A 109,499-nucleotide genomic window follows, 5' to 3' on the forward strand; every position below is an offset into this window, starting at 1 on the left:
CCGTCGCCAGACCCGCCTGGGCCGACCCCAACCCCACCCGAACCCGCTACCGCACACCCACCACCAGCTACCGCGGCCGCAGAGCGTCGGACAGCCCTGCCCGGAACCACGCCAACCACCCGGCACCCACCACTGCCGTGGATGGCGCCGCTGCCACCGCGGACAACCCGGCCGCACAGTTCGACCCCTGGGGCGACACCGACCCACCCGAACCAGGCACCGGCAACCACACCCATCCACCCGACGACCCGCCCCCGGGTCACCGGGCGCTGCACCACGCCAACAACCCGCCACTGGCCACCACCGACCGGGACCGGCGCAACACTGAGAACCCGATCCGCACCATCACAGAGGACGCTGCCGCACCGGGCTGACGATCTCACAGACGCTGCGCACCTCGTGCGGGAAGGGCAACTGAAGATCTCCCTACACGCGCGAGGCCAGCGCCCGCCTGCCTGAGCTACACCGCGGAACCGTCGACCTGACCCGCACCGCGGAACCGTCCACCTGACCCGCACCGCGGAGTCGCGGCGCAGCAGCAATGACTGCCCCGCCGGACCCCCACCCCCGGCGAGGATCATGCCGTCACCAGCGCGTCGGAGGTACTGCGGTGCCGCGCCGGTCGGCGACGACGTCGGAACAGGCATGGATAGACCGCTCGTACTCCGGAACGTCTACCAGGCTGGACACGCCTGCTCCCACCAGCCGCGATGATCGGTGGTGGCTGGCCTGTGTAGGTGTGCTCCGGGTGTTGTTCAGGCGTTGAGGAGGGCGCGGGCGGCGTGTTCGATGGTTTGTTCGCTCAGGAGGACTTGGCGGGCTGCGTCGCCCAGGGGGACGAAGGAGTCCTCGCTGGTTACTCGTGCCATTCGGCCGGTGTAGCCGGCGTCGACGAGTGCCGCCAGGATGCCCTCGGACACGCCGCCTGAGCGGCGGGTCTCGTCCACGACCAGCACCCGCCCGGTGGCTGTTGCCTCGCGCAACAAATCCTCCAGCGGCAGCGGCGCCAGCCAGCGCAGATCGAGAACCCTGGTGCGCGGCAGTCTCGCCGCCACCCGCAGGCTCATCGGCAGCCCGTTGCCGAACGTGACGATGGTCAGCCGGTCCCCGTCGCCGTAGGTCCGGCCCCGACCGATCGGAACATGCGCGGTTGGGTACGACGCCAGCCACTGCTCGTCGCCCTCGGTGTGCAGATCCCGCCGGTGATACAACGCGATCGGCTCGAGGAAAACGCAGACGGCACCCTCGGCCCGGGCGGCCGCGGCGCAGCTGTGCAGCATCGCGGCCGCATCGTCCGGCCGGGACGGTGACGCGATCACCAGCCCCGGGATGTCCCGCAGTACGCCGATCGCGTCGTCGTTGTGGAAGTGACCGCCGAACCCCTTCTGGTAGCCGTAGCCCGCGATCCGCAGCAGCATCGGGTTGCGGTACTGCCCCTGCGAGAAGAACTTCAGCGACGCGGCCTCACCGCGCAGTTGGTCCTCCGCGTTGTGCAGGTAGGCGAGGTACTGGATCTCCGGCAGCGGCAGCAGCCCGGACACGCCCGCCCCGAGCGCCAGCCCGAGGATCGACTGCTCGTCGAGCAACGTGTCGAACACCCGCGCGGCGCCGAACGCCTTCTGCAGCCCACGCGTCACCCCGTACACGCCACCCTTGCGGCCGATGTCCTCGCCGAACGCGATCGCCTCCGGGTACGACGCGAGCACGTCCGCCAATGCGCGGTTGATCGCCTGGCTCAAGGTCAGCGGTTCGGTGTGCTCCGTGTCGACGAGGTGACCGGGCAACGACTTCCCGACGATCGCGCGATCGGGGAACCGCAGCGGCGCGGCCACGGCTTCGGCCGACTCGAGCTGGGGGAGTCCGGCCACCTCGCGGGCGATTCCCATCACCTCGGACCGCTTGCACTCGTAGAGGTCGATCACCTCGTCCGGCCGGTGCCCGGCTCCCAGCAGCAGCCGGGCCGTGCCGAGCAGCGGATCCCGCTCCTCGTCGGCGGCGAGCTCGGCCGGGCTGCGATAAGCCGCCTCCACGTCCGACCCCGCGTGGCCCATCAGCCGCACCGTTCGCAGCCGGAGGAATGCCGGCCGCCGGTTCCGGCGTACGAAGGTCACCGCCTCGGTCGCCATCGTCAACGTCGCGTCGAGATCGGTGCCGTCGGCATCGAAGTACCTGAGTCCGGGGCGTTGCCCGTACGCCTGCTTGATCCAGCCGTCCGGGGTGCGCACGCTGATCCCGATCCCGTTGTCCTCGCAGACCAGCAGCAACGGCATCGGGATGCCCTGGTACGACGCGTGCAGGGCTGCGTTGATCGCGCCGGTGGCAGTCGAGTGGTTCGCCGAGGCATCGCCGAAGCTAGTCACCACGACCGCATCCACGGGCCAGGGCGACGGTACGCCGAGCTTGGCCGCCCGGGCGATCGAGAAGGCGACGCCCATCGCCCGGGGCAGGTGCGAGGCGATCGTCGAGGTTTGCGGGATCACCGCCAGGTCGTGCCGCCCGAACACCTTGTGCCGGCCGCCCGCGATCGGCTCGGTGGTCGCCGCGGCCACGCCGAGCAGGATGTCCCGGATCCCGTCCTTGTCCTGGTGCTGCTCCGCCCGGGCCAGGTAGAAGGCGCCGGACCGGTAGTGCAGCAGTGCCGGGTCGGTCGGGCGGAGGGCAGCCGCGACTCCGGCGTTCCCCTCGTGGCCGGACGACCCGATCGTGTAGAACCCGTGCCCCTCGGACTGGAGCCACCTCGCCGCCAGGTCGGCGTGCCTGCTGCCGAGCTGTGCGTCGTACAGGGTCCTGAGCAGGGCGGCAGGGTGGTCACAGGGGGCCGGCTTCAGCGCCCGGACCCGTTCGGCGAAGAGTTCGTCGACCTGGGTCACCGGTCAGAGTCCGCAGTCGAAGCCGTCGTCGTTGGGGTTGGCGTCGGCCAGTTTGTCCAGGATCCGGGCCGCGCGTCGTAGGTCCTCACTCGAAACATGATCCGCGAAGAAGGTGGCGACCACAGCGTCGACCACCGGTTGAGCCTTCGCGAGCGCCTCCCGGCCCGCCTCGGTGAGCTCCGCCCAGGTGGCCCGGCGGTCCTCCGGCGAGGTCTTGCGGACCACCCAGCCGTCCTTGTCCTCCAGCTTGCCGACCAGCCGGGTGCCGCCGCTGCGGGAGATCATCAGCCGCTCCGCGAGTGGCGCCATCCGGAGCCGCCCGCCCGCCTGGTCGAGGATCTGCAGCACCTCGTGCTCGAAGTACGTCATGCCCGCGTTGCTGCGCAGGGTGTTGTCGAGGTGGGTGAAGAGCAACGTGTCCGCCCGGTACAGCGCCCGCCAGGCACCCAGTTGGTCCACGCTCATCTGCTTCGTCGCCATGGCAGTGAGTATACGACGCAACTGTTGAATTGTGAACTGTTCGCATGTGTATGGTGGCCGGACATTCTGGATCCAATCGGCTGGGGGATGGGCATCGTGAGCAAGGTCCGCTGGAAGGCAGTCCGGCCGCTGAGGTATCGGGACTACCGGCTGCTGTGGACCGGGCTGGCGGTCGCGCTGCTCGGCAGCGGGCTGTGGCTCGTCGCGCTCGCCTGGCAGGTGATCGAGCTCGGCGGTGGTCCGGTCCAGCTCTCGGTCGTCACCACCGCCTACAGCATCGGGCTGGTGGTCTGCGTGCTGTTCGGTGGGATCGCGGCCGACCGGCTCTCGCAGCGGTCGGTGATCATCGCGGCCGACACCGTACGAGGTGCCGTGCTGCTGGTGGTCGCCGCGCTCGCGCTCACCGGGTGGCTGGAGATCTGGCACCTGGCGGCGGGCGCAGTACTGATCGGCGCCGGTGAAGCTTTCCTGATCCCGGCCTACACGGCGCTCGTACCGCGGCTGCTGCCGCAGGAGGAGTTGCTGGCGGCCAACGGTCTGGAGGGGACCCTCCGGCCGTTGGCTCAGCAGGCGACCGGTCCGGCGCTCGGTGGTCTGGCGATCGCCGCGCTGTCTCCCGGGGTCGCGATCCTGGTGGCCGCGCTCACCTACTTCTTCTCCGCTGCGTGTGTGATGGCCATGCGGGTACGGCCGGAGCCAGCCGATGCTCCGGGCGAGTCGGAGGAAGCGGCGGCGACGGGTGCCCGGGCGATGCTTGCGGACCTGCGGGAGGGCTGGAGCTATGTCCGCGAGACGCGGTGGCTGCTCGCCTCACTGCTCTTCGGCACGGTGTTCGTGCTGCTCATCCTGGGACCGCTCGAGGTGCTGCTGCCGTTCGCGGTCCGCGACCAACTGGGCGGCGGGCCGAAGGACTTCGGGCTGGTGCTCGCGGCGTTCGGTATCGGTGGCGCGGTGGGTGCGCTGCTGATCTCGTCACGCAGTCTGCCGAGGCGCTACCTGACCGTGATGACGGTGATGTGGGGTGTCGGGTCGCTGCCGTTCGTGCTGCTCGGGTTCGCGACCGACCTCTGGGTGATGGCGGCCGGTGCGGCGGTCGTCGGTGCGACCGGGTCCGCGGCGATGGTGATCTGGGGGACGCTGCTGCAACGCCGGGTGCCGGACCACCTGCGGGGGCGGATCGCGAGTCTCGACTTCTTCGTGTCCCTGCTGCTGATGCCGGTGTCGATGGCACTCGCGGGCCCGGCCGGCAGCCTCTTCGGGGTCACCGCGGTCTTCATCGTCGCCGGTGTCGGTCCGGCGATCATCTGCTTCGTGGTGATCTGGTTCGGCCGGATGCCCTCCGACGAACTCGCCAACCCCCTGGACCACGAGGCGGTGGATCAGGAGCCGCTGCAGGATCAGGTTCCGACGGTGGATCAGGAACCGGTGGCGGGTACCGCGGACTCGGTGGGCGCCTCGAAGCGGATCAGCTCCGACGCCTGATCACCACGCCAGTCGACCGGCGTACGACCGGCCTCCCGCCAGCCCGCCCTTCGGTACAAGGCGATCGCAGCGCCGCAGTTGTCCGCAACCTCCAGCCCGAGCCGCCGGTCGTGCTCACCGGCGACGGTGACGCAGTGGTCGAGCAGCCGGCGGCCGAGCCCCGCGCCGGTCTGCTCCGGATCCACGAACAACCGTTCCACCAGCGCGTCCGAAGCCCCGTCCGCGGTCAGCGCGACGTGTCCGGCCACCTGTTCGTCAACGGTGACCACCCAGCAACCGAGAGCCGCCGGCGGAGTCAGCCAGTGCGCCGGATCCTCGGGCCAGTTCACCGGATAACCAGCGGTTTCCTGCACGCCTCGCAGGAGCCGAACGCACTCTTCGAGGTCCCCCTCGACTCGTTTCCGAACCTCGATCGTCGCCACCGCCCAACCTTCACACATCACCCCGCCCGCACCAGCGACCGGCCCGGCTTCGCAATCGGGACCGATCGGCGGGAACAGTTCCGGTGGCCAGTTCGTTGTTTCTGTATCGGCTGTCGGCGCTGTGGGGAGCGAGGCGGCCGTTTGGTGGGGACTGTCGGGTGCCCACCGCTATGTCCCGTTCACGATGACAAGTGAGTCCGGCGAGATGCACCTATCCCCTAGAGCGCAGCGCACGGCGACCGCGGCCGGCGCGGGGATCGGTACGGCCGGGTTGCTGGCCGGGGTGCTGTTACTCGGTCCGCTCGCGGCCACAATCCTGCTCGCAGTCGTGTTCACCCTTGCCTGGCCCCTGGCCGCGGTGGTGCTGCACATCGCCGACGAGGTGCCGTACCGGTCGCCCGTGCTGGTGGCAGCCGCATCGGCCGGTGGCGTGCTCTGCGTCCCGGGCATGGTCAAGCTGCTCAGCTGGGGAGCGGTCGGCCTGGTGATCGCCCTGTTCGCGGCGGGCGTCTTCGTGCTGATCGACCTCGCGCTGCCCGGCAACCGCCGTCCGCGCAGGCGGCGTCGCCGCCGCCAGAAGGCGCAGTACGGCGGCCTCGTGGCGCTGAGCGGGTCCGACGAGCTCGAGGACGAGAAGCTGATCGCCTCGCTCAAGTGCCCCCTGAGCATCGAGGAACTCTGCAGCGTCTGGGGTGAGACCACGACGACGCTCGCGCAGGGCGCCGGGCCGCGGGACCGGCAGGCGGTCGCCGAGGTACGCCGGATCTGCCTGGACGAGTTCGAGCGCCGCAACCCGGACGGCTTCCAGCGCTGGATCGAGGCAGGCGCCTCCGGCGACCCGAGTAGCTACCTCCTCCCCAACTCCAACGAATGACCCCAGAGGTCAGCGGTTCCTGAGGAGCGTGGTCACCGCGACGCCGGCCGCCTGGGCCGACGCCGGGTTCTGCCCGACGACCGGCAGCTACGACCTGACAGGGGACTTCTGACTTGAGTGTTTCTCTCGACCTGCTGCGGACCTTTCTGGCGATCTACCGGACGGGCTCGATCACCGCGGCCGCCGAGACGCTCGGGTTGTCCCAGCCGACGGTGACCGCGCACCTCAAGGCGCTGGAGGCTGCGCTCGGGCAGCCGCTGTTCGAGCGACAGGCGCGGGGCGTCCGGCCGACCACAGCGGGCGACGAGGTGGCGCGCCGGATCGCGGAGCCGATCGACGTGCTGCAGGGGCTGGTGGTCGACGAGTTCGAGGAACCGGTCGCGGCGACGGTCCGGCTCGGCGGTCCGGCCGACTTCCTGTGCGACCAGGTGCTGCCGGCGCTGGCCGGGCGACTCGGCGACGGTCTCCAGCTCCGGACTCGCCTCGGCCTGTCCAACGAGCTGGTCGACGCTCTCGCCGGACGGAGCCTCGACGTGGTGATCTGTTCGGTCCGGCCACGCCTGGCCGGGCTGCGCGTCACCCCGCTGTGCGACGAGACGTTCGCGCTGGTCGCCGCACCGCGCTGGTTCGCCGGTACGCCGGTGACCATGCCTGAGTCGTTGCGCAAGATCCCGCTGGTCGCCTCCGCGGAGGAGGCGCCGATCATCCGGCGGTACTGGCGCAGCGTGTTCGGCGTACGGCTGACCCGAGCGGCTGACCTCGTCGTACCGGATCTGCGCGGGGTGCTCGCCGCAGTACGGGCCGGCGCCGGGGCGAGCGTGCTCCCGCTCTATCTGTGCGGCCAGGCGATCGAGGCCGGCGAGTTGCGGTTGCTCGCCGAGCCGGAACTACCGCCGGTCAACACCCTGTACGTCGTCACACGGTCCGACGCGGGACACCGGAGCGCGGCGAGCGCAGTCCGGACCGAGCTGTTGCGGCAGTTCGCCTAGGCCGCCTTCTTCTTGGCGGCCTTCTTGGCCGTCCTCTTCGCGGGCTTCTTCGCCGCCGTGGTCTTCTTGGTGGTGGTCTTCTTGGCAGCCGCGGTCTGCTTCGCCGGGCTCTTCTTGGCGCCATCCTGGCGACGGGACCGGGCGGCTTCGACGCTGGCTCGCAGCGCGGACACCAGATCGGTCGTGGAGGTCGCCTCGGGCTCCTCCTCGTTGTAGACGATCTCCTTGCCCTCGCGCTTGTCCTCGACCAGCTTCTTCACCCGTTCGGTGTAGCTGTCCTTGTACTCCGTGGGCTGCCAGGAGCCGCTCATCGCCTCGATCAGGTCGACCGCCATCGACAGCTGCTTGCCCTGGCTCACCTTCGCCGGCAGCGTGCCGACTTCCGCGGGATCCCGGATCTCGTCGGCGAAGTACATCGTGTGCAGCTTCAGCACCTTGCCGTCGGCCCGGATCGAGGCGAGGTACTCCTTGCCGCGCATCACGAATGTCGCGATCCCGGCCCGGTTCGTCTTGGCCAGGGCGTCGCGGAGCAACCCGTACGACGAGGCGTTCTCCTCGTCCGAGGGGCCGAGGTAGTAGGTCTTCTGGAAGTGGATCGGGTCGATCTCCTCCAGGTCGACGAAGGTGGAGATCTCCAGCGAGCGGGACCGGCCGGGCGCGATGTCGGCCAGTTCCTCCTGCTCGACGATCACGTACTCGCCGCCGCCGACGTCGTGGCCCTTGACGATCTTGTCGTAGTCGACCTCGCGGCCGGTCCGCTCGTTCACCCGCTTGTTGCGGATCCGGTCCGAGGTGCCGCGCTGGAACTGGTGAAAGTCGACCTCGTGCTCCCTGGTCGCGCTGAACAGCCCGACCGGCACCGAGACCAGCCCGAAGTTGATGTACCCGCTCCAGATCGCCCGCGCCATGACCGCCGTCCTCTCTCCGACCAGACCAGCACATCACTGCCACTACCCAGACTGCCAGTACCCAGCCCGCCAACCCTCAGGCCGCGGGAGTCACCCGTCAGAGCCTGTTGTACCGCTTGCGAGCCTCTCGGGACTCCTTCTGCGCGGTCCGGGCCGCCTTGCGGGCCTCGTCGAGCTCCTCGCCGATCCGGTGTACCGCTTCCTGCGCCTCGGCGAGGGCGTCGCGGGCGTCGGAGAGCTGGTTGTCGAGGTCCTCCACGGTCGCGTCGGCTGCCTCGGCGGCGGCGATCGCGCCGTCCAGTTCCTGCTTGGCCTCCGCCTTCTCGGCGGCTTCGCGCTCCTCCTGCTCGCGTTCGGCCTTCTCTCGCTTGGCAGTCTCCGCCGCCGATTCCTTCTCGGCCGCCTCGTCGGCTGCCGCCTTCTCGGACTCACCGGCCTTGGCGCGGCGAGCCTGAGCCCGCTGCCGGCGTTCGTCGGTGATCGGGGTGATGTTGGACGGCTCGCCACTCTCGTCGACGACCCCGAAGCCGACGTGCCGCAGGGCGCTGCTCAGCTGCCCCTCGCGAACGGCCTCGCCGGCGGCCGGATCCACCAGGGCAGCGTCCAGGGTCTCGCGGAGCTTCTGGGCGACGTCCGCGCTGACCTTCTGGCCCTCCCGCTCGGCCAGGCCACCGGCCGACTTCGAGAGCTTGTCGATCAGCTTGTGCCGTTTCGGCGTCAGCTCGCGGAGCCGCTCACCGTCGAGGTCCGCCGTGGCCTCGCGGAACTCGTCGCCGAGCGCCAGCAGGTCGTCGATATCGTCGGGCAGTTCCCGGGCAACCAGGTTGGCGAGCCAGGCGGCCACGGTGGGTTTGCGCAGCGCCTTCAGCCGGGTCGACCCGAGCTGGTCGCCGTCCGCCTTCAGCTGCTTGGCGAGCTCGTTGCGAGTAGCAATGAAGTCGGCCGCCGACGCCGCGTAGAGCGCGCTCGCTGCCTCCTCGAAGTCCACCCGCCCGACGCTACAGGAACTCCCGGAGGCTCTGAACGAGTTCGGCCGGGGCATTTTCGGCGATGTGGTGGGTCGAGTCGATGCCGTGCCCCACGACGGGCTCCTTGCACCACGGGCGCCATACGGCCAACGGGTCGCCGTAGATCTGCTCCATGTCGTCCCGGGTCGACCAGCACATCATCGTCGGGCAGGTGATCTGCCGTCCGGCCGCGCGATCGGCCTCGTCGTTGCGCCGGTCGATCCCCGGACCGGCCCGGTAGTCCTCGACCATCGCGTGCACAGTCGCCGGATCACGGATCGCGGCGAGGAAGTCGGCATGGTTCTCCGGCCCGAGCACGTCGGGTGAGTTCACCGTCCAGGCGTTGTACCAGGTCTCCGGGTCCGCGCAGATCACCCGCTCCGCCGGCTTGGCCGTCTGGGCGAAGAACCACCAGTGCCACCACATCAGGGCGAAGTCGGCGTCGCACCGCTCCAGCGCCTCGACCACCGGTACGCCGTCCAGCACGACGAGCTTCGTCACGGTGTCCTCGTGATCCATGGCGGTGCGGTAGGCGACCTGCGAGCCCCGGTCATGCCCGACCACCGCGAACTGTTCGTGGCCCAGGGCAACCATGAGCCCGGCGACGTCCGCCGCCATCGCGCGCTTCGAGTACGGCGTGTGGTCGTCGTCGCTGGCAGGTTTGCTCGACTGGCCGTAGCCGCGCAGGTCCGGGCAGACCACGGTGTAGCCGGAGTCGGCGAGTGCCGGGGCGACCTGGTACCAGGTGGTGTGCGTCCGCGGGTGTCCGTGCAGCAGCACCACGGCCGGTCCGGAACCGCCGTAACGGACCCTGAGAGCGATGTCGCCCACCAGGATCCGTTCCAGCTGGAAGCCTTCGAACACGATGTTTCCGGTCCTCAGTCCTTGGAAGGTCCTAGTCCTTGAAGGCGTCCTTGGCCTTCTCGCCGGCCTGCTTCAGGTCGGCCACCGACTTCTCGGCCTGGCCCTCGGCCTGCAGGTCCTCGTTGTCGGTCGCGTCGCCGGTCTTCTCCTTCATCTTGCCCTTGGCGCTCTCGGCGGCGTTCTTCATCTTGTCCCCGATACCCATCGGTTCCTCCTCTGTGCTGCCGGATCTGACCCCCGCTCCGGTGCCCAGCGTCAACCAACCCATGCACCGACCCGTCAATGGCACGCTTGGTCGCCTGCGGCGACGAACAACCCACGCGGCCGCCAACCCGGTGCCCGCTCCGCCGACCTGATTGCCTGCGATCCGCAAGGGGTACCGGGCGCGCACCGCACGGAAGGAGTTCGAGAATGCCCGCAGGGTCGAGCAAGAAACGCGAGCGGCAGTACGAGCACATCAAGGCCGGCCTGAAGAAGAGCGGCCGCAGCGAGGACACCGCTGAGGAGATTGCGGCCCGCACGGTGAACAAGGAGCGCGCCCGCTCCGGCGAGGCGAAGCAGAAGAGCCGCAGCTCCACCCACGACATCTCCTCCGGCCGTCGCGGCGGGCTCCGCTCACACAGCGGCCCGCAGGGCCGAACCAAGGACCAGCTCTACAACGAGGCCAAGCAGAAGAACATCAAGGGCCGCTCGAAGATGACCAAGGCCGAGCTGGAGAAGGCCGTAGGTCGCTAGCGAAGACGCACAGTGAAGGCACTCACCTGGCGGGGTTGACAAGTTCGCCACTCATCGGCTCCCGTTGTCGGAGGGTCCCACCGCCTACGAGATGTTCCAGCAGAAGCAGGACGGTGCCGTGAAGGTACTGCTCACCCCTTGACGAGGAGCGCGACCTTGCAGCAAGTCGACGCCACCCCGCTGAGCGACGAGGAGCTGCAGGGCCTCGACGCGTACTGGCGGGCCGCCAACTACCTGTCGGTCGGGCAGATCTACCTGCTCGCGAACCCGTTGCTGAAGGAGCCGTTGCGGCCCGAGCACATCAAGCCGCGGCTGCTCGGTCACTGGGGTACGACGCCCGGGCTGAACTTGATCTACACCCACCTGAACCGGGTGATCCGGCACGGCGAGCGCGAGCTGATGTACGTGATCGGGCCCGGTCACGGCGGTCCCGCGATCGTCGCGAACAGCTGGCTCGAGGGCAGCTGGACCGCGACCTACCCGAACACCACCCTGGACGAGCCCGGGATGGGCAGGCTGTTCAAGCAGTTCTCCTTCCCCGGCGGGATCCCCAGCCACGTCGCGCCCGAGGTGCCCGGCTCGATCAACGAGGGCGGTGAGCTGGGCTACTCGCTCAGCCACGCGTACGGCGCCGCGTTCGACAACCCGGACCTGGTGGTCGCCTGCGTGGTCGGCGACGGCGAGGCCGAAACGGGGCCGCTGGCAACTTCCTGGCACTCGAACAAGTTCCTCGACCCGCGCCGCGACGGCGCGGTGCTGCCGATCCTGCACCTGAACGGCTACAAGATCGCCAACCCCACGGTGCTCGCCCGGATCGGCGACGAGGAACTGGCCGAATTGCTCCGCGGCTACGGTCACGAGCCCTTCCTGGTCCAGGGCTCGGACCCGGCCGCGGTGCACCAGTCGATGGCGGCCGCGCTGGACAGGTGCTTCCAGCGGATCGACGAGATCCAGCTCGAGGCCCGCACCGCCACGACCGCCGTACCGCGCCAGACCTGGCCGATGCTGGTACTGCGGACGCCGAAGGGGTGGACCGGTCCGCGCACGGTGGACGACCTGCCGGTGGAGGACACCTGGCGGTCCCACCAGGTGCCGTTGTCCGGCGTCCGCACGAACGACCAGCACCTCCACCAGCTGGAGGACTGGCTGAAGAGTTACCGGCCGGAGGAACTCTTCGACGAGACGGGCCGCCCCGTTGCCGAAGTGCTCGACCTCGCGCCGAGCCCGTCGCTGCGGATGGGGACGAGCCCGCACGCGAACGGCGGCGTGCTCACCCGGGATCTGGAGCTGCCACCCGTCGCCGACTACGCAGTACCGGTGAAGGCGCCAGGTGCTGAGGACAGCGAGCCGACAAGGGTGTTCGGCGCCTTCCTGCGTGATGTGTTCCGGGCGAACGAGCAGCACCGGAACTTCCGACTGGTCGGCCCGGACGAGACCGAGTCGAACCGCCTGTCCGCGGTCTACGAGACCACCGCCAAGGCCTGGAACGGCGCGGTGCTGGACACCGACGAGCATCTCGCGCCCGACGGCCGGGTGATGGAGATCCTCAGCGAGCACACCTGCCAGGGCTGGCTCGAGGGGTACCTGCTGACCGGGCGGCACGGGCTGTTCTCGTCGTACGAGGCGTTCGTGCACATCGTCGACTCGATGGTGAACCAGCACGCCAAGTGGCTGAAGACGGTGAACCGGCTGGAGTGGCGCCGGCCCGTCCCGTCGCTGAACTACCTGCTCACCTCACACGTCTGGCGCCAGGACCACAATGGGTTCTCGCACCAGGATCCCGGCTTCATCGATCACGTGGTGAACAAGAAGGCCGAGGTGGTCCGGGTCTACCTGCCGCCGGACACCAACACGCTGCTGTCCACGATGGACCACTGCCTGCGGACCCGGAACTACATCAACGTGGTTGTCGCAGGCAAGCAACCGCAGCCCAACTGGCTCGACTGGGACGCCGCCGCGCTGCACTGTGCCCGCGGGATCGGCGTCTGGGACTTCGCCAGCAACGACGACGGCGATCCGGACGTGGTGCTCGCCTGTGCCGGTGACGTGCCGACGCTGGAGACGATGGCCGCCGTCGACCTGTTGCGGGAACACCTTCCCCAGTTGAAGATCCGCGTCGTCAACGTGGTCGACCTGATGCGGTTGCAGGGCGCCACGGAACACCCGCACGGCCTGAACGATCCGGACTACGACGCGATCTTCCCGCCGGGCGTCCCGACGATCTTCGCGTACCACGGCTATCCCTGGCTGATCCATCGGCTGACCTACCGGCGGCACAACCACGACGACCTGCACGTCCGCGGGTACATCGAGGAGGGCACCACGACCACGCCGTTCGACATGGTCGTGCGGAACAACCTGGACCGGTACCACCTGGCGATGGACGTGATCGATCGCGTGCCGTCCCTGCGCAGCCACGCGATCTCGGCCCGCCAGTACTTCGTGGACCAGCGCACCCGCCACCACACCTACGTCACCACCCACGGCGAGGACCTGCCAGAGGTACGCGACTGGCGCTGGGGTCAGCAGCGCTAGGCGTGCCCGGGGTGTCCTCGGGTGATGCCTGGCTGGCGGCTGAGCTCGGTGCGGAGGCGCTCGAGGATGCCGCGGAGCAGGCGGGACACCTGCATCTGGCTGACGCCGAGCTCGTTGCCGATCTCCTCCTGGGTGAAGCCGGCGCAGAACCGCAGTTCCAGGATCCGCCGGTCGCGATCGCCGAGTTCCGCGACAACGGGAGTCAGCGTGTGCACGTTCTCGACCAGTTCGTAGCCGTCCTCGGCGTCGGCGACCGTGTCCATCAGGCTCGCTCCGCCGTCAGCCGGACCGGGCGCATCCAGTGAGAGGGTGCTGAAACATCCGCGCACCGAGGACGCCTCGGTGATCTCGCCGGTCTCGGTACCAAGTGCCTCGGCAGTCTCCGCGTCCGACGGCAGATGACCCAGCTTCTGGGTCAACTCGGGCTCGGTCGCGGCGATGCTGCCCTGCATCTCCTGCACCCGGCGCGGCGGCCGGACCGTCCACGCGCAGTCACGGAAGTACCGCTTCAGCTCGCCGCGGATGGTCGGTACGGCGTACGCGAGGAAGGCGGTCTCGGCATTCAACTTGTAGCCGTTGGCGGCCTTCACCAGGCCGAGGTAGGCGACCTGCTCGAGGTCGTCCTCGTCCACCCCCTTGCGGCGGTACCGGGAGGCGATGGAACGCGCGACCGGCGCGTTCAGGATCACCACTTCGTCGAGCAGTTGCTGGTGCCGGGGATCGGGGACTTGGTGGGCTTCGACCAGTAGTTCCTGGGTCGTGTCGGCAATGCGCTGCTTCGAGTCGGAAGCGCTGACAGGTGCGATCGTCACGGTGAGAGACCTCGTCGTGTCGTCCTGCGGTGGGTGGCGTCATTGCTGAACCACTTGCCTCCCACCAGACCAAACTCCGCCGCCCGTTGCAACCCCCGAACTGTTACAGGTGTTTGAAAAAGGGCACCTGACCAGCGTGCAGAAGTTCCCTGGCGCCTCGGAATGGGTCCCGGCGAGCGGCGGAGTGAAGAAACTCACGGCCGCTCTATCGACCTGCCGAGGCTGTGACCTCTACGAGTACGCCGACCAGGCCGTGCCGGGCGAAGGTCCCGCGTCGGCGCGGATGGTGCTCGTCGGGGAGCAGCCCGGTGATGTCGAGGACCACGAGGGCAGGGCGTTCGTCGGCCCCGCGGGTCGCCTGCTGGACAAGGCCCTGGCCGAGGCGGGGATCGAGCGGTCCGAGGTCTACCTGACCAACGCGGTCAAGCACTTCCGGTTCGAGCGCCAGGGCAAGCGCCGGATCCACAAGACGCCGGCGGTCGGCCACATCGTTGCCTGCAAACCCTGGTTGGTCAGGGAACTGGAGCTCGTGGAGCCTTCGCTGGTGGTGGTTCTCGGCGCGGTCGCGGCCCGCGCGCTGCTCGGTACCGGCTTCAAGGTGACCGAGCGTCGAGGCGAAGCGGTCGAGCTACCGGACGGCACCGCGGCGATGGCCACGGTGCACCCGTCCTCGGTGGTGCGGTCGCGCGCGTACCGGCGGGACTTCGAGCTGTTCGTCCGCGATCTCCGCACCGCCGTCTCGCTGCTGCCCTGAGTGCCTTGATCGCTGCGGCCTTTCCTACCGGCCGGAGCGGCGGAGCTCGGGGAGCACCTCGTCGCGGTACAGCTTCATCATGTCGACCGAGTGCGGTCCCATGTTCGCCACGTAGATCTCGTCGAATCCGGCCTCGACGTACGGCTTGAAGGCCTCGATGTGCGCATCCGCCTTCGGCCCGCAGGTGACGGACTGCGCGGTCTGCTCCTTCGTCACCAGTTCGCTGGCCTGCTCGAAGTGGCGCGGCGACGGGAGCACCTGGGCGAGCTCGCCGGGCAGGCCGGAGTTGGCCCAGATCCGGTGCGCCTGCTCGATGCCTTCGTCCTCGGTCGGCGCGTAGCTGACCTTGAAGCCCACCTGGCTCGGCTTCGTGCCGCCGCCGTTGTCCCGGAAACGCTTCAGCAGGTCCTTGTCGGGCGTCGTGGTGATGTAGCCGTCGGCGATCCGTGCAGCGACATCCGTGGCCTCGGGACCGAAACCCGACATGTAGATCGGCAGCGCGGTGTCCGGCCGGGTGTAGATCCGTGCCGTGTCCACCGTGTAGTGCTTGCCGTGGTGGGTGACGAAGCCGTCCTCGGTCCACAGCCGCCGCATGATCTCGACGGCTTCCTCGAGCATCTCCAGCCGGACGTCGACCGTCGGCCAGGGACCGCCGACGATGTGCTCGTTGAGGGCTTCACCGGTACCGACGCCGAGGGTGAAGCGTCCGTTCAGCAGCACCGCGCTGGTGGCCGCGGCCTGCGCGATCACGGCCGGGTGGGTTCGCACCGTCGGGCACGTCACGGCCGTCGTCATCGGCAGTTCGCAGACCTGGGAGATCGCGCCGATCGCACCCCAGACGAAGGCGCTCTGGCCCTGCTCGTCGTTCCAGGGGTGGAAGTGGTCGGAGATCCACAATCCGTCGAACCCGGACTCCTCGGCCAGCCGGGCCTGCTCGATCAGCTGCGCCGGCGTGTACTCCTCGCTGGACAGGAAATACCCGATTCTCACGTCGTCTCCCGAGCTGTCTGGTCCCATCGTTCGGTCCCTGGCCCGGTGCCCCGATCACTGTTTGCCATTCCTACCGGACGATCTTGCTTTGGTCCGCCCGAACCCCGTTTGCGTGGGATTCGCGACGGGCACCAGAGGTCCGGGCGGGCAACCGCTCAAGACGACGCCGGGGTGATTTCCGGCGTCCGAACGCACGGGGAGTTCAGCCGCCGGACGCTGTGTCAGGTCCGGCCCGTCGAGAAAGGAACGGCCATGACCCTAGTGCTCTGGATCATCGCGGCGATCCTCGTCATTTCGGGAATCGTGTCACTCGTCCGCGGTCAGCTACTGATGGGCGCCGCTCTGATCGTCGTAGGCCTGCTGGTAGGCCCCGGCGGCGTCAGCATCTTCACGTAACACCCCACCTGACCCAGGGCCCCAGCCTCCCGCGCGGAGGCTGGGGCCTACCAGGTTCCGGGCCGCTGACCCGCAGGTGCCGGCTCGTCACTCAGGAGGTCAGGGGGTCTGGCGGAAGACCCGGTTGGCCGCGCTCATCCGGAGGCTCTCGAGCCGCTCGATCTGGTCGTCGGCCGCGGACAGCAGCTTGTCCAGCTCGGCCGCGTCGAACGTGCTGTCGTCCTCGGCCAGCTGCCGCAGTACGCGCCAGCCTGCGGCCTTTCCCTCGACGGCGAGCCGTAGCGTCTCCAGCTCGACCACGTCGCTCAACGGCGAACGCCGGATCAGTTCACCGTTCGACTTGAACCGGCCGATCTTCTCCGCCAGCCAGGCCCCCGCGTTCTTCACCGGATCCGGCTTGGCCCCGATCGCTGCCAGGAATCGCTCGAGGGCGGTTCGCTCGTCCTCCACCGTCGCGATCATCTCGGTCAGAGTGATCCGGGCGACCGGGTCGGTCTGCTGGTCCGCGGCCCGGCGGAACAGCTCGATTCCCGCGGCCGAGCCCGCGTAGTGGTCCTGGAGGTAGTGCCCGAGTCGTCCTTCGTCGATCATCAGCGGCTCCCTGGGGACGAGGGTGTTCCGAGCCAGGTACCCAGTCGCCTAACTCCCGAACACTGACGTCCGCTGTCAGCCTTCACCAGTTGAATGAGCCTAGCGGTTCAGAGTGGTCGACGAGAGGAGCAGCCGGATGGGCGAGGAACGGCACAAGTGCTGTGCGGTGGTGGATCTGCGGCAGTACACCCTGCACCCCGGCCAGCGGGACACGATGATCGACATCTTCGACGAGTCGTTCGTCGAAGGGCAGGAGCAGTACGGCATGCACGTCTCCGCCCAGTTCCGCGATCTCGACGACCCGGACCGCTTCGTCTGGCTGCGTGGCTTCCCCGACCTGCCGGCCCGGGCGGACGCCCTGAACGGATTCTACTACGGCCCGATCTGGCGGGAGCACAGTGCCGCGGCCAACGCCACCATGGCGGACTCCGACAACGCCCTGCTACTCCAGCCGATCGACCTCGGACCTGGCTACCCCGCTCCCGACGTACCACGTCCGCCGATCGGCGCGGCCGACATCCCGTCCTCCCTGGTCGCGGGTGCGGTCTATCACCGAGGCTCGCCCGACGACGGATTCCCGGAGTACTTCGCTGACCAGGTCGCGCCCATCCTGGCCGCTACCGGTGCCGTCCTCGCGGCGGTCTTCGAGACCCTCCCCGCCGAGAACAACTTCCCGGCCCTCCCGCTCCGCGACGAGACCGTGCTCGCCTGGTTCGCCACGTTCGCGGACGACGCCGCGTACGCCGAGCACCGCCGCCGGCTCGATGCCTCCCCGGCCTGGCAGACCAAGGTGCTTCCCGAGCTCACCTGCCGCTCCGTCGCACCCCCGCAGAACCTGAGACTGCGCCCGACCGCCCGCTCGCAGTTCCACTAGTATTTTTCCCGCAGAAAGTAATCCGGCCGAACAGTTGCTGCGGGGACACCTCATGAAGCACGGATCGATCACTCACGAAGGCGCCGCTCCGGACTTCTTCGAGGGCGCGCTGCTGGGCAACGGCGGGCTCGGCGCCGTCGTCACCACCCGGCCAGATGCCGTCGCGATCCACTTCGGTCACAACGAGGTGTGGGACATCCGGGTGGAGGAAGGACATGCCCCCGGCATCGGCACGTTCGCGGAGGTGTTCGCCAAGGTCGCCGCGATCGACCCGACGCTCGACGATCTGACGGACGACCCGTGGTTCGCGCGGTACAACGATCTGGTCAGGGCGAGCTACGACCTGCCGTTCCCCCGGCCGTTCCCGTGCGGCTCGCTGATCCTCGGCTTCGACCCGCGCCGGGTCGAGGTGCTCGGCCACCGGCTCGACCTGGCGACCGCGACCTGCACGATCTCGTTGCTGGCCGACGGTACGCCGGTGGAGGCCGAGGTGTTCGTCGCGCGCGAGGACGATCGCCTGTGGGTCAGCCAGGCCGGTGCCGCGGTGTTCGACCGGATCAAGTTGCTGCCCGATCCGGTCGGGCTGATCCCGGATCCGCGGACGGGGGCGACCGGCCCTGGCCCGGAGGTGCTGCCCGCGCCAGGGCTTGCCGTCCGCCAGGTGCTGCCGGCGCTAGACCCGGCCGTCGAGTCGAACGCTTTCGTACTCACGGCAACGACCAATGCCGTGCTGCAGGAGGGATCCCGGCGCGGTGTTGACGGCAAGCTCCACTCCGACGGCGCGCTCGAGCGGACCCTGGCGGACTCGGCCGACCTTCGGGTCGCGGTGACTCTGAAGCACGGCGTCGCGTACGAAGCCGTGGCCGCCGGTGTGGTCGAGCTGGCCGACTATGCGGTGGATCGCGAGCGCACGACCAGGTTCTGGTCGTCGTACTGGCAGGCCTCGGCGGTCGAGCTGGCCGACGAGTTCCTGACCGAGCTCTGGTATCGGAACTCCTACTTCCTGGCTTGCGCGTCGGGCCCGGGCAAGACCTGCCCGGGGTTGTTCGGACCGTGGTCGTACCGGCGGATCGGCAGCGACTGGCACGGCGACTATCACCTGAACTACAACGTGCAGCAGCCGTTCTGGGGTGTCTTCTCGAGCAACCACCCGGAGCTGCACGAACGTTACGTGTCGATGGTCGAACACCTGCTGCCGATCAGTCGCGACTGGGCCGGCCGGTACTACGGTCTGCGCGGCGCGGCGTTCCCGCACTCGGCGTATCCGGTGCCGATGGCAACCAATCCGTACCCCGATCCGTCGTGGGGCTGGGAAGTCTGCGAAACACCCTGGGCGGTGCAGAGCCTGTGGTGGCACTACGTCTACACCCAGGACCTCGACTATCTGCGGGATCGCGCCTTCGGGCCGTTGAAGGAGGCAACGCTCTTCTTCGTCGACTACGTGCTCTCCTCGTCCGATCGCGGGGCGTTCGAAGACGGGAAGCTCCACGTCTTCCCGACCGTGACGCCCGAGCTGTACGGACTGCGCCCCGGGTTCCGCTACAACGCCGACTGCGTGGTGGATCTGGCGCTGGGCCGCTTCCTCCTCGACGCCTTCACCGAAGCGGCCCGGGTACTCGAGCGCTCGGACGAAGAAGCGGAACTTCTGACCCAGGTGCGGGAGGTTCTCCGCGGTCTGGTCGACTATCCGCTCGCCGAATCCCGCGACGGGCAGGTGGTCGTGTCGACTCCCGGCGAGGATCCGGCCATCGTCTACAACGTGCCCGTGGCCGCAGTCCCGGCCTTCCCCGCGGAGCAAGTCGGTCTCGGGAGTGACCCGGCCGACCTGGAGTTGTTGCGCCGGACCTGGCGCAACCAGACGATCGAGGGCGGCAACGAACTCGTCTTCGCCGCCCTGCAGGCAGCCCGGCTGGGCATCCTCGACCTGGAACGCTTCAAGCGTGACGTCCGCTACTGCCTGCTGCCGAACGGTACGGCGACCGACCGCGTCCGCGCGGTGCACGGACGCTACGACGACACCACCTCCTTCGACTTCATGAGTCGCGGCGGCATCTGGGTGGAGAACTTCGCCCTGCCCGGGGTCATCAACGAGTGCCTGCTGCAGAGCTACGACGGCGTACTGCGCTTCTTCCCCAACTGGCCGCGCGAGGTCGACGCATGTTTCACCACCCTCCGGGCGGCGGGCGCTTTCCTGGTCAGCGCGACGCTCCGGGACGGCCAGATCGAAGAAATCCGCATCCTCAGCGAAACCGGCTCTGATCTCTCGGTCGACCTTCCCTGGCCGGGTGGTGCCGTCGACGAGACCACCTCACGCCAACTCCCCGCCGGCATCATCCGCCTGCCCACCGCCCCGGGCCAAACCGTCGTACTCCACCCTCTGAGCAGCTGACGAAGCGCTCCCGTCCTTCCAATCATTCGCCGTGACCCGCGACGCGCGTTTCGCACCGAAGTGGGTGCTGCGCCCCTCGGGTTGGGGTTGCCCCACTGCCGTGCCAGTGGGGTAACCCCCAAGGCGGTGGCCAAGTACACCGTCCGCGCGCGGTGATAAATACCTTGCGGCCGGCTGCGGGGGACTGCATGCTGGAGCCACTTGTGCAGCTGCGAGTGCTGCCTGAACCGAAGGAGGGCTGAACGGATGTCTATCACTGTGCTGCGGCATGCCCGCGTCAGCCTCACTTCATCCTTCAGGAGCACATCAGATGTCTTCCGACGTCTTTCGTACCGACCACGATCTCTCTGACCCCACCGAGCCCTCCGAACTCAACGACTCCCGCTGGAGCGACGCCCGCTGGGCCGAACTGGCCGGCGACGAGTCCGAACCAGATGTTGCCGACGCCTTCGTCTTCCGTTTCGACACAATCCAGGAAGAACTGGGCCCGGACCAACGCTGGTCCACCTGGCTGGATGTCGAGCGCGGTTCTCGCGGCCCGGATCCACGGCCCCACTGGGTAGTGACGGAACAGGCCGCGATCGACACCGAGCTCGGCATCCTCAAAACCGGCAAGGAAGCCGACGTCTTCCTGCTCGAACGAGCAGTGGAGCAGATCGGCGACAACCCCGCGCGGCGGTCGTTGCTGGCCGCCAAGCGGTACCGCAGCGAGGAACACCGCTCGTTCCACCGCAGTACTTCGTACGTCGAGGGGCGGCGCACCCGCAACAGCCGGGACAGCCGGGCGATGGAGAAGAAGACCTCGCACGGGCGCAGCGTCGCGGCCGGGCAATGGGCCTACGCGGAGTGGGACGCGCTCTGCCGGCTCTGGAAAGCAGGAGTCCCGGTGCCGTACCCGGTCCAGGTGGACGGCACCGAACTGCTGATGGAGTTCATCGACGACGGCGACGGCGGTGCCGCGCCGCGGTTGGCGCAGGTCCGGCCCAAGGGGGAGTTGCTCGCGTCGTACTTCGAGCAGCTCCGGGACGGGATGCGCGAGTTGGCCAGGGCGGGGTTGGCCCACGGAGACCTGTCGCCGTACAACGTGCTGGCCCAGGGCGACCGCATCGTGATGATCGACCTGCCACAGGTGGTCGACATCGTCGGCAACCCGAAGGGGATGGACTTCCTGCTCCGGGACTGCCACAACATGTGCACCTGGTTCACCAGCCGTGGCCTGGAGATCGACGAGCAGGAACTGTTCGCCGACCTCCTCACCATGGTGTTCTGACGAGGTGTTCTAACGCGCGATCGCCTTCTGCAGCAGGGGAACCAGCGGCACCAGCTGGTCGGGGTAGGCGTCGACGAGACCGTCGACGTGATTGCCTGCCTCGACCCGCTGGTACGTGAACAACCGGGATCTCCCCGCCCGCCGGACGAGGTCGGCGTACACGTCGGAGTCCTGGGTGATCGGCAGCAGGCTGTCGAGCGTGCCATGGAACGTGGTCAGCGGCCTGCCGATTTTCCCGGTCAGCGCGATCCGCCGTACGGCCTGCTGCGCGGAGGGGCGGGACGCGTAGTCGTAGTCGGCCTCGGTTCCGGCGTACGTCGGGTCCAGCTCGGCCGCGTAGATCCGCTGGGTCAGCTTCCAGTAGACCGTGTAGTGGTAGTCCCACAAGAAGTCCGACCGAGGATCGAAGCCCGCGGCAACGATCTGTGCGGGTGACTGCTGCTCGTAGCCCTTGATCGCCGGCGGCAAGAAGTTCAGCAGGTTCGGCCCTTTGGCGGTCCACAGCGTCCCTTCGAGATCGACGCCACGGGTGTAGAGCTCCGGGTGGTTCTCCAGTTGCCAACGCACCAGATAGCCACCGTTCGAGATGCCCGCGGCCACCACCTCGCGCGGCGCCCGGCCGTAGCGCTGGGCCACGACTGCCCGCGCGGCCCGGGTCAGCTGCGTCGTCCGCTGGTTCCACTCGACGATCGCATCACCCGGCTTCACCCCGTCGGTGAAGAAGTTCGCCCCGGTGTTCCCCTTGTCGGTCGCCGCGAAGGCGTACCCCTTCGCGAGCACCCAGTCCGAGATCGCCCGATCATTCGCGTACTGCGCCCGCACCCCGGGTGACCCCGCCACCACCAGCCCGCCGTTCCACTTCTCCGGCAGCCGGATCACGTACTGCGCATCGTGATTCCACCCGTGATTCGTGTTCGTCCGCGAGGTGTCCGGGAAGTACCCGTCGATCTGCACCCCGGGCACGCCGGACTGCTGAGGCAACCCCGCATGCGTCAGCCCCGCATAGTCGGCCGGATTGGTATGCCCCGACGCGACCGTCCCCGCCGTCGTCAAATCATCCAGACAGGCAACAACCTGGTACTCCGCCCCCGGCACCCGCAGCCGTGGACACCCGTGAGCCTCGGCAGGCAAGGTGAGACCACCAGCCAGCAACAGCACGGCAATGGACAAGGCGAGGCGGCGCATAGGAGGTCCTCCCAGGGTTGGCTGCGCGCAACGTTAGAAGGCAGGCCGACCCTCAGACAGAGGTTCAAGACACACAACCACCCGCCGACGAGTGGGCCGCGACCCCACCCGCCGTGTGCTCACGCGCCACCCGCTGTCAGGACACCGCCTTGGCTGCGGCGCGACCCGCAGTACGGCCGGTGAAGATGCACCCGCCGACGAAGGTCCCTTCCAGCGAGCGGTAGCCGTGGATGCCGCCACCGCCGAAACCGGCCACCTCGCCTGCCGCGTAGACCCCGGGCAGGGGAGTCCCGTCGGCCCGCAGTACGCGGGAGTCGAGGTCGGTCTGCAGACCGCCGAGGGACTTGCGGGTCAGGATGTTGAGCTTGACCGCGATCAACGGTCCTGCCTTGGGGTCGAGTATCTTGTGCGGCGACGCCACCCGGATCAGCTTGTCGCCTCGGTAGTTGCGAGCGCCGCGCAGCGCGGTGATCTGAAGATCCTTGGTGAAGGTGTTGTCCATCTCGCGGTCCCGGGCCTTGATCTGCCGCTCCAGGTCCGCGAGATCGATCAGGTCATTGCCCGCCACCTCGTTCATCCCGCGGACCAGGTCGGCCAGGTTGTTCCGGACGACGAAGTCGGCGCCCTTGTCCATGAACGCCTGCACCGGCGCGGTCGCGCCGCCCCGGGCCCGGCCCAGCACGCCGCGGATGTCCTTGCCGGTGAGGTCCGGGTTCTGCTCCTGCCCGGACAGGGCGAACTCCTTCTCGATGATCTTCTGGGTCAGCACGAACCAGCTGTAGTCGTAGCCGGTCGTCATGATGTGCTCGAGCGTGCCGAGGGTGTCGAAGCCGGGGAACAGCGGTACCGGCAGCCGCTTGCCGGTGGCATCGAACCAGAGCGAGGAGGGCCCGGGCAGGATCCGGATCCCGTGCATCGGCCAGATCGGGTCCCAGTTCCGGATGCCCTCGGTGTAGTGCCACATCCGGTCGCGGTTCACGTACCGGCCGCCGGCCGCCTCAGTGATCCCCAGCATCCGGCCGTCCACGTGCGCCGGAACGCCGGAGATCATCTCCGTCGGCGGCTTGCCCATCCGCGCGGGCCAGCTGGACCGGACCAGGTCGTGATTGCCGCCGATACCGCCTGAGGTGACGATCACCGCCTGTGCCGTGAGCGCGAAGTCCTCGACCTCGACCCGCGAGCTGGCCACGCCGCGGGCGACGTCACTCGGCTCGAGCACCTTGCCGGAGACACCGTCGACGACACCGCCCGTCAAGGTCAGCTCATCCACGCGGTGCCGGAACCGGAACTCCACCAGCCCCTTGGCGACGCCCTCGCGGACCCGGCGCTCGAACGGCGCGACGAGACCCGGACCGGTTCCCCAGGTGATGTGGAAGCGGGGCACCGAGTTGCCGTGGCCGTCAGCGTTGTACCCGCCGCGCTCGGCCCAGCCCACCACCGGGAAGAACCGCACCCCCTGGGCATGCAGCCACGGGCGCTTCTCCCCGGCCGCGAAGTCGACGTACGCCTCGGCCCACTGCCGCGCCCACTTGTCTTCGTCGTCCAGCCGGTCGAACCCGGCCGAGCCGAGCCAGTCCTGCATTGCGAGGTCCCGGGAGTCCTTGATGCCCATCCGGCGCTGCTCGGGCGAATCGACGAACATCAGCCCGCCGAAGGACCAGAACGCCTGTCCGCCGAGTGACGCTTCCGACTCCTGGTCGAGGAGCAGCACCTTCTTGCCCGCGTCGGCCAGCTCGGCCGTCGCGGCCAGTCCGGCCAGCCCCGCGCCGACGACGATCACATCCGCGTCCATCAAATCCATCCCCTCACCCGTCCGGTGGAGTCATGTATAGCGGACACCGGAACACCATGGACGGACAATGGACGGACTTGCTCGAACTTGCAAGAATCAAGGCTGTGACGACCCTTTCCGCGCAAGAGTTGGTCCTGCCCGCCGCCTCCCTGGGAGACGAGAACCCGCTGCCGCCGCTGCGCAGCCAGCAGGAGATGCACCACGTCGAGAACGCCGACGACCTGCCGCCGGAGATGCGGGACAACATCGGCTACGGGCGGCTGGCCAGCACCCTTCCCTGCCTGGACCAGGACGGCTACGACCGCGACCTGGTCGTCCGCGCGCTCCCGTCGCTCGTGCTGGAGAACGATCACCTCCGCGCGACTGTGCTCCCCAGCCTCGGCGGCCGGCTCTACTCCCTCGTGCACAAGGCCACCGGCCAGGAACTGCTCTATCGCAACCCCGTCCTGCAGCCCGCGAATCTCGCCCTCCGCAACGCCTGGTTCGCCGGCGGCGTCGAGTGGAACCTCGGCAGCACCGGCCACTGGACGGGCACCTGCGCACCCCTGCACGCCGCCCAGGTCAAGGGCCCTGACGGCACCCCGATGCTCCGCCTCTGGGAATGGGAACGCACCCGCAACCTCGTCACCCAACTCGATTTCTGGCTCCCCGAGGACTCCGAACACCTGTACGTCGGCGCGCGGATCCAGAACCCGTCGAGCGAGGCGGTCCCGGCGTACTGGTGGTCCAACATCGCCGTCGAGCAGTCCCCGGAGACCCGGGTGCTCGTGCCCGCGGACCAGGCCTGGCGCTTCGGCTACGGCAACCGCCTCGACCTGGTCGGCGTACCGGAGTACGACGGCTTCGACCTGACGTACTCGATGCGGCACAAGCGGGCCGTCGACTTCTTCTTCGAACTGCCGCCGGAGGAGCGCCCCTGGATCGCGTCACTCGATGCTGAGGGCAACGGTCTGGTGCAGGCGTCGACGCAGCGGCTGCGCGGCCGGAAGCTGTTCGTCTGGGGTGAGGCCAAAGGCGGCCGCCGCTGGCAGGACTGGCTGTCCCCGGGCCTCGAGGGCGCCGGGTACGCCGAGATCCAGGCCGGCCTGGCGCGGACCCAGATGGAACACCTCAAGTTGCCAGCAGCAACCAACTGGCACTGGCTCGAAGCGTACGGCCGGTTGTCGGTGGATCCCGCCACGGCGCACGCGGACGACTGGATGACCGCCCGCACCGGAGCGAGCGCAGTGCTGGAGCCCGTGCTCGCGGCATTGCCGGATCGTGAGCTGGAGTGGTTGACCGTTGCGGACGCGGAGCCGACGCAATCGCTCGCAACCGGGTCGGGCTGGGGCGCGCTGGAGTTGCGGCGGACCGGCTGGAAGGTCTCCAGCGGAACCCCGTTCACCGAGGACACCATGACCGAGCGGGAGCGAGCCTGGCTGCCGCTGCTCGACGGACACCTTCCCGAGACGGGGACCGACCAGACTCCTGACGGGACCCTGGTGAGCTGGACGGACCTGCTGGAATCAGCCGCCGACGACAACTGGCTCGTCTGGTATCACCGCGGCGTCGCCCGCTGGTACGCCGGCGACGAGGCGGGCGCCCTCACGGCCTGGGAGACCTCCCGGACGAGGCAGCCGAACGCCTGGGCGATCCGCAACCTCGCGGTCTGCACGAACAACCTCACCGATTACGAACTGGCGACCGAGTTGGCGCCGGGCAGCGTGGTGCCCCTGATGGTCGAGGCGATCAACGCCTGCCTGGAGGCGGGCGAGAATTCCCGCGCCGAGGAGATCTTCCATCGCGTCGCGCCGGAGGTCCGGGACGACCCGCGGCTCCGGCTCGCCCGGGTCCGATATCTCCTCCAGTCCGGTGACCCCGCCGGCGCGGAAGCCCTGCTGGACGAGGGCATCGAACTGGCCGGAGTACGGGAGGGGGCGAACCCGCTCGCGGAGTACTGGCAGCGGGCGCAGCGCGACCTCGGCACCGAGCGGCCGATCCCCCCGCAGTACGAGTTCGGCATGTTCGGTGACGGCTGAGACTCATTTGTCAGAACCTGGGAACCTGCGTCCCCCAGGTGGCGTCTCACCGTTTGTGCGGGGAAGTCCCGCACAAGGCAGTTTCGGAACGACGACCGCGTCGCTAGCGGGCGGCGCGTCGGGGGTGAGTGCCATGTTGACTATCGTTGTATTCGGTGGATTCGGCCTGGTGCTGCTGGTCACGGCATGCATCGTGGCGGACGTTGTTGCGGGTGTGAGGCGCAGCGGCGACGGAGTGGAGAAGACGGCGGGCCGGGTGACCCGGGTACGGGGACCGGTGCGCGGTCAGTTGGACAGTGGTGCGACGGCGGAATGCCTGGAGGTCACTGTCGAGTACTACACGCGACACGGCGAAGGCCCGTTCGAGGTCCAGCGGATGATCCCGCTGGCGTCGGCGAGCAGTTACGCCAAGAACGACAGGGTGATCGTCAGCTACGACATCCGGGCGCCTCGTCGGGCCAGGATCGCGGGCAAGGTGAGCCACTGGCCGCAGTTCGGCCCGAGGTCACCGGTTCCGCTGCCCTAGGTCTCTTTTCCTTAGCCGGGGCTGCCACCCGGGCAGAGTCGGCGCCCCTCGATCCCTCGCCCCAGTGGCGGGGATCTTCTGATTTTGTCAGCCCTGCTCGAGCCGGCCCTCAGGGGAGGTGGGGCTCGAGCAGGCGGTGGAGGGCCGGCCGGCCTTGAGCCAGCACGTACTCCGCGTCGTCCGCGGGCAGCCGCTCGGCCAGGTGGGACAGGGCCTCGCCCATCGCGATGGTCAGCGTCACCGACAGCCGGAACTCGTGGCTGTCGCGGGCCCCGAAGCGCAGCACCAGCAACTCGGCGAACTCGCCGGCGTGCTGGTCGTCGAACTCGCCGGGCGTCGCCTCCAGGTCGGGATCGCCCAGACCACTCAGCACCACCGCCCGGAAGCCGGGGTCGGTCCGGTGCATCTCGCGGAACGTGTCCAAGGTGACGTCGACGGCCTCGCGCCAGTCCGCCACCGCGGCCAGACGCTCGCGGACAGCCTCGGTGTAGCGGTGCTGGTTGCGCCGCTCGATCGCCTGGATCAGGGTTCGCTTGTCCGGGAAGTACCGGTAGACGCTGCCCACCGCGATCTCGGCGCGGCGGGCGATGCTGCTCGTCGAGGCGGCGTCGTACCCACGCTCGACCACCTCGGCGCAGGCGGCGTCGAGGATCCGCTCGACCTGGCGGTTCGCGCGGTCCTGGGTCGGGGTCCGGCGCAACGGGTACGCCGAGCCGCTGTCTGCTCCCGGGTCCTCGCCGGCAGAAGAAGTGGTGACCATGGGCTCATTGTGCACGCCGAGAGGGACAACGTTGCCAATACCGAGTCGTTCACTTCGATGACAGTTCGATGCAGGTTGCAGGTGACCTGATTCCACAGAGAATCAACGCCAGGATCACCGTCCATCCTGCGAGGGGAACAGCAGCATGCAGATCAGCAGCAAATGGGTCGCGGCACTCGCGTCCGTGACCGTCGCCGCGTCAGGGATCGCCGGTAGCGCGATCACGGCGGACAAGCCGCAGACCGACCAGGGAGGATCGGGCCACCAGTCCACCCTCCGGCTGAACCAGATTCAGCAGATTGGGGCGCACAACTCCTACCACCGGGAGTTGAGCGCGGTGGAGAAGCAGGTCCAGCAGGCGCAGGATCCCGGCGCGATCAACCTGTTCTACTCGCACGCCTCGATCCCGCAGCAGTTGCAGGACCAGAACATCCGCGCGCTCGAGCTCGACCTGTTCCCGGACCCGGCCGGCGGCCTCTACACCTACCCGCTGATCCGGAAGCTGACCGGCCAGGGCCCGCTGACCGACCCGGAGCTGGCCAAGCCCGGCATCAAGGTGATGCATGTGCCGGACTTCGACTACAACACCAACTGCCGCAGCTTCGTGGTGTGCCTGAAGCAGGTGAAGACCTGGTCGGACCAGCACCCGGACCACGCGCCGATCACCATCCAGCTGGAGCTGAAGCAGTCCGACCCGAAGGTGGTCGCGGCCGGCGGGGTGAAGGCGCCGCCGTGGGACCTGGCCAACCTGAACAGCATCGACACCGAGATCCGGTCGGTCTTGTCCGAGCGGCAGTTGCTGTCGCCCGACGACGTCCGGCGCAAGGGCCTGACGCTGGAGAAGTCCGTGCTGACCATGGGCTGGCCGACGCTCGACCAGGCCCGCGGCAAGGTGATGTTCTTCTTCGACAACGGCGGTGAGGGCGAGATCCGCGACCTGTACCGCGAGGGCAAGCCGAACCTGGAGGGCCGGGCCGTCTTCACCCGCGGTCCGGAGGGCCAGCCGGACGCCGCGGTGACGATGGTGAACGACCCGCGGGGTGCGAACCAGGCCGAGATCCAGCGGCTGGTGCGCAAGGGATACCTGGTCCGGACCCGGTCGGACGAGCCGATGTCGACGGTGCTGGCGAAGGAGACCAGCCGGATCGGGATCGCGCTGGACAGCGGCGCCCAGTGGGTCACCACCGACTTCCCGGTGGCCGGGATGGCCTCGCGGTACGACAGTGACTTCGTCGCGAAGCTGCCTGGGGACAGCCCCGTACGATGCAATCCCGTGGTGGCGCCGTCCTGGTGCCGGGAGAACGTCTCGGAGAGGTGACTCGAACATGTCGGAGCACGTGGCCGCGATCAGCTGGAGCCGTGGTGAGCACGAGTTCACCTACCAGACCTACAGCCGCGACCACGAGTGGCGCTTCGACAACGGGGTCATCGTGCCCGGGTCGGCCAACCCGGTCTACCTGGGCAACGAGGCCAGGGTCGACCCGGAGGAGGCGTTCGTGGCGGCGCTGTCGTCCTGCCACATGCTGACGTTCCTCGCGATCGCGGCGAAGAAGCGGCTGGTGGTCGACTCGTACGTCGATCGCGCGGTCGGGGTGATGGAGAAGAACGAGGCCGGCCGGATCGCGATCACCCGGGTGACACTGCACCCGGAGATCACCTTCGCCGGCGAGACCCCGGACGAGGCGACCCTGGAGCGGATGCACCACCTGTCCCACCAGGAGTGCTTCATCGCGAACTCGGTGACCACCGAAGTACTGGTGGAGAAATAACGGGCTGGAAATGAAGGAACCACCCTGCTGGCTGCCCTGAGCCTCGCGCAATCGGCGTCAGGACAGCCAGCGGGTGGTTCTGTGCTCCGCGTGAGCGGGGCACTTGGCGACGGAACAGGCGACGCCTCGCATCAGGGCGCCTCGTGCGTCATGCGACTTCCGTGCGGTCTACCTCGGTGGGGAAGACCGTCCGGGCGCGCCGCCTGTCCGTCCGTCCGGTGGGCGCCTACTGCTCGGCGGCGTCGCTCCGGTCGTTGGGGGAGACCACTGAGGCGGCCTGGGCGGCCGTCGTGTCGCTGGGCTGGTCATCGCGGCGCAGGAGGTGCACCTGCTCGGTGGCGATAACGCTCATCAGTCGGTGGATCGTCATGCCGGTGAGACGCGCCGCGGCGCCGGCTATGACGGGGATCCGGCAAAACTTCCTGGTGTGACCTACTTCTCATCCAGTCCGTCGGGCCGCAGCGGGACGAGTTCACGCGCTTCGTCGTACGTCGTACCGGTCAGTTCGAGCAGATCGACGATGGTCGAGCGGATCTGGCCCAGGACGACGACCGCGGACAGTCCAGGGGGCGTCGGCATCACCGCGGTACGGCGGCCGAGCTCGCCCAGGACGCGGTGCGCGGCGACATCGGCGGCGGGCTCGAAGAGGGATTCCGCGATCAGCCGGGTGCCGTCCGCGAGCCGGTCCAGCAGCATCGGGTACTCGTCGGGCATCCGCTCGTCGCGCCAGACGGAGACCGCCACGCGGCGGACGAGGACCCGGATGTTCCGGATCGCCCGGTCCAGCGGTACGACCAGGTCGGCGACCTCCTGGACCCGGCCGCGGTGCCGACGGCGGAACGGTGACAGCCGGACCACGGCCACGCCCTCGTCGGCCGCGCTGCGGAGGTCGTCCAGCAGGGACTCGCTGTCCCTGGCCCTTCTGAGCGCGTCGGTGACAGCCTCCTCGTCGTCCGCCCGGAGGCCGTCGGCGGCTTCGACCAGGATCTCGGCCAGCTCGTTCAGCACCCCCGAGGCTTGTTGCCTCGGGCGACGAATCGGGGCGGCCGGCGCGATCGTCGCCGCGGCCAGCGCCACCACGCCGCCGATGACCGCGTCCAGCCAGCGGCTGAAACCCGCGCCCGGGTCCGGCAGCAGGGTGGTCACGAGCGCCGCCTGCACGCCGGCCTGGCTGGTCATCAGATTGCCCGCGCCGAGCAGCGTGGCGACGCTCATCGCGAGGGCGACCACGAAGACGATCTGCACGACGCCGGTGCCGAAGAGCTGCACGAACAGGTCGCCGACCCCGACCCCGACCGCGACGCCGACCATCACCTCGGCGACCCGGCGTAACCGCTGTCCGAAGCTGAACCCGAGGCAGATCATCGCCGCGACCGGCGCGAAGAACGGCTGTGCGTGGCCTACGACGTACCGGGCCAGTGCCCAGGCTGTCGCGGCGGCCAGGGCGCACTGGGCGATGAAGAAAGCGCGGTCGCGCCAGCGGTCCAGCCGCCGCTGAACGGACGCCTTCGAGCGGCGTGCGGCCCGCGGTGCGACGTCGTCCCGCAGCTCACGAAGCTGCGCCAACGTCAGCCTGACCGGGTCCATCACCCCATCATCGGGGATCACTTCACGCTCAGGACCCGGCGACCCCAGCACATCGGCCGGGGACCGCGGGTGCCTGGACCGGAACCGTGGGCGCATGGATTCGAGGACGATGGGCGCAGGCCCCGCGACCGGGCGCCGGGCGCCGCCTTGCTTCCCACCGCCCGGACAGCGAAGGTTGGGGGCATGACCGAGAACAACCGTGAGGACTACGGCAGCTACAGCGTCGACGACGAGGACCAGCTGCAGCCGGAGGACACCCTGAACAACCGGGGCGTGGACGACCTCCTGGACGAGGGCTACTCGCCGCCGGAGAAGTGGTCCGCGGGCGAAGGCTTCGGCACCACCCCGGAGGAGGCGCTGGAAGGGGAGACGCTGGACCAGCGGATCGCCCAGGAGGAGCCGGACGTGGACCCGTACGCCGAGGACGGCGAGAATGTCGGCGGCCCGGAGGTCGGCGAGGTGCGCTCCGGCCGCCTGGTCGCGCCGGACGAGGGCGCCCACTCCGACGACGAGCAGGAGCTGGTCGCAGAGGACGTCGGCTTCGACGGCGCGGCGGCGAGCGCCGAGGAGGCGGCCGTACACGTGGTGGACGACGACGAGCCGTTCGAGCTGGACGACGAGGACGACGCCGACCTCGAGGACGTCCGCGACGTCGACCTGGGCGACGTCGGCGACCTCGAGGACTAGGGGCGTGTCCGACACGCCCTAACCGACTCGGCGCTCCGCCACGATCTCGCAGCCGCGGGACGGGACCAAGGTCACGTTCCGCGGCTGTGCTGTCTCCGGAGCCTCCCGCACCGCGCGGACGCCGTACCGGGTGAGGGTGGCGCGGAGGATCTCGGTCGCCTCCAGCAGGGTGAAGCCGGCCCCGATACAGCGCCTGGCTCCGCCGCCGAACGGGATCCAGGTGCCGGGAGCGGGCGGGTTGTCACCGAGGAACCGGTCGGGCTTGAACTCCAGCGGCTGCGGGTAGTGCTGCTCGTCGGCGTGCAGGAGTCCCATCGCCGGCATGATCGTGGTCCCGCGCGGCAGCCGGTAGCCGGCGATCTCGACGGTCTCCGTGACCCGGCGGCCCACCTGGTACACGACCGGGTGCAGCCGCATCGACTCCTTGGTGATCGCCTCCAGCCGGTCGTCGCCACCGGCGTCGGCGGCCCGCTGCCCGGCGGCGAGCTCATCCGGCTTGCGGGCCAGCTCGTGGAACGCCCAGGCCAGCGCGGTCGCGGTGGTCTCGTGCCCGGCCAGCAGCAGGGTGACCAGCTGATCGCGCAGTTCCACGTCCGACCAGGTCCCCGCGGCCAGCAGCTTGGAGAGTACGTCGTTGCGATCGGCAAGGTTCTCGGAGTTCCGCCGGGCCGCGATCTCGGCGTACAGGATGTCGTCGAGGCGGCGCTGGATGCGGAGGTATGTGTGCCACGGCGGCAGCCGCAGCAGGCGCGGGTAGAAGCCGCCGAGCATGATGATCGGGCGGACCGACACCACCCGCTCGACCAGCGGGCGGAGCTGCTCCAGCCGGTTCTGGTCGGTCACGCCGAAGACGACCTGCAGGATCACCTCGAGCGTTAGGGTCCGCATCCGTTCGTGCAGGCGGAAGGGTTCGCCGACCGGCCAGGTCGCCACGTCGTGCTCGGCGAGGCGGGCGATCATCTCCGCGTACCCGCGCAGGGCCTGGCCGTTGAAGGCGGGCATCAGTTGCCGGCGCATCCGGGCGTGGTCCTCGTCGTCGATCAGGAGCAGCGAGTGGTCGCCCATGATCGGCTGCAGCACGGTGTTGCCCTCGCCCGCGTGCATGATGCCCGGCGGGGTGGTGAACACCTCGCGGATGTGGTCCGGCCGGCTGAGCACCACGACGACCCGGCTCGACGGGACCAGCCGGATGGTGAAGACGTCGCCGTACCGCGCGCGCATCCGCGGGAAGAAGGTCTTGCGGTGCCCGGCGAACAGCACCGTCTGGGCCAGCGTCGGCAGCCGGGGGCCGGGCGGCAGGGAACGGGCCGTCTCCCGGTCGAGGGTTCGCGCTCCGAGCAGAGGCGTCGGTGTCATGCCAGCTCCCGAGGTCGGCAACGTCGGCTCCACCAACGCTACGTCAGGACTGTGAACACCGCGGATCGATCAGGTGGCGCGCTCGCTCCTGGCGAACGCGAAAGGGCCGCCCGGGACAGGGCGGCCCTTTCTTGCTCAAGCTGTCAGCTGTTGCTCAGCTGCGGGTCTTGCTGAGGCAGGTGGTGCTCAGTTGCGGGTGAAGCGGAGGGTGAGGATCTGGAACGGGCGGAGCTCGAACGAGATGCCGCCGTCCTTCAGCTCACGGTCGGCCAGGTGGCGTTCCAGCAGGTCGACCTCGGTGACCGTGCCGGCCGCGAAACCCGGGGTGAGGGTCGCGCGGGCCCGGCCGCCGCTGGACTCGTACAGCCGGACGACCACGTCGCCGGACTCGTCGTCGGCCAGCTTGACCGCCTCGACGATCACGTTGCCGTTGTCCAGAGCAACGATCGGGTCGATGCCTGCGGCACCGGTGACGACCCGCTCGGGCAGGTTGATCCGGTAGCCCTCCTCGATCGCTTCCGGGATGCCGGCGCCGACCACCAGCGCGTGGTTGACCACGTGTACGCCCTGGTCGGTCTGCGGGTCGGGGAAGCGCGGCGCGCGGATCAGCGACGTACGGATCGTGGTGGTCGTGCCGCCGTCCTCGCGGGCGGTCCGGTTGATGTCGTGGCCGTAGGTCGAGTCGTTGACCACGGCAACGCCGTAGCCGGGCTCGCCGACGTGCACCCAGCGGTGCGCCGCGATCTCGAACTTGGCCGCGTCCCACGAGGTGTTCTGGTGGGTCGGGCGGAAGATGTGCCCGAACTGGGTCTCGGACGCGGACCGGTCGGCGTGCACGTCGACCGGGAAGGCCGCCTTGAGGAACTTCTCCGACTCGTGCCAGTCCATCGAGGTCTCGATGTCGAGCCGCTTGGCGCCCGGCCGCAGCCGCAGCGTCTGGGTGACACTGGAGCGGTTGAAGGAGCGCTTGACCACGACCGTGGCGACGCCCTCGACGGTGCTGAAGTCGACGCTGTCGACCTCGGTGACGTCGCGGACGTTGTTCTTGTAGAACGAGTCGACGTCCCAGGCGTCCCAGTGGTTCGGGGTGTCCACGTGCAGCTGCAGGAGGTTCGCGGTACTGCCCGGGGCGATCACCTCGCGGTCGGCTGCCACGTCGTACACGGAGGTGATCAGGCCGCGGTCGTCGACCGTCACCTGGATCACGCCGTTGTCCAGGACGCCGTTGTCGATCGTCACGGCCTGGCCCTCGCCGACGGACACGCCGGCGCCGAGACCGGCCACGCCGCCGCGGGTGTGCGGCGCCGCGTTGAAGACGATCTGCGCGTCGCCGGAGCCGGCCAGCGCCTGCTGCGCCTTGGCGATGATCGCCTCGAGCTCCCCGGCCAGCTTCGCGTACGTCGCCTCGGCCTCGCGGTGCACCCAGGAGATCGAACTGCCCGGCAGGATGTCGTGGAACTGGTTCAGCAGCACGGCCTTCCAGATCCGGTCCAGATCCTCGTACGGGTAGGTGTCGAGCTTGCCCGCCACCACGGCCGCCGCGGACCACAGCTCGGCCTCGCGCAGCAGGTGCTCGCTGCGCCGGTTGCCCTGCTTGGTCTTGGCCTGCGAGGTGTACGTCGCGCGGTGGATCTCCAGGTAGAGCTCACCCGACCAGACCGGCGCGTTGGTGTACTCCTCCTCGGCCGCGCTGAAGAACTCGGTCGGGGACTCGATCGTCACCCGCGGCGAGGACTCCAGGTTGGCCACCCGGCGGGCGGTCGCGACGAACTCGCGGGTGGGGCCGCCACCGCCGTCGCCGTACCCGAACGGGACCAGCGAACGGGTCGCGGCACCGTTCTCGGCGAAGTTGCGCTGCGCGTGCGCGAGCTCACGGCCGGACAGGTCGGAGTTGTAGGTGTCGATCGGCGGGAAGTGGGTGAACACCCGGGTCCCGTCCAGGCCCTCCCAGAAGAAGGTGTGGTGCGGGAACTTGTTCTCCTTGTTCCAGGAGATCTTCTGGGTCAGGAACCACTTCGAGCCGGACAGCTTCACCAACTGGGGCAGCGCCGCGGTGTAGCCGAACGAGTCCGGCAGCCAGACCTCCTGGGTGTCGATCCCGTACTCGTCCAGGAAGAACCGCTTGCCGTGCACGAACTGCCGGGCCAGCGCCTCGCCGCCGGGCAGGTTGGTGTCGGACTCGACCCACATGCCGCCCACCGGCACGATGGTGCCGTCGGCAACGGCCTTCTTCAGCCGCTCCCAGACCTCCGGGTAGTTGTCCTTCACCCACGCGTGCTGCTGGGCCTGCGAGAACGCGAAGACGAGCTCCGGGTACTCCTGGGCCAGGGTGGCGACGTTGGACACCGTGCGGGCCACCTTGCGGCGGGTCTCGCGCAGCGGCCAGAGCCAGGCGGAGTCGATGTGCGCGTGGCCGACCGCGGACAGCTGGTGCGCGCTCGCGTGCGCCGGCCGGCTCAGTACGTCGGTCAGCTCGGCGCGGGCGTCGGTCGCGGTGCCGGCGATGTCTTCGTAGTCGAGGACATCGAGGGCGCGGCTCAGCGCGCGCAGGATCTCCTTGCGCCGCGGCTCTTGCGGGGACAGCTCCCGCTGCAAGCCGTCGAGGGCCTCCATGTCCAGGATCAGGTCCCACACCTCGGCGTTGAACACGGCCAGGTCGGCGCGGGCGAGCCGGTAGATCGGCTCCTCGCCGCGCTTCGCGCCGATATCGACCTTCGCGTAGGCGTTGTCGAGCGGGATCTCCGGGTTGGCGGCCGCCTCGACGTAGAACTCGATGGTGTCGCCGGCCGAGGCCGCCGTACCGTCCGGGCCGAGGATGGACAGCGGCGCGTAGGTCTGGCGCGGATGCAGGCCCTTCAGCGGGACGCCGGAGGTGGTGTGGATCAGCCCCTCGGCGGAGAAACCCGGGCCACCGCTGAATCCGAGGTCGATCACGGCCTCGATCTCCTGCCCGGCCCACTCGGCCGGCACCTGGCCGCTGAAGTGGAACCACGCGGTACCCCAGGCGGGGCCCCAGGGCAGCCCGATCTCGGCCGGCTCGTAGGCCGCGGCGAGTGCTTCGGCGGGCGGTACCGGTTCACCAGGCGCGTGCCACACCTTGATGTCCAGCGGTACTGCGGTGCCGTAGATCGCGGGGCGGATCCGCTCCCGCAGGGCGCGCCCCAGCCGCTCCTCGATGAGTGATCGGTCGTCGTGCACGAAATCATCCTCCGATGACGGTTTCTCCGCGGCCTGACGGCCGACGCGATGACAACGCTGTCACATCCACCCCAGACCCGTCCAGACGCTGTCTGTCCCAGCTCCGCGAGTAGCACTCCCATGCCACTATCCGGACAGGAGGTAGGACGGCCTGGGGTGTCCCGCTGTGGGCAGGTGGTGAGCCAGAGCCCGCAGTACAGGAGAATCGCCGGCCCCGTGAGTACGCGTGGGAGTGGAGTGACTACCGACTCGGACCGGTTGACCTCTAAGTTGTCACCTATGGATCGTCCCCGCCTGATGAATCGCCGTAGTGTGCTCGGACTCGGAGCTGCGGCAGCCGCGGCTCTGGTGACGCCGGGATGCTCCCGCGGGAAGTCGGCTGAGCCGGCCCCGGCCGAGCCGGGCAGGTTCGCGACGGGGAACGCGGGCGGCGTATATGCGATCTACGGCGCCGGGCTGGCGAAGCTGGTCACCGAGGTGACCGGGGTGACCATGCAGCCGCTGCTCACCGAGGGCTCGGTGGAGAACCTCAAGATGCTGGCGGCCAACAAGGCCGACATCGCCTTCTCGCTGTCCGACTCCGCCCTAGACGCCTACGAGGGCGTGGAGACGTTCTCGAGCGGCGCGCTCCGCTTCACCGCGCTGGCCCGGACCTACGACAACTACGTGCACATCGTCGTCCCGGTCGCCTCCGAAATCTTCTCACTGAGGGACCTGGCCGGCCGCGTGGTCAGCGTCGGGTCGCCGAACTCCGGCACCAGGGTGGTGGCGAACCGGATCCTGAGCACCGCCAAGATCAAGGTCAGGCCGAGGATGCTCGGCCTGCAGGAGTCGGTCGCGGCGCTGCGGGCCAAGGCGCTGGCGAAGGACCCGGCCACCAGCAACGGCATCGACGCGATGATCTGGAGCGGTGGTCTGCCCACCGACCCGATCAAGGGCCTGCAGAAGGACATCGGGTTCCGGCTGGTCGACATCGGCCCGGTGGCGGAGATGATCGCCCTGAAGCGTTTCGGCGGCTATGTCCTGTCGTCGATCCCGCCGTCGATCTACCAGTTGGCGAGCGCGGTCCAGACACTCGCGGTGCCGAACTACCTGCTGGCCCGCCGTGGCCTGTCCGACTCCTGGGCCTGGTGGACGCTGAACACGATGTTCCGCCGCCAGACCGACCTGATGGCCGTGCACCCCGAAGCGGGCTCCCTCGACGCCCGCTCCGCGATCGCCACCATGCCGATCCCGCTCCACAACGCCGCTGAACGCTGGTACCGCACCAACCACATCTAGAGCTCGTAGTCGTCGATCAGGGGAACGCGGACCTCGATGACGAGGCCGCCGCCGATGGGTGGGCGGGCCACCACCCGGCCGCCGACGCGGGCGGCTTCGGAGCGGACGATGGCCAGGCCCAGACCCGTACCGGGCATCTCCCGGTGGTGGGCGCTGCGCCAGAAGCGTTCGCCGACCTTCTTGAGGTCACGCGAGCCGAGTCCGAGACCGTGGTCGCGGACCGCGAGAACCACCTCGGTGCCGTCCCGCAGAACCGACACCTCCACCGGCGGAGCGCCGTACTTCGAGGCGTTGTCGAGCAGCACGTCGAGGATGTCGTCCACCTCGAGCTCGGGGGCGACGCCGCCGGGCACCATCTCGCCGATGATCAGCTCCAGGTCGTCGGCGGCGTAGACGGCCTTCCAGCCGACCAGCCGCTCCTTGACGGCCTGGGCCAGGTCCAACGGCTCTTCGCTGCCCTCGGCATCACCCGGGCGGTCCGAGCCGGCCAGCCGGGACAGCCGCTGCACGATCCGGCCGAGCCGGTCGATGTCGCTGAGCGCGAAGCGGGCGGTGGGCGACAGCCGGGACAGGCCCTCGATGTGGATCCGGGCCGAGGTGAGCGGAGTACGGAGCTGGTGTGACGCGTCGGCGACGAACTCCCGCTCGCGCTGACGGGCCTGGTGCAGGCTGAGCGCCATCGAGTTGAAGCTGTCCCCGAGTCTTCGGAGCTCCGGCGCGCGGCCGTCTGTGGACACCCGGGTGTCCAGCGCGCCGCGGGTGACCTGGTGGGTCGCGTTGTCGAGGTCGTTCAGCGGCCGCAGCACCCAGCGGGTGACCGGGCGAACGATGCCGATGACAACGGCTCCGACGCTGATCAGCAGACCGCCGAGGAGCAGCAGCAGACCGCGCTGCACGTCGTCGCGGGCGTTCTCGGTCGGCACCCGCAGCACTGCCGCGCCGAGGACACGGCCGTTGTTGACGACCGGTCGGGCCACCACCATCTCGCCGGAGCGCCACGGCCACAGTGCCGGCGGCTCGGTCGGCAGCCGCCCGGCCAGGGTGCTGTCCAGGGCGATCTTGAGGTCCGGCTCGGCGACCACGACGCCGGACCGCGAAGTCGCGATCACCCGGCGGTCGACGTCCACGACGAACACGGGCGTGTCGTAGAGCTGGTGGTACCGGACCGTCAGTTCGCGCAGGTTGGCGATGTCACCCGACTGCAGTGGCCCCTCCGCCATCGTGGCGAACCAGTCCGCGTCGTTGCTGCGGGACAGGAAGAGCGTGCGGGAGGTGCCGGTGGCGATGAAGTTCGCCAGCGGCACCGCGGCGAAGATGGCCAGAACGATGACCATCGGGACGAGGGACTGCAGTAGGCGACGACGCAACGGTCAGTCCGAACCCAGGCGGTAGCCGACGCCGCGGATGGTCTGCACGAGCTCGGGCCGGCCGAGCTTCGCCCGCAGGCTCGCGACGTGCACGTCCATCGTCCGCGAGGAGGCCTCGAAGACGGACTGCCAGGCGTACAGGGCGACCTGCTCGCGGGGGACCACCCGGCCGTGGTGAGCGGCCAGCACAGCTAGCACGTCGAACTCCTTGCGGGTCAGACTGATGGGCTTGTCCGCGACCTGGACGGTGCGTGCCTCGATGTCCACGGTCAGGTCGCCGACTGTCACCCGGGGACGGGGTTGGAGCAGTCCGGTACGCCGTAGTACAGCATCGATGCGGGCCAGTAGCTCGGAGATGGCGAAGGGCTTCACCACATAGTCGTCCGCGCCACTGCGCAGGCCGCGGACCCGGTCCGCCGCCTCGCCTCGCGCGGTCACTGCGATCACCGGGACGTCTGACACCGTGCGGATCTGCCGGCACACGTTGATGCCGTCACCATCGGGCAGTCCGAGGTCCAGCAGGACCAGGTCGCCGGGGTCCGCCGCGAGGGCGTCCGCGGCTGTCCGGACGTGCGTCACCATCAGCCCGTATCGGCGCAACGCAGGTATCAGAGCGTTGGCGATATCTAGATCGTCTTCGACCAACAGAATCCTGACGGCGCCGCTCATGCCGTGATCGTAGGGCAGGAGAGCTTCATGTGTGTCAGATCTTGGTAAAGACGTAATCACGCGACTCCATGGAGTGGTCGTCGACACTAGCCTTCGAACACAGGAGGGAACCGGTCGATGACTGTCGGTATAACTACGGGGGGTGGCGCAGCCACGCTCTCCGAGTCCGAACCAGCCGAGTACGAGCAGGAAAAGCCCGCTCGGCGGCTCAGTCCTGCCCTGGACCGGGCGATCTCCGGGTGGTGCGCGGTGATCAGCGTCGGCGTACTGCTGCAGGTCTTCTTCCCGTTGTCCGCCGGAACCCAGTTCTATTTAGTGATCTTTCTCGCAGCCGTCCTCCCGGTCACTTTGTTGTGCTATCGGGGCTGGCGGGTGCCCGCCTTCATGAACCCGTTGACGGTCAGGGCCACCGACGATCCCGGGATCACGGACTGGATCCTCGCCACGCTGGCGCTGGTGGTCTGCGCCTATCCGCTGTTCGACTTCGACGGCTTCCTCGAACGCCGCCAGGCCCCGACGGGTCTCGACGTACTCGTCGGCGCTCTACTACTGGTGCTCCTGCTCGAGGCCTGTCGTCGTACGACGGGCTGGGTACTGCCGGTCGTCAGCCTGCTCTTCATCGCCTACGCGTACTACGGCGGCTACCTGCCCTACACCTGGTCGCTGGCGCACCAGGGATTCAACTTCGACGCGATCATCGCGCAGTTCACCATGGGCACGGCCGGGTTCTACGGCACCCCGTTGAGCGTCGCCGCCAGTTACATCGTGCTGTTCACCATCTACGGCGCGGTCCTGGACTACTCCGGCGCCGGCAAGTTCTTCATCGACCTGTCCTTCGCCGCCTTCAAGCGCAGCCGTACCGCGCCCGGCCGCACCGTCACGCTGGCGGGATTCCTGCTCGGCAGCGTGTCCGGCTCGGGAACCGCGACGGCCGTCTCGCTGGGCACCGTGTCCTGGCCGATCCTGCGCCGCGCCGGGTATCCGCCCGAACCGGCGGGCGGCATGCTCGCAGCGGCCGGCATCGGCGCGATCCTGTCACCACCGACCCTCGGCGCGGCGGCCTTCATCATCGCGGAGTTCCTGCAGGTCAGCTATCTGACCGTGCTCGGCTACGCGGTGATCCCGACGATCCTGTACTACCTGGGCATCCTGCTGGCGATCGAGATGGACGCCCGGCGGCATGGGACCACGGCCGCCGAGCCGTCCACCCAGTCGGCGCTGAAGCTGCTGATGAGGTTCAGCTACCACTTCCTGTCGCTGTTCGTGATCATCGGTTTCATGGCGGTGGACGTGCCGCCGTTCAAGGCCGTGGTGTACGCGGTGATCATCCAGTTCGGGCTGTCGTTCCTGGACCGCGAGCACCGGCTCACCGCCGGGCCGTTCTTCAAAGCGCTTGCCCAGGGCACCCGTTCGGTGCTGCCGGTCGCGGCAACCTGTGCGGCCGCCGGCGTGATCGTCGCGGTGACCACCCAGACCGGCCTCGGGCTGAACCTGGCCGAGATCATCGTGGACGCGGCCAAGGGACTGACGGACAACCCGACGGTCGTGCTGATCCTGACGGTGGTGCTGGCCGCGTTCGCAGTACTGGTGCTCGGTCTGGCGGTGCCGGTGACGGCGTCGTTCATCATCGCCGCGGTGATCATCGCGCCGGCGCTGGTGCAGCTCGGCGTCACGCAGGCCGAGGCGTACATGTTCATCTTCTACTACGCGGTGCTGTCCGAGGTGTCGCCGCCGACCGCGCTGGCGGCCGTCGCGACGTCAGCGATCACCGGTGGCAAGGTGATGCCGACGATGTGGCAGGCGTGGAAGTACACGCTGCCCGCGTTCCTGGTGCCGTTCGCGTTCGTGCTGACCGAGAACGGCGCGCACCTGCTCGGGCAAGGCAGCCTGGTCGGCATGGTCTGGACCCTCGTGGTCTCCATGCTCGCCGTCGCGGCGCTGGCGGTCGTCACCGGCGGCTGGATCGTGATCGCCACGGGTTGGGTCGAACGCCTGCTCTGTGTCCCGGCGGCACTGCTACTGCTCTATCTCGCGCCCGTAACCATCGCGGTCGGGATCGGTTTGCTTCTTGTTGCCGTCGTCATCAACCTGGTCCGGCAGCGACGCCAGACCGGGCCAACGGAAGGATCCGCCACCTCATGAGAATCCGACGCCTGCCCACCGCCCTCGTGGTGCTCGCCGCCGCCGTCTCACTCGTCGCCTGCGGAGGGCAGCGAGAGCCTGAAGGCGGAGCCGCCGGCACCGACGGAGGCCGGCTGACCATTGCCACCGGCAACACCACCGGCGTCTACTACCAGCTCGGCGGCGCACTCGCGTCGGTGATCTCGTCCAAGGTCGAGGGGTATCGCGCGACCGCGAGCGAGACCGGCGCCTCGGTGCAGAACGTGCAGGGCCTGGTGGCCGGCAACTACGACATCGCCTTCTCGCTCGGAGACACCGCGTCGGACGCGGTGAACGGCGTGAACAGCTTCAAGGCGAAGCAGGACGTGGTCGCGCTGACCCGGCTCTATCCGAACTACACCCAGGTCGCCGTCCGCGCCTCGGCCGGGATCAGCAAGATCGCGGATCTGAAGGGCAAGCGGGTCTCCACCGGTTCGCCGAACTCGGGCACCGAGGTGATCGCCCGGCGGCTGCTGGAGGCGGCCGGCCTGGACCCGGCGCGCGACGTCACCGCGCAGCGGCTCGGTCTGCCGGAGTCGGTCGACGCGATGAAGAGCGGCTCGATCGATGCCCTGGTCTGGTCCGGCGGTATCCCCACCGGCGGTATCACCGACCTGATGACGAGCCTGGGCAAGGACGTCGAACTGATACCGATCACCGACCTTCTGCAGCCGCTGCAGACGAGGTACGGCACGATCTATGCCCAGGGCAACATTGCGTCGGCGGCCTACAAGCAGCCGGCCGACGTGGCCACGATCATCGTGCCGAACGTGCTGCTGGTCCGGAAGAACATGCCGGACGAGCTGGCCGAGAAGCTGACCAAGGTGATCTTCGACAACAAGGACGCGCTGGTCCAGGTGAACGTGGCGGCGAAGGACATCACTCTCGACAACGCGGCCAAGACCGACCCGGTGCCCCTGCACCCCGGCTCACAGAAGGCGCTCGACGGTTTGAAGTGACCCACGATCCGCCCTCCCCCGCACACCAGGCGCAGCGGGGGAGGGCGCAGGTCCCACCTCCGCACACCAGGCGCAGCGGAGGCGGGCAAAAGGCCCACCCCCACAACCAGGCGCAGTGGGGGAGGGTTTCCAGGCTGGGCCCGCGCCGTCGGAGGCATCCGGCGGCGCGGGCCCGGTCCTTTCAGCCCTGGTCCTCGTCGATCGGCGTGCCGCGCAGGTAGTGCGACAGCGCCGAGTCCCGCTTGGGGTGCACGTGGTATTTCGTCGGGACGACGCGTCCCTCCGCGCTGTCCCAGGCGTTGTCCGCGATCCGCCACATCCGGTGGGCCAGCCGCCCGGCCGTCCCGGTGTGCGGCGAGAACGGATGAGCCCGGGTCGGCGCCACTTCCTCGGCGCTGAGGAGCTCCTCGGTCAGCGAGCTGACGTGGTCGCTGTCCATCTCCTGGCCGAGCATCCGGCTGTACTCCGCTTCGAGCAGCTCGTGCTCGGTCAGGAGCCGTTCGACCACCCGCCACACGTGGTCCGGATGCAGGTGGATTACCCGGCTGTCGCCGTACTGACGGGCCTTGAGGAACCGGAGGGAGCGCTCGAGCTGTCGGGCGTTGCCGACGTACGTGGTGACGAGGACGCGCCCGTCGGGGAGTCGGCGGACGTGCGGCAGCAGGATGTCCTCGGCGGCGGCGAGATGCTGAGCGGCGATGGCGTAGAACCAGTCGGTCTCGTGCCGACGGTCCGGCCTCGAGGATTCCGGCTCCTGGGCGGGAGCGGCGAGTTCCCGGATCTTCGCGTGTTCGTAAGTGAGGGCCAGTTCGAGAGTCGAAGCGGTCATCGCAACCACCTCCTGGGGGGTTCCTCCCAGCGTGCGCCGCGGGCTGTGCCGATGCAACTGCACCGGCACAGCCCGTAACCGAACTGACAGCTTCAGGCGTGGATCGTGCCTCAAAGCGTGACTGGTGTCCTGATGCCGGACCCCTGGCTCAGTTGTCCGAGCTCTTCTTCCACAGGTTGATCCCGGCCTCGACCGCGTCGGCGTCGATCGCGTCCAGCTCCTCCTGGGTGAACTTCAGGTTCTTGACCGCGGCCAGGCTGTTCTCCAGCTGGGCGACGCTGGAGGCGCCGATCAGAGCGCTGGTGACGCGGTGGTCGCGCAGTGTCCAGGCGAGGGCGAGCTGGGCGACCGACTGGCCGCGCTGCTGGGCGATCTCGTTCAGCGCACGGACGTGCGTCAGGGTCTCCTCGGTCAGCATGTCGGTGCTGAGCGACGTGCCCTTCGACGCGCGGGACCCCTCCGGCACACCGTTCAGGTACCGGTCGGTCAGCAGACCCTGCGCCAGCGGGGAGAAGGCGATCACACCGACTCCCAGTTCACCGACGGCGTCGAGCAGGTCCTCCTCGATCCACCGGTTCAGCATCGAGTACGACGGCTGGTGGATCAGCAGGGGCGTGCCGAGCTCCTCGAGGATCCGGTGCGCCTCGCGGGTCTTCTCCGCGGAGTACGACGAGATGCCGGCGTACAGCGCCTTGCCGGAGCGGACGGCGGCGTCGAGCGCGCCCATCGTCTCCTCGAGCGGGGTGTCCGGGTCGAAGCGGTGCGAGTAGAAGATGTCGACGTAGTCCAGGCCCATCCGGTCCAGCGACTGGTCGAGCGAGGCGAGCAGGTACTTGCGCGAGCCGCCGCCCTGGCCGTACGGGCCCGGCCACATGTCGTACCCGGCCTTGGTGGAGATCAGCAGCTCGTCGCGGTACGGCTTGAAGTCGCGGGCGAAGTGGCCGCCGAAGTTGGTCTCGGCCGAGCCGTACGGCGGGCCGTAGTTGTTCGCCAGGTCGAAGTGGGTGACGCCGAGGTCGAAGGCACGGCGCAGGATGTCCCGCTGCGTGTCGAGCGGCTTGTCGCCGCCGAAGTTGTGCCAGAGCCCCAGCGAGATCGCCGGCAGCTCGAGTCCGCTGCGGCCACTGCGCCGATAGGTCATCTGGTCGTCGTACCGATCCTGGGCAGCTACGTAGTCAGTCACGGAAAACCAGTCTGCCCCATGTCGTGACAAGTGCGCGAACCCTTGTATTTACAGCAGAAGCACGGTCGATCAGTGCCAGCAACCGGCCTTCTGACTCAGCCCTACTGATTCAGCTCAGTCCCGACCACGGCTCCGGCGGTCCCGCGGCGAAGAACCGGAGTACGCCGAGCAGCCGGCTGGCGGGTGGTGCCGTCCAGTGGCGTTCGTTGGGTCTTGGCGGCTTTGGGATCCCGCTGAGGCCCCAGCTGAGGTGGAACCAGAGTGCAGCGGCTTCCAATTGACCGTCGCTCTTGTTTGTGGACTGGCCCGTGTACGCCGGCAGGGTGGCGGCGACGTGCTCCAGGCGGAGCTTGGCGAACTCCATGCCGGGTGGTCCCCAGGCGGCGTCACCCCAGTCGATCAGCGCTTCCAACCTGTTGTGGCGGGTCAGCAGGTTCTGCGGCGCCAGGTCGCCGTGTAGGAGGACTCGCGGCTGGGCATGTGGCTGGGCTTGTGGCTCTTGCAGGTCTTGCGGGAAGCGGGTGGCCAGGCGGTCGAACCAGCCGAGCAGCCAGTCCGCAGTACCGGGGTCCAGGTAGCCGAGCGTTGCCAGGTGCTCCACGGTCGGACGCGGGTCTCCGCCACCGTCGTCAGTCGGTACGCCGTCCAGCGGGGTCTGGGGGATGCGGTGGAGGAGGGCGACCTGAGTGCCCAGGTCTTGCCAGAACTGGTCGTCGGGCGGTTCCGCCTCGATCAGGTCGGTGCCGTGGAGTTGCTCGATGACCATGTACGGCGCGTCGACGAGAGTGCGGGTGGCGTCGAAGTCGACGATCGCGGGGGTGCGCACTCCGGCCGCCCGGGCTACTGGGATGACCGCGGCCTCCTTCTGCAGGTCTGGCTCGAACTCCTCGGCTCGTGGGATCCGGAGGAAGAGGTCGTCGCCCAGCGCGAAGGCGTGGTTGGCGACGCCGCCCGGTACCTCACGGATCTCGTCGACGCGTACGCGGTACCGGTCGGCGATGGCGGCGATCACGTCGGCCGTCGGCTCGGAGGTGGTGGCGGGGCGGTCACGGCTTGGGAGGTCACCGGGTGGGAGTCCTGTCATCGGTGGGATTCTTTCGCCGGTCGTTGCCGGGGTCCACCGAATTGCCGGGGAACTTGGGTGGGGATACTGGCTGGCGTGCGAAGGGACCTGGATCCGGAGACCATCAGCAGTAGGGACTTCTACGCGGTACTGAACGCGGTGGTGGTGCCACGCCCGATCGCCTGGGTGTCGTCGAGGTCGGCCGAGGGAGTGCTCAACCTCGCGCCCCACTCCTTCTTCACGGTGGCGTGCGTGAGGCCGCCGATGGTGCAGTTCACCTCGGTCGGTCGCAAGGACAGCCTGAACAATGTCGAGGCGACCCGGGAGTTCGTGGTCAACTTCGCGGCGGAACCGTTGTTCGAGCAGATCAACGCGACCGCCACGAACTTCCCTCCGGAGGTCGACGAGTTCGCGGCTGTCGGCCTGCACACCGAGCCCAGCACCACCATCGCCGTACCGCGCGTCGCCGAGTCGCCTGTGGCGATCGAGTGTCAGCTCCACACCACCCTCGAACTGGGCGACTCCACCGTCGTCATCGGCCGGGTACGTCACATCAGCATTGACGAGTCCGTCCTGGACGGTTCCCACCCGGAGATCACCCGCCTCCGTCCGCTGGCTCGCCTGGGCAAGGACGAGTGGTCCACCCTCGGCGAGATCCGCGAGATCACCCGAATCCGCCACACCGACTGGCCCGGCCACTTCACCCCTCCGGCCGCCGGCTGATCGCGACAGCCACGTCGCCCGCGGCTCCGGCGGTCGGCTGGCCCGGACTCCTCACCCCTCCGGCCACCGCCTGATCCGCGACGGCCCACGTCGCCCGCGGCTCTCGCGGTCGGCTGGCCCGGACACTTCGCCCCTCCGGCCGCCGACTGATCCGCGGCAGCCCTCGTCGCCCGCGCTCTCGCGGTTGGCGCCGGTTGCCTGACGGGTAAGAGATTTCTCGCGAGCTGTTCGCGATTCTTGAAGTCTTCTTGGTGGTTTGACCTATCCGCTCGTCGCACGGGACCGAAGCAGAGGCATGACCGTGACGAGGGGACGCCGGGCGCTGGCCGCGCTGGGAGGTGTGCTCGCAGCAGGTGCAGGACTCGGCCTGGGTGAGCTCACCGCCGCGCTGGCCGGTGGTACTTCGCCTGTGGTCGGCGTCGGCACCCAACTGATCGATCTCGCTCCTGGTCCCGCGAAGGACTGGGCGGTGAAGAACCTCGGGACGGCCGACAAGCCGATCCTGGTCGGCACGGTGTTGCTCGCGGTCGCTGTTTTCGCCTTGCTGGCGGGAGCGATCGGGGCTTCCGTTCCCCGGGTTGCCGTGGTGATGACCGTGGTACTCGGGCTGCTGGCGATACTCGCGGCGGCGACCGGGCGGACGCTCGCGGTCAATCACTTCGTCCAGGTACTGCCCGGCATCGTCACGTTGCTGGTGGCAACAGCCGGGATCATCCTGGTGCTCCGTGCACTGGGCCTCAATCCCTTCGGCGGCGACGGAGGTCGGAAGCTCCCCGCCGCCGAAGGTTCCACCTCCACGAACCCCGCCGGAGGTTCCACCTCCGCCAACCCCGCCAAAGGTTCCGCCGCCACGAACATCGCCAACGGTTCAGACTCCACGAACCCCGCCGAAGGCGCCACCTCCACGAACGCCGCCGAAGGTGTCGGCTCCGCGAAGACCGCTGGAACTACTAGTCGCGCGGAGGGTTCGGTTTCCATTGGAAAGCCGCATGCTGCCGCGGTTGCGACGGCCGCGAGTGCTGATGGAGTCACGGTTGTTGCTGAGGGCAATGAGCCTGTAGGAGAGGCGGAGGCGCCGGCGGGGTTTGACCGGCGGCGGTTTCTGGCTACAACGATGGCGCTGGGGGTGGCGGGGGTCGGGGGGCTCGCGGTTTCGCGGATCCTGCCCGAAGGGGTGAGCGAGGCTACTCGGCGAGGGATCAAGATTCCTACGCCGGCGAGCCGGGCGCAGGCGGTGCCCGCCGGAGTGATGTCGGAGGTCCCAGGGGTGAGCCGGTTCGTCACCCCGAACCCGTCGTTCTATCGGGTCGACACCTTGCTGACGGTGCCGAGAGTCGACCCGCGCAACTGGGAACTGCGCATCCACGGCCTGGTCGATCGCGAGTTGCGGCTCAACTTCGCGGACCTGCTCGGCCGGCGGCTGATCGAACGCGACATCACCCTGACCTGCGTGTCCAATGAGGTCGGCGGACCGTATGTCGGCAACGCGCGCTGGATCGGCGTACCGATCGCCGAGATCCTCAGGGAAGCCGGCGTGCGGGATGGCGCCGACGCGGTGAAGTCCACGAGCGTCGACGGCCTGACCATCGGTACTCCGCTGAAGGCCCTCACCGACGGCCGCGACGCGATCCTTGCCGTCGGGATGAACGGAGAGCCGTTGCCCTTCGAGCACGGGTTCCCGGTCCGGATGGTGGTGCCCGGCCTGTACGGGTACGTTTCCGCGACCAAGTGGATCGTGGACTTCGAGGTCACGAAGTTCTCCGACTTCAGCGCCTACTGGACCGACCGCGGCTGGTCCGTCGAGGCGCCGATCAAGACCTCCTCGCGGATCGACGTGCCGAAGGGATTCGCCCGGATCAAGCCGGGCCCGGCCGTCGCGGCCGGAGTCGCCTGGGCACAGCATCGCGGCATCGCCAAGGTCGAGGTACAGGTCGACGACGGCGACTGGCAATTGGCCACGCTGGCGGCCGAGGACACCATCGACACCTGGCGGCAGTGGACGTTCCGCTGGAACGCGACGCCGGGCAACCACAAACTCACCGTCCGGGCGACCGACGGCGACGGACAGGTGCAGACGACCGACCGTGCGGCCCCCCGCCCCAACGGCTCCAGCGGTCTCCACAACACGGTGGTGATGGTCCAGTAACGGCCCCCACTGGCCAAGCACCGAACACAACGCACCGAACACAACGCACCGATGACAACACCGAACACAACGCACGGGCAGCGCCCTGAAGGCAGCGCAGTGAATGCAGGACCATTCCAATCGAAGGAGATCGTCATGTCCCACACCATCAAGCGGGTCGCTCTCGCCGCCTCCGCCGTCTCGTTGCTCTTCGTCACCGCCGCGTGTGGTGGTAGTGATGACACCTCGAGTGGTAGCCCGTCGACCGGTACGTCGTCGGCGCCGGCTGCGACTCCGAGTATGTCTTCGTCGATGGACAACGCGGCGGGTCTGGTCGGTCCGGGGTGTGCCGATTATGCGAAGGCGAACCCGACCGGTGCCGGTTCGGTGGACGGGATGGCGGCCGCGCCGGTGGCGACGGCGGCGTCGGGGAATCCGTTGCTGACGACGTTGGTGGCGGCGGTGTCGGGCAAGCTGAACCCGAAGGTCGATCTGGTGTCGACGTTGAACGGTGGTGAGTTCACGGTGTTCGCGCCGGTGGACACGGCGTTCGCGAAGATTCCGGCGGCGACGGTGAACACGTTGAAGACCGATGATGCGTTGCTGACCAAGATCCTGACCTATCACGTGGTGCCGGGTCAGTTGGCGCCGGACGCGGTGGTGGGGAGCCAGACCACGGTCGAGAAGCAGGCGGTCACGGTGACCGGTTCGGGTGACAACCTGATGGTCAACAACGCCAAGGTCATCTGCGGTGGCGTGAAGACCGCCAACGCGACGGTCTACCTGATCGACTCCGTCCTGATGCCCCCGGCAGCCTGACAACCCCACATCCTCGCCACCACTGCAGCCCCACAACAACTGCAGCCTGACTACAACTGCAGCGTGACGACAACTGCAGCCTCACGACAACTGCAGGCTGACCACCCGCTGCTGACCGGACGGCGCCTTCATCTGCCGGGGCGCCGTCCGGTCGCGTCCCCTGCTCGTCGTCTAGGAAGCGCGGGTGGCAGCGAGGATGGCTCGGGTGGAGAGGTCTACGTCGGCTTCGGTGGTGAGGTAGTTCGAGACCGAGATGCGCATGTAGCGCCGGCCTCGCCAGGTGGTGCCGCCCATCCAGCAGACGCCGCCCTCTTGGACCGCTGCGATCACCCGGTCGGTCTCCTCGTCGGAGCCGAACGACACCAGCACCTGATTGAGCACCACCTCGTTTCCGATCTCGCAGCCTCCCTTCCCGAGCTGTTCGGCGAACCTCCTGGCCAGCGCGCAACACCGGTCGACCACATCGGTCACCCCATCGCGACCCAGCTCCTGCAGTCCGGCCCAGACCGCGAGTCCACGCGCACGCCTCGAAAACTCCATCGCGTAATCGCCCGGTTCCCGTTTTCCCGACGCCGCCAGGTACGAGGCGCTGTAGTCCAGCGCCGCCGCGTGTGCGTCCGGGTGCGCACAGAACACGAATCCGCTGTCGTACGGCAAGTTCAGCCACTTGTGCCCGTCACAGCCCCACGAGTCCGCCAGCTCAAGTCCCGCCACCTGATCGCGCAGTTCCGGACTCACTGCGGCCCACAGCCCGAAGGCACCGTCGACGTGGGCCCAACCGCCGTACTCGTGGATCAGGTCGCAGGCCACGCCCAGGGCATCGGACGCGCCGGTGTTCACGTTCCCGGCCTGCAGGCAGACGATCAGCGGTCCGTCGTGGTCGGCGAGTCTGGTCCGCAGGTCGTCCAGGTCGATCACCCCGTTCGTCGTCGTCCGCACGAGTTCCAGCGAACCGGAGCCGAATCCGAGCAGGCGCAGCGACCGGTCGATCGTGACGTGCCGCTCGTCGCCGGCCACCAGACGCACCCGGGGAGCGCCGTTGAGACCGTTCAGCTCCACGTCCCAGCCGGCCTTGGCCAGTACGTGGTTCCGAGCCGCCGCCAGCCCCACGGTGTTGGCCGCCTGAGCTCCCGTGACGAATCCGGCTGACGCTGCCGGAGGTATCCCGAGAAGCTCCTTCAGCCACCCACCTGCTGCCTGCTCAGCGGCCATGCTCGTCGGGGACATCACACTGTTCCCGGCGTCCTGGTCCCAACCGATCGCCAACAGGTCGGCCGCGCTCGCGGCGGGTAGTGCACCACCCATCACGAACCCGAAGTACCGCGGTCCGGCGCTCGCCACGAGTCCGCCGTCAGCCAAAGCGACGAGCTCCTCGATCACCTCGTCGGCAGCACGCCCTGCCTGCGCCAATGGCCGTTGGAAGTCAGCGCGCACCTCCGCCGCGGACTTGGTCGCGCGAACCTTTCGCTCACCCAAGGTCGCCCTGTACTCGGCCGCGTGGTCGGCCGCGCTTCTGAACAGTTGCCGCAGATCTGCCGGTTGTTCTCCCATACGCAGACTGTCCCACTGGCCCCTCGATCGCTGTAAACCATGCTCACTCGAGGCGTCCGAGTTGATGAGCGAGCGCGAGCAGGGCTGGTGAGAGGCCCGGTGGGCGGCCTTCCTCAGGTTGGCGGATGGCTGGATGCCAGCGCCCTTCGGGGGTGACGAGGTAGACCCAGGGACTCAGCGGACCTGGCTCAGTGGCGTGCGCTCGGCCCGCGAGGTTCAGCATCATGCCCAACGCCGGAATGACTCGCAGGCTGGTGATCACGTGAACCAGGAGGAGACCGCGGACCGGCATCGCCGCCAGTACGCCGTACTGCGGGTTCTCGACCCGGAGGGATTCGCGGAGGACTGTGTCGAGCACGAGTGCTCGTGAGGCGGTGAAGACGCTGCCGCTGAGCACGGCGACGGTGGTGCCGTCATGCTCTGCGTACTCGACGGTGTCGGTGAGGCCGCGCAGGTTGTGGAGACCCGCCTGCTCTGCCTCCGTCCACGTCATCCCGAGGTCCGACGGGTCGAAGTACATGGTGATCGTGCCGTCGGTGTACGTGGCAGGGACAGAGAGCAGGCCAGGCACGAACTCTGGTGCGTGGCTGGTCCAGCTGGTTTGGACGAGGTTGCTCGGGGTCAGTCGCTGGTAGAGCTCGCGCCGCGGGTCCGCGGGGAGCGGAGGCGGGCCGTGCCGGAGAGTGCTGGCCAGTTGGTCGAAGTGCTCGCCGACCACCTGAGGCCAGCGATCCCGGCGTTCGCCGGCGACGATCCTTGCCAGGTTCGACAGCCCGGCCACCATGCTGACCGCTTCGTCCGGATCCGAAGCCACTCCGAGGTCGGCGGCGAGACCGGTGCCACCCGAGGTGGGAAAGGCTGTGCTGGTCGGGTGGAGGCGGAGGTTGGCGATGCCGTCGTAGCCGGCGGGGAGGGAGCGTTCGGCGGCTGCTTCCAGGCTGAGGCGCACCAAGTGTGCGGCCTCGGCGTTGGTCAGGGGAGACAGGGCTCGGTGGGGTGCCGCGGGATGGTTGCCTAGGGCCCGTTCAGTGGACTCGTCGTGGGTGGAGTCGTTGTCAGTGATCATGCTGTCCACCTCCTCGACAGAGAAAGTACGAGCGCGCGGGCGGCCTATCGGCAAGCAATTCCGGGGCTGTGGACAACGCGGCGGTTATTCTGCGCGGAGGCGTCGGCGGACCGGCGGTTTCGTCCATCCGAGGAGCAGGATCCATGTCGGCCACTGAGGCACCGTCGGAGCGGCCGCCGTCGGCCACGCGGTTGTCGTTGTCGCACATCACGGCGCAGAACGAGACGAATCTTCTCGGCACCGTGCACGGCGGAGTGGTGATGACACTGGTCGACTCGGTCGCCGGGGTGGTGGCGGCGCGGCACTCGGGCGGTGCCGCGGTGACGGCGTCGATGGACGAGATGGTCTTCGTGGTTCCGGTCCGGGTCGGCGACGTGGTGCACTTCACCGCCCAGGTGAACTGGACCGGCCGCAGTTCGATGGAGATCGGCGTCCGGATCACCGCGGACCGCTGGGATGCCGTCGGCCCGCAGGTCCACGTGGCCACGGCGTACCTGGTGTTCGTCGCGGTCGACACCGACGGGAAGCCACGTCCGGTCCCGCGGATCGTCCCCGAAACGGACGAGGACCGCCGGCGGATGCGCGAGGCCGAGATCCGACGCAGCCACCGGCTCGCCCGGCGCGAGGCGATCAAGGCGTCCCGCGAGGACGCGAAATGAGCCCGAGATGAGTCTGTTCGGCAGCGCCAGGCGGCACCCGTCCGCGATCCTGCTCGTCGTCCAGCTGCTCGGCGTGCTGGTCTACCCCGCGATGGAAGGCTCGCGCGGCGGACGGGTCGCCTTCGAGATCCTGGGCATCGTCGTGCTGGTGCTGGCGGTCTTCTCGGTGCGGGCGACGCCGGGGCTGACCTGGGTGAGCATCTGTCTGGGCATCCCCGCGGTCGTGCTGTCGCTGGTCGACGCCTTCCGCCCGACGGACGTCATCGTGCCGGTCTCGGCTGCGCTCCACGCGGCCTTCTACTTCTACGCGGCCTACAGCCTGCTGCGGTACATGCTCTCCGACCATGACGTCAGCACGGATGAGCTGTACGCCGCAGGTGCCACCTTCACCTTGGTGGCCTGGGGATTCGCCTATGTGTTCGTCATCGTGCAAGCGCTCGTGCCGGGCAGCTTCACGGCGGCCGTCAACCCGGCTCAGGACCGGACCTGGATGGAGTTGCTGTTCCTCAGCTTCACCACGCTGTCCAGCACAGGCCTGAGCGACGTCGTACCGATCACGTCTTGGGGCCGCTCGGTCGTGATGATCGAGCAGTTGGCCGGCCTCGGCTACGTCGCCATGGTCGTGTCGCGCCTGGTCGGCCTCACTGTCGCCAGACGAACCTGAAACGCAGCAGCCGAACCGCACCGATCAGGCGCTGACCCGCGGCCACGAGGCGAGGAGGTCGGCCGCAGCCCGGTGCGCCACCTCGGGCGCGTGCTCCATCGCGGCCACCCGATAGCTCACCAGCGCGCCCTCGTGCAGCAGCAGCAACCGGTCCGCGAGTTCCCCGACCCGGTCGAACCCGGCCAGCTCCGCCTGCGCCACGAACTCGGCCCGCATCCACCGCTTCTGCGCGACGATCACGGGCATCGCCGGATGGTCCGGCGCCGCCAGTTCGACGCTCGCGTTGATGAATCCGCAGCCCCGCCGCGACTCCGCCATCCACTCCGTCAACGCGCTGAACAGGGCCAGGATCACCTCTTCCGGCGTACCCGGTCGCAGCTTCGCCAGTTGCTCGTCCAGGAACACGTGCCAGACCCGGTTCCGCCGCTCGAGGTACGCCGCGATCAGGTTGTCCTTCGAGCCGAACCGGTCGTACAGGGTCTTCTTCGTCACGTCCGCCGCGTTCGCGATCGTGTCCACGCCCACCGCCCGGATGCCCTGCTCGTAGAACAGCGTCGACGCGGCGGTCAGGATCCTCTCGCCGGCTGGCGTCAGCACCTTCTCCGCGCCCTCGGCGCCCGTCCGGTTGAGCCACTCCCACGGTCTCGCCTGGTGAACAACCATACTGACAGTATACCGACCGGTGTGGTTACTTGTCTCCTATGACCACTCACCAGCCACTCGTCGAAGCAGTGCCAGAGACCCCGGTACGCCGTACTGCGGGCGTGCGAGCGGTTCCTCTGCTGGCGGGAGCCGGGTTCGTCGTGTTCTGGAGCTGCGGGTTCATCGGCGCGCGGTGGGGCACGGAGTACACGTCGGCCTTCGACCTGCTCGCGTGGCGCTACCTGGTCGCGGGGAGCCTCGCGGCCGCAGTACTGCTGAAGCGGCGGCCGCGAGTCACCCGGAGGGATCTCGTCACCCAGGTGGCGATGGCCTTCCTCACTCAGTGCGTGTACCTCGGCCTGATCTTCACCGGGATCGACCATGGCGTCGGCGCGGGTGTCACGGCACTGATCGGCTCGCTGCAGCCGATCCTGATCGCGACGGTGGCGGGTCCCCTACTGGGAGAACACGTGAGCCGACGACAGTGGATCGGCCTGCTGCTCGGCGTCGCCGGGGTCGGGCTGGTGGTCGCCGACGATCTGGGTGCGGGCCATGGGGCGGCCCTACTCTTCCTGCTTCCTCTCGGCGGTCTTCTGGGGCTGGTCGCAGGCACCTGCCTGGAGCGCCATCGCAAGCCGGCCACCAACCTCCTGGATGCGCTGTGTCTGCAGAGTCTGGTCTCCGGCGTGTTCTTCCTGGCGGTCACAACCGGGACCGGCCAGATGACGGTCCCGCACGAGCCGGGGTTCTACGGGGCGGTGTTGTGGCTGGTGGTGCTGGCCACGGGCGGTGGCTGGGGGTTGTATCTGGTCAACCTGCGCCTTTCCGGCGCGACCCGGATCAGCAGCCTGCTGTATCTCGTGCCGCCCACCACGATGGTGTTCGCGTTCCTGCTCTTCGGCGAGACCATCGGCCCACTGGCGTTCGGCGGGATGCTCGTCTGTGCACTCGCGGTGCTGCTGATCCGTTGGAAGGACCGGCTGCAGCGGCAGCGCGCCGCGACATGACGGCCAGGCAGTAGAGCGGGAGACTCCTCTTCTGGCTACGCTGCGACAATGGCGGAACCCCGGTGGCTGGATGAGAAAGAGCAGCAGGCCTGGCGAGCGTTCATCGCGGCCCAGCGCGTGGTCAACGGCAAGATCGAGCAGCAGTTGCAACGCGACGCGGGGATGCCACACACCTACTTCGAGATCCTGGTCCGGCTGGCCGACGCCGAGGACGGCCGGCTGCGGATGAGTGAGCTGGCGCTGTCCACACTGGGCTCCCGCAGCCGCCTGTCCCACGCGGTGAACAGGCTCGAGCAGGTCGGCTGGGTACGCCGCGAGGGGATCGCCTCCGACCGCCGCGGCCAGGTCGCCATCCTCACCGAGGAAGGCCGGCAGAAGCTCAAGGACACGGCTCCCGGGCACGTCGAGACAGTCCGGCAAGTGGTCTTCGATGCCCTCAGTGACGAGCAGGTCGCGCAGTTGCACGACATCTGCAGCACGCTGGCCCGGCACTCCGGCGGTACCTATGACAGCGCCATTTGGGACGTCCGCTGAGAATGGCAAGGATGAACACCACCACGAGCCGGGCAGCGACCGCCACGGCCGCAGTACTGGCCGTGCTGCTCCTGGCCGGCTGTAGCGACACGGGCACGCCCACGGCTGGGCCGAGCACGGTCCCCTCGTCGACGGTACCGATCACACCCACCCCATCGCCCGGCGACGCCACTCAGACGCCGAGCCAGACGCCCAGCCGGACCCCGAGTCAGTCACCCAGCCAGACGCCGAGCTGCGTGGACCAGAAGGCCGAGGCGCTGACACTGCGCGAGCAGGCGGCCCAGCTGATCATGACGGGTATCGACGCCGAAGGTATGACCTCGGCCGAGCGGTCCATCGCCCGCGCGCAGAAGCCCGGCGGACTCCTGCTGATGGGGAGCGGCGGCAGCGCGTCCCACACCCGTACTGCGATGTCCACGGCCAGCATGACCGCCACTGTGAAGGGGATCCGCCCGTTCATCGCGGCGGACCAGGAGGGCGGGCAGATCCAGCGCCTCAAAGGCTCCGGGTTCGACCGCATCCCGGCCGCGACCGTGCAGGCCACCTGGTCCGACGAGAAGCTGACCGCCCGGGCCAAGATCTGGGGGAGTCAGCTCAAGCAGGCGAACGTCAACCTGGACCTCGCACCGGTGGCAGACGTCGTACCGGCTTCGCTGGGAAACGCGAATGCGCCTATCGGTGCATTGGACCGCGGCTACGGCAGTACTCCGGGCGCGGTCAGCAAGCACGTCAGCGCCTTCATCAACGGGATGGACGCCGCCGGTGTGATGACCTCGGTCAAGCACTTCCCGGGCCTCGGCCGGGTGAAGGGCAACACCGACTTCTCCTCCGGCGTGGTGGACACCGTCACGGTCCGTGGTGACGACGACCTCGCGCCGTTCGCGGCGGGGATCCGGGCCGGCTCCGACATGGTGATGGTGTCAACCGTCACCTACACGAAGATCGACCCGAAGAACCGGGCGGTGTTCTCGCCTACGATCATCCGGGGCATGTTGCGCGGCGACCTCGGGTACGGCGGGGTGGTCATCACTGACGACGTCGGGGCGGCCGCGGAAGTCGCATCCGTGCCGGCGGGCCAGCGGGCCACCCGGTTCGTGGCGGCCGGTGGCGACATCGTGATCACCGCGAAGGCGTCGCTCACCTCGACGATGGTGAGCGCGCTGGTCGCGAAAGCCCAGCAGGACAAGGAGTTCGCGGCCGACCTCCAGAGCAGTGTCCGCCGGGTCCTCGCCCTCAAGCAGAACCGCGGCCTGCTGAGCTGCGGATGACTACGCCACCGACCGGCCAGGAGCCCGACTACCGGTTCACACTCGCCAATGAGCGGACGTACCTCGCCTATTTGCGGACATCGCTCGCCTGTTACGCGGGAGGCCTGTCCGCAGTACAGTTCCTGGACCTCGGACCGGATCGGATCGTGGCCAAGATCATCGGCGCCATCCTGGTCTGCGCCGGGATCGTCACCACGGCAGGTGCCTTCCGGCGCTGGCAGTTGAACCAGGCCGCGATGCGCGCAGGCGCCCGGTTGCCGGTCACCAGGCTGCCTTTGATGCTCGGCGCAACCATCGCCGTGGTGGGAGTGCTCGGTCTGCTGTTCAGCCTGTGGCGATGATCCCCGACCCAGGGTTGCAACCCGAACGCACGCTGCTGGCCTGGCGACGTACGTCACTCGGCCTGGTCGCGAACGGGATCCTGCTGCTTGCCTCCGGCCACGGCACATCGGACGTCCGGCTGGGGCTCGGCATCGTGGTGACCGTGCTCGCGCTGGCCTGCTGGGCCGCGGTGAGCGCCGTCTACCGCCGATCGACCCGTCCGGAGGCGGGTCCGCCGGGCGAGCTGGGGTCGGACCGGGTACTGCGCGCGGCGGCCGGGCTGGTCCTCGTGGTGGGCCTTTTCGACCTCTACGCGGTGATCACTCGCTGAGATCTTCCGGACACGAACAGGTTGCATTCAGTCCACGTGTTCATCATCTCGCGATACGTTGACCGGGCGGATGCTTCGTCAGGCGTCTGTTGCCCCTAGCATGTTCAAGGTTTGTCCCTCGTTCACCCGGAGCTTGAAGTGCCGTTACGTCTGCGTCCGAACGACCCGACGTTCTACGACCTTTTCACCGAGTCAGCCAACCACCTGGTCGACGGAGCCAGGATCCTGGCCGAGTTGCTGGGCAGCACAGCAGGCTCGGGCCTCTCGGCCAGCCACCAGATCGCCAAGCAGATGAAGGAAGCCGAGCACGCGGCCGACGAGACCACCCACTCGATCATCCGCAGGGTGAACTCGACCTTCGTGACGCCGTTCGACCGGGAGGACATCTACCGGCTGGCGTCCGATCTCGACGATGTGATGGATTTCATGGAGGAGGCGGTCGACAACGTCCACCTCTTCAACCTCAGCAGCCTGCCGGCCGAGGTGGCCGAGCAGATCGAGGCACTGCAGCGGATGGCCACGCTGACGGCCGAGACGATGCCGCGGCTGCGGACGATGAAGGACCTGGCCGAGTACTGGATCGAGATCAACCGGCTGGAGAACACCGGTGACGCCGTACACCGCCGGATCATCGCCAAGCTGTTCAGCGGCGAGTTCGACGCGCTGACGGTGATGAAGGTGAAGACCGTGGTCGACCTGCTGGAGGCCGCCATCGACGCCTTCGAGCGGGTCGCCAACACGGTCGAACAGATCGCTGTCAAGGAGAGCTGAGCGTGGAGTTCACGCTCGTCATCGCGGTCGTCGTCATCGCGCTCGCGTTCGACTACACCAACGGCTTCCACGACGCCGCGAACGCCATCGCGACCTCGGTCTCGACCCGGGCGCTGACCCCGCGCGTCGCGCTGGTGATGGCGGCCGTGATGAACTTCGTCGGCGCCTTCCTGGGCACCGAGGTCGCCGAGACGATCGGCGAGGGCATCATCAACATCCCCGACGGCCGGCACGGCCTGGTGGTCGTGATCGCCGCGCTGGTCGGTGCCATCTCCTGGAACCTGGTCACGTGGTACTTCGGCCTGCCGTCGTCGTCCTCGCACGCCCTGATCGGCGGTCTGGTCGGCGCCGGGATCGCCTCCGCGAGCGTGGTGCTGTGGTCCGGCATCCTCGACAAAGTGGTCATCCCGATGGTCCTGTCGCCCGCGATCGGCTTCCTCGGCGCGTTCGGGCTGATGACGGCGATCCTGTGGCTCTTCCGGCACCGCAACCCGGGCAAGACGACCCGGGGCTTCCGGATGGCGCAGTCGCTGTCCGCGGCCGCGATGGCGCTGGGACACGGCCTGCAGGACGCTCAGAAGACGATGGGCGTGATCTTCCTGGCCCTGCTCACCACCGGTCACGTGGACCCGGGCGACGGCATCCCGACCTGGGTCAAGATCGCCGCGGCGACCGCGATCTCGCTGGGCACCTACTCCGGCGGCTGGCGGATCATGCGGACCCTGGGCCGCCGGATCATCCACCTGGACCCGGCCCGCGGTTTCGCCTCGGAGTCGGTCGCCGCCACCGTGCTCTACGTGATGGCGATCGGATTGCACGCACCCGTCTCCACCACCCACACGATCACCTCCGCGGTGATGGGCGCCGGCGCCACCAAGCGGCTGTCCGCGGTCCGCTGGGGTATGGCGCAGAACATCGTGGTGGGGTGGGTCCTGACGATCCCGGCCGCGGGCCTGGCCGCCGCCGGCGTCTACGGCATCGCTCACCTGATCCTGGAATGACAACCCGCTGCCTGATCATTCCCCGGTTCCACTAGCCCCAGCCTGTACTCCGGGCCGGTGGGCGGCACGCAGTACGGGGGTCAGCGGTTCCAGCGGCGGACGGCTTTGGCGACGTCTTTCGGGCGGAGCGTGCTGACGGAGTCCTGCCAGTTGCGGTACAGGGAGTCGCCGAGCAAGGACAGGCTCAGGGTGGCCTGCGGGCGGACCGCCTTCACCCAGGTGGCGGCGGCCGCGTGGCCCTGCTTGTAGAGGAGGTGGTTGGCGGTCGCCTCGATCCGGAGCTTGTGGTCGCCCCGCAGGTCGATCGTGGCCCAGGCCTTGACGATCGCCGGGTCCCGCGCGGTCATCTTGGCCAGGTAGGTGAGCGGGCCGTGCCAGGACCCGCGGTTGCCGAAGCTGTCCAGGCTCTCCAGCGGGAACCAGCCGTTCTGGCAGCGTCTCCCGTTCACCGCGGACTCGATCTGGCGCGCCTGGTCGGGGCGCAGGTACTCGGTCGACCAGTTCAGGAAGTACACCCCGACGTCCGGGATCTCTTCTGCGACCTCACGCGGGATCGTCAGCGTTCCCGGCTCGAAGAGGTGCAACTCCTCGTCAGATCCGTACAAGTTCTTCGTTCCCCCGCCCCACCTGATGACTGCCGGCCCGTGACGGCGACTGCCGCCGGCCTGCGTCGAGAGGGGACCCCCCAGGTCCTGCATTCCGACACCAAAGAATCTTGGTACTCCTGGTGCCGCGCTCGGTCAAGCCCTCGTCCGGATGGCAGCTCTGTCGGCCTGACCGGTTCCCACCGGTGTCCGTGCTATTCCTTGCGGTCCGGGCTACTCCTTGCGGCGAGCCGCCCGGTTCCGCAGCTCCTCCTGGTCGAGCCGCTCGGCCTCCTCGGGTGTCGGAGCGCCACCCCCGTACGACGAGGGCAGCCACCAGGCGCCGGGTGGCTGCTCGGGATACGCGCGGATGGCCTCGTCGAGCAGGCCGGCCATCCTGGTCCGCAGTTTGTCGGTCGCCTTGGTGGCGTCGTCACCCCGGCTCACCTCAAGCGGTTCGCCCACGCTGATCGAGACGTTCTGGTGCCGGGAGAAGTCGCGCGGGTGGTCCTTGGTCATCATCCGCTGGGTGCCCCACAGCACCATCGGGATCACCGGCACGCCGGTCGCGGCGGCCATCCGGACGGTGCCGGACTTGAACTCCTTCAGCTCGAACGACCGGCTGATGGTGGCTTCCGGGAACACCCCGACGATCTCGCCCTCTTTGAGGTAGCGGAGCGCCTCGCGGTACGAGCCGGCGCCCGCGCCGCGGTCCACCGGGATGTGGTGCATGCCGCGCATCAGCGGACCGGAGTACCGGTTGCGGAACAGCACCTCCTTGGCCATGAACCGCACCAGCCGCTTGCTCGGCTGCGCGCCGAACCCGCCGATCACGAAGTCGACGTAGCTGATGTGGTTCAGCGCGAGCACCGCGCCCCCGGACCGCGGGATGTGCTCGGTGCCCGACATCGTGAACTTGAGGTCGAGCACCTTGAAGGCGGTCTTGGCGAAGCCGATGACCGGCGGGTACAGGAGGTCGCGCATGACCTGACGCTACCGGGTCCGGCAACCCGCCACACCCTCCCGAAAGGTGACCCTCGCCGCTCCATCGGTCATGCGCTGCCGCCGACGCGCGGATTCAGTACGCAGTACGCAATGGTTGTTAGGGTTGCCGGCGACAAGTTGATACCGCGGGAGCTCGCGCTGTAGCGGGCTGAGAGGGCGGCTGGGTGAACCCGGCGCCGCCGACCGCCGAACCTGTCCGGGTAATTCCGGCGTAGGGAGCAGCATCGTGACAACTATCGACAACTCTGTCCGTCCCACCGTGACCACCGGTCCGATCTCCGGCTCGGAGAAGATCTACTCGGGTGAGCTGAGGGTTCCGCGGCGGCGGGTGCAGCTCACCAACGGGGAGCACTTCGACCTCTACGACACCTCCGGTCCGTACACGGACGCGACCGCCGAGATCGACGTACAGGCGGGGCTGCCCGCGGTACGGCGGGAGTGGGTCGCCGGCCGGGAGCCGTTGACCCAGCTGGCCCATGCGCGAGCCGGCACCATCACCGAGGAGATGCGGTACGTCGCCGCTCGGGAAGGCGTGGATCCGGAGTTCGTCCGCGCCGAGGTGGCTCGCGGCCGGGCGGTGATCCCGGCGAACCACCGGCATCCGGAGTCCGAGCCGATGATCATCGGGAAGAAGTTCCTGGTGAAGGTGAACGCGAACATCGGCAACTCGGCCGTCAGCAGTTCCGTCGAGGAAGAGGTGGAGAAGCTCGTCTGGGCCACCCGCTGGGGCGCGGGCACCGTGATGGACCTGTCCACCGGCAAGAACATCCACGAGACCCGCGAGTGGATCCTGCGGAACTCGCCGGTGCCGATCGGTACCGTTCCGCTCTACCAGGCGCTCGAGAAGGTGAAGGGCGACCCGACCGAGCTGTCCTGGGAGGTCTACCGCGACACGGTGATCGAGCAGTGCGAGCAGGGCGTGGACTACATGACCGTGCACGCGGGTGTGCTGCTGCGGTACGTGCCGCTGACCGCCCAGCGGATCACCGGCATCGTCTCCCGCGGCGGCTCGATCATGGCCGCCTGGTGCCTCGCGCACCACCAGGAATCCTTCCTGTACACGCATTTCGCCGAGCTCTGCGAGATCCTTCGTCGGTACGACGTGACGTTCTCCCTGGGCGACGGGCTTCGTCCCGGCTGCATCGCCGACGCGAACGACACGGCCCAGTTCGCCGAGCTCCGCACGCTGGGGGAGCTGACCAGGATCGCCTGGGGAGCACGACGTCCAGGTGATGATCGAGGGACCCGGGCACGTCCCGATGCACAAGATCGCCGAGAACGTGCGGCTCGAGGAGGAGCTCTGCGGCGAGGCGCCGTTCTACACCTTGGGGCCGTTGGCAACTGATGTGGCGCCGGCCTACGACCACATCACCAGCGCGATCGGCGCCGCCCAGATCGGCTGGCTCGGTACGGCGATGCTCTGCTACGTGACGCCCAAGGAACACCTCGGGCTGCCGGACCGCGACGACGTGAAGACCGGGGTGATCACCTACAAGATCGCCGCCCACGCGGCCGATCTGGCCAAGGGTCATCCGGGCGCGCAGGACCGGGACGACGCGTTGTCGCGGGCGCGGTTCGAGTTCCGCTGGGAGGACCAGTTCAACCTGTCGCTGGATCCGGACACGGCCCGGTCCTTCCACGACGAGACGCTGCCGGCCGAACCCGCCAAGACGGCACACTTCTGCTCGATGTGCGGGCCGAAGTTCTGCTCGATGCGGATCACCGCCGACATCCGCAAGTACGCGGAGGAGAACGGCCTCGACTCGGCCGAGGCGATCGAGGCGGGCTTCGCGGAGATGTCCGACACCTTCAAGGCCAACAACTCGCAGGTCTATCTGCCGGTCACCCCGGCCTGACGAAAATCAGGCGGACCGGCCGGGGTGGACAACCGCCTCGGCCTGTTCGCCGTCTCTACGATGAGAGGTAGGTGATCCGCTGTGCGCCTTGTTGCCGTCGGATTCGTCGGTGTCGCGTTGCTGCTCGTCGGCTGTGGCGCTGAAGCGGATCCACCTTCTGGACAGGAGTCCTCTGTGAGCCCATCGACCCAACCACCCAGCCCGAGTACGCCTTCTGGAGGACCCGTGGAGCAGGCGAAGTCCGATCTGGCCGACCGCTTGGGCCTCTCCGTGGAGGAGATCACGGTGGTCAGCTCCGAGGAAGTCACCTGGCGAGATTCAGCGCTCGGTTGCCCCGAGCCTGGCATGCATTACGCCCAGGTCCTCACGGACGGAAGCCGGATCGTGCTGACAGCGGACGGCAAGCAGTACCACTACCACTCCGGCGGACAGCGCGCACCGTTCCTGTGCGAGAACCCGCAGCCGCCTCTGCCAACGAACTAGCCCGTCATATCGTGCCTGATGATGGGCGCATGGAAGACGACCTCCGCGCGGCGCTGCATCGGTACGACGAGGCCGGCGGCCTCGAGCGTCCGACCGGGTACGACCATGCCGCGGCCCGGGCCGCCTTCGATGTCCTGGTGGAACGACTGGATGCCGAGTTCGGCACCAGCTGCCGGGCCGATCGTCAGATCGAGGACGCCAGCCTGCACGGCCGGATCGAGATCCCGGTCGAGGCGGTCCGCGGACGCGCGCAACTCGTCGTCTCGGTGAGCAACTTCGGCCCGATGACGGTGGTCTCCGCCGAGAACCCTGGCGCCTACCTCGATCTGGCCGAAGCGCTGGCCGACCACGCTGCCGATAGCGCGGATCTGCAAGCCATACAAGGCATTCTGGCCGCACTCGGCTATCTCGTGATCCCCGAGGAACTGCTGACCCGCCCGTACGACGGCATCAGCGACCTGGCCTCGCGCTACCCGCCCGACCAGGCGCCCGACTGGTGGATCCGCTTCTTCGACTACCTCTGAGCGGGATTCCTGGATCGCTCGGTTCAGCGCTGTAGAGGCCCGAAACGTCCTGACTCCGTGTGAAGAAGACCGGTGAGTCGGGGCGCGGGATGGGCCGGAATCAGCGGAGAATTGGGGGAACGGCGTCGCGACGAGACGATCACCCTCCGTGATCGAGCGAACCGGTTCAGGTTTTTTCCTTCACTCTACGTGAATAAGACTGTAGCCTTAATCATGCTCTGGGAAGGAGGTGCAGCGCGATGGTCTTCGTTCTCACAGTAGATCAGCGGGGCAGCCGGAGCATGACCGATCTCGTACCCGAGCTACTGAATTCGCTCAACCGGCGGCCGCGACGCACCGGGCTGCTGCGCAGGTTCGAGCGTACGGCCGGCGACGAGGTGCAGGGCGTGCTGTCCGACGCGCGCGCCACCATCGACGTGATCGTCCAGCTGCTCCGGATGGACAGATGGTACATCGGGCTCGGCATCGGCGACGTCGCCGAGCCACTGCCCCGCAGTACCAGGGCAGGCAGCGGCGAGGCGTTCGTCGCCGCGCGGGAGGCGGTCAACCGGGCCAAGTCGAGTCCGCACCACATCAACGTGATCGGGCAGAACGCGCGCGGGGCCGAGCAGGTCGAGACCGTGCTGTGGCTGATGGCGTCCGTACTGCGACGCCGAAGCGAGCGCGGCTGGGCGGTGGCGGATCTCCTGGGCGAAGGTCTCAGCCGGCGCGAGATCGGCGTGAAGCTCGGCATCAGCCAGTCCGCGGTGACCCAGCGGGCCCAGGCGGCCGGGGTCGTGGAGGAACAGCGTGGCCGCGTGCTCGCTGCCGAGCTCCTAGAGTCGGCGGCTGCATGACGGCAATCGTCCTGTCGTTGACAGCGGCCGGGCTGATCCTCGCCGTCCTGGCGTGGCTGCCGAGGTCCGGGTCCACTCAACAGATCGTGGTCAGCGGGTTGATGCTGGCCTGCCTCTTCGCCGTCGGCATCCTGCTGCTGGCAGGTGACGGTGTCGCGGGCTGGCGCGAGGCCTGGTGGAACATCCTGCTGCTGATGGCGGGTGCCTTCGCGGTGGCGGGTGGCGGCCCGCTGACGACGTCTGTGCTCGCGTTGGTGGACCGCGGGAACACCCGGTCGCAGTCGACCCAGCAGGCCGGTGAGGTACTGCGGGGCGGTGCCTTGATCGGTTCGCTCGAGCGGATGGCGATCTTCGCGTCGATCGTGGCCGGGTGGCCTGAGGGCGTAGCGGTCGTGCTGGCGATCAAGGGACTCGCCAGATACCCGGAGTTGCGCAGTCCTGATCAGCCGGCGGCTGTGACGCCCCAGGCGGTGGCGGAACGCTTCATCATCGGCACCTTCACCAGCGTGCTCTGGTCCGTCACCTGCGCCGGCCTACTGCTGTCCCGCTGACCCGGGGCTTCGCTAAAGCCTGATGACGAGGTTGGAGACGACCTTGTCGTGCCAGGTCTGCTGCTTCTGGTCCCAGAGCGGCCAGAGCGCGTTCAGGAAGCAGAGGTAGCTGAAGATGATGGAGCAGACCTCGCGCCCGAACGTGCGGCCGATGCCGATTGTCGCGCCGGTGGACTCGGAGACGATCTTGAGCCCGGTGACCTTCTTGCCGAACGACTGCCCGGTCCTGCCCTGTCTGATCACCCGGTTCCAGAACGCGATCAATACGGCGAGCAGGTAGCTGAGACCGATCACGGCACCGCCGGCGCTATTGCGCCCGTCGGAGGTCGACCCGCTGGAGAGCGCCACGCCTGCGATCAGGCCGATGCCGATCGGAACCATCGGGAGCACGGAGTCGAGGAGAGAGGCACCCACCCGGATAGGCCAGCTGGCCAGCTGGCCGGGCGGTGCATAGCCGTAGCCGAAGCCGCCCTGCGGACTGTAGGGGGCGTAGCCCTGCTGGGTCGGGTTGTTCGGCTGCACGCCGAAGCTCCCCGGCTGCCCGGGCGGAAGCTGGCCAGGCTGCCCTGGCTGTCCCGGCGGGAGCTGTCCCGGCTGCCCGGGCGGGAACTGCGCGGGCTGACCGTACTGCGCGGGCTGGCCGTACTGGCCTGGCTGGCTGTACTGACCGGGCTGGGTCGGGTACTGCGGGGGCTGGCCGGGGATGTGCGGGCCGGGCTGGTCCTGGGGTCCGTCGTACGGGCCTTGGGGAGGGGTGGTCACTGGAATCCTTTCTGGGCGCTCCAGATCCGTGGGGCACGAGTATCGCGGACCGGGTCGGCGGTGTCGGACGCCGCGGCCTGGAGAGGCCACGGCGTCCGAGGTGTCGCGGGGGTGTCGCCAGAGGTCAGAGCTTGATGGAGTACGTGTTGTTGATCTTGTCCGCGAAGGTCTGCTTCTTCTCGTCCCACAGCGGCCACAGGTAGCCCAGGTAGCAGGGCAGGCCGTCCAGGATGTGGGTGATGTCGCGCAGCGCGGCCTTGCCGGGGCCGACCTGCTGACCGGTGTCTGCCGAGACCAGCTTCAGGCCCAGCGCCTTCTTGCCCCAGCTCTGGCCGGTGTTGCCCTGCAGGATGACCCGGTTGTAGACCCACAGCCCGATGGACACGAGGCTGAGCAGGAGCGACAGGATGCTGCCGGTGCCGTCGTCGCCCAGTGCGTTACCGATCGAGCTGGGCAGACCGATGATGATGATGTCGATCAGGAACGCACCCACCCGGACCGGCCAGGTGGCGAGGTTGCCGGTCGCCTGACCGTAGCCACCGTAGGGCTGCTGCCCGTACGCCGCATACGGCTGCTGGCCATACGCCGGCTGCCCGTAGCCCGGCTGGGGCTGCTGACCGTACTGCCCCGGCTGCTGGCCGCCGTACTGGCCCGGCTGGCCGTACTGCGCGGGCTGCTGGGCGCCGTACTGGCCAGGCTGGCCGTATTGGCCTGGCTGGGCGTACTGGCCGGGTTGTCCGGGCTGCTGACCGTAGGGCTGCTGGTCGTAGCTCGGCTGGCCGTAACCAGGCTGCGGGGGCTGCTGGCCGTACTGGTCCGGCTGCTGCCCATACTGCGCTGGCTGCCCGTATTGACCCGGTTGGATCGAGTCTTGCGGGCCGTGACCCGGCGGCGGCGTCGGAGTGCTCACGACGATCCCTTCTAGAAGCATGTGAGGAGTGGCTTGCAGGCTAGTGCTCGGACGGTTCAGCCGGCCGGGGGATCCCATGAACTTGCCTGGTGCAGGGGTTACCTTGGTAGGCGTGACCCTGACGCCAGAAGGTATCGTCCTCCGCCCGACCGGTCCGGTGGAGCCGCTCGATCGGCGCGTACTGGGACTTGCCGCTGTCGGCGTCGGCGGGTTCGGCCTTGCTGCGATCTACCAGCTCTCCGGCGACCGGCACCTCGGCGTACCTTGCTTGCTGCACGCGACGACCGGGCTGAACTGTCCACTCTGTGGATCGACCCGGATGGCTGCGGCCTTGCTGCGTGGCGATCTGGACGCCGCCTGGCACTTCAACCCGGTCGTGCTGGTGCTCGGGCCGCTGATCGGCGTTGCCATCGGCTACCAGTTGCTTGCCTATGGCCTCGAACGGATCCGCTGGGTCAAGCTGCCGAGGATCCGGCTGAGCCCACGGGTCGTCGACTGGTCGATCAAGGTCCTGGTCGTGCTGCTGCTCGTGTACGGCGTCGCCCGCAACCTGAACTGACGGGCGACGCCGCAGGCACGGCTGTCAGTTGATGTCGTTGGCGAGTCCGGAGGCGTACCCGACGATGCCCAGGACGAGGAAGACGATGCCGCCGATCCAGGCGACCTTCGCCAGCGTGTCCGACCGGCCCTGCTCCCGGAACTTGCTCTGGGCAAACAATCCCAGACCGATCGCGGCCGGGGAGCAGCAGAACCAGCAGACGATGCCGATGATGGCGAGCACCATCGGGGTGCTGTTCTGTGGAACCTGTGCATTGCCGTAGCCGTAGCCGCCGGGCTGACCCGGGTAGGCGCCCGGCTGCCCCGGGTAACCGCCCGACGCCCCGTAGGGTTGCTGACCGTATTGCCCCGGTTGACCGGGCTGCTGCCCGTACTGCCCTGGCTGTGACCCGTACTGGCCGGGTTGCCCGGGCTGTCCGTACTGGCCGGGCTGTTGGCCGTACTGACCAGGCTGCCCGTACTGGCCGGGCTGACCCGGGTACTGCCCGGGCTGACCAGGCTGCCCGTACTGGCCGGGGTTGGTGTACGGATCCTGCTGGCCGCCGTACTGCCCAGGCTGGCCCGGCTGCTGGCCGTACTGACCAGGCTGCACCGGCTGCTCGCCGTACTGGCCGGGTTGGCCGTACTGGCCGGGTTGACCGGGCTGCCGCTCGCCAGACTGGCCCGGCTCGCCCGGCGTGTCCTGGGGCCGGTTCGGGTCGTTCGGGTCATCGCCCGGAGGCGTCGGAGTGCTCACCACGGTCCCTTCTGAGAACGTCGAGGAATCACCGAAGGCTATCTTTCCAACGGTCCTCCGGTCACGCGGCACGCGCCGGGGTCCCGTGTAACGGACACGGGACCCCGGCGCGGTGATGGAGTGCTGGATCAGCCGAAGCGGCCGGTGATGTAGTCCTCGGTGGCCTTCTCGTTCGGGTTCGAGAAGATCTGCTTGGTCGGGCCCATCTCGATCAGCCGGCCGGGCTTGCCGGTGGCCGCGAGGTTGAAGAAGGCGGTCTGGTCGGAGACGCGGGCCGCCTGCTGCATGTTATGGGTCACGATGACGACGGTGAACCGGTCCTTCAGCTTCTCGATCAGGTCCTCGATCGCCAGCGTGGAGATCGGGTCCAGGGCCGAGCAGGGCTCGTCCATCAGGATCACCTCGGGCTCGACCGCGATCGCCCGGGCGATGCAGAGACGTTGCTGCTGGCCACCGGACAGGCCGGCGCCGGGCTTGTCGAGGCGGTCCTTCACCTCGTTCCACAGGTTGGCGCCGTGCAGCGACCGCTCGACCACCTCGGTCAGCTTCTTCTTCTCCCTGACCCCGTTCAGCTTCAGGCCGGATGCGACGTTGTCGAAGATCGACATGGTCGGGAACGGGTTCGGCCGCTGGAACACCATGCCGACCACTCGGCGGACCGCGACCGGGTCGATGCCCGGCGCGTACAGGTCCTGATCGTCGAGCACGACCTTGCCCTCGACCCGGGCGCCGGGGATCACCTCGTGCATCCGGTTCAGGGTGCGCAGGTAGGTGGACTTGCCGCAGCCGGACGGGCCGATGAACGCGGTGACCGAGCGGGGCTCGATCGTCATCGACACATCCTCGACGGCCTTGAAGTCGCCGTAGTAGACGTTGAGGCCGCTGACCTCGATGCGCTTAGCCATATCGACTCAGAACCTCTCGACTATTTGGACTTGATGGTGCTGAACCGCGCGATCAGGCGGGCCAGCAGATTGAGCAGCAGGACAAGCAGGATCAGGGTCAGTGCCGCCGCCCAGACCCGGTCCGCGGCCGGCTCCAGCGCGAGCTCGGTGCGGTCCTGGTTGATCATCGTCGGCAGCGCGCCCATGAACCCCTCGAACGGGTTCAGGTTGATGTTCTTGGAGTAGCCGACCAGGATCAGCAGCGGCGCGGTCTCGCCCATCACCCGGGCCAGGCCGAGCATGACGCCGGTGATGATGCCGCCGAAGGCCGTCGGCACGACCACCTTGAGGATCGTCTTCCACTTCGGCACCCCGAGCGCGTACGACGCTTCGCGCAACTCGTCGGGGACCAGCTTCAGCATCTCCTCGGTGGAGCGCAGCACGACCGGCAGCATCAGCAGCACCAGGGACAGCGACACCGCGAACCCGACCCGGTTGAACCCGAGCACCGTGATCCAGACGGCGTAGATGAACAGCGCCGCGACGATCGAGGGGACACCGGTGAGGATGTCGATCATGAAGCTGACCACCTTGGCGGCCTTGGTGCCCTTGCCGTACTCGACCAGGTAGACGGCGCCCATGATGGCGATCGGCACCGCGATCGCCGCGCAGATCAGGGACATGATCAGCGTGCCCATGATCGCGTGGTACGCGCCGCCGCCGACCCGCCGTACGGTGATCCCGCGTTGCGACTGGGTCCACCAGTTCGCGTCCAGCAGCAGGCTGTAGCCCTTGCTGATCACGGTCCAGAGGATCCACACCAGCGGGATCAGGGCGATCAGGAAGCACAGCACGATCAGCACGGTGGCCAGCGTGTTCCGGAACGCGCGGGCGCCGGACTTGCCGGTCAGGTCGAGCGTCTTGCCGTCGTACGCCGGACGGTTCGCGGCCATGGTGGTCACGGGGTGGCTCCTTCGGTCTGCGCTGCCTTGTCGCCGATACGGCGGTTCTTGCGCGGGCGCTTACCGCCCGGGCCGCTGCGCGCGACGATGATGCGGGCGGCGGAGTTGACCAGGAAGGTCACCACGAACAGGACCAGGCCGGCCGCGATGTACGCGCCGGTCTTCTCCGGGGAGTCGAACTCGGCGGCGTTGTTCGCGATCTTGGAGGCGAAGGTCTCGCCGCCGGCGAAGATGGACGAGTTCCACGGGTCGTTGCCGTTCGGCACCGACAGGATGATCAGCACGGCGACGGTCTCACCGAGGGCACGGCCGAGGCCGAGCATCGAGGCGCTGACGACGCCGGAGCGGCCGTAAGGCAGCACCGCCATCCGGATCATCTCCCAGCGGGTCGCGCCGAGCGCCAGCGCGCCCTCGCGGTGCGCGACCGGTGTCTGCGCGAAGATCTCCCGGCTGATCGCGGTGACGACCGGCAGGATCATGATCGCCAGCACGACCGAGGCGGTGAACACGACGCCGAGGTTGTCGGTGGCCGGCTTCTCGAAGATCGGGATCCAGCCGAGCGCGGAGGCCAGGCCGTTGATCACCGGGCGCAGGATCGGGGCGAAGAAGAGGATGCCCCACAGGCCGTAGATGATCGAGGGGACCGCCGCCAGCAGGTCGATCGCGTGCGAGACCGGCGCGGCGAGCCGCTTGGGCGAGTAGTAGGTGGTGAACAGCGCGACGCCGACAGCGATCGGGACCGCGATCACCATCGCGATGATCGAGCTGATCAGCGTCGTGTAGAAGAGGGCGGCGATGCCGAACCGCGGGTTGTCGCCGCCCGGCTCCCAGATCCGGGAGAACAGGAAGCTGCTGTTGTTGTCGGCCAGCGCGGGAATCGCCAGCGCGAGCAGGAAGATGCCGACGAAGGCCACGATCGCGACGACCAGGCCGCCGGATCCGCGGGCCAGGCCGGCGAACAGCCGGTCTCCGAGATGCCCGACCGGTCCGAGGTTCATCTTGGGCCCGGGGGTGCGGTCGGTCGGCCGGTCGGGCGGGGCCGCGCCGTCTCTACTACTCATCGATGCTGCTCCAAGCGCCTGGTCGATGCGGGGTGTCGTGCTGGCGAACCGAAGCCCCGGCCGTCCGTTGTAAGGAACGACCGGGGCTCACAGTTTCGCTGTACTACGTCGTGCCGGTCGAGGTCAGCTGATCGCCTGGATGGCGGCGTCGACCTTGGTCCGGGTCTCTTCGGGAAGCGGCGCGTACTTCAGGTCGGTCAGCGAGGACTGGCCGTCAGCGCTGGCGAAGTAGCTCAGGAAGCTCTTGACCAGAGCGGTCTTCTCGGCGGGCAGACCCTTGGTGCAGGCGATCTCGTAGGTGACCAGGATGATCGGGTAGGCGCCCGCTTCCTTGGTCGCGTAGTCCAGCTTCAGGGCGAGGTCGCTGCCCGTGCCGGCCGGCTTGGCCGCGGCCAGCGCCTTACCGGCGGACTCGGCGGACAGCTCCACCGCGCCGGCGCCCGTGTCGATCTGGGCGACGCCCAGCTTGTTGTCGACGGCGTAGCTCCACTCGACGTAGGTGATCGAGTTCTTGGTGCTCTTCACGCCTTCGGCGACACCGGCGGACTTCTCCTTGCCGGCGCCCGTGCCGGTCCACTTCTTGGCCGGCTCACCCTTCCACGCACCGCCACCGGCGGCGGCGAGGTACTTGGCGAAGTTCTCCGTGGTGCCCGACTCGTCGGAGCGGAAGAAGACCGCGATCGGGGCCGACGGCAGCGTCACGCCCGGGTTGATCTTGGCGATCTCCGGCGCGTTCCAGGTCTTGATGGTGCCCTGGAAGATCTTGGCGGCGGTCGGGCCGTCCAGGACCAGCTTGTCGAGGCCGTCGACGTTGTAGGCGATCGCGACCGGGCCGATCACCATCGGCAGGTTCACGGCCGGGTTGCCCGCGCACCGCTTCTCGGCGGCGGTGGCCTCGTCGGGCTTCAGTGCGGAGTCCGAGCCGGCGAAGTCGACCTGGTTCGCGTTGAACTGCTTGATACCCGCACCAGAACCGGTCGGGTTGTAGTTCACCGTGACATCGGCGCACTTCTCGTTGTACTTGCTGATGACTTCCTCGATGGCGTTCTTCTGCGCAGAGGAACCCTCGGCGTTCAGGGTGCCCTTCGGGCAGTCGCCACCGGCGGCGGAAGAGGAGGAGCCACCGGGGCTCGAAGAGCCGGACGGCTCCGGGTCACTGCCACAGGCGCTCAGAGCGAGGACGCCGAGGGATGCCACGGCGACGGTGCCGACGCGGAGCAGGCGATTGACGGACACGAGAGTGTTGCCCTTCTGCGGGGATCAGACTTCTTGAACTTCCACAGACGTTAGGGAGACGAGGTGACCGGGTGGTCCGTCGCGGGTGAACGACCGGTGAACGGTTCCGGTAGCAATCGCGACGCTTGGCGTGCCGCCAGAAGGCCAACAGGTGAACTGAGTTAGGCCCCGTGACTCTGCGTAGAATAAAAGGCCTGTTGGGTCACGTTCCGATATCGGCCAAGCGCACAGTCAACCTGAACGCCCGAGTCCCCGTTGCCACGCCCGCCACACCGCAGTACGCCATGCTTGTGCCGTCAGCTGGAGAAGTCTTCGGGGGCTACGCCGTCGAGGAACTGGCGGAAGCGTTCGAGCTCGGCCTGCTCCTCCTCGGGGGTCGCCACGCCGGCTTCCTGGAGGACCTTCTCGGTGCAGCGGATCGGCGTACCGAGGCGGACTGCGAGGGCGACCGAGTCGCTCGGCCGGGCGGAGACGCGGGCGCCGTTGCCGAGCACGAGTTCGGCGTAGAAGACGGCGTCGCGCAGTTCGACGATCTCGACCGCCTCGACGGTGACGCCGAACGCCTCGATCAGGTCGCGCATCAGGTCGTGGGTGAGCGGTCTGGACGGACGCAGGCCCTGCTCCTCGTAGGCGATCGCGGTCGCCTCGACCGAGCCGATCGAGATCGGCAGGTAGCGGTAGCCCTCGGTCTCGCGCAGCATCATCACGGGCGCCCGGTTGGGCGACTCCATCCGGATCCCGATCAGAGTCAGTTCTCGCATCGTCGTCATGGTGCGCCCCGAACCTCTCCGTGACCCGCGCCCGGTGGGACGCTTCGGTAGGAACATACCCGCACGCATCCAGGTCATCCGGCAGCGCATGCGGCTGTTATCGGAACGTGGGATTGATTCACCCTCAGGCGGGTGTGGTCGCAGGCTGTTGGACCGCCGTGACGACGGGTCAGCGGCGGCGACGATTCAGGGTGCCCCGAAGCGCTCGTGGATCACCCGGCCGTCGGCGAGGCGGTGGGCGACCAGGAACGCGCCGGTGGCGTACTTCCCGACCGGCAGGCCGAGTGCCTTCGCCAGGCCCGGGAGGACCGGCCGGTGCGAGCAGATCAAGGTGACCTTGCCCGGCCGCCAGGCCTTCGCGACCACCGTCTCCAGCGCCGACGGATCCTTCTCATACCCTTGCTCGGAGATCTCCGGATGCAGGTGGATCTGCCGCCCGATCGACGCGGCGTACGGCGTGACAGTGCGCACACACCGCTCGGCGTTGCTGCTGTGGAGGCGGTTGACGCCGAGAGCGGCCAGTACTTCGGACAGCCGCTCGGCCGTGGCGGCTCCGTCGTCGGTGAGGGGGCGGACGATGTCCTTGCCGGACCACTCCTTGCGCTTGACCGCCGCCGCGTGCCGGACTACGACCACAGTCGACTCGACCGGAAGCACCGCGTCCAGGCAGTTGAGGATGTCGACGTCGCGGGGATAGCTGAGCCGCTCCTGGGCCTGGTCGACGGGGAGCCACTCGAGCTTGTCGACCTCGTCGTTCGGCTCGAACTCCTGCTCCGGACCAGCGAGCGAGGCGGCCCAGTAGTGCACCAGTTTCGGCGCGGTGCCGCCGTTCTTACGGACGTCGTACCGCTGGATGCCGAGCGATGGGCCGAGGATCACCTGCTGGCCGGTCTCCTCCTCGATCTCCCGCCGGGCGGCGACCAGCACGTGCTCTCGCGGATTCAGCTTGCCCTTCGGCAGGGACCAGTCGTCGTATCGCGGGCGGTGGACCAGCAGGACCTGCCGGCTGCCGTGGCTCTCGCGCCACACGACACCACCCGCGGCGATCACCGTCGCCGGGTTGCTCATGGAATCAACCCTAGGTAATCGGATCCATGATGCGGCGGCGGCCACGCGTGGCGATCAGGCGTTCCTGCAGATCGTGCAGCGGCTCACCGGTCGGACCGGTCAACCGGGCCTGCCAGGTGTCGTCGGGGCGCAACCACCAGGAGCCGGTGCCCTCGTCGAAACCGAGGTCGAACAGGTCGCCCAGTTCGGTGACGTGGTCCTGCTCCTTCAGTTGGACGAGCACCTCGACCCGGCGGTCCAGGTTGCGGTGCATCAGGTCGGCGGACCCGATCCACACCTCGGGCTCACCACCGTTCTCGAACCAGAACACGCGGCTGTGCTCGAGGAACCGTCCGAGGATGCTGCGGACCCGGATGTTCTCGGACAACCCGGGGATGCCCGGCCGGATGGTGCAGATGCCGCGGATCCACAGCTCCACCTGTACGCCGGCCTGCGAGGCGCGGTACAACGCGTCCGAGAGAGCCTCGTCGACCAGGCTGTTCACCTTGATCCGGACCCGCGCGGGACGACCCGCCAGGTGGTTCTCCACCTCGCGGTCGATCCGCTCGACCAGGCCCCGCCGTACGGACTGGGGGGCGACCAGCAGGCGGCGGTACCCGCTGCGGCGGGCGAATCCGGACAGGTGGTTGAACAGGTGCGCGATGTCCTCGGTGACCACCCTGTCGCTGGTGAGCAGGCCGAGGTCCTCGTACAGCCGGGCGGTCTTCGGGTGGTAGTTGCCGGTGCCGATGTGGGCATAGCGCCTGAGGCCGTCAGGCTCTTCGCGGACCACCATCGACAGCTTGCAGTGCGTCTTCAGCCCGATCACGCCGTAAACGACGTGGCAGCCGGCGTGCTCGAGCTGGCGGGCCCACTTGATGTTCGCCTGCTCGTCGAAGCGGGCCTGGATCTCGACCAGGACCAGTACCTGCTTGCCCGACTCGGCCGCGTCGATCAGCGCGTCCACGATCGGGGAGTCACCGCTGGTCCGGTAGAGCGTCTGCTTGATCGCGAGCACGTGCGGATCGGCCGCGGCCTGCTCGATGAACCGCTGGACACTCGTCGAGAACGAGTCGTACGGATGGTGCACCAGGACGTCGCGCTGCTTGAGCGCGTAGAACAGGTCGGCCGGGTTGGAGGTCTCCACCTCGGCCAGGTGCGGGTGGGTCGACGGGACGAACCCGGGGTACTGCAGCTCCGCCCGGTCCAGCGCGGCGATCGCGAACAGCCCGCGCAGGTCCAGCGGACCCGGCAGCTCGAACACCTCGGCCTCGGTGACACCCAGCTCGGACAGCAGCAGCGCCCGGACCTTCGGGTCGATCGACTCCTCCACCTCGAGCCGGACCGGCGGGCCGAACTTGCGCCGCAGCAGCTCCTTCTCGAGCGCGGCGAGCAGGTTCTCCGCGTCGTCCTCCTCGACCTCGAGGTCCTCGTTGCGGGTGACCCGGAAGGTGTGGTGCTGGGTGACCTCCATGCCGGGGAAGAGCTGGCCCAGGTGCGCGGCGATGACGTCCTCGAGCGGCACGAACCGGCCCTCGGCGACCTGGACGAACCGCTGCAGCAGCGGCGGCACCTTCACCCGGGCGAAGTGCTCGCCGCCGGTGTCGGGATTGCGGACCACCACGGCCAGGTTGAGCGACAGGCCGGAGATGTACGGGAACGGGTGCGACGGGTCGACCGCCAGCGGGGTCAGCACCGGGAAGACGCGGTCCTTGAAGAACTGCGACATCTCCTCGCGCTCGGCGGTGTCCAGCTCGTCCCAGCGGAGGATGTCGATGCCCTCCTCGACGAGCGCCGGGAGCACCTCCTTGCGCCAGGTCTCGGCCTGCCGGTCCATCAGCTCGCGGCTGCGGCTCAGGCTGCGGTCGAGCACCTCGCGCGGCAGCAGCCCACTGGCCGCCCGGACGGCCACGCCGGCCGCGATCCGCCGCTTCAGACCCGCGATCCGGACCATGAAGAACTCATCCAGGTTGCTGGCGAAGATGGCCAGGAACTTGGCGCGCTCCAGCAGCGGGACCCGCTCGTTCTCGGCGAGCTCGAGCACCCGCTGGTTGAAGGCCAGCCAGCTCAGCTCGCGGTCCGAGAACCGGTCCTCGGGAAGGTCGCCGGCGTCCGAGATGTCGTACGGGGGCTCGACGTCGTACTCCCGGTTGTGCGACGCCAACAAGTCTCCAGCCACGTTGACCAGCATCCCACCCCCAGGTGAACGGGAGGTAGCCCCAACGGCGAGCCGATTGCAGTTGCTAGCGTCACTCCTTGTGAACCGACGAGTGGACACACTGCTGCGAACCGCCCTGGAGACGGTGCGGGGCAGTGCCCTGAAGCCGGTGACGGCCCTGCCCGCCGGCCTCCGGCGCCGCCTGGCCGGAGCCCCGATCCAGATCGACGGCAACGTCCTGGACCCTGATCTGCAACTCCTGCTCCGGCTCGAGGGTTTCTTGCCGGGAGCAATGAAGCAGTCGGTCGAGACAGCCCGGGCGAATCTGGTGACCATGTCCAAGCTGGTCGCCGGCCAGCCGCCGGAGCTCCTACGGGTGACCGAACTCACTGTCCGCGGCTCGGACGGCCAGTTGGGGGCCCGTCTCTACGTGCCGCGCTCCGCTCCGACGTCCGGGGGCGGGCTGTTGGTGTTCTTCCACGGTGGCGGCTGGGTGGTTGGCGACCTGGACAGCCACGACGCCTACTGCCGCGACCTGGCGGAGGAGGCAGGGATCCGAGTCCTGGCGGTCGACTACCGCCGGGCCCCCGAGGCCGAGGCGCCCGTCGCAGCTGAGGACGCGATCGCTGCCTTTTCGTGGGCGGTCGAGCACGCAGAGGATCTGGGCGCCGACCCCGCGCTGGTGGGCGTCGGCGGCGACAGTTGCGGCGGCAACCTCTCCGCGATCGTCGCCCAGCAGTGCGTACTCCGCGGCCTCCCCGCGCCGGCTCTCCAGGTCTTGATCTACCCGGCCGTCGACCTCGTCGGCCGCCGCCCCAGCCGAGACCTCTTCGCCGAAGGCTTCTTCCTCACCGAGGAAGACATCATCTGGTACCGCGACCACTACACCCCGGACCCCGCCATCCGGTCCGACCCACTGGTCTCCCCGATCTTCACCGAAGACCTGACCGGCCTGGCCCCCGCCTACGTGGTCACCGCAGGCTTCGACCCCCTACGAGACGAAGGCAACGAGTACGCCGCTCGCCTGGCCGCCGCCGGCGTCGAAGTCACCCACATCTGCGAACCCGGCATGATCCACGGCTTCGCCAACATCCTCGCCCTCCCCGGCGAAACCCAAGCAGCCCGAACCCGAATAACCACCCACATCCGCAACACCCTCAACCCAGACGCCTGAGGCGTTGTCAGCAGGTTGGGCTCATCGGGGCGGATCAACCAACACAGGCACTGCCTCCCGCACTTGGAGCGGCGTAGCAGGCCCAGTGATCGGCACCGTCCCGGCGATGTACTGCCACCCAGTCCCAGCAACGTTGAACCGAGCCGAGTAATTAGTGGTCAGCGATACTTTGACCCCACCACGCTTCATGTACTTATGCGTGATCTCCTTGGCCGGATACGGCTTCCCAGGCGAGGTAGTAGTCACTGTCGGCCCATCACCAAAGCTCCACCGATAGCTCATCGCCGTAGCCTCAACCACCACCGGAAACCCCAGCAACGTGACCGTGGTCGTGGAAACCTTGCTGTCCTCCGTATAAACGATCGTGTCCAGATTCACCAACGTCCGCCCCGCCGGCTGCACCTTGACGTGCAGCCCTGGAAATACGACGTCCTTGGACTCGCTCAACACCTGCTCCCACGAAACGTCCTGCGGCCGCGGCCGCTGAACCACAGGTGCCGTCGGCCCCGTCGTTGGTTCAACCGCCTGCGTGGGCCACTGCGGCTGACACCAAGTTGGACCTGGCACAGTTCCGTCCGGCGCCATCCTCCCGCAGATCCCGATGTTGAGCCTGAACGGCTGTCGCCGGACCCTTCGATCCTGCATGAGGTTCCGAAGCCTTGGAGGAGGAGATGACTTCTTCGTAGATGCGTTCTTGGGAGTCGGGTTGGGGTTGCTGCCCTTCTTGCCCAAACGGCTGCTCTGCCCCTTCGACTTGATCGTCGCTCCCCAGCTTTGCAGCTGCGCCTCGGTCTGGGTCGTCGGTTTCGGGGACGGCTTGGGGGTCTCTGGAGCTTGAGGCAGGAGCGAGCTTCCTCGCTCCTCCGCAATGTGTGCCGACGCGTTGGAAGCCGCGACAACGACCGAACCGACGATGGTCGAAGCGACAAGGAGCGCTCTAAAGCGTCGAATCTGTCGGCTGACGGTCATTCTCTGAGCGCCATTTCGAACATGATCCAGTCGGACGACGGACTGGGAGACAGGGCGAACTCCATCGTTCCAGTCCGACCCGCCTGCTGCAGGGGTGAAGCACCCGGGGTTGCGACTTCTTCGTACGTTCCTGACTTGATTGCGGCTGTCCCTCTGAGGTGCCCGTCCTCGCTGCGAGAGATCTCATTCAGATCAAGCAGCGTGTTCTTGTAGTCGCCTCTCAGGCCACCATTTTTGCCGTTGATCTTCCGAACGTAATCAGCCAACCCCTGGCAGCCTTCGCAGTCCTTGTCGCTTTGAGTAAGGAATGGTTCCGGATCGCCGGTCGTGTAGGCGTAGTTGAGCAAGTCGACGTAGTACTTCAGAAACGCCTCGCCGGCAGCGAGCGTCGCCCCGGCCGCGGGTGCTGGGCGGGTGGGAGGCACGGAAACGGATCCCGTGCTCGACGGTGGCTGGGAAGGCTCCGAGGATCCGGTGTTGCTCGCCGACGGAGGTGCGGTGTTGGGGCGGCCGGCTTCGGGGCTGCCGGACGAGCACGCTGGGAGGAGTAGAGCTGTGCCCAAGCAGGCCAGGATCAGGAGCTGTGGCCTGTTGCGGGTAGTCACTGGTGTCACCTCTCCGTAGTCGGGCTCGATCGTAACTGAGCGTGGGTGCGGAGTGTGATGTCAGTTGCTGCAGGTTGTGGATAACCCGTTGGGGCCAGGAGCCGCCCGGCTGGGGGGTGGGAGACTCGGACGGCTCCTGGCTACTGGTGGGACGCGGGGTACGGCGGTTTATGACGTGGGGTGACGGGGTGAGTCCTCTGTGACACCGTTCACAGGGCTGCGGTGGGGGCGTATTGGACGTCCAGGGCGGCTGTGGTGAAGCCGAGATTTGTGTAGAGGGTGTGGGCGGGGGCGTTCGTGCCGTCTACGTAGAGGGTGATTGAGGAGAGGCCTCGGTCCTCCTGGAGATAGCGGAGACCTTCCAGGGTCAGGGCTTTGCCCAGGCCGGTGCCTTGGTGGCTGGGGGAGACGCCCACTACGTAGACCTCGCCGAAGGGGGTGGTGGGGCCTTCGTCTGTGTGGACCTTGGTCCAGTGGAAGCCGGCCAGGGCGCCGGTGGAGTCGACCGCCAGGAAGAAGCCTGCGGCGTCGAACCACGGCTGCTCGAGGCGGTCCGCCAGGTCTGCTTGGGTCCAGCTGCCCTGTTCGGGGTGGTGAGCGAAGGCGGCTGCGTTCACCGCTAGCCAGGCCTCGTCGTCCTGGCCCGGTACGAAGGTGCGCAGGGTGATCCCTTCCGGCCAGACGGCGGCGGGGACCGGGGCCGCAGTACGGCGGAGGAAGTAGAGCTCTCGGGCGACGGAGAGGCCCATGCGGGCGGCCAGTTCGTCGGCTCCGGGGAGGCGGCCGTGGGCCCAGACGCGCAGGCCCGAGCCGCCGTGGTCCAGCAGCATTCGCAGCAGCGAGGTGCCATAGCCGTGACGCCTGTACTCCGGACCGACGACGAGCTCGGCGGATCCGTCGGGGCCTAGCGCGGCGTATCCGGCCAGCGGGGACTCGCCCGGGTCTCCGGCGTACGCGAACAGGTGCGCGTCGCCCGAGTGTTCGCCTTCCAGGTGCAGGAGGGTGTGCTCGGAGAGTGGGTTGACGCCGTCGCTCTCAGCAGCGGAGCGAGCGAGTTCGGTCACGGCTGAGGCGGTGGCCGGGGGCAACGGTGAGGGCACGGCTTCGAGGGTCACCTCAATACCGTAAAAGGTCGCTGTCAGTTCACTGTCGAGGCCTTGGTAGGGCGCGCCGGGTCAGGGTAATTTGCCGGGACCGCGCACCAGCGGTGACCGAAACTACAACGGAGTAGACATGGCCTTCACAGGACGAGACAAGACGTGGCTCAGGGGACCGCGGGCCGTTGGCCTGCTGGCCGCCGGTGCCGCCGTGGTACTCGGCTTGGCCACGGGGGGAACCGTGACCCAGGCAGCGCCGGCGAAACCCAAGCCGACGCACACCCAGATCCAGCTGCTCGCGCTGAACGACTTCCACGGCAACCTGGCGCCCAACCCGGCGACCAGTTCCGGGGGCAACGTCAACGGCACGCCGGCCGGCGGCGCGGAGTACCTGGCGACCCACCTGGAGCTCGCGCGGGCCGCGGCCAAGGCGCAGGGGCAGGAGTCCGTCACGGTCGCCGCGGGTGACCTGATCGGTGCGTCGCCGCTGCTGTCGGCCGCGTTCCACGACGAGCCGACCATCGAGGCGATGAACGAGATGGGCCTCGACGCGACCTCGGTCGGCAACCACGAGTTCGACGAGGGCTGGCACGAGCTGCTCCGGATGCAGACCGGCGGCTGCCTGGACGACGGCGACGGGCAGAACAACCAGAACTCGTGCCCGGACCTGAAGGCCGAGTTCGAGGGCGCCAAGTTCGACTACCTGTCAGCGAACGTGTTCTTCGAGAACACCCAGCGCACGCTGCTCGACCCCTACACGGTGAAGAAGTTCAAGAACGGCCAGAAGATCGCCTTCATCGGCATGACCCTGGAGGCGACGCCGAACATCGTCACCAAGGCCGGCGTCGAGGGCCTCACCTTCAAGGACGAGGTGGAGACCGCCAACGCGCTGGTGCCGAAGCTGAAGGAGCAGGGCATCCAGTCGATCGTGGTGCTGCTGCACGAGGGTGGTCTGCCGTCCGACCCGCGGGCGTTCAACAGCTGCCCGGGCATCTCCGGCCCGATCACCGACATCGCCAAGAATCTCGACCCGGCGATCGACGCGATCATCTCCGGTCATACCCACCAGGCCTACAACTGCTCGATCAACGACCCGGCCGGCAAGCCGCGGCTCGTCACCAGCGCCTCCTCGTTCGGCAAGATCTTCACCGAGGTGCGGCTGAGCATCGACAACGCCACCCACGACGTCGACCGGCTGAACACGCTGGCCAACAACAGGATCGTCACCCGGGACGTGCCGAAGGACCCGGCGCTGACCAAGTTGATCACCAAGTACCAGACCCTCGTCGCGCCGATCGAGTCCAAGGTGATCGGCCACATCACCACGCCGTTGGTGTCGAGGACGCCGGACGACTCGCAGGAGTCCCCGCTGGGCAACCTGATCGCTGACGCGCAACTGGCCGACCCGTCGACCGTCACGAACGGCAAGACCCCGGTCGTGGCGTTCATGAACCCGGGCGGGATCCGGGCGGACCTCGCCTCCACCGGTGGGGCTGTCACGTTCGGCCAGGCGTTCACCGTCCAGCCGTTCAACAACTTCCTGGTCTCGATGGACATGACCGGCACCCAGATCAAGGCGCTGCTCGAGCAGCAGTTCTCCGGCGCGAATCAGGCCGCGAACAAGGTGCTCCAGATCGCGGGCATCACCTACACCTGGAACCCGGCCGCCGCGCCGGGCGCCAAGGTGGTGGCCGGCTCGATCAATATCGCGGGTCAGCCGCTGGTCGACGGCACGACCTACCGGATCGTCACGAACAACTTCCTGTCCGACGGCGGTGACGGCTTCCCGGCCTTCACCACGGCGACCGACAAGTTCTTCGGCGGTCTCGACATCGACGCCTTCGCCAACTACCTGACCGCGCACGACCCGTACACCCCGGGCCCGACGGACCGGATCAGCATCGGTTCCTAGTTCCCACCCGTACTCCGGTACGGCGTACACGGCTCCGGCCGGTACTGCGAGGCTCCGCGCCCGGGTCGCTCTCCTTCAGGGAGTGGCCCGGGCGTTCGCACGCTAGTGGAGGAGGAAGCGCAGGACGACGAAGGTCAGCGCGACTCCTGTTGCGACGGCTGCCCGGGCTGAGCCGAGGCCGCGGCGTACTGCTGTGCCGAAGACCGCGACGGTGAGTGGGAGCAGCATGATCAGCAGCGTGATCCCGGCGGCGCGGACGCCGACGTGGGAGCGTCCGGTCAGGACCAGCCCGAAGATCAGCGCGAAGGTCAGGCCGAGCCAGGTCGTGGTCTGGATGGATCCGTCGATGCGGTCGCTGCGATGCGAAGCGCGAGCACTGCGACGGTGCGAAGTCGGAGCAACGTGCGCCATCGGTCACCTTCCGTGAAAAAGGCCGAATACGCACGGTAGCAGCAGGAATACACTCTGGTCCAAGTCGCACTAATCGCCGGAATCCCGCGAAATCCCTTGCGAAACACAGGCACCACAAGCCTCACGTCGAGGTGGTGGTCAGACGGTGGCGTCGGCGGTTTCGCGCTGGCTGGCGGGCGGGATGACGAAGCGGTAGCCGACGTTGCGGACTGTGCCGATCAGGGATTCGTGCTCGGGGCCCAGTTTGGCGCGGAGGCGGCGGACGTGGACGTCGACTGTGCGGGTGCCGCCGAAGTAGTCGTAGCCCCAGACCTCCTGGAGCAGTTGCTCGCGGGTGAACACCCGGCCCGGGTGCTGCGCGAGGAACTTGAACAGCTCGAACTCCTTGTAGGTGAGGTCGAGGGCACGGCCGTTCAGCTTGGCCGTGTACGAGGCCTCGTCGATCACGACGTCACCACTGCGGATCAGCGAGGTGTCGGGGTCCTCGTTGCGGGCGGCGGCGAGGCGGCCGATCACCAGCCGCAGCCGGGCCTCGATCTCGGCCGGGCCGGCGGTGTCGAGCAGGACGTCGTCCGCGCCCCAGTCGGCGTTCACCGCGGTCAGGCCGCCCTCGGTGACGACCAGGATCAGCGGTACGTCGATGCCGGTGGTGCGGATCAGCCGTGAGGCCCCGCGTACGGTGACCAGGTCGCGCCGGGCGTCCAGCAGCACAGCGTCGGCGTCGGGGGCGTCGACGAGCGCGGCGACCTCAGCGGGCAGGATCCGGATCTGGTGCGGCAGCAGGGCGAGCGACGGCAGGACCTCTGTTGAAGCCTGCAGCGCGTTGGTCAGCAGAAGCAGCGTGCTCATGCTGTCTCCTTGTGCTGGTCGTCGGATCCCTGGTGGGTGACCCGGTCCTTATGCACGTCAGGCCCCGTCGGCGTCATTGCCGGGGGCCCGAGACACACTGGTTAGCAACAGCAAGCTGACATAATAGCGGAAGGCTTAACCGACTAGTGAGGCTGCACCCACATGCCGGAAGTGACCATCAGGTACTTTGCCGCCGCGCGCGCCGCGGCCGGCGAGTCCACCTCGATCGCTGAGGCGGCGTCGATCAAGGACCTCGTCGGTACCGTCTCGGACGGCCGCCCTGAGTTGGCCCGGGTGCTGGGCATCTGCACCTTCCTCCTCGACGGCGAGCGCGTCGAGGCCGACGCCCCCCTCCGCGAGGGCGCCCTGGTCGACGCCCTCCCACCCTTCGCCGGCGGCTGAGCCGCCCGTACTCCGAACCATCCGGCGGTGGGCCAGCCGGTACTGCGAACCACCCGGTGGCTGACGGGGCCGGCACTGCGAACCGCCGGTGGCTGAAGGGCCGGTACTGCGGCAATTCCGTGGCCTTGGGCAACTCTGTGAGTCAGTCGGTGGGGCGGCCGCGGAGGCGTTTGGTCTCGCCGCGGCGCTTCTTCTCGTCCAGCCGCCGCCGCACCGCGTTCTTGCTGGGTCTGGTCGGGCGCCGTTTCCGGGGCGGCGCCGCGATCGCATCGCGGAGGATGGACGCCAGCCGGGTCCTCGCCGCCTCCCGGTTCCGCCACTGCGACCGCTGCTCGGATGCCGTCACCGTCAGCACCCCGTCCACCAGCCGCGATGAGAGCCGCTCGAGCGCCCGCTCCCGCAGTACTTCGTTGAAGGCTGTGGTGCCCGCCACGTCGAAGCTGAGCTCCACCCGGCTGTCGGTCGTGTTCACCGACTGCCCGCCCGGCCCACTGGAACGCGAGAACCGCCACCCCAGCTCCGCCTCCGGGATGACCACCCCCGACCGCACCACCAAGCCGCTCTCCATGGTCTCCATTCAATCCGACCGACGATCCGGACGGCGCGCGCGGGCTAGACGGCGCGCGGGCTAGCAGGTGACCGTGGCGGTGCCGGTGATGATGCGGTGGTCGGGGTGGTGCCTTCACTGCACTAACTGATCGCTTCAGAGTGAGATCGGCGTATCGGATACTGGTTGCCGATCTTCGCAGGCGGGGTCTTGCGGGGTGTCCGCTGATCCTGTCCCCGATGATCTGTGGGAGCGTGTAGCTCCGTTGCTTTAGCACATGCCGTGAGTGCAAGGCATCGGCAGCCGGGCTGACTTCCCGTGCTCGATCGTGTCGCGCCGGCGAGGATGTGTCGGCGGCAGGATGCAATCGGCCGGACCCATTGCGGATGGCGAGTGAGGATGAGCGAGAGGTCCGACCAGGAAAAGGCCCAGCTCCTGAGAGCGTCAAGGCGGTGGGTTTTGCGGGGGCGGCGCTATCGGTACCTCATGGCCCGGGCGTTCGTGATGCCGAGGTTTCGGCAACGCTGGTTCCAGTGGCGGTTGCGGAGGGCAGGCCGTCGGGTGCCGGCGGAAGATCTGGCTGTGCTGTTGGAAGGTGGGTGGCGGGAGCGGCTGGCCGCGATCTGGCTCGTCGCCGCCGGCCGGCGAGCGGATCTGCGGCCGGTGATTGAACGGGGCCTGCTCGGCGACGTCCCGTCCGGGGACCGCTGGAGCTACTGTCCGGCGTTGGCCTGCCTGGGTACCAAGGACGACGCCCGGATCCTCGTCGCCTACCTGGACCGGGCCCTCGCCCGGGTACCCGAGGAGGACGGGTTCGCCATTCAGTGCCAGCCCGAGGCTCTTGCCACGCTCATGTACCTCGACGAGCAGCTCGGCACCGACCATGCCCGCCGGTTCCTCGCCGCTGGCGGCCCGTGGAAGCGCTGGCCGGGTTCCGCCGGCGTCTCGTTGGCGCAGTACCAGGACGCCGTCCGGGCTGACGTCGTCTTCGCCGCCGGCGGTGACCCAGGCATACGCCGCATGGTGAAATTCCAGCGTCGATGAGCGGCTAATCCAGTATGTCGGCTGGCGATTTGCCAGCTGAGAGCGCGTCGTTAGGTCGTCTACGCCTCTGGAGTCTTCGGACATTGAGGGGCACCGCCGACAGCGATGCCGGCGAAGGTGTCCTCGATGGTCTCGTTGAGGCTGCTGGCTGGCGGTGCGCCGAGACTGAAGGTCCGGCGGATTCCGAGCACGCTGCCGGTGTGGCCCAGCTGATCACGTCGAGCACTTGGTCGTCGTCACCGAGATACCAGCCGCGGGTTGGAGCAGTTCGCAATGATCACACTGGCTGGTCCGGGTGGCTGCGTGACGACTGGTGACCAGCGATGGTTCTTGCGTGCCATCGGGCGAAGGCAGGCAAATCATCGTGCGCTCTGCGGGATAGCGGGCCTTGCCGAGGCTGACAGAGCGGCGGGTCTGGGTGCGTTTGCTGCGGAGGAAGGTGAGGGTGACTCCCTGGGGCGAGGGAACGAGGTGCTCGGACCGTACAACGCGGCACTGCCCGGTCCAAGGATTGAACGACCGTGTGAGCGCATTCCGCACCGACGTACGCTGGATTGTCATGAGCCCCGGGATCATCGTGCTGATCGGCGCCGTCGTAATCGGCGTCGCGCTCAGCGTGTTCAAGTCCCGGTTCGACGGACGATTCCGGGGGACTCGCCCGGTGAGGGTGGCCGGGAGGACCGAAGTGCAGGAAACGGCCGCACAGGCGGCGTCCGAGCAGGCAGCACAGGCCGGGGCGGCCGACAGTGAGGCTCACGATGACGACGCGGAGCGGTTGAGTGCAGGGGACATCGGCGAGGAGCTCGGCGAGCGGGCGACGCTGCTGCAGTTCTCCTCCGCGTTCTGCGCACCGTGCCGCGCCACCCGACGGACGCTGGCCGAGGTCGAGTCGATGGTGGAGGGCGTCCGCCACGTCGAGCTCGACGCCGAGTCCCACCTGGACCTGGTTCGCCGCCTCGACATCCTCCGGACGCCGACCGTGCTGGTGCTCGACGCCACCGGCGCGATCGTCACCCGGGCCAGCGGCCAGCCCCGCAAACCCGACGTGATCGCCGCCCTCGGTGCCGCGGTCGACCGCCAGCCGCGCTGACCCCGAACAGCACCGCGCTGACCCGCGCTAACCCGAATAGCGAAGTGGACTGTCCGTAAGTGATGCTTTGGCCATGAGCTTCCCGGCTGGTTGGTACGACGATCCGCAGGACTCCGCCCAGCAGAGATACTGGGATGGCGGCTTCTGGACGGACTACCGCCGCCCGCGCGAAGGACCCCCGCCGCCGGGCCGCCCCGCCTTCGGCCAGCAAGGTCAACAGGGCCAACAAGGTCAACAGCAAGGCCAGCAGACCTACGGGCAGCAGGGCTATGGGCAGCAGGGCTACGGGCAACAAGGCCAGCAGGGTTACGGGCAACAGGGCCAGCCGGGTTACGGGCAACAGGGATACGGCCAGGGGCTCGGGCAGCCGGGGATGGGGCGTCAGGGCTACGGCCCGCAGCAGCAGCCGTACGGGCAGCAGGGCTTCGGTTACGCGCCGACCGTGAAGTCGACCCCGGACGGTCAGCCGCTGGCCGGATGGTGGAAGCGCGTCCTTGCCCGGTTCCTGGACGGCCTGATCCTGTTCTTCGGCACGCTGCCGCTGACCGGCTACTTCTTCTACCAGTACTTCCAGGTCGCGGTGGACTACGAGCAGGACATCTTCGACCAGGCCGCGGCCGGGGAGACCCAGTTCGGCACGGGGCTGCCGTGGGAGGCCTACAAGTGGCTGCTCCCGGCGCTGGTGATCAGCCTGGTGATCAGCTTCCTCTACGAGTACTTCTTCGTCACCCGCAGCGGTGCTACGCCGGGCAAGAAGGCGGTCGGGATCAGCATCCGCCTGCGCGACGTCCCCGGTCCGCCGCCCGGTGAGGCCGTGGCGAAGCGTTTCGGCGTCTACAACGGGCTCAGCTTGCTCGGCCTCCTCCCGCTGGTCGGCACCCTGTTCAGCTTCCTGGCCCTGCTCAACGACCTCTGGCCGCTGTGGGACGACAAGAAGCAGGCCTGGCACGACAAGGTTGCCGGCACCAACGTCGTCGTCGGCCCGCAACAGCCCCGCCGTTAGCTCACCGATAGCTGACCGCGGCGGCCCACCACCGGCCCGCAGTACCGGCTCACCCATGGGCTGTCCGGAATATGATCAGTTGTCTCAATAGTTGGGACAAAAGCTGGGCGGGACGGGCCGCTTCCGTAGTCTCGTGGACGTGGAGTACACGACCTTGCTGACCAAGCGCCGCGCTGTGGACAACTGCCGCATGCGCTCGTCCCTGTGTCGTACCCACTGACCAGGCGGCGTCCCGAGCGCTCCGGAACCGGAAGCTGAGCACGGTTCCCAGCACGTCGCCTCCCGCAGCTATCGGGCGGGCCGCTCGATCCATCTCCTTCCGGGAGTGGTCATGTCCAGTCAGGCGGCAGTACAACCCCAGGTCGACCCCCGCGGTCTGCGCTTCGCCGCGGCCGTCACCACGGTGGTCCTCGCACTGACTCTCGTACTGAACAGCCCGTGGCCGCTGGCGATCCAGGCCGTCGTCTTCGCGATCTCGGTCGTGTTCGGCGTCCAGGCGTCGCCGTACGGGCAGTTCTTCAAGCGGGTGATCCGGCCCCGGCTCGGGCCGCCGCAGGAACTCGAGGACGCCGCGCCGCCACGGTTCGCCCAGCTCGTCGGGCTGGTCTTCGCCGTGCTCGGCCTGATCGGCTACCTGGCCGGCGTCGAGGTGCTCGGCGTGGTCGCCACCGGATTCGCCCTGGTCGCCGCGTTCGTCAACGCCGCGGTCGGGCTCTGCCTCGGTTGCGAGGCCTATTTGCTGATCCACCGCATTCGTACGCCAAACACCGCTACTACCACCTGAGGAGCAGCATCCATGAGCAGGGAATCCGCTCTCGTCTCGGCCGACTGGGTCGAGGAGCACAAGAATGACGCGAACGTCGTCCTGATCGAGGTCGACGAGGACGTCTCGGCGTACGACGCCGGCCACATCGCCGGTGCGATCAAGCTGGACTGGAAGGACGACCTCCAGGACCAGGTACGCCGCGACTTCATCAGCAAGCAGCAGTTCGAGGCGCTGCTGTCCGACCGCGGGGTGTCGAACGACGACACCGTCGTGCTCTACGGCGGCAACAACAACTGGTTCGCGGCCTACGCGTACTGGTACTTCAAGCTCTACGGCCACGGTGACGTCCGCCTGCTCGACGGCGGCCGCAAGCGCTGGGAGCTGGACAGCCGCGAGCTGACCGACGAGGTCGTCAAGCGCGAGGCCACGCAGTACCAGGCCAAGGAGCAGGACAAGAGCATCCGCGCCTTCCGCGACGAGGTCGAGCAGGCCATCGGCGTGAAGAACCTGGTCGACGTGCGCAGCCCCGACGAGTACGCCGGCCGGCTGCTCGCCCCGGCCCACCTCCCGCAGGAGCAGGCGCAGCGCGCGGGCCACATCCCGACCGCGGCGAGCATCCCGTGGAGCAAGGCGGCCAACGACGACGGCACCTTCCGCTCCGACGACGAGCTGAAGACCCTGTACGCCGACGCCGGCGTGGACTTCGGCAAGGACACCATCGCGTACTGCCGGATCGGCGAGCGCTCGGCGCACAGCTGGTTCGTGCTGCACGAGATCCTGGGCCAGCCGAACGTCAAGAACTACGACGGCTCCTGGACCGAGTGGGGCTCGCTGGTCGGCGTACCGGTTGCCCTCGGCGACGAGCCCGGGAAGGCCTGACCATGTGCGGAGCGAAGAAGGGCGGCCTTGACCTCAAGGGCGTCGACATCGACAAGGAAGCCGTGATCCAGGGCCAGGTACTGCGCGGCGAGGAGCCGGTCGGCGGCGCCTACGTGCGGCTGCTGGACTCCACTGGTGAGTTCACGGCCGAGGTACCGACCTCGGCGACCGGTCACTTCCGGTTCTTCGCGGCGCCGGGTAGCTGGACGCTGCGCACCCTCGCCCCGAAGGCGGAGCCGGTGGACCGGCAGGTGGTGGCGCAGTACGGCGAGGTGGCCGAGGTCGCCGTCGCCGTCTGACCGACCGGCTGGAATACCCCGAAGGGCCCGCCCTTGGCGGGCCCTTCGGCTTTGTCTCACCCCTGTGTCGATTTCCCTTACGGCGCAGGGGTTTCGTTGTTCCGTCAGCCAATCGGGGTGGCCTTGATCTCACAGCGGCGAGTTACGCGCAAGACCGCGTTTCTCACGGCTTGGGCCGTGATGTAACGGTTCGATCTCGGAGCGGCATCTTCTCGTCACCTACTGCAACCGGCTGAGTTGTGTCTGTGTCCTGGCCCGCTCACTAGGGTCACGTCATCACTCAGGGAGGAGGGGTCATGAGACCCCGCATCGGATACAAGAAGCTCGCTGCCGTCGGAGTTGCGGCGGTTGTCGGCGTAGCTTCTACGATTGCGCTGACCTCGGGTTCGGCGTCCGCCGCGCCGGTATTTGGCTACAGCGGTTACGCGTTCGGCGCCGACGTACAGACCGGGCTCGCGAACAGCGGCCCGCAGGTCGTCAGCCAGATCGCCTGCACCACGGACTCGAACCGGTCGGACCAGAACGACCTGGCCACCGCGAACGTCAACGACCAGGCGATCGCCCGGTCGGTCACCACCGACACGCACTCGTTCGACGACAAGCGCGGTAACGGTGTCACCAGCAACGCGACGGCCGTCGACATCAAGATCGGCTCGCTGCTCACGCTGACCGGCGCGAAGACCACCACCACCGCGGTCTACAAGAACGGCCAGCTGTCCTACACCGGCAGCACCACCTTCGCCGCGGTGAAGATCGGCGCCGTGTCGGTCCCGTCGCTGGTCAAGCCGGGCCCGAACACCAAGGTCGCCGTCCCGGGCCTCGGTTACATCGTGCTGAACCGCGTCGGTGGTGTGAAGACCAACACCGGCATCTACTCGTACGCGCAGGCCGTCGTGGTGCACGCGTACGTGAAGAACCGCTACATCCCGCAGGGTGTCGACGTCGCGGTGCTGAAGACCCGCGCGGAGATCACCAAGCCGGCCACCGCGATGGTGATCGGTGACGCGTACGGCACCAAGGCGAACGTCGACAAGCTGGTCACCGCCGGTCCGACTTCCTACCAGTCCACCTGCCAGGGCACTGAAGGCAAAACGATCCGGAACGCGGTCGCCGAGGTCAGCATCCCGAAGGTCGCCTCCGTGGGCGCGGTGTACACCACCAAGAACGGCTACATGGGCACCCAGAAGTCCGCCGTGAACTTCACCTCGCACGTCGCGGGCGTGAAGGTGGGCAACCTGTCCATCGGCGCGGTCGAGTCCTCCGCCTCGGCGTGGAAGACCAAGGACGGCAAGGTCGGCCTGGACTCCACCTCCAGCGTCGTCTCTGTCAGGGTAGGCAACAAGGTCTACAACGTGCCGAACAAGCCGAACACCACCTTGGAGATCCCCGGCATCGCCAAGCTGACCTTCAACCAGGTCCTGCGTCAGAAGCGGTACATCTCCGTCAACGCCCTGGTGATCGACGTCTACAGCCTGAACACCAAGGTCATCGTCGGCCACTCGGCCGCCGGCGTGCTCGGCTGATCCAGCCGACACCCCACCCTCGCTGAGCCGAACCTCACCGATTCAGCCAGGCCCCCGGACCCCCGTCCCGGATCACCCGATCCGAGCCGGGGGTCCGTTCTATTCCCCAGTACTCCGCGCCACTAGCCGCCCAGCAACCAAACGTCTGCCGGCCCACGGCCTCAAGCCATCAAGACCCCCTGAACAACAACTGCTTTCATCCGCCCAACAGATGGAAGGTCAGGCGTCCAGGATCAGGGTGACTGGGCCGTCGTTGGTCAGGGTTACTTCCATGTCGGCGCCGAAGCGGCCTCGTTCTACCTTGGCGCCGAGGGACTCTAAAGCTACACAAAACGCCTCGTACAAGGGCTCCGAGACAGAACCAGGCGCCGCGGCACTCCACGACGGCCGCCGGCCCTTCCGCGTATCGGCGTACAGCGTGAACTGACTGATCGCCAGGATCGGTGCCTGCTCGTCGGCGCACGACCGCTCGTCCCGCAGGATCCGCAGCGTCCAGATCTTCGACGCCAGTGCGGCCGCCTTCTCGGCACTGTCGTCATGCGTCACCCCGACCAGCACCACCAGCCCAGGCTCGTCGATCGCCCCGACCACGTCGCCCTCGACCATCACCGACGCCCGCTTGACACGCTGCAGCACTGCTCTCATGCGCCTAGTCTGCCAAGCTGCCATGCTCGTTGTGTGCGCCGCCTACTGCGATGGCTGTTCCTCCTCGGCCCTTGTCGGATGTACCTGCGCGGCGACGCGAACAGTGGCTCGGTTCCGGTGGTGTTCATCCTCGGCTTGTTCGCGGTCGCGGCGGTCGCTGGCGATCGGCTCGGTCTGCGCCGGGCTGGCAGTGTTGGCGGCGACGGCGCACCTGATCGGCCGGCTGCGTCGCGGGGAAAGCTAGCGGTAGATCGTCCGGTTTCCGGGACCGGCAACGGGCAAATGTCCCGTCCGCCGCCCGCATCTGGCACGATTCGTTCATGATGTCGACGTTGATCACTGTTGCCCCGACCGGTGCCGAGACCGCCAAGGCGGACTGTCCGGCGCTGCCGACCACGCTCGCGGAGCTGGTGGAGACGGCCAAGCGGTGCGAGGCCGCCGGGGCCGCGATGATCCACATCCACATCCGCGACGCGGACCACCGGCCGACGCTGGACCTCGGCCGCCTGACCGACACCGTGACCGCGATCCGGGAGAACACCGCCCTGATCGTGCAACTGTCGACCGGCGGCGCCGTGACCGACCCGTTCGAGCGCCGCCTCAAGGTCCTCGACGCGGCGCCGGACTCCTGCTCGCTGACGATGGGCACGGTCAACTTCGGCGACGACGTCTTCATGAATCCCTGGCCGTTCGTAACCGAGCTCTACCAGCTGACCCAGGAGCGCGAGGTGGTCCCGGAGTTCGAGCTGTTCGACCTCGGCCACGTCGCCGCGCTGAACCGGCTGCTCGACAAGTCCGGCCTCCCGTACGGCGGCAAGGTGCACTGCGACCTGGTGATGGGCGTTCCCGGCGGCATGCCCGGTACTACGGACGCGCTGGTTGCCGCGGTCAACGGACTGCCGGCCGGCGTGACTTCCTGGTCCGCGACGGGTGTCGGCCGGACCACCCTCCCGGTGGCGCTGGCCGCGCTATCGAAGGGCGGCCACCTCCGCGTCGGTATGGAAGACACACTCACCCTCGCCAAGGGTCAGCCCGTCACCCACAACTCCGAGCTCGTCGAGCGCGCTGCCACCTTGGCGACGCTGGCTCAGCGCCCGCCGATGTCCCCGGACGATGCCCGCGACCTCCTGAACGTCAAGCGCCGCGCCTGAATCACCGCGACGAGTACGCCGACCAGCACAATCGTGGCCTCAAGCAACAACCAGTCGCGCAGGTAGTCCCGCGGCAGCACCGTCGGGTTGATCCCCTTTCCCTGCCGGAGCAGCAGGGGAATCGCCACCAGCGTGGTGATTCCGACGTACAGCAACGTCGTACGGACGGTGGTCACCGTGCGGTGGTGGCCCGGCCCGATCGACCAGCGCGTCAGCAGCCAGCCGACGCCGAGGGTCAGCGGGACAAGGAGGAAGTCGTCCGCGACCACGGCGCCGGCAAGCCAGAACGGCAACCGGATCAGCGCATGCACACTGAGTGTCTGCAGCAACAACCTGAGCCCCCACAGCCCGAACCCGACACCCACAACCCCCAGCCCAACCCGCATGGCGATGGTTGCGGTCAGTCGGCTCCGCAGCCGCCGGATCGGTGACGTCATGTGAGGACCTCCAGCCGGTGGACCCATTTGGTTTGGAGGACGCCTGGTCTGTTCGGGGCGATGATGCGGGCCGGGAAGCCGTGGTCCAGGTCGAGGTCGGTCCCGTTCAGGCGCAAGGCGAGCAGGGTGAGGGGATCTTCCGCGAACTCCAGAGGAAGCTCGCTGGTGGCGTAGAAGCCGCCCTTCTCCATCGAGACCACCCTCAGGCTCGACCCCTCAGGAGCACCACAAAGCTTCAGCAAATCCTTGACCCGGATGCCCTCCCACCGAGCACCTTGGCTCCAGCCCTCGACACAGGCGATCGGCAAGTCGGACCGGCTCTGCGGTAAGGCGCGCAGCTCATCGAGTGAGTAGGAAAGTTGCTCCGGGCCCGTAATAGTGAAGCGCCAGTCCGCCGCGACCATGCCGACCCCGGCGTCCCGAGCAGTGCGGTTGACCGGAAGCTCTTGCGGGCCGACGTTGGGCATGCGTGGCGCCAGTACTGCGACCGGCCCTAACGCGGGTACCGATTGGCCGACCGAGGTTATTCCCACCAGGGCTACCGCGCCGGCGACGGTTCGGAACAACCCGCGACGGCTCAACCCAGTGATTGCTGGTGGCAACGATTCGGTCGGATCCGAGACCGGAGTACGGTCTGCCGGTGTCCTCCGCCAGTTCGCGACGATGAGCGGCAGCTTGATCGCGAGGTGCATCAGCAGGGCGCCGACGATGATCCACGCCAGCGCATAGTGCGTTTCCTTGAAGGGGAACGGCCATGGGTACCACTGCAGCGTGTTCAGGAAGCCGATGAACAGCTCGAGTGCCATCGCAGCCACCAGCACGGCGATCGAGAGACGCTCGAAGACCGTGCCCAGCGCCTTCCGGCCAGGCCACGGAAGCTTCGTGAACAACTTCGGATAGACGGTCCAGAGCTTCGCCAGCAGCAGCGGCACCGAGACGATCCCGGTCAGTACATGTAGGCCCTGCGTGACCCGATAGAGCGAGGCCGGGCGGCTCGGGATGAGGAGCCAGCCGGGCGTCGCCTGCTGGAAGTGGCTGAACAGCCCGGTGAGGAAGCAGATCGTCACCGCGACCCCCAACCACCGCCCGATCACGGTCGCGACCCGCGGATGATGCAGCGGCGAGGGGAACGCCTTCTCCGTCGGTAGCTCCGGCAGCTTCATGCGTCCATCACAACCCGCGATCGAGCGTCGGTCAGGCCCCCGCCGCTTACTGCTCACGAACGCCCGAGCAGGTCTCTTACGGCTCCCTCACAGCAGGGCTCCAACGCTTGCAACCCGACGACTTTCAACCACTCAGGCGGCCTCCCCGGGCTGGCTGACCTCGGGGGGATCCGGAGTGGTGGGGAGTTGCGTCGGAGGGCGGTTGGTACCTCGTCCCCTTAGGCTGGGGAGGCTCGAGGAGAGGAGAGGGTCAGGGTGAGGACGCAGCAGCGGCCGTCGGACGATGACGAGCGCGCTATGGCCGACCTCGCGGAGGTGTCCGACTGGAAGCGCGTCTGGGGTCCGCCTGAGACCGGTCTGGACGCGATCCGCGCCCTGGTGTCACGCGTGACCGCGGCCACCGGCTGGCGACCCTGGGCCCCCGGCAATATCGACCCGACCCGCTACACCTGGGGTCTGGTGACGCCGCGCCAGACCGTGATGCTGGTGCTGCCCGACGCCGTACTGCCCGAGAGCCCCCGCAGCGGCTGGTCGGCGTACGAGATCGCACCGGACGAGATTCCCGACGCCGAGGACGGGCTCGACGAGCACTGGCCGGGACAGCTGGAGCTGGCCCGGCAGCACTGGGGCGACCCGGTATTCGTTGGCCCGGGCAACGACCCGCGGATTCCCGGCGAGTGGCGCGGCCGCCGCCGGCACCTGGCGGTCTGGCTGCGGCCGGGCGCCGAGATTCACCTGTACGCGACTCAGCCCGAACCGGATGCGGCCACCGTCGCCGCCGGATTCGGGTACTCCGTCTATGCGAGCGAGGTGGCCTGATGGCGATCGAGGAAGATCTGCTGAGGGACCTGTACCGGATCATGCACAGGATCGCCAGCCGGCTGATGCAGCGGCGGCAGCAGGGCCAGGGGCTGTCCCGCGAGCGGGAGCTGCGCTCGCTGATCGAGGAACTCCGCGATCTGGTACAGCAGGACCGCGAGGCCGGGTCGATCGCGGACCAGCTGACCCCGGAGCAGCGCCAGCAGGTGTACGAGCGGGAGGCGCGGCGGATCCAGGCGGAGCGCGACCGGCAGGACAACGAGGCCGACCGCGACCCGGACCTGGACCCCGAGCTCGACCCGAACGACCGGGACCCCAACGAGTCGGACCGGGACCCCAACGATCTGGACGGCGACCAGCTGGACGACGCGTCGGAGCGGCGGGACCGTGACGAGCAGGAGAGCAATCGAACTGATCGGGACCACGACGGCCGCGACGACTCGAAGGAGCGGCGCGACGAGGCCGACGCCCAGCGGGAGCAGCAGAACGACGGCGACGGCAACGGGAAGGACGACGCCGCCGAGGCACGCGCGGAGAACCGGGCCGAGCAGGACGCGGAACGCCAGCAGGCCGAGGAACGCCGCCAGGCCGAGGAGAACCGCGAGGGCGACGGTCCTGACGTAGTTCCCGCCGCGGCTACCGGTGCCGCCGCGGGTGCTGCGGCAGTGGTCGCTGCCGACGAGTTGGAGGACCGCCTCGAGGCGGACCGGCTCGAGGAGCGGGCCGGGGCGGACAGCCCGGCCGTCGACGGTCCGGAGGCGGCGCAGGACGGACCCGAGGCGGCGCAGGACGGACCCGAGACCGGTCGGGACGGGCCTGAGGTTGGGCAGGAGCCGCCGGCGGCCGAGGCCGAAGGGCTGGATGCAGACGGTGGACAGAGTCCGGAGACGACGCTTGGGCCCGACGGCCGACCCGGCACGATCGAGCCAGGCATGGAATCGACCAGCGCCGACCGGAGCCAGGCAGACCAGCTAGAAGGCGAGCAGACCGAGCCCGACCGGGACCCCGCCCAACAACAGGAACCCGGCCAGGACGGCCCACAGCCGGCCCTGCCTACGGCTGGGGATCAGCGGGCGGCGGCTGAGGCCGCGGCGCAGAACCAGCAGGGGCGTGCTCAAGATCCTGTGGAGACCCAACTCGCCGCGGACCGGGAGCGAAACCAGTCGGCAACCGGCGAGAACGTGCAAACCACCGGCCAGAACGGGCAGGTCAACGGTCAGGACGCCCAGGCTGCGGGTCAGAACGGTCGCAACGGGATGTCTTCCGCCGAGATCGAGAAGCTCCGAGCGGCCACCCAGGACGGCACCGCCCCGGCGAACGGCGCGACCCAGCGCTCCGGCGAGCCCGCGGTCGCAGCCGGCCATGGTGGCCGCACCGCAGGCGCCCAGCACCGCGACCTGAGCACCCGCGGTACCGGCGGCCGAGGCAACGAAGGCTCCGGCCCCGAACGCTCCCGAGAGTGAGAGGAAGTACTAGATCAGTAGACGATTGCCTGGGCGTTGTCGGCGAGGATTTCTTCGGTGAAGGCGGGGGCGCCGGCTATGCGGGTGCCGGGGAGCAGGTCGGACTCGGTGAGGTCTCGGCGTTTGGCGCATTGGGTACAGGCAGTTAGTTGGCCGCCGGCGAGGACTGCGGCGACGAGGTCAGCGAGGGGTGCTGCGTGGGGGAGTTCGAAGGACTCGGCCCGGCCCGGTACTGCGAACCAGACGGCCTCGCCCGTGAGCCACAGAGACACCGTGGCTCCGGCGGCTACAGCGGTGGCGGCCACGGTGAAGGCCTGGTTCGCGCGTTCGGGTTCTTCGGCACCTGCGGTCAGCTTGATCACCAGAGTGCGGGACATCACCCCACCGTAGTCCAGGGCCAAGCACCGCATCCCCTAGACTGCCGAACGTGCTCCACGTCATCTTCACGACCCTCCTGGTGCTGGTCACCGTGTTCATGGGCTGGTTCTCGGCGTACGTCGTCTACCGGCTGTACCGCGGCCGCAGCGCGAGCTGAGGTCGGCTGATGGCGTTCGAGATCCCGCAGGACCTGCACCCCGACCTGATGCCGCTGGCCTGGCTGCTCGGCCGCTGGGAAGGTCGCGGGCACGGCGACTACCCGACGATCGAGAAGTTCGAGTTCGGCCAGCAGATCGACTTCAGCCACAACGGTAAGCCCTACCTGCACTACGTCAGCCAGACCTACGTGGTCGGCGAGGACGGCACGAAGGAGCGCCCGCTGGCGGTCGAGACGGGCTTCTGGCGGCCCAAGCCGGACAACAAGCTCGAGGTCGTGCTGGCGCACCCGACCGGTTTCGCGGAGATCTACTACGGCGAGATCGACGGTGCCAAGATCGAGATGCGCACCGACGTGGTGGCGCGCACGGTGACGGCCAAGGAGGTCAGCGCCGGCCACCGGCTGTACGGCCTGGTCAAGGGCGAACTGCTCTGGGCCTACGACATGGCCGCCGAGGGCCAGCCCCTCCAGCCCCACCTCTGGGCCACCCTCGTCCGGGTCTAGCTCTTCAGGGTCTAGCTCTCGGAGACCCAGGAGTACTCGACTTTCGGCCGTCCGCTGCGGCCGTCGTAGCGCTGGGTGCGCAACGCCTGTCCCTGATCGGCCAGGTGCTCCAGATACCGCCGCGCCGTGATCCGCGACGTCCCCAGCGACGTCGCGACCTCCTCGGCCGTCCGCCCCTCGCGATCACCCAGCAACGTCACCACCCGGTCCAGCACGGACCCGGCCAGCCCTTTCGGCACCGAGGAAACAGTTGCTGGGTGCAACAACCGGTCCACCTCGTCCTGGTCCGCGACCACCTGACCGGCCTCTGCCGCACGGCGTTGCCGGGCATAGGCGCTGAGCCGATCCCTCAACGTTTCAAAGGCAAACGGCTTCAGCACGTACTGCACGACCCCGATCCGCGCCGCCGCTTGGACCGCCGCCACCTCCCGCGCCGCAGTCACCGCCACTACGTCCGTTTGATTGCCCGCAGCACGCATCCGCCGTACGACGTCAAGTCCGTGGCCGTCGGGCAGGTTCATGTCCAGGAGCACCAGGTCCACCTGATCGCGGCTGAGCACCTGCAGCGCGCGGGCCGCAGTACCGGCTATTCCGAGGCAGGAGAAGCCGGGCAGGCGGTCGACGTACGTGCGATGCGCTTCGGCCGCGACGGGATCGTCCTCGACCACCAAGACCCGCAGGTCAGGCACTGGCACTCACCGCCCGGGGCAGGCGCACCCGGACCGTCAACGCAGGCACCTCGTCGATCTCCGAATCGGGGTCGACCATCAACGTGCCCTCCCAGCGCTCGACCGTACTGCGAACCAGCACGAGGCCGAGTCCGTGACCGGGCTCGGCCTTCGTGGTCCAGCCACGGTCGAACATCCGGGCCAGCTCAGTGGCTCCGAGCTCAGCACCCGTGTTCGTGACGGCCAGATCGATGGCATGGGGAGTCGTCCCCGCCTTGAGCTCGACCCGGCGCGGAGCGGGTCCACCCCGAGCGGCCTCGATCGCGTTGTCGAGCAGGTTGCCCACCACGGTGACGACGTCCTGAGCTGGCAGCCGCGTGTGCAAGGCCTGGGTACCGAGTTCCAGCGTCAGCAGCACACCACGTTCCTGGGCCTGGGCCAGCTTGGCGAGCAGCAACGACGCCAGCACGGGATCGCCGACCGTGCCGACCACCCGGTCCGTCATCGCCTGGGCCAACTGCAGCTCGGAGACGGCGAACTCCCGGGCCCGCTCCGGGCGGCCGATCTCGATCAGACTGACCACGGTGTGCAGGCGGTTCGACGCCTCGTGGTTCTGCGCCTGCAGCGATTCCGCCAGGCTTCGCACGGCGTCCAGCTCGCCGAGCAACATCTGCAGCTGGGTGTGATCGCGCAGGGTGATGATCCGGCCGGAGTGCGTCGGCTGCTGGTTCACCACGACGACACCGAGCGCGCCAAGATGCAGTTCGTCGTACGCCGTCCGTCCGTTGCCGAGGAGGCTCGACAGGGTGGCCGGAAGGTGGAGTTCCTCGACGCTCGAGCCGGGAGGGACGTCGCGGAGGCCGAGCAGGCGGCGTGCCTCGTCGTTGACCAGCCGGACCCGGCCGCCCGAGTCGACCAGGAGCAGGCCCTCGCGGGCGGCCCGCAGTACGCCCTCGTAGAAGTCGAGCATCCAGGCGAGGGACTGGGTCCCCATCCCGCGCGTGGCCCGGCGGACCCGCCAGCTCACCAGCGCGTTGCCGGCGACCGCGACTCCCAGCGTGAGGCTGGCGATGCCGAGCATGGACCGCACTTCGAGCTGGATAAGGTCGCCCCAACCAGGCGGTGTGACCCCGGCGGCAGCCGCGTCCCGGTCGGCCTGGGCCCGGGCGCGGGACAGCAGGGTGATCCAGATCAGCAGGATCAGCACCGCGGCCGTGGCGGTCTGCAGCCAGAGCACCTGGCGGCGGAGCTCCCACGGCCGTTGCCTCATGCGGACATTGTGTACACCAATGCCGCCACTGGTCGCCATCCGCCGGGCTGCTCACACCGGCTGCGAACGATATGAACGAAATGAGCGGTTTCCCTGTGCGTCACGTCACAGTTACTCAGAACCACCCGCCCGGCCGATAGGAGTGTCCCCCATGTCGAGCCCGACAGATTCCCGACCGACGCCGGTCCGCAACGACCGGACCCACTTCCTCTACATCGCCGTCATCGTCGCCGTTCTGCTGGGGATCGGCGTCGGCTTCCTCTTCCCGGATTTCGCGGTCGAGCTGAAACCGCTCGGTACCGGATTCGTCAACCTGATCAAGATGATGATCAGCCCGATCATCTTCTGCACGCTGGTGCTCGGCATCGGCTCGGTCCGGCAGGCCGCCAGCGTCGGCAAGGTCGGCGGTCTGGCGCTCATCTACTTCATGGTGATGTCGACCGTCGCGCTGGGCATCGGCCTGGTGGTCGGCAACCTGGTCCAGCCGGGATCCGGCCTGAACCTGACCGACAAGCTGCGCGAGAGCGGCCAGACCCAGGCGGCCGGCGCACACGAGAGCACCACCGACTTCCTGCTCGGCATCATCCCGAAGACCATCCTGTCGGCGCTGACCGAGGGTGAGGTGCTGCAGACCGTCTTCGTCGCGCTGCTGGTCGGCTTCGCCCTGCAGTCGATGGGCACCAAGGGCCAGCCGGTACTGACCGCCATCGGGCACATCCAGCGGCTCGTCTTCAAGGTGCTGTCGATGATCATGTGGGCCGCGCCGATCGGTGCGTTCGGCGCGATCGCGGCCGTCGTCGGCGCCACCGGTATGGACGCCCTGGTCAGCCTCGGCAAGATCATGCTGGCCTTCTACGTCACCTGCCTGCTCTTCGTGATCGTCATCCTCGGCACCATCCTGAAGGCGGTCACCGGGATCTCGATCTTCCAGCTGCTCAGGTACCTCGGCCGTGAGTTCCTGCTGATCGTGTCGACCTCGTCGTCGGAGACCGCGCTGCCGCGGCTGATCGGCAAGATGGAGCACCTCGGCGTCGGCAAGCAGGTCGTCGGCATCACCGTGCCGACCGGGTACTCGTTCAACCTGGACGGCACCGCGATCTACCTGACGATGGCGTCGCTGTTCATCGCCGAGGCGATGGACCAGCCGTTCTCGATCGGTCAGCAGATCTCCCTGCTGGTGTTCATGATCGTGGCCTCGAAGGGTGCCGCCGGGGTGACCGGTGCGGGCCTGGCGACGCTGGCCGGCGGTCTGCAGTCGCACCGGCCGGAGCTCGTCGACGGCGTCGGCCTGATCGTCGGCATCGACCGGTTCATGTCCGAGGCGCGGGCGCTGACGAACTTCGCCGGCAACGCGGTCGCGACCGTGCTGGTCGGCCACTGGGTCGGCGCCTTCGACAAGGCCCAGGCCCGGCAGGTCTTCGCCGGCGAGGACCCGTTCGACGAGGCGGCCTTCGCGGCCGGCGACACCCATGCGGGTGACGTTCCCGAGGCCGGCGAACCTGCCGCCCAGGACGCCACTCCAGTCCGCACCTGAACCATCTGTCCCACCCCTCCACGCTGCCCGTCAGCTCCCACCCGCCTGGGACCTGACGGGCAGCGTTCTACTTCCCGGCGAGCTGCTCGATCACCGGGGCGAGGTCTTCCAGGTAGGTGGAGTTCACGCTGATGTAGGAGGCGCCGAACTCGTCCCGCCGGCGCTGCAGTTCATCGGCCATCTCCTGCGGCGTCCCGCGCAGCAGCATCAGCGAACCACTCGCCTCGAGCGTCGCGGCATCCACTCCAGCCGCCTGCTTCGTCCACGGCGGCAGCTCCTTGGTCCCGGCCGCGAAGAGGTTCATCGCCAGCTCGATGTCGTCCGCTCGCGGCCCAGCCAGCTCCCGGAGCTCCCGGGCCAGCTGCACGACGTCCTCGCGCGGTGTCAGCGCGGACTTGGCCAGCGACACGATGTCGGCCCGTGCGGCCGCCAGAGCGAGCATCCGTGGTCCACCAGCGGCCAGCAAGATCGGAGTGTGCCGCTCGCCATCCAGCTTCTGCAGCTGGTCCAAGGTGTCCCGGACCTGGTCCCTCCGCTCCTTCGGGGACCCGAACGGCAGCCCGAGCTCAGCCGCGAACTCCTCGACGCCGGGCCGGCCCGTACCGATGCCGAACTCGAACCGCCCGTCGGTCAATACGGTCAACGTGTGAGCGTCCCAGGCCGCCGCTCGAGGGGGCCGCAGAGGGGCGGCGGCGACGAAGGTGCCGACCCGGATGTCCGCGGACGCCGCCGCCACCGCGAGGGACGGGAACGGTGACAGCAACTGGAGCCCGTCGGGCATCAGCACTGTCGAGTACCCGAGGTCAGCGGCCCGGCGTACGGTCGTCTGCCACTCAGCGGCGCCTCGGTCGGGGCTCGCCACCACACCGAACCGGAAAGCTCTGTCAGTCATCGTTCTGCTCCTCTCAGGATGTGCTTCCAGCCTCGCTTCGCGTGGTGTTGTCCACATCCCACAGCGGGAGACATCCGCCCTACGCCGCTGGACGTACTCTGGTGACATGTCACTGACGCGCAGCCCCCTGCTCGATCTCCCGGGCGCCGTGGAGGCCGATGGTCTCGACGCCGGGGTCGCCGCTCACTACGGCTCCGACCTGCGCGAGCAGCGGGCGCTGGTCGCCGGCAAGGGGTACGTCGACCTCTCGCACCGCGAGGTGGTCACCATCAGTGGACCGGATCGGCTCACCTGGCTGCACGCACTGACCACCCAGTACTTCGAGGGCCTGCGTCCGGGCACCTCCACCACGGCCCTGCTGCTCTCGCCGACCGGTCACGTCGAGCACGCCATGTACGGCGTCGACGACGGCGAGACGTTCTGGCTGCACACGGAGCCGGGTGCCTCCGCGGCGCTGGTCGAGTGGCTCCAGAAGATGGTGTTCATGTCGCGGGTGGAGATCACCGACGTGACCGCGGACTACGCGATCGTCTGGAGGCCGGGCGACGCTCCCACCGAAGGCCCGCTGACTCGTAGCGGCGCGGATTCGCTCGGCGGGCATGAGGTGTTCCTGCCGCGGGCCGAGTTGACCGCGTTCGCTGAGCTCGCCGGACCGCCTGCCGGCGTCTGGGCGTACGAGGCGTTGAGGATCGAGGCGGGCAACCCGCGGCTCGGGCTGGACACGGACGAGCGGGCGATCCCGAACGAGCTCGGCTGGCTCGGCGTCGGCGTACACCTGGACAAGGGCTGCTACCGCGGTCAGGAGACGGTCGCGCGGGTGCACAACCTGGGCCGTCCGCCGCGACGGCTGGTTCGGCTCCACCTGGACGGGTCCGTGGATCACCTGCCGGCCCACGGGTACGCGGTACGGGCGGGTGAGAAGCAGGTCGGCTTCATCGGGTCGGCCGCGCGGCACCACGAGGACGGGCCGATCGCGCTCGCGCTGATCAAGCGGTCGGTGGACCCGGCCGCCGTGCTGGAGGTCGTCGCCGAGGACCAGCCGACGGTCACCGCCACCCAGGAACTCCTGGTCGACCCCGAGGTCGGCCTGCACGTCCGCGCCCGGCTCTGAGCGTCCGCGCCCGGCTGTGAGCGGGATCATCTCCAATCCGGGTTTTTGCTCCTGACGTCTGAGCCGTACAGTTCCGCTGTGACCGAACCTGTGATCGTCGCCGACGTCGTCCGCAGCGGATTCGTGGAGGGCCATCACCGCGGCTCCGTCGTGGTGACCGCTCCCGACGGAGCCGTCGAGTGGTCCGTCGGCGTGGTGGACCAACCGATGTTCCCCCGCTCGTCGAACAAGCCGATGCAGGCGCTCGGCATGCTCCGCAGCGGCCTCGACCTGGACGGCGAACTTCTAGCCCTCGCCGGCGCGTCGCACTCGGGCGAGCCGTTCCACCTGGACGGCGTACGGCGGATCCTGGCCGGCGTCGGCCTGGACGAGTCGGCCCTGCGCACGCCCCCGGCGTACCCGATCGACGAGCAGGCGCGGGACGAGTGGGTCCGCACCGGGCACGCCGTCGACCCGATCACGATGAACTGCTCCGGCAAGCACGCCGCGATGATCGCGACCTGCGTCGTGAACGGCTGGCCGATCCACGACGACGCGCACGCCAAGAGCCCGGACGGAGTCTGGGGCCGCGACGACTACCGGTCGCCGGAACACTCTGTCCAGCAAGCGATCCGGACCGCGATCGAGGACTCCGCCGGCGAGAAGGTCTCGTACGTCGCGGTCGACGGCTGCGGTGCTCCGCTACTGGCGATCAGCCTGGCCGGCCTGGCTCGCTCGTTCGGGTTGTTCGCGGCAGCGGCCGAGGGGACCCTCGAGGCGCGGGTGGCGAACGCGTTCCGGGCGCACCCTGAGTACGCGAGCGGCAGTCGCCGGGACGAGGCCGCGCTGATGAAGGCTGTTCCGGGGCTGATGTGCAAGGCGGGGGCCGAAAGCGTTTACGCGGTAGGCCTTCCCGACGGCCGGGGCATCGCGGTCAAGGTCGAAGACGGCACCCCCCGGGCCCGCGCGGTCGTCATGGCCGCCACCCTCCAGCACCTCGGCCTGACGAACGACGAGGTCGAGTCCCAGACCCGCCACCCCCTCTACGGCGGCGGCATCCAGGTCGGCTCCGTCCACCCGAATCCTTCCCTCTTCAAGTAACTCGCTCTCACGTCACCCGTACTGCGCGCCGCACCACGGCCCGCAGTACGGGTGATTGCTGTCACGTCAGGTCTGCTTGCAATTGCAAGCACCTTGCTAGCACACTGGACGCATGGCCAGATTGGGTGATCGCGTTGCTGGATCCGTTGGGTCGGTGGGGGAGTACCTCGCCGAGCAGCGGCGCCAGGCGCAGCTGTCGTTGCGGCAGCTCTCCGATCTGGCAGGCGTGTCGAACCCGTACTTGAGCCAGATCGAGCGCGGCCTGCGGAAACCGTCGGCCGAGGTGCTGCAGCAGCTCGCGAAGGCGCTGCGGATCTCCGCGGAGACCCTGTACGTACGGGCCGGCATCCTCGATCCGGACGACAGCGCGGACGGCGCCCGGCGGACTCCGGGCGTGGTCGACGCGGTACTGCTCGACCCCGCGCTGAACGAGCGGCAGAAGCGCGTGCTGCTCGACGTGTACGCCTCGTTCGTCCGTGAGAACACTCCCGAGCCCGCGGAGACGCCCAGCGCAGTACAGACCGAGCCTGCTGCGCAGGCCGCACCGGCGAAGAAGCCGGCCGCCAAGAAGACCCCTGCAAGAAAAAGCACCACCAAGTAATCACTGAGTAGTTCCAGACCCCGCTGAAAACCTTCCGAGGAGATGCCTGATGGCAACCCGTACCCCTGTCAACCCGCTCTACGTGATCGCCGGCGCCGGCGACCTGGCCGTGGAGAAGTTCCGCGCCGTCAGCGACGACGTCACCACCCGGTTCGCCGCGCTGGACCAGAAGACGCTGCAGACCGAACTGACCAAGCGCCAGGCCGAGCTGAGCAAGCGCCTCGAGGCGCTCGCCGCCGACGCCAGGACCGTGCCGGCCAAGCTGCGTGAGCTGCCAGCCGTCGCGCAGGCCGGTCTGACCACCGTGCTCGGCCAGGCCGAGGAGACCTACGACGACCTCGCCGCCCGCGGCCAGGACATCGTCACCCGGATCCGCAGCCAGAAGGCCACCGAGGACCTGGTCACCCAGGCGAAGACCACGGCCGGCAAGGCCAAGGCCACCCGCACTACCGCGCGCAAGACCGCCGAGACCGCGTCGCGCAACGTGAAGGCGACCACCACGAGCGCCCGCAAGACCGCCAAGACCGCCACCAAGGCAGCCGGCTCCGCCGCTTCCAAGGTCGGCGACTGACCGTAGTCGTCACGCTTCAGCAGGCACGGGTGGTCCACATTCTGTCGTTCGGCAGAGGTGGGCCACCCGTGTGCTGCGTTAGGCTCTAACGCATGCTCCCACTCGCCACGTTCTCGACCCTGTTCCCCGGGTTCGCGAATCCGATCGACGTCATCTGGTGGGTGCTGTTCGGCATCAAGCTGGTCGCCTTGCTGGACGCCGCCTTCCGCCCGCGCGCGGTCTTCGTCGCCGCGGACAAGCTCACCAAACCCGGCTGGGTGCTGATCCTGGCCACCTTCACGCTGGGTCAGCTCTTCCAGAGCTGGCTGAGCTTCTTCGGCCTGATCGGCATCGTCGCGGCCGGCGTCTACCTGGTCGACGCCCGTCCCGCCCTCCGAGCCGCCGCCGGCCGAGGCCGCGGAGGCTGGGGCATCCGCCGGCGCCGGGGTCCGAGGCCGCTTTAGCTGTACTGCGGCACGCGCCGTCGGCGGCACTGGCTGCCTGTTCCGCGACCGGCACCGGTGGTGCCTGGCAGCGGGCATTCACCCGCGCGGTCGGTCACACCCGCGGGCGGCGACTACGAGCGGTAGACGATGACCTTGTCGCCTACCTTGACCTGGTCGAAGAGGGCCTGGATCTTGGCCAGGTCTCGGACGTTGACGCAGCCGTGGGAGGCTCCGTTGTAGCCGCGGGCGGCGAAGTCGGAGGAGTAGTGGACTGCCTGGCCGCCGCTGAAGAACATCGCGTACGGCATCGCGGAGTCGTACAGCTTGGAGACGTGGTTCCGGCTCTTCCAGCCGACCGTGAACCCACCCTCGCGGGTGGCCGTCTTCTGGGCGCCGAAGCGGACGTCCAGCTGCATCTTGACGGCGCCGTCGACCACGTAGCGCAGCTTCCGGGTGCTCTTGTCGATGCAGAGTGCGACGCCGGTCGCGCAGCGGGCGTCGAGCTTCTTGCCGTTCACCACGGGTGCCGGCGGGAAGAGTTCGGCCTGGGTGGGCTCGTGGGTGACCGCGGACAGCTTCGTCCAGGTGTTCTGGTCGACGTAGCCGATCGGCGGGATCCCCTTGGTGCTCTGGAACTTCTTCACCGCGGACCGGGTCATCGTGCCGAACGAGTTGTCCATGAACTGCTTGTCGAGCAGCTTGAGCTGGACCAGGCGAGCCTCGACCTTGCGGACCGGCGCACCGCTGGAGCCGTTGCTCCACAGCGCCTTCGGGTAGATCGGCAGCTCGCCGCTGACCTCGAACTGCACGGTCTTCAGCTCGGCTGGCGCGGCAGACGCAGTGATTCCGGAACCGGCGAGTCCAGCAATTGCCGCCGTCGTGACAGCAGCAGCCAGCACACTACGCACGATCAGCGCACTACGAGTCCAGCGCATCGAAATCCCCTCGTCGATCCGTCCCTACAGCAGTGGGACGCCCTCACAGACCGGTTGGTTGGCGTCGGGCGGACGCTTCGCACCGGTCTGTTTCCCCGGTGCCGGCCAAGCGTAAGTTGCAGAAGACAACCTGGTCATCTTTTGTAAGCAACTCGTGACCAGCCTCACCCGCATCGTCACGGAGAGACTGCACCGTCACCGAGAGACTGCACCATCATGGAGAGGAAGGCGTGATGGAGATCGTACTGAAGACCGCCGACATCACCACGGTGCCCGCGGACGCGATCGTCAACGCCGCACACCATGCCCTGCGCGGAGGGGGCGGCGTGGACGGTGCGATCCACCACGCCGGTGGGCCGTCGATCCTGGCCGAGTGCATCGAGAGGTACCCGAACGGTGTTCCCACCGGGGAGGCCGGCTGGACCACCGCGGGGAACCTGCCGGCGCGGTACGTGATCCATGTGGTCGGGCCGAATTACACCGCGGGACAACGGGATCCGGCGCTGCTCGAGTCCTGTTATCGGAACGCATTGCGGCTGGCGGACGAGTTGGGAGCCAGGCGCCTGACGCTTCCGGCCGTATCAGCCGGCATCTACGGATGGCCCGCGCAGTCGGCGGCGGACCTCGCAGTACAGACGTTGCGGGAGACGGAGACCGAGGTCGAGGAGGCGACGTTCTGCCTGGTCGAACCGCGGCTCCACAAGGCGTTCACGAAAGCGTTGGAGTGACACGAACAGCGGCGGCCGGGGGAGACCCCGACCGTCGCTGCTTCTGCTGCTGAAACGAGAAAGCTCAGGCGCTGTAGACGAGAACCTTGTCGCCGATCTTCACGTGGGCGAAGATCCAGGCGATCTTCTTCTTGTCCCGCATGTTCACGCAGCCGTGCGAGGCGCCGTTGTAGCCACGGGCCTTGAAGTCCGACGAGTAGTGCACGGCCTGGCCACCGCTGAAGAACATCGAGTACGGCATCGGCGAGTGGTAGATCGACGAGACGTGGTTCTTCGACTTGCGGTAGACCTTGAACATGCCGTTCCGGGTCGGGGTCCGCTTGGCGCCGAAGCGCGCGTCCCCCACGGCAAGAGCCTTGCCGTTGACCATGAGCACCACCTTGCGGGTCTTCTTGTTGATGCAGAGGATCCGGCCTTTCATGCAGCGCTTGTCGATACGCAGCTTGCCCGGAACCAAGGTGCTCTTCGCCGTGGCCTTGGCGGCCGGGGCGACAGCCGCCTTGGGCGCAACCTTCGGAGCCACCGCCACGGCCTTGCCGGCGACCGGAGCCGCATCGGCTGTCGTGGCAGCGGTCAGGACGCCGACCCCCAGCATCGCGACCGCCGTCGTGGTGGCGCCGAGCTTACGCAGAATACCCATGTTCTTTTTTCCTTCCCCCAACTGATGTGCTTTTCACTAGGTAGACGCCATGGCGATCCGCCCGGTTGGTAACGATCCGCAAACTTCTCCCCGCCGGACCGACCAACCAGGTCAGTGATTCGCCTGTCAGGCCTTCGACTTGCGACCGAGCTTCGCGCGCTCGATCTGGGTCAGCGCGACCTTACGCATCCGGATGGCATCCGGGGTGACTTCGACACACTCGTCCTCGCGGCAGAATTCGAGCGACTGCTCGAGCGAGAGCTTGCGGGCCGGCACCAGCTTCTCGAACTCGTCCGCGTTGGAGCGGACGTTCGTCATCTTCTTCTCGCGGGTGATGTTGACGTCCATGTCGTCGGCGCGGGAGTTCTCGCCGACGATCATGCCCTCGTAGACGTCGGTGCCCGGCTCGCAGAACATCGTGCCGCGCTCCTGCAGGTTCACCATCGCGTACGACGTCGTGACGCCGGTGCGGTCCGACACCAGCGAGCCGGACGGTCGGGTGCGTAGTTCGCCGAACCACGGCTCGTAGCCTTCGAACACGTGGTGCGCGATACCGGTACCGCGGGTGTCGGTGAGGAACTCGGTGCGGAAGCCGATCAGGCCTCGCGCGGGCACCAGGAACTCCATCCGGACCCAGCCGGTGCCGTGGTTCGTCATCTGCTCCATCCGGCCCTTGCGGACCGCGAGCAGCTGGGTGACGGTACCGAGGTACTCCTCCGGGCAGTCGATCGTCAGTCGCTCGACCGGCTCGTGCCGCTTGCCGTCGATCTCCCGGGTGACCACCTGGGGCTTGCCGACGGTCAGCTCGTAGCCCTCGCGGCGCATCTGCTCGACCAGGATGGCCAGCGCCAGCTCACCACGGCCCTGCACCTCCCAGGTGTCGGGACGCTCGGTCGGCAGCACCTTGAGCGACACGTTGCCGACGAGTTCGCGGTCGAGCCGGTCCTTGACCAGCCGGGCGGTGACCTTGGTGCCCTTGATCCGGCCGGCCAGCGGCGAGCTGTTGGTACCGATCGTCATCGAGATGGCCGGCTCGTCCACGGTGATGAACGGCAGCGGCTTCGGGTTCTCCGGGTCGGCCAGGGTGTCACCGATCATGATCTCCGGGATGCCCGCGATCGCGACGATGTCACCAGGTCCGGCCGACTCGCCGGGCACCCGCTCGAGCGCCTCGGTGACGAGCAGTTCGGTGATCTTGACCCGCTGGATGGTGCCGTCGTGCTTGCACCAGGCGACCTGCGCGCCCTTCTTCAGGGTGCCCTCGTGCACCCGGACCAGCGCGAGCCGGCCGAGGAACGGCGAGGCGTCCAGGTTGGTGACGTGCGCCTGCAGCGGCGCGCCCTCGGTGTACTCCGGGGCCGGCACGTTCGCCAGGATCGTCTCGAACAGCGGCTCGAGGTCCTCGGAGTCCGGCATGCCGCCGTCCTCCGGCTGGGTCAGCGAGGCGCGACCGGCGCGGGCGGAGGCGTAGACGACCGGGAAGTCCAGCGCGCTCTGGTCCGCGTCGTGGTCCAGCAGGTCCAGGAACAGTTCGTAGGTCTCGTCCACGACCTCGGCGATCCGGGCGTCTGGACGGTCCACCTTGTTCACCACGAGGATCACCGGCATGTTGCGGGCCAGCGCCTTGCGCAGGACGAAGCGGGTCTGCGGCAGCGGGCCCTCGGAAGCGTCGACCAGCAGCACGATCGCGTCCACCATCGACAGGCCGCGCTCGACCTCAC

General features: G+C 68.4%; 113 protein-coding genes (1 of these 113 running past the window's edge). 60 read left to right on the top strand and 53 right to left on the bottom strand.

All coding sequences use genetic code 11. The features are described 5' to 3' along the window. The coding region (locus ACFPJ1_RS31805; RefSeq protein ID WP_380109579.1) for a hypothetical protein at positions 1–374 on the top strand (374 nt) is incomplete at its 5' end. A gap of 381 nt (positions 375–755) precedes the next feature. On the opposite strand, the gene ACFPJ1_RS31810 is transcribed toward ACFPJ1_RS31805, so the two are convergent. Continuing rightward, positions 756–2,870, bottom strand: a complete 2,115-nt coding sequence (locus ACFPJ1_RS31810; RefSeq protein ID WP_380109581.1) for a thiamine pyrophosphate-dependent enzyme — start codon at positions 2,868–2,870, stop codon at positions 756–758. 3 nt (positions 2,871–2,873) lie between these two features. Then, positions 2,874–3,350, bottom strand: a complete 477-nt coding sequence (locus tag ACFPJ1_RS31815; RefSeq protein ID WP_380109584.1) for a MarR family winged helix-turn-helix transcriptional regulator — start codon at positions 3,348–3,350, stop codon at positions 2,874–2,876. 96 nt (positions 3,351–3,446) lie between these two features. Here ACFPJ1_RS31815 and ACFPJ1_RS31820 point away from each other — a divergent pair, with 96 nt between their 5' ends. Next, complete coding sequence (locus ACFPJ1_RS31820) at positions 3,447–4,832, top strand: MFS transporter (protein ID WP_380109586.1); 1,386 nt, start codon at positions 3,447–3,449, stop codon at positions 4,830–4,832. On the opposite strand, the gene ACFPJ1_RS31825 is transcribed toward ACFPJ1_RS31820, so the two are convergent. Then, complete coding sequence (locus ACFPJ1_RS31825) at positions 4,766–5,254, bottom strand: GNAT family N-acetyltransferase (RefSeq protein WP_380109588.1); 489 nt, start codon at positions 5,252–5,254, stop codon at positions 4,766–4,768. The two genes, ACFPJ1_RS31820 and ACFPJ1_RS31825, sit on opposite strands and share 67 nt — an antisense overlap. 184 nt (positions 5,255–5,438) lie before the next feature. On the opposite strand from ACFPJ1_RS31825, the gene ACFPJ1_RS31830 reads away from it, so the two are divergent. Both ACFPJ1_RS31830 and ACFPJ1_RS31835 read left to right on the top strand, forming a co-directional pair. Continuing rightward, on the top strand, positions 5,439–6,128 hold the full coding sequence (locus ACFPJ1_RS31830; protein ID WP_380109589.1) for a hypothetical protein: 690 nt from the start codon (positions 5,439–5,441) through the stop codon (positions 6,126–6,128). A 113-nt stretch (positions 6,129–6,241) separates the two neighbouring features. Then, positions 6,242–7,117: a LysR family transcriptional regulator gene (locus tag ACFPJ1_RS31835; protein WP_380109591.1), complete on the top strand. Its 876-nt coding sequence runs from the start codon at positions 6,242–6,244 to the stop codon at positions 7,115–7,117. On the opposite strand, the gene ku is transcribed toward ACFPJ1_RS31835, so the two are convergent. From ku to ACFPJ1_RS31855, 4 genes are all read right to left on the bottom strand, one after another. After that, positions 7,114–8,025, bottom strand: coding sequence for a non-homologous end joining protein Ku (ku, locus tag ACFPJ1_RS31840; RefSeq protein WP_380109592.1), 912 nt, complete (start codon positions 8,023–8,025; stop codon positions 7,114–7,116). The two genes, ACFPJ1_RS31835 and ku, sit on opposite strands and share 4 nt — an antisense overlap. 97 nt (positions 8,026–8,122) lie before the next feature. Continuing rightward, positions 8,123–9,013 carry a hypothetical protein gene (locus tag ACFPJ1_RS31845; protein ID WP_380109594.1) on the bottom strand — a complete coding sequence of 297 codons (891 nt, stop codon included), beginning with the start codon at positions 9,011–9,013 and terminating at the stop codon, positions 8,123–8,125. Between the two features lie 10 nt (positions 9,014–9,023). After that, on the bottom strand, positions 9,024–9,896 hold the full coding sequence (locus ACFPJ1_RS31850) for an alpha/beta fold hydrolase (protein ID WP_380109596.1): 873 nt from the start codon (positions 9,894–9,896) through the stop codon (positions 9,024–9,026). 31 nt (positions 9,897–9,927) lie between these two features. Beyond that, entirely contained in the window at positions 9,928–10,101 is a 174-nt protein-coding gene (locus ACFPJ1_RS31855; RefSeq protein WP_380109598.1) for a CsbD family protein, read from the bottom strand. A 206-nt stretch (positions 10,102–10,307) separates the two neighbouring features. Here ACFPJ1_RS31855 and ACFPJ1_RS31860 point away from each other — a divergent pair, with 206 nt between their 5' ends. Continuing rightward, positions 10,308–10,631: a plasmid stabilization protein gene (locus ACFPJ1_RS31860; protein WP_380109600.1), complete on the top strand. Its 324-nt coding sequence runs from the start codon at positions 10,308–10,310 to the stop codon at positions 10,629–10,631. 156 nt (positions 10,632–10,787) lie between these two features. Continuing rightward, positions 10,788–13,166: a phosphoketolase family protein gene (locus ACFPJ1_RS31865; RefSeq protein ID WP_380109603.1), complete on the top strand. Its 2,379-nt coding sequence runs from the start codon at positions 10,788–10,790 to the stop codon at positions 13,164–13,166. Here ACFPJ1_RS31865 and ACFPJ1_RS31870 read toward each other — a convergent pair. Next, positions 13,163–13,978 carry a sigma-70 family RNA polymerase sigma factor gene (locus ACFPJ1_RS31870; RefSeq protein WP_380109605.1) on the bottom strand — a complete coding sequence of 272 codons (816 nt, stop codon included), beginning with the start codon at positions 13,976–13,978 and terminating at the stop codon, positions 13,163–13,165. The genes ACFPJ1_RS31865 and ACFPJ1_RS31870 overlap by 4 nt on opposite strands. A 184-nt stretch (positions 13,979–14,162) precedes the next feature. On the opposite strand from ACFPJ1_RS31870, the gene ACFPJ1_RS31875 reads away from it, so the two are divergent. Then, positions 14,163–14,732 carry a UdgX family uracil-DNA binding protein gene (locus ACFPJ1_RS31875; protein WP_380109607.1) on the top strand — a complete coding sequence of 190 codons (570 nt, stop codon included), beginning with the start codon at positions 14,163–14,165 and terminating at the stop codon, positions 14,730–14,732. A gap of 24 nt (positions 14,733–14,756) precedes the next feature. Here the strand turns inward: ACFPJ1_RS31875 and ACFPJ1_RS31880 are convergent, their stop codons facing one another. Next, on the bottom strand, positions 14,757–15,722 hold the full coding sequence (locus tag ACFPJ1_RS31880; protein WP_380109609.1) for a TIGR03557 family F420-dependent LLM class oxidoreductase: 966 nt from the start codon (positions 15,720–15,722) through the stop codon (positions 14,757–14,759). A 252-nt stretch (positions 15,723–15,974) separates the two neighbouring features. Here ACFPJ1_RS31880 and ACFPJ1_RS31885 point away from each other — a divergent pair, with 252 nt between their 5' ends. After that, complete coding sequence (locus ACFPJ1_RS31885; RefSeq protein ID WP_199234669.1) at positions 15,975–16,118, top strand: GPGG-motif small membrane protein; 144 nt, start codon at positions 15,975–15,977, stop codon at positions 16,116–16,118. A 99-nt stretch (positions 16,119–16,217) separates the two neighbouring features. On the opposite strand, the gene ACFPJ1_RS31890 is transcribed toward ACFPJ1_RS31885, so the two are convergent. Continuing rightward, positions 16,218–16,709 carry a hypothetical protein gene (locus ACFPJ1_RS31890; protein ID WP_380109611.1) on the bottom strand — a complete coding sequence of 164 codons (492 nt, stop codon included), beginning with the start codon at positions 16,707–16,709 and terminating at the stop codon, positions 16,218–16,220. Between the two features lie 136 nt (positions 16,710–16,845). Between ACFPJ1_RS31890 and ACFPJ1_RS31895 the strand changes: the two genes are divergently transcribed. The 3 genes from ACFPJ1_RS31895 to ACFPJ1_RS31905 all read left to right on the top strand — a co-directional run bounded on the left by ACFPJ1_RS31895 (position 16,846) and on the right by ACFPJ1_RS31905 (position 21,242). Next, on the top strand, positions 16,846–17,583 hold the full coding sequence (locus ACFPJ1_RS31895; RefSeq protein WP_380109613.1) for an NIPSNAP family containing protein: 738 nt from the start codon (positions 16,846–16,848) through the stop codon (positions 17,581–17,583). 52 nt (positions 17,584–17,635) lie between these two features. Then, positions 17,636–19,972: a glycosyl hydrolase family 95 catalytic domain-containing protein gene (locus ACFPJ1_RS31900; protein ID WP_380109615.1), complete on the top strand. Its 2,337-nt coding sequence runs from the start codon at positions 17,636–17,638 to the stop codon at positions 19,970–19,972. Positions 19,973–20,282: 310 nt separating this feature from the next. Beyond that, the gene (locus ACFPJ1_RS31905; protein ID WP_380109617.1) at positions 20,283–21,242 is read left to right on the top strand and encodes a serine protein kinase RIO; all 960 of its coding nucleotides are present in this window, start codon (positions 20,283–20,285) and stop codon (positions 21,240–21,242) included. A 9-nt stretch (positions 21,243–21,251) separates the two neighbouring features. On the opposite strand, the gene ACFPJ1_RS31910 is transcribed toward ACFPJ1_RS31905, so the two are convergent. Beyond that, positions 21,252–22,427 (bottom strand): alpha/beta hydrolase family protein, encoded by a 1,176-nt coding sequence (locus ACFPJ1_RS31910; RefSeq protein WP_380109619.1) that lies wholly within the window; start codon positions 22,425–22,427, stop codon positions 21,252–21,254. A gap of 136 nt (positions 22,428–22,563) precedes the next feature. After that, positions 22,564–24,219, bottom strand: coding sequence for an FAD-binding dehydrogenase (locus ACFPJ1_RS31915; protein ID WP_380109621.1), 1,656 nt, complete (start codon positions 24,217–24,219; stop codon positions 22,564–22,566). 104 nt (positions 24,220–24,323) lie between these two features. Here ACFPJ1_RS31915 and ACFPJ1_RS31920 point away from each other — a divergent pair, with 104 nt between their 5' ends. After that, positions 24,324–26,237, top strand: coding sequence for a DUF5107 domain-containing protein (locus ACFPJ1_RS31920; protein ID WP_380109624.1), 1,914 nt, complete (start codon positions 24,324–24,326; stop codon positions 26,235–26,237). Positions 26,238–26,370: 133 nt separating this feature from the next. Further along, the gene (locus ACFPJ1_RS31925) at positions 26,371–26,763 is read left to right on the top strand and encodes a DUF3592 domain-containing protein (RefSeq protein WP_380109626.1); all 393 of its coding nucleotides are present in this window, start codon (positions 26,371–26,373) and stop codon (positions 26,761–26,763) included. A gap of 109 nt (positions 26,764–26,872) precedes the next feature. Here the strand turns inward: ACFPJ1_RS31925 and ACFPJ1_RS31930 are convergent, their stop codons facing one another. After that, positions 26,873–27,523 (bottom strand): TetR/AcrR family transcriptional regulator, encoded by a 651-nt coding sequence (locus ACFPJ1_RS31930; RefSeq protein ID WP_380109628.1) that lies wholly within the window; start codon positions 27,521–27,523, stop codon positions 26,873–26,875. A 145-nt stretch (positions 27,524–27,668) separates the two neighbouring features. Here ACFPJ1_RS31930 and ACFPJ1_RS31935 point away from each other — a divergent pair, with 145 nt between their 5' ends. Both ACFPJ1_RS31935 and ACFPJ1_RS31940 read left to right on the top strand, forming a co-directional pair. Continuing rightward, positions 27,669–28,841, top strand: a complete 1,173-nt coding sequence (locus tag ACFPJ1_RS31935; RefSeq protein ID WP_380109630.1) for a phosphatidylinositol-specific phospholipase C1-like protein — start codon at positions 27,669–27,671, stop codon at positions 28,839–28,841. Between the two features lie 7 nt (positions 28,842–28,848). Next, complete coding sequence (locus ACFPJ1_RS31940; RefSeq protein WP_132292073.1) at positions 28,849–29,292, top strand: OsmC family protein; 444 nt, start codon at positions 28,849–28,851, stop codon at positions 29,290–29,292. A 226-nt stretch (positions 29,293–29,518) separates the two neighbouring features. Here the strand turns inward: ACFPJ1_RS31940 and ACFPJ1_RS31945 are convergent, their stop codons facing one another. Both ACFPJ1_RS31945 and ACFPJ1_RS31950 read right to left on the bottom strand, forming a co-directional pair. Continuing rightward, positions 29,519–29,662 carry a hypothetical protein gene (locus ACFPJ1_RS31945; RefSeq protein ID WP_380109632.1) on the bottom strand — a complete coding sequence of 48 codons (144 nt, stop codon included), beginning with the start codon at positions 29,660–29,662 and terminating at the stop codon, positions 29,519–29,521. Positions 29,663–29,724: 62 nt separating this feature from the next. Next, entirely contained in the window at positions 29,725–30,879 is a 1,155-nt protein-coding gene (locus tag ACFPJ1_RS31950) for an FUSC family protein (RefSeq protein ID WP_380109633.1), read from the bottom strand. Between the two features lie 183 nt (positions 30,880–31,062). Here ACFPJ1_RS31950 and ACFPJ1_RS31955 point away from each other — a divergent pair, with 183 nt between their 5' ends. After that, positions 31,063–31,566 carry a DUF5709 domain-containing protein gene (locus ACFPJ1_RS31955; RefSeq protein ID WP_380109635.1) on the top strand — a complete coding sequence of 168 codons (504 nt, stop codon included), beginning with the start codon at positions 31,063–31,065 and terminating at the stop codon, positions 31,564–31,566. An 18-nt stretch (positions 31,567–31,584) separates the two neighbouring features. Here ACFPJ1_RS31955 and ACFPJ1_RS31960 read toward each other — a convergent pair whose 3' ends face one another. After that, complete coding sequence (locus tag ACFPJ1_RS31960; protein WP_380109637.1) at positions 31,585–32,922, bottom strand: cytochrome P450; 1,338 nt, start codon at positions 32,920–32,922, stop codon at positions 31,585–31,587. Positions 32,923–33,108: 186 nt separating this feature from the next. Further along, on the bottom strand, positions 33,109–36,120 hold the full coding sequence (locus ACFPJ1_RS31965) for an alpha-mannosidase (protein WP_380109639.1): 3,012 nt from the start codon (positions 36,118–36,120) through the stop codon (positions 33,109–33,111). Positions 36,121–36,417: 297 nt separating this feature from the next. On the opposite strand from ACFPJ1_RS31965, the gene ACFPJ1_RS31970 reads away from it, so the two are divergent. Then, positions 36,418–37,401, top strand: a complete 984-nt coding sequence (locus tag ACFPJ1_RS31970) for a TAXI family TRAP transporter solute-binding subunit (RefSeq protein ID WP_380109641.1) — start codon at positions 36,418–36,420, stop codon at positions 37,399–37,401. Here ACFPJ1_RS31970 and ACFPJ1_RS31975 read toward each other — a convergent pair. Together ACFPJ1_RS31975 and ACFPJ1_RS31980 are read right to left on the bottom strand one after the other, a co-directional pair. Then, positions 37,398–38,735, bottom strand: a complete 1,338-nt coding sequence (locus ACFPJ1_RS31975) for a sensor histidine kinase (RefSeq protein ID WP_380109643.1) — start codon at positions 38,733–38,735, stop codon at positions 37,398–37,400. The two genes, ACFPJ1_RS31970 and ACFPJ1_RS31975, sit on opposite strands and share 4 nt — an antisense overlap. Positions 38,736–38,771: 36 nt before the next feature. Then, a complete protein-coding gene (locus ACFPJ1_RS31980) occupies positions 38,772–39,437 on the bottom strand; it encodes a response regulator transcription factor (protein ID WP_012918592.1) in 666 nt (221 codons plus the stop codon). Between the two features lie 117 nt (positions 39,438–39,554). Between ACFPJ1_RS31980 and ACFPJ1_RS31985 the strand changes: the two genes are divergently transcribed. Together ACFPJ1_RS31985 and ACFPJ1_RS31990 are read left to right on the top strand one after the other, a co-directional pair. Then, positions 39,555–41,579 (top strand): TRAP transporter permease, encoded by a 2,025-nt coding sequence (locus ACFPJ1_RS31985; RefSeq protein WP_380109645.1) that lies wholly within the window; start codon positions 39,555–39,557, stop codon positions 41,577–41,579. After that, a complete protein-coding gene (locus ACFPJ1_RS31990; protein WP_380109646.1) occupies positions 41,576–42,556 on the top strand; it encodes a TAXI family TRAP transporter solute-binding subunit in 981 nt (326 codons plus the stop codon). The genes ACFPJ1_RS31985 and ACFPJ1_RS31990 overlap by 4 nt, the downstream gene beginning before the upstream one ends. A gap of 181 nt (positions 42,557–42,737) precedes the next feature. Here the strand turns inward: ACFPJ1_RS31990 and ACFPJ1_RS31995 are convergent, their stop codons facing one another. From ACFPJ1_RS31995 to ACFPJ1_RS32005, 3 genes are all read right to left on the bottom strand, one after another. Beyond that, entirely contained in the window at positions 42,738–43,385 is a 648-nt protein-coding gene (locus ACFPJ1_RS31995) for a hypothetical protein (protein ID WP_380109648.1), read from the bottom strand. 148 nt (positions 43,386–43,533) lie between these two features. Then, the gene (gene mgrA, locus ACFPJ1_RS32000) at positions 43,534–44,568 is read right to left on the bottom strand and encodes an L-glyceraldehyde 3-phosphate reductase (protein WP_380109651.1); all 1,035 of its coding nucleotides are present in this window, start codon (positions 44,566–44,568) and stop codon (positions 43,534–43,536) included. A 109-nt stretch (positions 44,569–44,677) separates the two neighbouring features. Then, positions 44,678–45,652: a phosphotransferase family protein gene (locus ACFPJ1_RS32005; protein WP_380109652.1), complete on the bottom strand. Its 975-nt coding sequence runs from the start codon at positions 45,650–45,652 to the stop codon at positions 44,678–44,680. 75 nt (positions 45,653–45,727) lie between these two features. Here ACFPJ1_RS32005 and ACFPJ1_RS32010 point away from each other — a divergent pair, with 75 nt between their 5' ends. The 3 genes from ACFPJ1_RS32010 to ACFPJ1_RS32020 all read left to right on the top strand — a co-directional run bounded on the left by ACFPJ1_RS32010 (position 45,728) and on the right by ACFPJ1_RS32020 (position 49,298). Next, entirely contained in the window at positions 45,728–46,354 is a 627-nt protein-coding gene (locus tag ACFPJ1_RS32010) for a flavin reductase family protein (protein ID WP_380109654.1), read from the top strand. A gap of 295 nt (positions 46,355–46,649) precedes the next feature. Next, a complete protein-coding gene (locus ACFPJ1_RS32015; protein WP_380109655.1) occupies positions 46,650–48,500 on the top strand; it encodes a molybdopterin-dependent oxidoreductase in 1,851 nt (616 codons plus the stop codon). Positions 48,501–48,635: 135 nt separating this feature from the next. Continuing rightward, entirely contained in the window at positions 48,636–49,298 is a 663-nt protein-coding gene (locus ACFPJ1_RS32020; protein WP_380109657.1) for a fasciclin domain-containing protein, read from the top strand. 171 nt (positions 49,299–49,469) lie between these two features. Here the strand turns inward: ACFPJ1_RS32020 and ACFPJ1_RS32025 are convergent, their stop codons facing one another. Both ACFPJ1_RS32025 and ACFPJ1_RS32030 read right to left on the bottom strand, forming a co-directional pair. Beyond that, complete coding sequence (locus ACFPJ1_RS32025) at positions 49,470–50,849, bottom strand: pyridoxal phosphate-dependent decarboxylase family protein (protein WP_380109658.1); 1,380 nt, start codon at positions 50,847–50,849, stop codon at positions 49,470–49,472. Between the two features lie 43 nt (positions 50,850–50,892). Then, positions 50,893–51,915 carry a hypothetical protein gene (locus ACFPJ1_RS32030; RefSeq protein ID WP_380109660.1) on the bottom strand — a complete coding sequence of 341 codons (1,023 nt, stop codon included), beginning with the start codon at positions 51,913–51,915 and terminating at the stop codon, positions 50,893–50,895. 143 nt (positions 51,916–52,058) lie between these two features. On the opposite strand from ACFPJ1_RS32030, the gene ACFPJ1_RS32035 reads away from it, so the two are divergent. Both ACFPJ1_RS32035 and ACFPJ1_RS32040 read left to right on the top strand, forming a co-directional pair. Next, on the top strand, positions 52,059–52,574 hold the full coding sequence (locus ACFPJ1_RS32035) for an acyl-CoA thioesterase (RefSeq protein WP_380109661.1): 516 nt from the start codon (positions 52,059–52,061) through the stop codon (positions 52,572–52,574). A gap of 7 nt (positions 52,575–52,581) precedes the next feature. Next, the gene (locus ACFPJ1_RS32040; RefSeq protein WP_380109663.1) at positions 52,582–53,238 is read left to right on the top strand and encodes a potassium channel family protein; all 657 of its coding nucleotides are present in this window, start codon (positions 52,582–52,584) and stop codon (positions 53,236–53,238) included. 24 nt (positions 53,239–53,262) lie between these two features. On the opposite strand, the gene ACFPJ1_RS32045 is transcribed toward ACFPJ1_RS32040, so the two are convergent. Beyond that, positions 53,263–53,901: a TetR/AcrR family transcriptional regulator gene (locus ACFPJ1_RS32045; protein WP_380109665.1), complete on the bottom strand. Its 639-nt coding sequence runs from the start codon at positions 53,899–53,901 to the stop codon at positions 53,263–53,265. Positions 53,902–53,939: 38 nt separating this feature from the next. Here ACFPJ1_RS32045 and ACFPJ1_RS32050 point away from each other — a divergent pair, with 38 nt between their 5' ends. From ACFPJ1_RS32050 to ACFPJ1_RS32080, 7 genes are all read left to right on the top strand, one after another. Continuing rightward, positions 53,940–54,887 carry a DMT family transporter gene (locus ACFPJ1_RS32050; RefSeq protein WP_380109666.1) on the top strand — a complete coding sequence of 316 codons (948 nt, stop codon included), beginning with the start codon at positions 53,940–53,942 and terminating at the stop codon, positions 54,885–54,887. Between the two features lie 48 nt (positions 54,888–54,935). Beyond that, complete coding sequence (locus tag ACFPJ1_RS32055) at positions 54,936–55,421, top strand: MarR family winged helix-turn-helix transcriptional regulator (protein ID WP_380109668.1); 486 nt, start codon at positions 54,936–54,938, stop codon at positions 55,419–55,421. An 11-nt stretch (positions 55,422–55,432) separates the two neighbouring features. Further along, positions 55,433–56,689: a glycoside hydrolase family 3 N-terminal domain-containing protein gene (locus ACFPJ1_RS32060; RefSeq protein ID WP_380109670.1), complete on the top strand. Its 1,257-nt coding sequence runs from the start codon at positions 55,433–55,435 to the stop codon at positions 56,687–56,689. After that, positions 56,686–57,030 (top strand): YidH family protein, encoded by a 345-nt coding sequence (locus ACFPJ1_RS32065; protein WP_380109672.1) that lies wholly within the window; start codon positions 56,686–56,688, stop codon positions 57,028–57,030. The genes ACFPJ1_RS32060 and ACFPJ1_RS32065 overlap by 4 nt, the downstream gene beginning before the upstream one ends. Continuing rightward, positions 57,027–57,341, top strand: coding sequence for a DUF202 domain-containing protein (locus tag ACFPJ1_RS32070; protein WP_380109675.1), 315 nt, complete (start codon positions 57,027–57,029; stop codon positions 57,339–57,341). The genes ACFPJ1_RS32065 and ACFPJ1_RS32070 overlap by 4 nt, the downstream gene beginning before the upstream one ends. A gap of 138 nt (positions 57,342–57,479) precedes the next feature. Further along, complete coding sequence (locus tag ACFPJ1_RS32075; RefSeq protein ID WP_380109676.1) at positions 57,480–58,112, top strand: DUF47 domain-containing protein; 633 nt, start codon at positions 57,480–57,482, stop codon at positions 58,110–58,112. Positions 58,113–58,114: 2 nt separating this feature from the next. Then, a complete protein-coding gene (locus tag ACFPJ1_RS32080; RefSeq protein ID WP_380109677.1) occupies positions 58,115–59,113 on the top strand; it encodes an inorganic phosphate transporter in 999 nt (332 codons plus the stop codon). An 80-nt stretch (positions 59,114–59,193) separates the two neighbouring features. Here ACFPJ1_RS32080 and ACFPJ1_RS32085 read toward each other — a convergent pair whose 3' ends face one another. Further along, positions 59,194–59,718: a hypothetical protein gene (locus ACFPJ1_RS32085; RefSeq protein ID WP_380109678.1), complete on the bottom strand. Its 525-nt coding sequence runs from the start codon at positions 59,716–59,718 to the stop codon at positions 59,194–59,196. A 213-nt stretch (positions 59,719–59,931) separates the two neighbouring features. After that, positions 59,932–60,681, bottom strand: a complete 750-nt coding sequence (locus tag ACFPJ1_RS32090; protein ID WP_380109679.1) for a lysophospholipid acyltransferase family protein — start codon at positions 60,679–60,681, stop codon at positions 59,932–59,934. Positions 60,682–60,928: 247 nt separating this feature from the next. Here ACFPJ1_RS32090 and ACFPJ1_RS43360 point away from each other — a divergent pair, with 247 nt between their 5' ends. The 6 genes from ACFPJ1_RS43360 (at position 60,929) to ACFPJ1_RS32115 (ending at position 64,952) form a co-directional block, all read left to right on the top strand. Then, complete coding sequence (locus ACFPJ1_RS43360) at positions 60,929–62,047, top strand: phosphomethylpyrimidine synthase ThiC (protein ID WP_465261090.1); 1,119 nt, start codon at positions 60,929–60,931, stop codon at positions 62,045–62,047. Next, complete coding sequence (locus ACFPJ1_RS43365; RefSeq protein WP_465261091.1) at positions 61,962–62,558, top strand: phosphomethylpyrimidine synthase ThiC; 597 nt, start codon at positions 61,962–61,964, stop codon at positions 62,556–62,558. Before ACFPJ1_RS43360 ends, ACFPJ1_RS43365 begins: the two co-directional genes overlap by 86 nt. A 225-nt stretch (positions 62,559–62,783) precedes the next feature. Next, a complete protein-coding gene (locus tag ACFPJ1_RS32100; RefSeq protein WP_380109681.1) occupies positions 62,784–63,041 on the top strand; it encodes a hypothetical protein in 258 nt (85 codons plus the stop codon). A 29-nt stretch (positions 63,042–63,070) separates the two neighbouring features. Then, positions 63,071–63,565: a hypothetical protein gene (locus tag ACFPJ1_RS32105; RefSeq protein WP_380109683.1), complete on the top strand. Its 495-nt coding sequence runs from the start codon at positions 63,071–63,073 to the stop codon at positions 63,563–63,565. 281 nt (positions 63,566–63,846) lie between these two features. Next, the gene (locus ACFPJ1_RS32110; RefSeq protein WP_380109684.1) at positions 63,847–64,401 is read left to right on the top strand and encodes a transposase; all 555 of its coding nucleotides are present in this window, start codon (positions 63,847–63,849) and stop codon (positions 64,399–64,401) included. Beyond that, positions 64,398–64,952 (top strand): hypothetical protein, encoded by a 555-nt coding sequence (locus tag ACFPJ1_RS32115; RefSeq protein WP_380109685.1) that lies wholly within the window; start codon positions 64,398–64,400, stop codon positions 64,950–64,952. The genes ACFPJ1_RS32110 and ACFPJ1_RS32115 overlap by 4 nt, the downstream gene beginning before the upstream one ends. A 12-nt stretch (positions 64,953–64,964) precedes the next feature. Here the strand turns inward: ACFPJ1_RS32115 and ACFPJ1_RS32120 are convergent, their stop codons facing one another. Beyond that, complete coding sequence (locus ACFPJ1_RS32120; protein WP_380109686.1) at positions 64,965–65,714, bottom strand: RDD family protein; 750 nt, start codon at positions 65,712–65,714, stop codon at positions 64,965–64,967. A 124-nt stretch (positions 65,715–65,838) separates the two neighbouring features. Continuing rightward, on the bottom strand, positions 65,839–66,624 hold the full coding sequence (locus ACFPJ1_RS32125) for an RDD family protein (protein WP_380109689.1): 786 nt from the start codon (positions 66,622–66,624) through the stop codon (positions 65,839–65,841). A gap of 112 nt (positions 66,625–66,736) precedes the next feature. On the opposite strand from ACFPJ1_RS32125, the gene ACFPJ1_RS32130 reads away from it, so the two are divergent. Next, complete coding sequence (locus ACFPJ1_RS32130) at positions 66,737–67,183, top strand: DUF2752 domain-containing protein (protein ID WP_380109691.1); 447 nt, start codon at positions 66,737–66,739, stop codon at positions 67,181–67,183. A 24-nt stretch (positions 67,184–67,207) separates the two neighbouring features. Here ACFPJ1_RS32130 and ACFPJ1_RS32135 read toward each other — a convergent pair whose 3' ends face one another. Continuing rightward, on the bottom strand, positions 67,208–67,408 hold the full coding sequence (locus ACFPJ1_RS32135) for a hypothetical protein (RefSeq protein ID WP_380109693.1): 201 nt from the start codon (positions 67,406–67,408) through the stop codon (positions 67,208–67,210). Between the two features lie 177 nt (positions 67,409–67,585). On the opposite strand from ACFPJ1_RS32135, the gene ACFPJ1_RS32140 reads away from it, so the two are divergent. Beyond that, a complete protein-coding gene (locus tag ACFPJ1_RS32140) occupies positions 67,586–67,933 on the top strand; it encodes a hypothetical protein (protein WP_380109694.1) in 348 nt (115 codons plus the stop codon). Between the two features lie 113 nt (positions 67,934–68,046). Here ACFPJ1_RS32140 and pstB read toward each other — a convergent pair whose 3' ends face one another. From pstB to ACFPJ1_RS32175, 7 genes are all read right to left on the bottom strand, one after another. After that, positions 68,047–68,823, bottom strand: a complete 777-nt coding sequence (gene pstB / locus ACFPJ1_RS32145; protein WP_380109696.1) for a phosphate ABC transporter ATP-binding protein PstB — start codon at positions 68,821–68,823, stop codon at positions 68,047–68,049. Positions 68,824–68,843: 20 nt separating this feature from the next. Next, positions 68,844–69,755, bottom strand: coding sequence for a phosphate ABC transporter permease PstA (gene pstA, locus ACFPJ1_RS32150; RefSeq protein WP_380109791.1), 912 nt, complete (start codon positions 69,753–69,755; stop codon positions 68,844–68,846). A gap of 5 nt (positions 69,756–69,760) precedes the next feature. Further along, positions 69,761–70,825: a phosphate ABC transporter permease subunit PstC gene (pstC, locus tag ACFPJ1_RS32155; RefSeq protein WP_380109698.1), complete on the bottom strand. Its 1,065-nt coding sequence runs from the start codon at positions 70,823–70,825 to the stop codon at positions 69,761–69,763. Between the two features lie 123 nt (positions 70,826–70,948). Then, the gene (gene pstS / locus ACFPJ1_RS32160) at positions 70,949–72,061 is read right to left on the bottom strand and encodes a phosphate ABC transporter substrate-binding protein PstS (RefSeq protein ID WP_380109701.1); all 1,113 of its coding nucleotides are present in this window, start codon (positions 72,059–72,061) and stop codon (positions 70,949–70,951) included. Positions 72,062–72,357: 296 nt separating this feature from the next. Further along, positions 72,358–72,831 carry a bifunctional nuclease family protein gene (locus tag ACFPJ1_RS32165; RefSeq protein WP_132189110.1) on the bottom strand — a complete coding sequence of 158 codons (474 nt, stop codon included), beginning with the start codon at positions 72,829–72,831 and terminating at the stop codon, positions 72,358–72,360. 186 nt (positions 72,832–73,017) lie between these two features. After that, a complete protein-coding gene (locus ACFPJ1_RS32170) occupies positions 73,018–73,899 on the bottom strand; it encodes an NUDIX hydrolase (protein WP_380109703.1) in 882 nt (293 codons plus the stop codon). A gap of 10 nt (positions 73,900–73,909) precedes the next feature. Next, a complete protein-coding gene (locus tag ACFPJ1_RS32175; RefSeq protein WP_380109706.1) occupies positions 73,910–76,069 on the bottom strand; it encodes an RNA degradosome polyphosphate kinase in 2,160 nt (719 codons plus the stop codon). Positions 76,070–76,136: 67 nt separating this feature from the next. Here ACFPJ1_RS32175 and ACFPJ1_RS32180 point away from each other — a divergent pair, with 67 nt between their 5' ends. Further along, complete coding sequence (locus tag ACFPJ1_RS32180) at positions 76,137–77,210, top strand: alpha/beta hydrolase (RefSeq protein WP_380109709.1); 1,074 nt, start codon at positions 76,137–76,139, stop codon at positions 77,208–77,210. A gap of 21 nt (positions 77,211–77,231) precedes the next feature. Here ACFPJ1_RS32180 and ACFPJ1_RS32185 read toward each other — a convergent pair whose 3' ends face one another. The 3 genes from ACFPJ1_RS32185 to mshD form a co-directional block, all read right to left on the bottom strand. After that, positions 77,232–77,657, bottom strand: coding sequence for a PKD domain-containing protein (locus tag ACFPJ1_RS32185; RefSeq protein ID WP_380109711.1), 426 nt, complete (start codon positions 77,655–77,657; stop codon positions 77,232–77,234). A gap of 518 nt (positions 77,658–78,175) precedes the next feature. Continuing rightward, positions 78,176–78,604: a DUF6318 family protein gene (locus tag ACFPJ1_RS32190; RefSeq protein ID WP_380109712.1), complete on the bottom strand. Its 429-nt coding sequence runs from the start codon at positions 78,602–78,604 to the stop codon at positions 78,176–78,178. 389 nt (positions 78,605–78,993) lie between these two features. Then, positions 78,994–79,899 (bottom strand): mycothiol synthase, encoded by a 906-nt coding sequence (mshD, locus tag ACFPJ1_RS32195; RefSeq protein WP_380109713.1) that lies wholly within the window; start codon positions 79,897–79,899, stop codon positions 78,994–78,996. Positions 79,900–80,017: 118 nt separating this feature from the next. Between mshD and ACFPJ1_RS32200 the strand changes: the two genes are divergently transcribed. Further along, positions 80,018–81,793, top strand: a complete 1,776-nt coding sequence (locus ACFPJ1_RS32200; protein WP_380109716.1) for a bifunctional metallophosphatase/5'-nucleotidase — start codon at positions 80,018–80,020, stop codon at positions 81,791–81,793. Positions 81,794–81,895: 102 nt separating this feature from the next. Here ACFPJ1_RS32200 and ACFPJ1_RS32205 read toward each other — a convergent pair whose 3' ends face one another. Both ACFPJ1_RS32205 and ACFPJ1_RS32210 read right to left on the bottom strand, forming a co-directional pair. Next, on the bottom strand, positions 81,896–82,204 hold the full coding sequence (locus ACFPJ1_RS32205) for a hypothetical protein (RefSeq protein ID WP_380109717.1): 309 nt from the start codon (positions 82,202–82,204) through the stop codon (positions 81,896–81,898). Positions 82,205–82,342: 138 nt separating this feature from the next. Beyond that, entirely contained in the window at positions 82,343–83,053 is a 711-nt protein-coding gene (locus ACFPJ1_RS32210; protein ID WP_380109719.1) for a winged helix-turn-helix domain-containing protein, read from the bottom strand. Between the two features lie 162 nt (positions 83,054–83,215). Here ACFPJ1_RS32210 and ACFPJ1_RS32215 point away from each other — a divergent pair, with 162 nt between their 5' ends. Continuing rightward, entirely contained in the window at positions 83,216–83,455 is a 240-nt protein-coding gene (locus ACFPJ1_RS32215; protein WP_380109721.1) for a MoaD/ThiS family protein, read from the top strand. A 142-nt stretch (positions 83,456–83,597) separates the two neighbouring features. Here ACFPJ1_RS32215 and arfB read toward each other — a convergent pair whose 3' ends face one another. Then, positions 83,598–84,023: an alternative ribosome rescue aminoacyl-tRNA hydrolase ArfB gene (gene arfB / locus ACFPJ1_RS32220; RefSeq protein ID WP_380109723.1), complete on the bottom strand. Its 426-nt coding sequence runs from the start codon at positions 84,021–84,023 to the stop codon at positions 83,598–83,600. 378 nt (positions 84,024–84,401) lie between these two features. Here arfB and ACFPJ1_RS32225 point away from each other — a divergent pair, with 378 nt between their 5' ends. From ACFPJ1_RS32225 to ACFPJ1_RS32255, 7 genes are all read left to right on the top strand, one after another. After that, positions 84,402–85,046 (top strand): DUF6000 family protein, encoded by a 645-nt coding sequence (locus ACFPJ1_RS32225; protein WP_380109725.1) that lies wholly within the window; start codon positions 84,402–84,404, stop codon positions 85,044–85,046. Between the two features lie 559 nt (positions 85,047–85,605). After that, entirely contained in the window at positions 85,606–86,136 is a 531-nt protein-coding gene (locus ACFPJ1_RS32230) for a TlpA family protein disulfide reductase (protein WP_380109727.1), read from the top strand. Between the two features lie 73 nt (positions 86,137–86,209). Beyond that, positions 86,210–87,139, top strand: a complete 930-nt coding sequence (locus tag ACFPJ1_RS32235) for an RDD family protein (RefSeq protein ID WP_380109729.1) — start codon at positions 86,210–86,212, stop codon at positions 87,137–87,139. 331 nt (positions 87,140–87,470) lie between these two features. Further along, on the top strand, positions 87,471–87,923 hold the full coding sequence (locus ACFPJ1_RS32240) for a DUF4395 domain-containing protein (RefSeq protein ID WP_380109731.1): 453 nt from the start codon (positions 87,471–87,473) through the stop codon (positions 87,921–87,923). A gap of 12 nt (positions 87,924–87,935) precedes the next feature. Next, complete coding sequence (locus ACFPJ1_RS32245; protein WP_380109732.1) at positions 87,936–88,784, top strand: sulfurtransferase; 849 nt, start codon at positions 87,936–87,938, stop codon at positions 88,782–88,784. A gap of 2 nt (positions 88,785–88,786) precedes the next feature. Further along, entirely contained in the window at positions 88,787–89,083 is a 297-nt protein-coding gene (locus ACFPJ1_RS32250; protein ID WP_132189096.1) for a DUF1416 domain-containing protein, read from the top strand. Positions 89,084–89,379: 296 nt separating this feature from the next. Beyond that, positions 89,380–90,606 (top strand): choice-of-anchor P family protein, encoded by a 1,227-nt coding sequence (locus ACFPJ1_RS32255; protein WP_380109733.1) that lies wholly within the window; start codon positions 89,380–89,382, stop codon positions 90,604–90,606. Between the two features lie 219 nt (positions 90,607–90,825). On the opposite strand, the gene dtd is transcribed toward ACFPJ1_RS32255, so the two are convergent. Beyond that, positions 90,826–91,251, bottom strand: coding sequence for a D-aminoacyl-tRNA deacylase (dtd, locus tag ACFPJ1_RS32260; protein ID WP_380109734.1), 426 nt, complete (start codon positions 91,249–91,251; stop codon positions 90,826–90,828). Positions 91,252–91,571: 320 nt separating this feature from the next. On the opposite strand from dtd, the gene ACFPJ1_RS32265 reads away from it, so the two are divergent. Next, entirely contained in the window at positions 91,572–92,402 is an 831-nt protein-coding gene (locus ACFPJ1_RS32265) for a beta-keto acid cleavage family enzyme (RefSeq protein ID WP_380109735.1), read from the top strand. On the opposite strand, the gene ACFPJ1_RS32270 is transcribed toward ACFPJ1_RS32265, so the two are convergent. Both ACFPJ1_RS32270 and ACFPJ1_RS32275 read right to left on the bottom strand, forming a co-directional pair. After that, complete coding sequence (locus ACFPJ1_RS32270) at positions 92,339–92,839, bottom strand: hypothetical protein (RefSeq protein WP_380109737.1); 501 nt, start codon at positions 92,837–92,839, stop codon at positions 92,339–92,341. The genes ACFPJ1_RS32265 and ACFPJ1_RS32270 overlap by 64 nt on opposite strands. Further along, the gene (locus ACFPJ1_RS32275) at positions 92,836–94,002 is read right to left on the bottom strand and encodes a molybdopterin-dependent oxidoreductase (protein WP_380109739.1); all 1,167 of its coding nucleotides are present in this window, start codon (positions 94,000–94,002) and stop codon (positions 92,836–92,838) included. The genes ACFPJ1_RS32270 and ACFPJ1_RS32275 overlap by 4 nt, the downstream gene beginning before the upstream one ends. A gap of 255 nt (positions 94,003–94,257) precedes the next feature. Here ACFPJ1_RS32275 and ACFPJ1_RS32280 point away from each other — a divergent pair, with 255 nt between their 5' ends. Beyond that, complete coding sequence (locus tag ACFPJ1_RS32280) at positions 94,258–94,821, top strand: hypothetical protein (protein WP_380109740.1); 564 nt, start codon at positions 94,258–94,260, stop codon at positions 94,819–94,821. Then, positions 94,821–96,284: a hypothetical protein gene (locus tag ACFPJ1_RS32285; protein WP_380109742.1), complete on the top strand. Its 1,464-nt coding sequence runs from the start codon at positions 94,821–94,823 to the stop codon at positions 96,282–96,284. Before ACFPJ1_RS32280 ends, ACFPJ1_RS32285 begins: the two co-directional genes overlap by 1 nt. A 14-nt stretch (positions 96,285–96,298) precedes the next feature. Here the strand turns inward: ACFPJ1_RS32285 and ACFPJ1_RS32290 are convergent, their stop codons facing one another. Next, positions 96,299–96,661: a DsrE family protein gene (locus ACFPJ1_RS32290; RefSeq protein WP_380109744.1), complete on the bottom strand. Its 363-nt coding sequence runs from the start codon at positions 96,659–96,661 to the stop codon at positions 96,299–96,301. A 167-nt stretch (positions 96,662–96,828) separates the two neighbouring features. On the opposite strand from ACFPJ1_RS32290, the gene ACFPJ1_RS32295 reads away from it, so the two are divergent. Further along, on the top strand, positions 96,829–97,323 hold the full coding sequence (locus tag ACFPJ1_RS32295) for a heme-binding beta-barrel domain-containing protein (protein ID WP_380109747.1): 495 nt from the start codon (positions 96,829–96,831) through the stop codon (positions 97,321–97,323). An 11-nt stretch (positions 97,324–97,334) separates the two neighbouring features. Here ACFPJ1_RS32295 and ACFPJ1_RS32300 read toward each other — a convergent pair whose 3' ends face one another. After that, positions 97,335–98,012, bottom strand: a complete 678-nt coding sequence (locus ACFPJ1_RS32300) for a response regulator (RefSeq protein WP_380109749.1) — start codon at positions 98,010–98,012, stop codon at positions 97,335–97,337. Further along, the gene (locus tag ACFPJ1_RS32305; RefSeq protein WP_380109751.1) at positions 98,005–99,261 is read right to left on the bottom strand and encodes a sensor histidine kinase; all 1,257 of its coding nucleotides are present in this window, start codon (positions 99,259–99,261) and stop codon (positions 98,005–98,007) included. The genes ACFPJ1_RS32300 and ACFPJ1_RS32305 overlap by 8 nt, the downstream gene beginning before the upstream one ends. Before the next feature lie 151 nt (positions 99,262–99,412). On the opposite strand from ACFPJ1_RS32305, the gene ACFPJ1_RS32310 reads away from it, so the two are divergent. Next, positions 99,413–100,795, top strand: coding sequence for a cation:dicarboxylate symporter family transporter (locus tag ACFPJ1_RS32310; protein ID WP_380109752.1), 1,383 nt, complete (start codon positions 99,413–99,415; stop codon positions 100,793–100,795). A 67-nt stretch (positions 100,796–100,862) separates the two neighbouring features. On the opposite strand, the gene ACFPJ1_RS32315 is transcribed toward ACFPJ1_RS32310, so the two are convergent. Further along, positions 100,863–101,687: an LLM class flavin-dependent oxidoreductase gene (locus tag ACFPJ1_RS32315; protein WP_380109755.1), complete on the bottom strand. Its 825-nt coding sequence runs from the start codon at positions 101,685–101,687 to the stop codon at positions 100,863–100,865. Positions 101,688–101,793: 106 nt separating this feature from the next. Between ACFPJ1_RS32315 and ygfZ the strand changes: the two genes are divergently transcribed. The 5 genes from ygfZ (at position 101,794) to ACFPJ1_RS32340 (ending at position 105,493) form a co-directional block, all read left to right on the top strand. After that, positions 101,794–102,798 carry a CAF17-like 4Fe-4S cluster assembly/insertion protein YgfZ gene (gene ygfZ, locus ACFPJ1_RS32320; RefSeq protein ID WP_380109758.1) on the top strand — a complete coding sequence of 335 codons (1,005 nt, stop codon included), beginning with the start codon at positions 101,794–101,796 and terminating at the stop codon, positions 102,796–102,798. Positions 102,799–102,876: 78 nt separating this feature from the next. Further along, on the top strand, positions 102,877–103,878 hold the full coding sequence (locus tag ACFPJ1_RS32325) for an asparaginase (protein WP_380109760.1): 1,002 nt from the start codon (positions 102,877–102,879) through the stop codon (positions 103,876–103,878). A 112-nt stretch (positions 103,879–103,990) separates the two neighbouring features. Beyond that, a complete protein-coding gene (locus ACFPJ1_RS32330) occupies positions 103,991–104,479 on the top strand; it encodes a helix-turn-helix domain-containing protein (RefSeq protein ID WP_380109762.1) in 489 nt (162 codons plus the stop codon). A 49-nt stretch (positions 104,480–104,528) separates the two neighbouring features. Continuing rightward, a complete protein-coding gene (locus ACFPJ1_RS32335; protein ID WP_380109763.1) occupies positions 104,529–105,050 on the top strand; it encodes a hypothetical protein in 522 nt (173 codons plus the stop codon). Between the two features lie 92 nt (positions 105,051–105,142). Continuing rightward, positions 105,143–105,493: a DUF2516 family protein gene (locus ACFPJ1_RS32340; RefSeq protein ID WP_380109766.1), complete on the top strand. Its 351-nt coding sequence runs from the start codon at positions 105,143–105,145 to the stop codon at positions 105,491–105,493. Between the two features lie 113 nt (positions 105,494–105,606). On the opposite strand, the gene ACFPJ1_RS32345 is transcribed toward ACFPJ1_RS32340, so the two are convergent. Further along, a complete protein-coding gene (locus tag ACFPJ1_RS32345; RefSeq protein WP_380109768.1) occupies positions 105,607–106,410 on the bottom strand; it encodes a L,D-transpeptidase family protein in 804 nt (267 codons plus the stop codon). A gap of 233 nt (positions 106,411–106,643) precedes the next feature. Between ACFPJ1_RS32345 and ACFPJ1_RS32350 the strand changes: the two genes are divergently transcribed. Further along, on the top strand, positions 106,644–107,138 hold the full coding sequence (locus ACFPJ1_RS32350) for an O-acetyl-ADP-ribose deacetylase (protein ID WP_132291888.1): 495 nt from the start codon (positions 106,644–106,646) through the stop codon (positions 107,136–107,138). 64 nt (positions 107,139–107,202) lie between these two features. Here ACFPJ1_RS32350 and ACFPJ1_RS32355 read toward each other — a convergent pair whose 3' ends face one another. Together ACFPJ1_RS32355 and typA are read right to left on the bottom strand one after the other, a co-directional pair. Continuing rightward, entirely contained in the window at positions 107,203–107,778 is a 576-nt protein-coding gene (locus ACFPJ1_RS32355) for a L,D-transpeptidase (protein WP_380109770.1), read from the bottom strand. A gap of 126 nt (positions 107,779–107,904) precedes the next feature. Next, positions 107,905–109,499, bottom strand: partial view of a translational GTPase TypA gene (gene typA, locus ACFPJ1_RS32360; protein ID WP_380109772.1) — the 3' portion only. 268 nt of this gene lie beyond the right edge of the window; the window shows 1,595 of its 1,863 coding nt (coding positions 269–1,863); the start codon falls outside the window, past its right edge — the gene reads right to left on this strand; it ends in the stop codon at positions 107,905–107,907.

This window comes from Kribbella qitaiheensis, from assembly GCF_042657745.1.
Lineage (GTDB): Bacteria > Actinomycetota > Actinomycetes > Propionibacteriales > Kribbellaceae > Kribbella > Kribbella qitaiheensis.

What these genes read in the sequence shown, in the direction of transcription:
- ACFPJ1_RS31815 (WP_380109584.1), bottom strand. Translation starts at nt 3,350, where the DNA reads ATGGCGACGAAGCAGATGAGCGTGGACCAACTGGGTGCCTGGCGGGCG.
- ACFPJ1_RS31830 (WP_380109589.1), top strand. Translation starts at nt 5,439, where the DNA reads ATGACAAGTGAGTCCGGCGAGATGCACCTATCCCCTAGAGCGCAGCGC.
- ku (WP_380109592.1), bottom strand. Translation starts at nt 8,025, where the DNA reads ATGGCGCGGGCGATCTGGAGCGGGTACATCAACTTCGGGCTGGTCTCG.
- ACFPJ1_RS31855 (WP_380109598.1), bottom strand. Translation starts at nt 10,101, where the DNA reads ATGGGTATCGGGGACAAGATGAAGAACGCCGCCGAGAGCGCCAAGGGC.
- ACFPJ1_RS31860 (WP_380109600.1), top strand. Translation starts at nt 10,308, where the DNA reads ATGCCCGCAGGGTCGAGCAAGAAACGCGAGCGGCAGTACGAGCACATC.
- ACFPJ1_RS31885 (WP_199234669.1), top strand. Translation starts at nt 15,975, where the DNA reads ATGACCCTAGTGCTCTGGATCATCGCGGCGATCCTCGTCATTTCGGGA.
- ACFPJ1_RS31890 (WP_380109611.1), bottom strand. Translation starts at nt 16,709, where the DNA reads ATGATCGACGAAGGACGACTCGGGCACTACCTCCAGGACCACTACGCG.
- ACFPJ1_RS31895 (WP_380109613.1), top strand. Translation starts at nt 16,846, where the DNA reads ATGGGCGAGGAACGGCACAAGTGCTGTGCGGTGGTGGATCTGCGGCAG.
- ACFPJ1_RS31900 (WP_380109615.1), top strand. Translation starts at nt 17,636, where the DNA reads ATGAAGCACGGATCGATCACTCACGAAGGCGCCGCTCCGGACTTCTTC.
- ACFPJ1_RS31905 (WP_380109617.1), top strand. Translation starts at nt 20,283, where the DNA reads ATGTCTTCCGACGTCTTTCGTACCGACCACGATCTCTCTGACCCCACC.
- ACFPJ1_RS31910 (WP_380109619.1), bottom strand. Translation starts at nt 22,427, where the DNA reads ATGCGCCGCCTCGCCTTGTCCATTGCCGTGCTGTTGCTGGCTGGTGGT.
- ACFPJ1_RS31915 (WP_380109621.1), bottom strand. Translation starts at nt 24,219, where the DNA reads ATGGACGCGGATGTGATCGTCGTCGGCGCGGGGCTGGCCGGACTGGCC.
- ACFPJ1_RS31925 (WP_380109626.1), top strand. Translation starts at nt 26,371, where the DNA reads ATGTTGACTATCGTTGTATTCGGTGGATTCGGCCTGGTGCTGCTGGTC.
- ACFPJ1_RS31930 (WP_380109628.1), bottom strand. Translation starts at nt 27,523, where the DNA reads ATGGTCACCACTTCTTCTGCCGGCGAGGACCCGGGAGCAGACAGCGGC.
- ACFPJ1_RS31935 (WP_380109630.1), top strand. Translation starts at nt 27,669, where the DNA reads ATGCAGATCAGCAGCAAATGGGTCGCGGCACTCGCGTCCGTGACCGTC.
- ACFPJ1_RS31940 (WP_132292073.1), top strand. Translation starts at nt 28,849, where the DNA reads ATGTCGGAGCACGTGGCCGCGATCAGCTGGAGCCGTGGTGAGCACGAG.
- ACFPJ1_RS31945 (WP_380109632.1), bottom strand. Translation starts at nt 29,662, where the DNA reads ATGACGATCCACCGACTGATGAGCGTTATCGCCACCGAGCAGGTGCAC.
- ACFPJ1_RS31950 (WP_380109633.1), bottom strand. Translation starts at nt 30,879, where the DNA reads ATGGACCCGGTCAGGCTGACGTTGGCGCAGCTTCGTGAGCTGCGGGAC.
- ACFPJ1_RS31955 (WP_380109635.1), top strand. Translation starts at nt 31,063, where the DNA reads ATGACCGAGAACAACCGTGAGGACTACGGCAGCTACAGCGTCGACGAC.
- ACFPJ1_RS31960 (WP_380109637.1), bottom strand. Translation starts at nt 32,922, where the DNA reads ATGACACCGACGCCTCTGCTCGGAGCGCGAACCCTCGACCGGGAGACG.
- ACFPJ1_RS31970 (WP_380109641.1), top strand. Translation starts at nt 36,418, where the DNA reads ATGAATCGCCGTAGTGTGCTCGGACTCGGAGCTGCGGCAGCCGCGGCT.
- ACFPJ1_RS31975 (WP_380109643.1), bottom strand. Translation starts at nt 38,735, where the DNA reads ATGGTCATCGTTCTGGCCATCTTCGCCGCGGTGCCGCTGGCGAACTTC.
- ACFPJ1_RS31980 (WP_012918592.1), bottom strand. Translation starts at nt 39,437, where the DNA reads ATGAGCGGCGCCGTCAGGATTCTGTTGGTCGAAGACGATCTAGATATC.
- ACFPJ1_RS31985 (WP_380109645.1), top strand. Translation starts at nt 39,555, where the DNA reads ATGACTGTCGGTATAACTACGGGGGGTGGCGCAGCCACGCTCTCCGAG.
- ACFPJ1_RS31990 (WP_380109646.1), top strand. Translation starts at nt 41,576, where the DNA reads ATGAGAATCCGACGCCTGCCCACCGCCCTCGTGGTGCTCGCCGCCGCC.
- ACFPJ1_RS31995 (WP_380109648.1), bottom strand. Translation starts at nt 43,385, where the DNA reads ATGACCGCTTCGACTCTCGAACTGGCCCTCACTTACGAACACGCGAAG.
- ACFPJ1_RS32005 (WP_380109652.1), bottom strand. Translation starts at nt 45,652, where the DNA reads ATGACAGGACTCCCACCCGGTGACCTCCCAAGCCGTGACCGCCCCGCC.
- ACFPJ1_RS32015 (WP_380109655.1), top strand. Translation starts at nt 46,650, where the DNA reads ATGACCGTGACGAGGGGACGCCGGGCGCTGGCCGCGCTGGGAGGTGTG.
- ACFPJ1_RS32020 (WP_380109657.1), top strand. Translation starts at nt 48,636, where the DNA reads ATGTCCCACACCATCAAGCGGGTCGCTCTCGCCGCCTCCGCCGTCTCG.
- ACFPJ1_RS32025 (WP_380109658.1), bottom strand. Translation starts at nt 50,849, where the DNA reads ATGGGAGAACAACCGGCAGATCTGCGGCAACTGTTCAGAAGCGCGGCC.
- ACFPJ1_RS32030 (WP_380109660.1), bottom strand. Translation starts at nt 51,915, where the DNA reads ATGATCACTGACAACGACTCCACCCACGACGAGTCCACTGAACGGGCC.
- ACFPJ1_RS32035 (WP_380109661.1), top strand. Translation starts at nt 52,059, where the DNA reads ATGTCGGCCACTGAGGCACCGTCGGAGCGGCCGCCGTCGGCCACGCGG.
- ACFPJ1_RS32040 (WP_380109663.1), top strand. Translation starts at nt 52,582, where the DNA reads ATGAGTCTGTTCGGCAGCGCCAGGCGGCACCCGTCCGCGATCCTGCTC.
- ACFPJ1_RS32045 (WP_380109665.1), bottom strand. Translation starts at nt 53,901, where the DNA reads ATGGTTGTTCACCAGGCGAGACCGTGGGAGTGGCTCAACCGGACGGGC.
- ACFPJ1_RS32050 (WP_380109666.1), top strand. Translation starts at nt 53,940, where the DNA reads ATGACCACTCACCAGCCACTCGTCGAAGCAGTGCCAGAGACCCCGGTA.
- ACFPJ1_RS32055 (WP_380109668.1), top strand. Translation starts at nt 54,936, where the DNA reads ATGGCGGAACCCCGGTGGCTGGATGAGAAAGAGCAGCAGGCCTGGCGA.
- ACFPJ1_RS32060 (WP_380109670.1), top strand. Translation starts at nt 55,433, where the DNA reads ATGAACACCACCACGAGCCGGGCAGCGACCGCCACGGCCGCAGTACTG.
- ACFPJ1_RS32065 (WP_380109672.1), top strand. Translation starts at nt 56,686, where the DNA reads ATGACTACGCCACCGACCGGCCAGGAGCCCGACTACCGGTTCACACTC.
- ACFPJ1_RS32070 (WP_380109675.1), top strand. Translation starts at nt 57,027, where the DNA reads ATGATCCCCGACCCAGGGTTGCAACCCGAACGCACGCTGCTGGCCTGG.
- ACFPJ1_RS32090 (WP_380109679.1), bottom strand. Translation starts at nt 60,681, where the DNA reads ATGCGCGACCTCCTGTACCCGCCGGTCATCGGCTTCGCCAAGACCGCC.
- ACFPJ1_RS43365 (WP_465261091.1), top strand. Translation starts at nt 61,962, where the DNA reads ATGCACAAGATCGCCGAGAACGTGCGGCTCGAGGAGGAGCTCTGCGGC.
- ACFPJ1_RS32105 (WP_380109683.1), top strand. Translation starts at nt 63,071, where the DNA reads ATGGAAGACGACCTCCGCGCGGCGCTGCATCGGTACGACGAGGCCGGC.
- ACFPJ1_RS32110 (WP_380109684.1), top strand. Translation starts at nt 63,847, where the DNA reads ATGACCGATCTCGTACCCGAGCTACTGAATTCGCTCAACCGGCGGCCG.
- ACFPJ1_RS32115 (WP_380109685.1), top strand. Translation starts at nt 64,398, where the DNA reads ATGACGGCAATCGTCCTGTCGTTGACAGCGGCCGGGCTGATCCTCGCC.
- ACFPJ1_RS32135 (WP_380109693.1), bottom strand. Translation starts at nt 67,408, where the DNA reads ATGGTGCTCGCCATCATCGGCATCGTCTGCTGGTTCTGCTGCTCCCCG.
- pstB (WP_380109696.1), bottom strand. Translation starts at nt 68,823, where the DNA reads ATGGCTAAGCGCATCGAGGTCAGCGGCCTCAACGTCTACTACGGCGAC.
- pstA (WP_380109791.1), bottom strand. Translation starts at nt 69,755, where the DNA reads ATGGCCGCGAACCGTCCGGCGTACGACGGCAAGACGCTCGACCTGACC.
- pstC (WP_380109698.1), bottom strand. Translation starts at nt 70,825, where the DNA reads ATGAGTAGTAGAGACGGCGCGGCCCCGCCCGACCGGCCGACCGACCGC.
- ACFPJ1_RS32165 (WP_132189110.1), bottom strand. Translation starts at nt 72,831, where the DNA reads ATGACGACGATGCGAGAACTGACTCTGATCGGGATCCGGATGGAGTCG.
- ACFPJ1_RS32170 (WP_380109703.1), bottom strand. Translation starts at nt 73,899, where the DNA reads ATGAGCAACCCGGCGACGGTGATCGCCGCGGGTGGTGTCGTGTGGCGC.
- ACFPJ1_RS32175 (WP_380109706.1), bottom strand. Translation starts at nt 76,069, where the DNA reads ATGCTGGTCAACGTGGCTGGAGACTTGTTGGCGTCGCACAACCGGGAG.
- ACFPJ1_RS32200 (WP_380109716.1), top strand. Translation starts at nt 80,018, where the DNA reads ATGGCCTTCACAGGACGAGACAAGACGTGGCTCAGGGGACCGCGGGCC.
- ACFPJ1_RS32205 (WP_380109717.1), bottom strand. Translation starts at nt 82,204, where the DNA reads ATGGCGCACGTTGCTCCGACTTCGCACCGTCGCAGTGCTCGCGCTTCG.
- ACFPJ1_RS32210 (WP_380109719.1), bottom strand. Translation starts at nt 83,053, where the DNA reads ATGAGCACGCTGCTTCTGCTGACCAACGCGCTGCAGGCTTCAACAGAG.
- ACFPJ1_RS32215 (WP_380109721.1), top strand. Translation starts at nt 83,216, where the DNA reads ATGCCGGAAGTGACCATCAGGTACTTTGCCGCCGCGCGCGCCGCGGCC.
- arfB (WP_380109723.1), bottom strand. Translation starts at nt 84,023, where the DNA reads ATGGAGAGCGGCTTGGTGGTGCGGTCGGGGGTGGTCATCCCGGAGGCG.
- ACFPJ1_RS32225 (WP_380109725.1), top strand. Translation starts at nt 84,402, where the DNA reads ATGAGCGAGAGGTCCGACCAGGAAAAGGCCCAGCTCCTGAGAGCGTCA.
- ACFPJ1_RS32230 (WP_380109727.1), top strand. Translation starts at nt 85,606, where the DNA reads ATGAGCCCCGGGATCATCGTGCTGATCGGCGCCGTCGTAATCGGCGTC.
- ACFPJ1_RS32235 (WP_380109729.1), top strand. Translation starts at nt 86,210, where the DNA reads ATGAGCTTCCCGGCTGGTTGGTACGACGATCCGCAGGACTCCGCCCAG.
- ACFPJ1_RS32240 (WP_380109731.1), top strand. Translation starts at nt 87,471, where the DNA reads ATGTCCAGTCAGGCGGCAGTACAACCCCAGGTCGACCCCCGCGGTCTG.
- ACFPJ1_RS32245 (WP_380109732.1), top strand. Translation starts at nt 87,936, where the DNA reads ATGAGCAGGGAATCCGCTCTCGTCTCGGCCGACTGGGTCGAGGAGCAC.
- ACFPJ1_RS32250 (WP_132189096.1), top strand. Translation starts at nt 88,787, where the DNA reads ATGTGCGGAGCGAAGAAGGGCGGCCTTGACCTCAAGGGCGTCGACATC.
- ACFPJ1_RS32255 (WP_380109733.1), top strand. Translation starts at nt 89,380, where the DNA reads ATGAGACCCCGCATCGGATACAAGAAGCTCGCTGCCGTCGGAGTTGCG.
- dtd (WP_380109734.1), bottom strand. Translation starts at nt 91,251, where the DNA reads ATGAGAGCAGTGCTGCAGCGTGTCAAGCGGGCGTCGGTGATGGTCGAG.
- ACFPJ1_RS32265 (WP_380109735.1), top strand. Translation starts at nt 91,572, where the DNA reads ATGATGTCGACGTTGATCACTGTTGCCCCGACCGGTGCCGAGACCGCC.
- ACFPJ1_RS32270 (WP_380109737.1), bottom strand. Translation starts at nt 92,839, where the DNA reads ATGACGTCACCGATCCGGCGGCTGCGGAGCCGACTGACCGCAACCATC.
- ACFPJ1_RS32275 (WP_380109739.1), bottom strand. Translation starts at nt 94,002, where the DNA reads ATGAAGCTGCCGGAGCTACCGACGGAGAAGGCGTTCCCCTCGCCGCTG.
- ACFPJ1_RS32285 (WP_380109742.1), top strand. Translation starts at nt 94,821, where the DNA reads ATGGCGATCGAGGAAGATCTGCTGAGGGACCTGTACCGGATCATGCAC.
- ACFPJ1_RS32290 (WP_380109744.1), bottom strand. Translation starts at nt 96,661, where the DNA reads ATGTCCCGCACTCTGGTGATCAAGCTGACCGCAGGTGCCGAAGAACCC.
- ACFPJ1_RS32295 (WP_380109747.1), top strand. Translation starts at nt 96,829, where the DNA reads ATGGCGTTCGAGATCCCGCAGGACCTGCACCCCGACCTGATGCCGCTG.
- ACFPJ1_RS32305 (WP_380109751.1), bottom strand. Translation starts at nt 99,261, where the DNA reads ATGAGGCAACGGCCGTGGGAGCTCCGCCGCCAGGTGCTCTGGCTGCAG.
- ACFPJ1_RS32310 (WP_380109752.1), top strand. Translation starts at nt 99,413, where the DNA reads ATGTCGAGCCCGACAGATTCCCGACCGACGCCGGTCCGCAACGACCGG.
- ACFPJ1_RS32315 (WP_380109755.1), bottom strand. Translation starts at nt 101,687, where the DNA reads ATGACTGACAGAGCTTTCCGGTTCGGTGTGGTGGCGAGCCCCGACCGA.
- ygfZ (WP_380109758.1), top strand. Translation starts at nt 101,794, where the DNA reads ATGTCACTGACGCGCAGCCCCCTGCTCGATCTCCCGGGCGCCGTGGAG.
- ACFPJ1_RS32330 (WP_380109762.1), top strand. Translation starts at nt 103,991, where the DNA reads ATGGCCAGATTGGGTGATCGCGTTGCTGGATCCGTTGGGTCGGTGGGG.
- ACFPJ1_RS32335 (WP_380109763.1), top strand. Translation starts at nt 104,529, where the DNA reads ATGGCAACCCGTACCCCTGTCAACCCGCTCTACGTGATCGCCGGCGCC.
- ACFPJ1_RS32340 (WP_380109766.1), top strand. Translation starts at nt 105,143, where the DNA reads ATGCTCCCACTCGCCACGTTCTCGACCCTGTTCCCCGGGTTCGCGAAT.
- ACFPJ1_RS32345 (WP_380109768.1), bottom strand. Translation starts at nt 106,410, where the DNA reads ATGCGCTGGACTCGTAGTGCGCTGATCGTGCGTAGTGTGCTGGCTGCT.
- ACFPJ1_RS32350 (WP_132291888.1), top strand. Translation starts at nt 106,644, where the DNA reads ATGGAGATCGTACTGAAGACCGCCGACATCACCACGGTGCCCGCGGAC.
- ACFPJ1_RS32355 (WP_380109770.1), bottom strand. Translation starts at nt 107,778, where the DNA reads ATGGGTATTCTGCGTAAGCTCGGCGCCACCACGACGGCGGTCGCGATG.